Source organism: Crenobacter sp. CS_VA4 (assembly GCF_055597485.1).
Window position 1 is genome coordinate 55,276 of sequence record NZ_JBVMAE010000008.1, and the last position, 110,314, is coordinate 165,589.

The following is a 110,314-nucleotide window of genomic DNA, read 5'->3' on the forward strand; positions in this document are numbered from 1 at the left end:
CTTGTCGCAGATCGCATATTCGGTGTCATAACCGAGCGTCCAGAAAATATTGCCCAGCAGCATCCACCAGGCGATTGCCGGTACACTGCCCGATTGCGCCGCGAACGCCATCGGGATGCCGAAGCCGAACGCCACGCCCAGGTAGGCCTGCGGCAGCGCCAGGAAGCGCTTGGTGAACGGGTAGCTCATCGCCAGGAACAGCGCCGGCAGGCTCATCAGCCAGGTCAGCCGATTGAGCGGCAGGATCAGCAGGAAGGACAGCAGCGAGAGCGCCGCGGTCAGCAGCAGTGCCTCCTTCTTGCTGACCGCGCCGCGCGCGAACGGCCGCTGGCGGGTGCGCTCGACGTGACCGTCGAAGTCGCGGTCGGCGTAGTCGTTGATCACGCAGCCGGCCGAGCGCATCAACAAGGTGCCGAGCGAGAAGATCAGCACCAGCGACCAGTCGGGGCGGCCGTGGCCGGCGATCCACAGTGCCCACAGCGTGGGCCAGAGCAGCAGCAGCGTGCCGATTGGCTTGTCGATACGCATCAGCTGGCTGTAGACGGTGAGGCGGTCTTTCAGGATGGCGGTGGTCATGGCAGGTAGCGGTCGAGAGCGGGAAGGAAGATTTCGCAGACGATCAGCGCCGCGCCGTCCTGCACGAAGCGCGAACGGCGCGCCGGGTAGCGTTCGGCCGACGTGGCGTCGTGGCTTCGGGCCAGCGCATAGAGCGGGTGCGTCGCGGTCAGTGTGGCGTAGCTGAGCGGTTCGCGGATCAGTCCGTCGTTCAGCTCGCCGAACAGCGTGAAGCCGAGCGAGCGGCTGCCGCGCTCCAGCACCGGCGTCCACACCGGGTCTTGCCACGGGGTGACGCTGCGCGCCACCACCACCGGCTGGCCGGCGAGCGTCAGCGCCACATGGCGCGCCAGCACGGCGGCGTCGGGGTCGACGCCGAGTAGCGCGGCCTCGTCGGCACCGACCGCGTCGCGGCCCTGGCCGAGCACCTCGACCGCGAACGGGGCACCGAGGGCGATCAGCCGCTCGGTCAGCGAGCCGGCGCCGGTCAGGATGGGCTCCAGCCGGTCGGCAACCGCCGGCGCCTCGGCGCGCCACAGCGCGCCGGATGAAACGGTAGGCGAAGTCATGGCGCGCATTATGCCAAAGCTGCCTGGTGCTGTCCCGGCCGGCGGCGCGGTGGTTTTAGCGCTGCCAACAAAATCCCCTTGGCGTTGTTGTGCTGCTTTGCCGTATTGCATGTACTGTCTGCGGCAGCACGCCTAGCCAAGGTCGCGTTGCTAAATTTTGTTAGCAGCGCTTATCCAAATTCTGTTTGCAAGAGAAAGTGTTGTGATGCTGGAAATCCTGCTTTGGCTGATCGGCTATCAGCTGGTCGGCGAGGCGCTGGTCGAGTGGCTGGCGCTGCCGGTGCCCGGCCCGGTGCTGGGCATGTTGCTGCTGTTCTTGACCTTGTGCGCGAAGCGCGGCGTGCCGGCGGGGCTCGGTGACGGGGTCGCCCGCTTGCTCAAGCACATGTCGCTGTTTTTCGTGCCGGTCGGCGTCGGCATCCTGGTCTACTGGCCACTGCTCGAGCCGTATCTGCTGTCCTTGTCGCTGGTGCTGGTGGCGTCGACGCTGATCACGCTAGTCGGCTCGGCGGCACTGCTCGGCTGGCTGTTGAAGCGTCACCCGCACCGGGAGGACGCATGAACGTTGCCGGCCTGTTTTCCTCGCCGCTGACCGGGCTGTTCCTGACGCTCGGCGCGTACAAGCTGGCGCTGATGATCAACCGGCGCTGCCGCTGCCACCCACTGACCAACCCGCTGTTGCTGTCGGTGCTGATGCTGGTGGCGGTGCTGTTGGCGTTCAGGATCGACTACCAGCAGTACCGCGACGGCGCGCAGATCATCCACCTGATGCTCGGCCCGGTGACGGTGGCGCTGGCGATCCCGCTCTACCAGCAGTTCACCCGACTGAAACGCGCGGCCAAACCGCTGTTGATCACCTTGCTTGCCGGCAGCCTGCTCGGCATCGTCAGTGCGGCGGGCCTCGGTGCGTTGTTCGGTCTGCCCGAGTCGGTGGTGTTATCGCTGGCGACGCGCTCGATCACCACGCCGATCGCGATGGGCGTGGCGCAGAGCATCGGCGGCGTGCCGGAACTCGCCGCCGCGTTCGTGATCGTGTCGGGCATCTTGGGCGCGGTGGTGTTGAAGCCGCTGCTGTACCGGTTCGGCTTCAAGCAGGACATGGTGCTCGGCCTCGCCACCGGCATTGCCGCGCACGGCATCGGCACCGCCCGGGCGATGGCAATGTCGGAAACCGCCGGTGCGTTCGCGGGCCTGGCGATGGGGCTGAACGGGTTGATCTCGGCGGTGCTGATCCCGCTGTTGGCGGCCTGGTGGCGCTGACACGTGGCCGACACGCAAGGCCGCTATGCTTGAAATAACCGCCGTCGCCACGAGGTGACGGGGTCGAACAACAACAGGCGCCCCGACGGGCGCCGCAGCAACAGCAGGAGGGGTGATGGACTTGATCTTGTGGCGCCACGCCGAGGCCGAAGACGGCCCGGACGATCTGGCGCGCGAACTGACCCGGCGCGGCCAGCAGCAGGCGAGCCGGATGGCCGCCTGGCTGCGGCCGCGCCTGCCGAGCGACTACACCCTGCTGGTGTCCGAGGCACGTCGCTCGCAGCAGACCGCGGCGTTTCTCGCCAAGGGCGCCGAAGTGCTGCCCGCGCTCAACCCAGGGGCCAGCGCCGAGGAGATCCTCGCGGCCCTGGGCTGGCCTCACCTTGACGGCACGCTGATACTGGTCGGCCACCAGCCGTGGATTGGCCAGATCGCGGCGCAGCTGCTGGCCGGCGGGCCGCAGTTCTGGAGCGTGAAGAAGGGGGCGGTGTGGTGGCTGCAGTATCGCGAACGCAGCGAGTTCGAGCAGGTGCGGCTGCAGGTGATGATGACGCCGTCGATGCTCGATGCTTGAAGCGGTTCGGTTGAGCCTGCTTGGCCGAAGGGCATGATGGAACGGACGCGATGTGCGTCCGTTTTGTTTTGGTGGTTTTGTTGGGTGGCTTCGGTCGTGACCGGCAAGGCCCAGTCCGCACGCGCGCTTTCCGCCTCATAAGGTAATCGCCCACCCCGCAATCGGATTGCGGCGAAGCTGACCAAAGGCATGCCGCACTCGGCCCGACCCTGTCGGGCCGTTTTCTTTTCGGCGGGGCGTGGCAAGCAAGCCACGCTTGATGCCGGTTTCTTCCCAAAACGATATCGCACGCGGGCGCGAGGGCGGGTCGTGGCGGTGATGATTATGCGGTTTTTACAATAATCTCGATGACTTTAACGTCGACCAAAAGCCGTGCAAAACGCAGAGCAATGCAGGAGCAGAAGGATAAAAGTCTTTGAAATTGCTGGTTTTTTGGCATCCACGATGCGGAAATGGCTTCCGATGTTTCGCTGAGGCACTGCTGGATGTGGGTGATTATAAAAAAACGCAATAATGCCTATTAGCTCGCATTTTCAAGCTCCTTGTTAGTATCGGTCGCACAAAAGAGTGGGACACCCACCGGCTACTACAACAAAGGAGAAACTGGAATGACGCATCCCCTGAAGCCGACTCTCGGCTGCCTCGTCGCCGGCGCGCTGCTGCTGGCCGGTACCGCCCAGGCCGCCACCTGGAGCGACACCTTCGTCGGCTACCGCTACGGCACCGACTTCCACGAGCCGAACAACCCGAACGATGTCTCCAAGAACATCTTCCAGCTCGGCCACGCCAGCAGCTACGCCTACGGCAGCAACTTCTTCAACGCCGACGCGCTGTTGTCGGACAGCAAGGATCCGGCCAACAATGGCGGTGGCGGCGCGATGGAAATCTACCTCGCCTACCGCACCCAGCTGCACCTGTCGAAGGTGAGCGGTCGCGACGTCTCGTTCGGCCCGGTCAAGGACCTGGCGCTCACCGGTGGCGTCGACCTGAACACCAAGGACACCACGATGGCGCCGCGCAAGCAGATGTTCGTGGTCGGCCCGACGCTGAAATTCGCCGTGCCAAACAACGGCTTCGCCGACTTTAGCGTGTGGTATCGCACCGAGAAGAACCACAACGGCCTCCCGACCGCGAAGCAACACGACGTGCGCTTCGACGACACCTACCAGCTGAACCTGTCCTGGAAAGTTCCGTTCCAGGTCGGCCCGGCGCCGCTGAAGTTCCAGGGTTTCGTCGACTACATCGGCCCGAAGGGCAAGGACGGCTTCGGCAACGACACCAAGCAGGAAACGCTGATGCGCACCTCGCTGATGGCCGACGTCGGCCAGCTGGTGGCCGGCAAGAAGGATACCTTCTACGCGGGGGTCGGCTACGAATACTGGCACAACAAGTTCGGCAACAAGCCAGGCCTCGGCACCAAGACCAACGCGCCGACCTTGAACCTGGAATGGCATCTCTGACGCGAACGCGTTTAGGCTCCGTCGAAAGGCATTTCGGCGGAGAAAGGACAACTCGCCCCGCCTGAGCCGGTGCCCGCCCCTGGCAGGCGCCCGGCAGGGCGAGTCAGATTGCAGGACAGCATGAGGAGAATCTCGTGAGTACCCAAAGCAATGCCATGAATTCCGTCCATCCGGTCGACCAGAAGCTCCCGTGGATCACGATGATCCCGGTGGCGCTGCAGCATGTGATGGTGATGTACGCCGGCGCGATCGCCGTGCCCTTGATCGTCGGCGGCGCGCTGAAGCTGCCGCCCGAACAGATCGCTTACCTGTTGAACGCCGACCTGTTCACCGCCGGCATCGTGACGCTGATCCAGTGCCTCGGTTTCTGGAAGTTCGGCATCCGCATGCCGGTGATCATGGGCGTGACCTTCGCCGCCGTCGGTCCGATGGTGGCGATGGCCAACGCGGGCTTGGGTTTGACGCACATCTTCGGCGCGGTGATCGCTTCGGGCGTCTTTACCGTGCTGGTCGCGCCGCTGTTCGGGCGCTTGATCAGGTTCTTCCCACCGGTGGTGACCGGCACGATCATCGCAGTAATCGGCATCACGCTGTTCAAGGTCGGCATCGGCTGGGCCGGCGGCGGCGTGAAGGCGGCCGACTTCGGCGCGGCGCACCATATCGGCATGGCCGCCTTCGTGCTGGCCTTGATCCTGCTGATCAGCAGGTTCGGTCGCGGCTTCGTCGCCAACGTGTCGGTGCTGCTGGGCCTGGTCGCCGGCTACGTCGTGGCGGCGGCATTCGGTCTGGTGAACTTCGCCCCTGTGCACAAGGCCGCGTGGTTCAGCGCGATCGTACCGTTTAATTTCGGCCTGCCGCAGTTCGACATCGGCTCGATCGTCTCGCTGTCGCTGGTGATGATCGTGGTGCTGGTCGAATCGACCGGCATGTTCCTCGCGCTCGGCGAGCTGTGCCAGCGCAAGGTGGACTCCGACGCGCTGATCCGCGGTCTGCGCACCGACGGCCTCGGCACGCTGATCGGCGGGATCTTCAACACCTTCCCGCACACCTCGTTCTCGCAGAACATCGGCCTAGTCGGCATGACCGGCGTGAAGAGCCGCTGGGCGGTGGCGTGTTCGGGCGTGATCCTGGTGCTGTTCGGGCTGTTCCCGAAGATGGGCGCGATCATCGCGTCGATCCCGCCGGCGGTGCTCGGAGGCGCGGGCCTGTGCATGTTCGGCATGGTCGCCGCGACCGGCATCAAGATCCTGCAGCGCGTGAACTTCGAGAACCGTGCCAACCTGCTGATCGTCGCGGTCAGCCTGGGTCTCGGCACCATCCCGATGGTGTCGCCGGAATTCTTCCACAGCCTGCCGTCCTGGACCGGCACGCTCACCCACAGCGGCATCACGCTGGCGGCGGTGTCAGCGGTGCTGTTGAACGCCTTCTTCAACCGCGCGCAGGCCGGGGAAGAGATCGAGCAAGAATTGATGCACAGCGCCCACGCCGAATAACGATTCTCACACCTCCTCCTGATAGGTACCTCCGGCCCCAAGCCGGAGGTTTTTTTTGCCGCTCGTCCGCCGAGCGCAGTAAGCCGGATGCGGATCAGGGACTAGGGGGTTACCATCGCTGACTGGCGCGTGTCTGCCGCCGAGCGAGGACGTGTATGTCTGGCAAGAAAACCTGGGAAGCACTCGACGTCCAGCACCTCAGGGTGCTGTACACGCTGCTCACCGAACGCAACGTGTCGCGCGCCGCGCGACGCCTGAACCTGTCGCAGCCGGCGGTCAGCATCGCGCTGAAGCGGCTGCGCGAGATCTTCGGCGATCCTCTGCTGGTACGCAGCCGCAACGGCATGACGCCGACCGAGATCGGCGAATCGCTGTGCCAGCCGGTGAAAAGCGCGCTCAACCAGCTCGAGAGCATCGTCGCGCACAACAGCGCCTTCGAGCCGCAGCAGACCTCGCGCACCTTCAACGTCGCGACGCCCGACTACCTGAGCCCCGAGCTGTTGCGCGACTTCATGGTCAACGTGCGCCAGAAGGCGCCCGACGCGCAGCTGGTGCTGCATTCGCTCGGCTACCGCTACGACTACGACCAGGGCCTGGAGAACGGCGAGCTCGACCTCGTCGTCGGCAACTGGTCGGAGCCGCCCGGCCACCTGAGGATGGCGCCGCTGTTGGACGACGAGATCGTCTGCATGATGCGGTCCGACCACCCGATGGCCAAGGACAGCCTGACTCTCGACGAGTACCTCGCGCTCGACCACCTGGCACCGACGCCATACGCGGTCGGCCAGCGCGGCGTGATCGACACCTTCCTTAAGAAGGAGAAGCTCAAGCGCAACGTCGTCGCGCGCGTGCCGTATTTCCAGCTCGCGCCATACCTGGTCGCAGAGAGCGACATGGTGTTCACCAGCTCGCGGCTGTTCGGCGAGCACTACGCGCGCTTCTTGCCCTTGAGGCTGGTGTCGGTGCCTATCCAGTTCCCGCGCATGCACTACTACCTGCTCTGGCACGACCGCACCCACTACTCCGGCGACTGTCGCTGGCTGCGCGACCAGTTCCTGCTCGCCGCGCGAGGGCGCTTTCTGTAATGGCTTTATCGCCGTGCTGCTGCCGGCTTACCTGCTCGCGCTCGGTTTCGGCGGACTGGAAGTAGGTTTGGTCAGCAGTACGACGCTGATCGGCTCGGCACTGGCGACCATCGCGGTCGGCCTGCTCGGCAATCGCTATCCCCAGCGGCGCCTGCTGGTCTTTGCGGCCGGTCTGCTCCCGCTGCCCGTACGCGATGCTCGATGATGGGATGGGGTTCAGCCTGGTGCAGTGGGAACTGGTGATTGAGTAGCGGCTGGGGCAGCAGGTCGCCGCGATGGTGCGCGGAAGCAGAGTGTTGTGGGAGATTAGGCGCCAACGCTGACCATAAATCTGATGAAGACAGTGCTTGCAACGGCAAGAAAAAGGTGCATTTAGCATTCCGTCCCGGCGTGCCTGGAGACACGATGTTCCCGATAGGTCGCAGCAAGTGTTCGCAATGCCTCACGGGAGCGCCTGTCCGACAAGGTCGAATGCAGCATGATCCTCGATGACGGCAACTCAGGAAGCCCGAATCGCTCGCTGACTTCGATAGTGTCGGCTGGCGCAAGACGGCAGGAGAAGGCGGCAACAGCCAGACCGGCCGAAACGGCAGCCATGACGGCGGCGTGGCCGCCGCCAACAAAGACCTCGGTCCATTCAATGCCAGCGCCGCCCAGGGCGCGCGTGGCGATGTCGCGCACGCCGCAGCATGGTGCCAGGGCGGCCAGCCGTAGCGGCTCACCCGGCCGATGGTCGAAGCCAGGTGCCGCGAACCAGCCGAAGTGTTCCGGTCCAAGATCTTCGCCATCGCGGCGGTCATCTTCCTGTCGAACAATCACGGCATCCAGTTCGCCGCGGTCGAAGGCATCCAGCAGGCTGCGGGAGTTTTCAAGACGCACCTCGATGGTCAAAGCCGGATCGCGTTCGTTCAGCCGGGCCAGCAGGGTCGGGACTTCTGGCCCTGCCACATGCGCCGCGATCCCCAGCCTGAAGTGGCGGCGTTCGGAGGATAACTCAGCGACGGCGCGGTCGTGTGCGGCGAGAAAGTCGCGTGCGGCGTTGAGGAATACGGCCCCCTGCGCGGACAGGCGTACCAATCGCGGCGTCCGCTCGATCAGCTTGTAGCCCAGCCGTTGTTCCAGGCGCTTCAGCTTCACGCTGATGGCGCCTTGTGTCGTACCAAGGGCTTCCGCCGCTTTGGTGAAGCTCTGGAAGTCGGCAATGGTCACGAATGCCTGCACGGCATCCACATCCAGGATCAGCCTGCTCATCACTCATCCAAAATTGTTGTCACTGATATGTTTGATCATGTCATTGTTCAATGATTGCTTCAATCCTAACATCATTCCCCAGTGTGCCGCGCGTGCCCGCATCGCCGCGCAGCCACACGGTTCAAGGCGGCACCACGCCTGTGTCGCTCATCAAGATACTTTGGAAGGTTGCGTATGAATGCTATTGCTCAACGCCAGGGCGTTTTTGCCTTGGCTGCTGTCTGTCTATCGGCATTGATGCTGGGGCTGGAAATCTCCAGCGTGTCGTCGATCCTGCCAACCATCGAGCAGGTCATGAATGCCAGTTTCAGGCAACTTCAGTGGATCATGGCGGCTTACACCATCGCCATGACGACCATCCTGATGGCGGTCGGAACGCTGGCCGACCGCTATGGCCGCAAGCGTATTTTCACGATTGGTATCGTGGCTTTCGGCATTACGTCGCTGGTTTGCGGATTGACTGAGAACGCATCCGTCCTGATCGTCGCGCGTTTTCTTCAAGGCTTGAGCGGGGCGATGATGCTGATCTGCCAGGTCGCAATTCTCTCCACTCAATTCCGGGACGGGCGGGAGCGCGGTACGGCATTCGCCTGGTGGGGCATCGTTTTTGGTGTCGGCCTTGGCTTTGGTCCCATCATTGGCGGAGCCATCCTGGCGCTGGCAAGCTGGGAGTGGGTGTTTCTGGTCCACGTCATCTTTGCCGTCATTACGCTGTTCCTGGCCCATGCGGGAGTGCAGGAATCGCGTGATCCTCATGCCAAGAGCCTCGATATCGCAGGGGTCATCACGCTGTCGATTGCGGTGTTCTGCCTCGTGCTGTTCGTGACGCAAGGCCCCATTCTCGGCTTCAATAGTCCGGCCGCGCTCGGCATCATCGGGCTGTCGGCCGTGAGCGTCGTGGGTTTCATCATCGCGGAGAAAGTCAGCCGCCGGCCCATGATCGACTTCTCGGTGTTCAAGCTCCGCAACTTTTCAGGCGCGCTCCTGGGCTCGATGGGGCAGAACTTCAGTTTCTGGCCGTTCATCATTTATCTGCCGATCTATTTCCATGTCGGTCTTGGCTACGACAGTGTTCAGACGGGTCTTGCACTGCTGGCCTACACGCTGCCGACGCTCTTTATTCCTCCCGTGGCGGAACGCCTGTCCCTGCGTTACCAGCCTGGGATCGTGATTCCCGCCGGCTTGTCGACAATCGGCCTTGGCTTCGTTCTGATGAAGTTCGGCAGCATGTCCGCACAGCCGGGTTGGCTGATTCTTCCGGGCTGCGTTCTTGCCGGCATTGGTCTTGGTCTGACCAACACTCCCGTCACCAACACGATCACGGCCTCCGTGCCTGGTGAACGTGCCGGCATGGCTTCCGGTGCCGACATGAGCACAAGAATGACCTCGCTCGCATTCAACATCGCCTTGATGGGGTTCATCCTGGTGGAAGGGATCATGGGGTTCCTCAGAAACACCCTGGACGTGCCTGATGCCCCCGGACTGCGTTTGTTCGCGGAGAAGATCGCCGCTGGCGACGTGGTTGCGCTTGAACACAATGCAGCACTTCTGTCGCACGTGCCGAACCCTGGAGAAGCCATCAATGCCGCCTTGGTGTCGGGGTTCGGATGGGTCATGGCGTATGGCGCATGCAGTGCCTTCTTGCTCGCATTGAGTAGTTTCCTCGTCTTTTCTCCGGGGAAAGCGATGAAGTCCATTGGTTGCCCGCAACCGCCTTCCGCTTGAGGGAATGGTAAATGGAAGATGGAGTTACGCCACCTTCGTGCTGCCTTGCCGTCGTCGCAGAACTCCACTTTGCCCGCGCGGAGGAGCGGCTGCACATCGGGCAGCTGCCGCTGTCGCGCGCCATCAGGGAACTGGAAGATGAAGTGGGCGCACAGTTGTTCGTGCGTACCACGCGCAGCACCCGGTTGACCCGTACTGCAGCGAACACGGAATCAGGAAAAGCACACTCACGAAAGGAGAAAAAATGAAGATCGGAATTATTGGTGCAGGTGGCATGGCTCAGTCCGTAGGATGGTTGGCGGCAAGAGCGGGGCATCAAGTCATGATGAGTAACTCGCGAGGGCCGGAGAGCATTCTTGGTCTGCGTCAGGCGCTCGGTTGCGACGTTGGTAGCGTCGATGAAGCTGCAGCGTTCGGCGAGGTGATTTCCGGCGCGGGCTAGGCGAGTCCAAGCGATACAAGCTTATCCGCGTGAGCACAAAAACGGGGAGCCATCCTCCCCGTCGTTCTACCAATCACACCATGCCGTTCACGCCTCAACCTTCTCGGCCAGCTTCGCCCGCAGCCGCTTGGTCACCGCCATCATATTGCCGAGCGCCGCCTCCACCTCCGGCCAGCCACGCGTCTTCAGGCCGCAGTCCGGGTTGACCCACAGCCGCTCGGCTGGGATCACCGCCAGCGCCTTGGTCAAGAGCCGCTCGATCTCCTCTTCGGTCGGGATGCGCGGGCTGTGGATGTCGTAGACGCCCGGGCCGATCTCGTTCGGGTAGGCGAACTCGCCGAACGCGGTCAAGAGCTCCATGTCCGAACGCGAGGTCTCGATGGTGATCACGTCGGCGTCGAGCGCGGCAATCGCCGGCAGGATGTCGTTGAACTCCGAGTAGCACATATGGGTGTGGATCTGCGTGCTGTCGTCGACCAAGTGCGACGACAGCCGGAACGCCTCGCCGGCCCAGGCCAGATACGCGTCCCAATCGGCGCGCTTGAGCGGCAGGCCCTCGCGGATCGCCGGCTCGTCAATTTGGATCACCCTGATGCCGGCCGCCTCCAGGTCGAGCACCTCGTCGTTCAGCGCCAGCGCGATCTGGCGGGCCACCTGGTCGCGCGGCAGGTCGTCGCGCACGAAGCTCCACTGCAGCATCGTCACCGGGCCGGTCAGCATGCCCTTCACCGGACGGCGGGTCAGGCTCTGCGCGTACGCCGACCAGCGCACCGTCATCGGCGCGTCGCGGGCGACGTCGCCGAAGATGATCGGCGGCTTCACGCAGCGGCTGCCGTAGCTCTGCACCCAGCCGAGCCGGGTGAACAGGTAGCCTGCCAACTGTTCGCCGAAGTACTCGACCATGTCGTTGCGCTCCGCCTCGCCGTGCACTGGCACGTCGATGGCTAGCGCTTCCTGCCGCCGGATCACCGCGGCGATCTCGGCGCGCATCGCGGCCTCGTAGTCGCCCGGTGCCAGCTCGCCGTTCTTGAACGCGGCGCGGGCGGCGCGGATCTCGGCGGTCTGCGGGAACGAGCCGATCGTGGTGGTCGGCAACAGCGGCAGCTTCAGCCACGCCTGCTGAGCCTTGGCACGCACCGGGTAGGGCGAAGCGCGCCGGTCGGCGTCGGCCGGCAGCGCGGCGAGTCGCTGGGCGACGTCGGCGCGGTGGATGCGCGGGCTGGCGCGGCGGGTCTGTTGGGCGAAGTCGCTGCCGGCGAGCTCGTTGGCGATCGCATCGCGGCCCTGCTCGACGCCGCGCTTGAGCAATTTGAGCTCGTTGAGCTTCTGCAGCGCGAAGGCGAGCCAGCTCTTCAGCTCGACGTCGAGGCCGGTTTCCTGCGCCACGTCGAGCGGCGAGTGCAACAGCGAGCACGACGGCGCCAGCCACAGCGCGTCGCCGAAGCGTTCGGCCAACGTTGCCGCGCGGGCCAGCTGCTTGTCGAGATCGGCGCGCCAGACATTGCGGCCGTCGATCAGGCCGGCGGACAGCACCCTCCCGGCCGGCCAGTCGGCGGTGAAGGCGTCGAGCTGTTCCGGCGCACGCACCAGGTCCAGGTGTACGCCGGCCACCGGCAGCGCGTGGATCAGCGCGGCGTGCTCGGCGACGCTGCCGAAGTAGGTCGCGAGCAGCAGCTTGACCGGCTGTTCGGCCAACGTCTGATAGGCCGGCGCGAACGCGGCCAGCCAGTCGGCCGGCAGGTCGAGCGCCAGGATCGGCTCGTCGATCTGCACCCAGTCGACGCCGGCGGTGGCTAGCGCCGCCAGCAGTTCGCTGTACACCGCCACGAGCTGCGGCAGGAGGCTCAGGCACTCGAACGCCGCGCCCTTGGTCTTGCCGAGCCACAACAGGGTCAGCGGGCCGAGCAGCACCGGCTTGGCATTCAGTCCCAATGCCTGCGCCTCGCGCACCTGCGCCAACAGCCGCTCAGGCTGGGCCGAAAACGCGGTGTCAGCGTGCCATTCCGGCACCAGGTAGTGGTAGTTGGTATCGAACCACTTGGTCATTTCCAGCGCGTGGTGGTCGGCATCGCCGCGCGCCAGCGTGAAGTAGCCGGCGAGGTCCAGTGTGGCCGCGTCGAGCGCGAAGCGTTTCGGTAGCGCGCCGGCCAGGATCTGCGCGTCGAGCACGTGGTCGTACAGCACGAAGTCGCCGACCGGCACGCGGTCGATGCCGGCGGCCTTCTGGCTGAGCCAGTGGCGCTGGCGCAGTTCGCGGGCGGTGGCGAGCAGCGCGGCCTCGCTGCTCTGGCCTTTCCAGAACGCTTCGAGGGCAAATTTCAGTTCGCGCTTGGCGCCGATGCGCGGAAAGCCGAGGGTGTGCAGGGTGGTCATGGTGATCTATGGCGTCTGTCGTTATCGATGCCGCTAGACTATTCGCTGCGTCGTTTATGAGGCAAACTCATTGTATTGACGGTTGATATGAGTGATATTCATGACGAGGAGTCCGTTGGAATTGCGTCACCTGCGCTCTATCGTGGCGATCGCCGAGACCGGCAGCGTGTCGCAGGCGGCGCGCCGGGTGTTCCTGACGCAGTCGGCGCTGTCGCACCAGCTGAAGGCGCTGGAAGACGGCTACGGCGTCGCGCTGTTCGAGCGGCGCAAGGCGCAGCCGCTCAGGCTGACCCCGGCGGGCGAGCGGCTGCTCAGCCTGGCGCGCCAGGTGCTGGGCCAGGTCGACAACGCCGAGCGGGATCTGGCGCGGCTGCGCGAGGGCGAGGCGGGCGAGTTGCGCGTGGCGGTGGAGTGCCACACCTGTTTCGACTGGCTGATGCCGGCGATGGACGCGTTCCGCAGCCACTGGCCGGCGGTCGAGCTCGACATCGTGTCGGGCTTTCATGCCGACCCGGTCGGCCTGCTCTTGACCGGCCGGTCCGACCTCGCGATCGTCTCCGAGGCCGAGGAGACGCCGGGGGTGCGCTACTTCCCGCTGTTCGCGTATCAGATGGTCGCGCTGGCGGCGCGCGATCATCCGCTCGCGGCGAAGAAGAGCTGGAGTGCCGCCGACTTCGCCGACGAAACGCTGATCAGCTACCCGGTACCGGACGCGATGCTCGACCTGATGCGCAAGGTGTTGAAGCCGGCCGGCGTCAACCCGGCGCGGCGCACGTCGGAGCTGACGATCGCGATAGTGCAGCTGGTGGCGAGCCGGCGCGGCGTGGCGGCGCTGCCGTATTGGGCGGTGGTGCCGTACCTGGAGAAGGGCTACGTGGTGGCGCGGCAGATCGGCGACGGCCTCAAGAGCGAGCTGTACGCGGCGGTGCGCGACGACGACGCCGGCGCGGCGTATCTGAACGATTTCGTCGACACGGTGCGTGCGACCAGCTTCGCGACGCTGCCGGGCTTGAGCACGCTGGACGACTGAGCGGGTCGGTTCGGCAATAGAAACGGCAAGGGCGGGGCGATACACCAGTGTGGTGCGTCGCCCCGCCCTTGCGCCGTTTGGGGGGTCAGTGGCTGTCGTGCTCTTCGAGCCCCAGCTCCTGGATCTTGCGCGTCAGCGTGTTGCGCCCCCAGCCGAGCACGTGCGCGGCCTCGACCCTGCGCCCGCCGGTGTGCGCCAGGCCGGCGCGGATGCAGGTGGTCTCGAAGCGGCGGGTCAGCTCGTCGATCAGGCCGGTTTCGCCGGCGGCGAGCCGCCGTGCGACTTCGGCCGACAGGCCGGTCGCCCAGTCGCCACCGCCGGGGCCAGTCGTTGCGCCGTCGGCCGCCGGTGCCTCGCGCACCTCGGGCGGCAGGTCGATTTCCTCTACCGTCTGCCCCGGCGCCATCACCGTCAGCCACTGGCAGAGGTTTTCCAGCTCGCGCACATTGCCGGGGAAGGCATAGCCGGCGAGCCGCGCCATCGCCGCCTCGGTCAGCCGTTTCGGATCGACGCCGAGGCTCGCGGCGCTCTTGGCGAGGAAATGCCGCGCCAACAGCGGCACGTCCTCGCGCCGCTCGCGCAGCGGCGGCAGGCGCAGCCGGATCACGTTGAGGCGGTGGTACAGGTCCTCGCGGAACAGCCCCTGTTTCACCCGCTCTTCCAGGTGCTGGTGGGTGGCGGCGATCACCCGCACATTCGCCTTGATCGGCGTGTGGCCGCCGACCCGATAGAATTGACCGTCGGACAGCACCCGCAACAGCCGGGTCTGCAGCTCGGTCGGCATGTCGCCGATCTCGTCGAGGAACAGCGTGCCGCCCTCGGCCTCCTCGAAGCGGCCGCGCCGCGTCGCCAAGGCGCCGGTGAACGCGCCCTTCTCGTGGCCGAACAGCTCCGATTCGAGCAGGTCTTTCGGGATCGCCGCGGTGTTGAGCGCGATGAACGGCTTGGCGGCGCGCGCCGAGTGGCGGTGCAGTGCCTCGGCGACCCGTTCCTTGCCGGTGCCCGACTCGCCGGTGATCAGTACGGTGACGCTCGACTGGGACAGCCTACCGATCGCGCGGAACACGTCCTGCATCGCCGGCGCCTGGCCCAGCAGCGCCGGCAGCGTCTCGGCGTCGCCGCTCGCCTCGTCGACGCCGCCGTTTTCGGCCAGCGCCCGTTCGATCAGCTGCACCGCGGTGTCGATGTCGAACGGCTTGGGCAGGTACTCGAACGCGCCGCCCTGGAACGACGCCACCGCCGAGTCGAGGTCGGCGTGCGCGGTCATGATGATCACCGGCAGCGCCGGGTAGTCGGCCTTGACCGCGGCGAGAAACTTCAGCCCGTCGGTGCCGGGCATGCGGATGTCGGAGACGATCGCGCGCGGAGCGCCCAGCGGCAAGGCGGACAGCGCGTCATCGGCGCGCTCGAAGCTCTGGTAGGCGATGCCGGCGCGGCTGAGCGCCTTCTCCAGTACCCAGCGGATCGCCTTGTCGTCGTCGATGATCCAGACGGCTTGAGTCATGATGGTTTCCTCGTGGCATCGTCGTCGCGGAACGGCAGCAGGACGGTGAAGCAGGTGTGGCCCGGATGGGAGTCGAATTCGATGCTGCCGCCGTGCTGGTGCACGAAGGCCTGCGTCAGCGTCAGGCCGAGGCCGGTGCCCTCGGCGCGGCCGGTAACGAGCGGGTAGAAGATGTGTTCGCGGATCGCCTCGGGAATGCCCGGGCCGTTGTCGGTGATCGACAGGCGCAGCGCCAGCGGGTGGCGCACCCGTGCGATCGTCACCTGGCGGGCCACCCGGGTCGACAGCACGATTTCGCCGCGGCCGTCCATCGCCTGCACCGCGTTCCTCACCAGGTTCAGCACCACCTGGATCAGCTGTTCCTTGTCGGCGAGCAGCGGAGGCAGGCTGACGTCGTAGTCGCGCAGTATCGAGAGCCCGTCGCGGGTTTCGGCCAAGGCGATGCTACGCACTCGCTCGAGCACCTCGTGGATGTTCACCTCGCTGACGTGGTGGCGGCGGTGCGGCGCCAGCAGCCGGTCGACCAGGCTCTGCAGGCGCAGCGCCTCTTCCTTGATCACCTCGGTGTATTCCTTCAGCTCGGGCCGGTCGGCCAGCTCGTGCTCCAACAGCTGCGCCGCGCCGCGGATGCCGCCGAGCGGGTTCTTGATCTCGTGCGCGAGATTGCGGATCAGCTCGCGGTTGGCCTGGTGCTGCAGTAGCAGCCGCTCCTCGTTGGCGATCTTCAGCTGCTGGTCGAGCGGGCGCAGCTCCAATAGCGCCAGCTCGGTGTCGACCGGTGTGACGGTCAGCGCGATGTGCAGCGCGGCGTCGCTGTGCGCGAGCGGCAGCTCCAGGTCGTGCTCGATGAAACTGGCGTGGTGCGCCAGCGCGGTGGACAGCGCGCTGATCAGCGGCGCCGGTTCGGCGAACAGCGCGTACAGCGGGTGGCGCGCCAGTTCCTTGCGGCCGAGCGTCAGCAGGTTTTCGGACGCCGGGTTGGCGTAGACGATGGTGCCGTCGGCCTGGCAGACCAGCACCGGGGTGTCGAGCAATTCCAGACCAGCGTAAACGGAAGGCATCATGGCAGGTCGTCTGGTGGGGGTTGACCTGATACTAAGCAAGAAGCGAGCCCGGGCCAGTCCTCATTATCGGAGTGGAACTGGCTTTAGTATGCACTATTTTGGTGCATTTGCTCGGCGCGTGCCCGGTCGGGGGCGGTGCGTGCCGCAAAGCGGTGCGGGTAGGGGTAGGGTCAGCGGCTCAATTCCAGCTGCAAGGCCTGGATGTTCTTCTCGCGGTCGGTCACCGCGTCCTGCAGTTTCTGGATCCGTTCCTGGTACTTCGCGTAATTGCGCTCGTTGCCGTTGCGCACCGCCTGGCCGTCGATCAGCGCCTGGCGCGCGTCGGCCAGCGCCTTCTGCTCGTTGGCGAGCTCCTGTTCGAGGATCTGGCGACGGCCGACGTCGCGCTGCTTCTGTGTACCCGGGTCGACCTGCGCCGAGCCGCTGGTGCCGGCGCTGCTACGCGGGCGAGGAGCGGAACGCGAGGAGGCGGTCGGCGGCGAGTAACTCGGCAGCGGATTCAGGCGGATCTGCTGCGCGCCTGGCACCGGCACGTTGGTGTAGGTGACGTTGCCGTTCTGGTCGACGTACTTATAGATCGGCGCGGCGTGGGCGGACGAGGCAAGTAGAACGGCGAGGGCAAGCAGTCGTTTCATCGGGCAGGGCAATTATCGGGTCAGGGCATTCGGGTTGGCCGAACCGGCGTCGGCGGGCGGGCGGGGCGCGCCCATGATATGACAGATTCCGGACGGTCAGGTTGCCGGCGTCGCGCGGCACCGTTCTTGGTTGGCCCAGCTCGATCGCTGGGCCGGGCGAGCGGCTTGTCGAACGGCGGATCGTCCGCAATCGATACTTTCAGCATTTTATTGCTGAAATCGCGTTATCGATAAATGTGGCGAAGCTATTTATTGGTTTTCTAATATTGTCAATTTCGTTTTTGTAATCATCGCCTTGTCTGTTGTTTTTTCACGTTATAACTCGCCATTCGAGTCGAATCTGTTTGTCCGACAACGCATTTCTTGCTAATTTTTCGAACGCAAAAATTTACATTTCGTTACATAACGTACAAGTCGTTACATCCGGTCGAGAGAGGACAACCATGGCGAGTGCACCACCAACGACGCTGCCGTCGCGCAAGAACGCGATGGCCCGCTTCCTCGACACCGTGGAGTGGCTCGGCAACCTGCTGCCGCACCCGGTGACCCTGTTTGCGCTGTTCTGCCTGGCGGTGCTGGGCATATCCGCGCTCGGCGCGCACTTCGGCGTCGAAGTGCTCGACCCGCGTCCTGAGAACGCCGGCGACACCATCGCCGTGGTCAGCCTGCTGACCGGCGAGGGCCTGGCCAAGATCGTCACCCACCTGATCGGCAACTTCACCGGCTTCGCGCCGCTCGGCACCGTGCTGGTCGCCTTGCTCGGCGTCGGCGTCGCCGAGCATTCCGGCCTGCTGTCCGCCGCGATGCGCGGCCTGGTGATGAGTGCGTCGCGCCGCATGGTGACGGTGACCGTGGTGTTCGCCGGCATCGTGTCGAACACCGCGTCGGAACTCGGCTACGTGGTGCTGATCCCGCTCGCGGCGATGATCTTCCACGCGCTCGGCCGTCATCCGCTTGCCGGTCTCGCCGCCGCGTTCGCCGGCGTGTCGGGCGGCTACAGCGCCAACCTACTGCTCGGTACCGTCGACCCGCTGCTGTCCGGCATCACCGAGAGCGCGGTGCGCCTGATCGACCCGGAATACAGCGTCGGCGCCGAGGTGAACTGGTACTTCATGATGGCCAGTACCTTCCTGATCACGCTGGTCGGCGCGTTCGTGTCGGAGAAGATCGTCGAGCCGAAGCTCGGTGTCTACAACCCGGCCGGTGCGAGCGAACCGCTCAGCAGCGACGGCATGCAGAAGCTCACCGCGCTGGAAAAGCGCGGCCTGGTCGCCGCCGGCGTCGCGGTGCTGGTGTTCGCCGCCTTGCTCGCCTGGGCGGTGATCCCGGACGGCGCACCGCTCAGAAACCCTCAGACCGGGCTGATCTCCGGCTCGCCGTTCCTGAAGGGCATCGTCGCGTTCATCTTCGGCTTCTTCCTGATCCCAGGCTTCGTCTACGGCCGCGTCGTCGGCACGATGAAGAACGACCGCGACGTGATCGACGCGATGAGCAAGTCGATGAGCGGCATGGGGGGGTATCTGGTGCTGGTGTTCTTCGCCGCGCAGTTCGTCGCGTTCTTCGGCTGGAGCAACCTCGGCACCGTGTTCGCGGTGAAGGGCGCGGAGGCGCTGCAGGCGCTCGGCCTGACCGGGCCGGGGCTGTTCTTCCTGTTCATCCTGATGTGCGGGGTGATCAACCTGATGCTCGGCTCGGCGTCGGCGCAGTGGGCGGTGACCGCGCCAATCTTCGTGCCGATGCTGATGCTGCTCGGCTACGCGCCGGAGGTGATCCAGGCCGCGTACCGGATCGGCGATTCGGTGACCAACATCATCACGCCGATGATGAGCTACTTCGGCCTGATCATGGCGATGGTGTGCCGCTACCAGAAGAACGCCGGCATTGGCACGCTGATCGCGATGATGTTGCCGTACTCGGTGGCGTTCATGGTGTGCTGGAGCGCGTTCTTCTATCTGTGGGTGTTCGTGCTGGGCCTGCCGGTCGGCCCGGGTGCGGCGACCTACTATTACACTCTCGACGCCGGAGCCTGAGCGCCTAGAGCCGACCCCGTCCACGACCCCGCCCGGCCGCGCGCCCGGCGGGGTTTTTTGCGCCACGATTCGGCCAACCTTTGGCGTGGACGCACTGCATTGAAGTCGGCCGAAGCGCTCTGCTAGAGTGGGCGATCCATCCCCCGGAGTCCTGCCGTGACTGCCATCCACCTGCCGCTCGCCGCCGCCCGTACCCTGCACCTGGCCGCCCAGGGCCTGCTGCGCCCGCCGCGCCGCAAGGCGACACCGGCCGACCTGCTGGCGGCGATCCGGCGGATGGCGCTGTTGCAGATCGACACCATCCACGTGGTCGCGCGCAGCCCCTACCTGGTGCTGTTCAGCCGGCTCGGCGACTACCCGGCGCACTGGCTCGACCAGGCGCTGGCCACCGGCGAACTGTTCGAGTACTGGGCGCACGAGGCCTGCTTCGTGCCGACCGAGGACTACCGGCTGCTGCGCCACCGGATGCTCGATCCGGCGGCGATGGGCTGGAAGTACTCGGCCGAGTGGATGGCGACGCACCGGGACGAGATCGACGCGCTGCTCGGCCATATCCGCGCCAACGGCCCGGTGCGCTCGGCCGACTTCGCCCGTAAGGACGGCAAGGGCGGCGGCTGGTGGAGCTGGAAGCCGGAAAAGCGCCACCTCGAGGTGCTGTTCACCGCTGGCCGGCTGATGGTCGCCGAGCGGCGCCACTTCCAGCGCGTCTACGACCTGGCCGAACGGGTGCTGCCCGACTGGGACGACGCCGACCTGCCGACGCCGGAGGCGGTGCAGCACGAGCTGCTGCGACGCAGCGCCCGGGCGCTCGGCGTGGTGCGCGCCGACTGGGTGGCCGACTACTACCGGTTGCGCCGTGGCCGTTACGGCGTGGCACTGCACAAGATGGCCGACGCCGGCGAGCTGCTGCCAGTGCGGGTCGACGGCCTGCAGGGCGATAGCTTCGTCGCGGTGGAGCTGGCGTCGCTGCTGGCCGACGCGGCCGAGGGGCGGCTCGCGTCGAGCGTGACCAGCCTGCTGTCGCCATTCGACCCGGTGGTGTGGGACCGCAAACGCGCCGCCGAGCTGTTCGGCTTCGACTACCGGCTGGAGTGCTATACGCCGGGGCCCAAGCGTCGCTACGGCTACTTCGTGCTGCCCTTATTGAGCCGCGGCCGGCTGGTCGGCCGGCTCGACGCCAAGGCGCACCGCGCACAGGGGGTGTTCGAGGTGAAGTCACTGCATATCGAGGACGGGGTGCGGTTGACGCAACGGTTGGCGACCGACCTGCGCGCCGCGCTGGCACGCTGTGCCGCCTGGCACGGCACGCCGCAGGTAGCGATCAAGCACGCGCCGGCCGGCTGGGCCGCGGCGCTGAGTCCGGAGGCGGTCATCGAACCGGCCTGAGGGCAGGCCGAACGAAAACCCCCGTCCGGGTAGGACGGGGGTTTTTAATGGACTCAGGGTTGGCCGAACCGGTTCGGCCAACGTCGACCAATAAAAAACGGCAGCCGAAGCTGCCGTGTCACAGGGTCGAACCTGAAAATCTTACAGGCTGTAGTACATCTGGAATTCAACTGGATGGGTGGTCATGCGGATCAGGTTGACTTCTTCCATCTTCAGATCGATGTACGACTGGATCCAGTCCTTGCTGAACACGCCGCCGCGGGTCAGGAACTCGTGGTCGGCTTCCAGCGCGGCCAGGGCTTCTTCCAGGCTGGCGCACACGGTCGGGATCAGCTTGTCTTCTTCCGGCGGCAGGTCGTACAGGTTCTTGTCGGCCGCGTCGCCCGGGTGGATCTTGTTCTGGATACCGTCGAGGCCGGCCATCATCAGCGCCGAGAAACACAGGTACGGGTTGGCCAGCGGGTCCGGGAAGCGCGCCTCGATGCGGCGGCCTTTCGGGCTCGCCACGTGCGGGATGCGGATCGAGGCCGAGCGGTTCTTCGCCGAGTACGCCAGTTTCGTCGGCGCTTCGTAGTGCGGAACCAAACGCTTGTACGAGTTGGTGCCCGGGTTGGTGATCGCGTTCAGCGCCTTGGCGTGCTTGATGATGCCGCCGATGTAGTACAGCGCGGTTTCCGACAGGCCGCCGTAGCCGTCACCGGCGAACAGGTTCTGGCCGTCTTTCCAGATCGACTGGTGCACGTGCATGCCCGAGCCGTTGTCGCCGACGATCGGCTTCGGCATGAAGGTGGCGGTCTTGCCGTAGCTGTGCGCCACGTTGTGCACCACGTACTTCAGGACCTGGGTCCAGTCGGCGCGCTGGGTCAGCGTGCTGAACTTGGTGCCGATTTCGTTCTGGCCGGCGGTGGCCACTTCGTGGTGGTGCACTTCGACCGGCACGCCCAGCTCTTCCAGGATCAGCACCATCGCCGAACGCAGGTCTTGCGACGAGTCGACCGGCGGGACCGGGAAGTAGCCGCCCTTCACGCCCGGACGGTGGCCCATATTGCCGCCTTCATAGTCCTTGCCGGACGACCAGGCCGCTTCCTCGGCGTTGATCTTGACGAAGGTGCCCGACATGTCGGTGTTCCAGGTCACGCTGTCGAAGATGAAGAATTCCGGTTCCGGGCCGAAGTAGGCGGTGTCGCCGATGCCGGTGGCCTTCAGGTACGCTTCGGCGCGCTTGGCGATCGAACGCGGGTCGCGGTCGTAGCCCTTGCCGTCGGCCGGGTCGACCACGTCGCAGGACATGAACAGCGTCGGTTCGTCGAAGAACGGGTCGATGCGGGCGGTGGCCGGGTCGGCCATCAGCAGCATGTCGGACGCCTGGATGCCTTTCCAGCCGGCGATCGACGAACCGTCGAAGGCGTGGCCGCGTTCGAACCATTCTTCACCGTCTTCGACCAGGATGCGGGCCGGGATCGATACGTGCTGTTCTTTGCCCTTGGTGTCGGTGAAACGCAGATCAACGAATTTGACATCGTTGTCCTGAATCATCTTCAAAACATTCGCAACCGCCATGATGTTTTCTCCTGCGCTAGGCGCGATGAAAGTCGGAAAGCTAAATTTCTACAATCGGGGTCAAGCAGGAACCGTGCCAGCCCCAAAACCGAGGGACGAACCATTCTGGCACAGGAAAAATGCCGCGTCATGCCGTTCGGCACCGCCCCAGTGTGGTGCATCAACAAATCAATGCACCGTTATAGTGCATTTTGCGCGACGAGCGTGCATTGCCGCGGTGCAGCGCTTTGCTGAATAATGGGGAATGTGTCAGGGGCCGGTCAAACCGCCGGCTTCGTGCCAGGGCCGCCCGGCGACAATTCCACCAATACGGGCCGGCCAACCCACACAAAGGACCTTCAAGAAATGAGTGATCTCGCTTCCATCCTGGCGCAGGCCGCCGAGCGCGGCCGGCAGCTCGGCCTGCCGTACAGCGGCGCGCTGACGCCGACCGAGGCGCAGAGCCTGCGCGAACAGCGGCCCGACGCGGTGCTGGTCGACGTGCGCAGCGCCGCCGAGTGGCAGTTCGTCGGCGTGGTGCCAGACGCACTGCGCATCGAGTTGCGCACCTTTCCGGGCATGCAGCCGAACCCGAACTTCGTCGCGCAGCTGGGCGCCGCGGTGCCGCTCGAGGCGACCGTGCTGTTCATGTGCCGCAGCGGCGCCCGCTCGGACGAGGCGGCGCGACTGGCGCGTTCGGCCGGCTATACGCAGGCCTACAACGTGCTCGAAGGTTTCGAGGGCGACAAGGACGAGCAGGGCCACCGTGGCACCGTCAGCGGCTGGAAGGCGCACGGCCTGCCGTGGCAGCAGGGCTGAGCCGGCGCGCCACGCCTTGATGTTTGGCCCCAATCGCGGCAAAGTGGTCGATTGATACGCCGCGCGCGGCCGACGCTATTTCCCTCTTTCAAGAAGACAGATCATGACTGACCGTTATGCCGTTATCGGGAACCCGGTTTCCCACAGCCAGTCCCCGTTCATCCACACCGAATTCGCCCGTCAGACCGGCCAGGACATCCAGTACGACCGACTGTTCGCCGAGCTCGACAAGTTCGACGAGGTGGTCGGCCAGTTCATCAAGGACGGTGCCCGTGGCCTCAACATCACCCTGCCGTTCAAGGGCAACGCCTACCGCATGGCCACCGAGCTGACCGAGCGCGCGCGCGCCGCCGAGGCGGTCAACACGCTGACCTTCAAGGGCGGCAAGATCTACGGCGACAACACCGACGGCGTCGGCCTGGTGCGCGACATCGTCAACAACCTCGACTTCCCGATCGCCGGCCAGCGCGTGCTGATCCTCGGCGCCGGCGGCGCGGTGCGCGGTGTACTGGCACCGATCCTGGCCGAGAAGCCGGCGTCGCTGACCATCGCCAACCGCACGCTGATCAAGGCCGAGGCGCTGGCGCACCAGTTCGCCGGCTGGGGCAAGGTCGAGGCGGTCGGTTACGAGGCGCTGGCCGGTCGCCAGTTCGACATCGTCATCAACGCCACCTCGACCAGCCTGTCCAACGAGCTGCCGCCGCTGCCGGCCGGCGTGTTCACCGCGCGCACGCTCGCCTACGACATGGTGTACAGCAAGGGCCTGACCCCGTTCCTGCGCCGCGCGCAGAGCGAAAACGCCGGCATGCTGGCCGACGGGCTGGGTATGCTGGTCGAGCAGGCGGCCGAATCGTTCCACATCTGGCGCGGCGTCCAGCCGGAAACCCGCAAGGTCACCAACGAACTGCGAGACCTACTCGCCTGACCGATGCGGCTTATCCTCAAGATCGGGGCGGCATTACTTGCCGCCCTTTTGCTGTACAACCTGTGGATCTTCGGCCACATCGTCTACTGGCGCTATAACAACCCGTCGGCCAGCGCGTTCATGACCGAGCGCCTGGCGGTGCTGCAGCAGGACGACCCCGGCGCCGAGCTGCGCTACCAGTGGGTGCCGTACGAGCGCATTTCGGCCAACCTCAAGCGCGCGATCGTCGCCGCCGAGGACGCCAAGTTCGTCGATCACGAGGGCTTCGACTGGGACGGCATCGAGGCGGCGTTCCAGAAGAACGTGAAGCAGGGCCGCATCGTCGCCGGCGGTTCGACGATCAGCCAGCAGCTGGCGAAGAACCTGTTCCTGTCTAGCAAGAAGACGCCGTGGCGCAAGCTCGAGGAGGCGGCGATCACGGTGATGCTCGAAGCGGTGATGGACAAGCGCCGCATCTTCGAGATCTATCTGAACGTGATCGAATGGGGCAACGGCGTGTTCGGCGCCGAGGCGGCCAGCCGCCATTACTACCGTACCGGTGCGGCCAGCCTATCGGCCGGCCAGGCCGCCAAGCTCGCCGCGATGGTGCCCAACCCGCGTTATTACGACGAGCACCGCAACGCCCGCGGCCTGGCGAAGAAGACCCGCATCATCGCCGCGCGGATGCGCTTCGCCGACGTGCCCTGAGCCGTCGTCACCACGACCCGATCTGCTGTTCATCGAAGGTTGGCCGAAACCGTTTCGGCCAACCTTTTTTCCTACCCGCTATCCCGCCCAAAGCCCCGTCTGGCAAGCCCCGGCGCCGCTGTGTTAAAATCACGTGTTTTCCATTTCGACCGCGCCAAGCGCGCGGTTTGACCATGGACTTGCCCGGTTACCCTTTAATACGTAGTCGTTTAACTACCCCTATCTGATTCCTGCCGTTGGTCCGTCGATGCGCCACAAGCCGCATCCGCCGCAACGGCGGTAAGGAGGCGTGCATGACGGTTCTCGAAAGAAAACCCACCGATCGTCTGCAAGACAACCTGAACCAGGTCCAGCGCTTGCTCGAGCGCCAGCGCCTGGTCGAAGAGCTCGTCCATAGGCAGGAAGAGTCCCGCCATGAGCCGGCCGACAAGCAGCAGCTGGTCGAAAACCTGCTCCACAAGCAGAACCTGACCGAGCTGCAGCAGAAGCTCGCCCAGCTGCACCCGGCCGACATCGCCTACATCCTCGAATCGCTGCCGCTCGACGACCGCCTGCTGGTCTGGGAGATGGTCAAGAGCGAGGACGACGGCGAGATCCTGCTCGAAGTGTCCGATGCGGTGCGCGAGTCGCTGATCGAGGCGATGGACAGCGACGAGCTGGTCGCCGCGGTCGAGGACCTCGACGCCGACGAACTGGCCGACCTCGCGCCCGACCTGCCGCGCCAGGTGGTCTACGAGGTGATGGGCACGCTCGACGAGGAAGAGCGCGCGCAGCTGCAGTCGGTGCTGTCCTACCGGGAAGACCAGGTCGGCGCGCTGATGGACTTCGAGCTGGTGAAGATCCGCGCCGACGTGTCGTGCGAAGTGGTGCTGCGCTACCTGCGCCGCTTCGACGAGCTGCCCGACCATACCGACAAGATCTTCGTGATCGACGACGACGAGACTCTCAAGGGCGTGTTGTCGATCAGGAAGTTGCTTGTCTCCGACCCGGACACCGAAGTCGCCGAGGTGATGGCGACCGAGCTGGTCACCTTCCACCCGGACGACGACGCCGAAGAAGCGGCGCTGGCGTTCGAGCGCTACGACCTGATCACCGCGCCGGTGGTCGACGCGGGCGGCAAGCTGATCGGCCGCCTCACCGTCGACGAGATGCTCGACGTGATCCGCGAGGAATCGGACAGCGATATGCTGAACATGGCCGGCCTGAAGGAAGAGGAAGACCTGTTCGCGCCGGTGAGCGATTCGGTGAAGAACCGCTGGGCGTGGCTGGCGATCAATCTGTGCACCGCCTTCGTCGCCAGCCGGGTGATCGGCGCGTTCGAGCACTCGATCCAGCAGCTGGTCGCGCTCGCCGCGCTGATGCCGATCGTCGCCGGCATCGGCGGCAACTCGGGCAACCAGACCATCACGATGATCGTGCGCTCGCTGGCGATGGGGCAGCTGCAGGTTAACCAGGCGTGGCGGCTGTGGCGCAAGGAGCTCGGCGTCAGCGTGATCAACGGCCTGATCTGGGGCGGGGTGATCGGCGTGGTGGCGTGGGGGCTGTACCACAGCTTCTCGCTCGGTCTGGTGATGGCCACGGCGATGACGCTGAACCTGATCCTCGCCGCGACGATGGGCGTGCTGATCCCGACCTTGATGCAGAAGTTCGGCCACGACCCGGCGCTCGGCTCGAGCGTGCTGATCACCGCCTGCACCGACTCGGGCGGCTTCTTCATCTTCCTCGGCCTCGCCTCGCTGTTCCTGATGTGATGAACACGATCCAGCAATTGCTCGCCGCCGCCGGCCTGCCGCGTCTCGAAGCCCGCCTGCTGCTGCAGCGGGTCAGCGGCCTGACCCATGCCCAATTGATCGCCTGGCCGGAGCGCGAGCTCGACGCCGATCGAGCCGCGCGCTTCGTAGCGTTGGTCGAACGCCGCCGCCACGGCGAACCGATGGCCTACCTGCTCGGCTGTCGCGAGTTCTACGGCCGCGACTTCGCGGTATCGCCGGCGGTGCTGATCCCGCGCCCGGAGACCGAACACCTGGTCGACGCGGCGCTCGAACGGGTCGGACGGGACATGCCGGCGCGGGTGCACGACTTCGGCACCGGTAGCGGCATCATCGCGATCACGCTGGCGCTGGAGGCGCCGGCCTGGCGAGTCAGCGCCAGCGACCTGTCGGCCGCCGCGCTGGACGTGGCGCAGGCCAACGCCGCCGCGCTCGGCGCCAGTGTCGCGTTCAGCCAGGGCAGCTGGTACGCCGCGCTGCCGGGCGCGACCCGTTTCGACCTGATCGTCTCCAATCCGCCGTACATCGCCGCCGACGATCGTCATCTGTCCGAGGGCGACCTGCGTTTCGAACCGGGCGGCGCGCTGACCGACCTCGCCGATGGCTTGACCTGCCTGCGCGAGCTCGCGGCCGGTGCGTCGGCGCGGCTGGCGCCGGGCGGCTGGCTGATGGTCGAGCACGGCTACGACCAGGGCGAGGCGGTGCGCGCGCTGTTCGCTGCCGCCGGCCTCGAGCGGGTCGAAACGCTGCCCGATCTGGCGGGACTCGACCGCCTCACCGTCGGTCGCCAACCCGTCTGAACCTGCCGTGCCGCGCCCGGCATGGTTCGGCCAACCTTGTAGTCGGAGTGTCTGTTTTGCAACGCCTGTATCTCTATTGGCCGGCCGTCCTGCTGGTGCCACTCACCCTGCTGCTGTTTACCGATCCCGGTCTCAATCGCGCGCTGTTCCTCGCCGGCCACCATGCGCTGGCCGCGCTGCCGGCGCCGCTGTGGCGGATCGCCTCGGTGTTCGGTGACTGGCCGAGCGTGCTGATGATCGTGATCCTGCTCGGCCTGCGCTGGCCCGACCGGCTGGCGACGCTGCTGTTCGCCGCGCTGCCGATCATGCTGCTGGCCGGCTTGCTGAAGGCGGGCTTCGCCGAGCCGCGGCCGTTCCTGGTGCTGCCGCCGGGCAGTGTCACCCTGCTCGACGCGCCGCCGAGCAACGGCTCGTTCCCGTCGGGGCATGCGATGGCGTCGAGCTATCTCACCGTCTGCCTGCTCTGGCTGTGGCCGGGGCGGCCGCAGCTGAAGCTCGCTATCGGCGGCGCGCTGCTGGTGATGCTGTCGCGGATCGCGATCGGCGTGCACTGGCCGATCGATCTCGCCGCCGGCGCGCTGGTTGGTTGGGCCGTGGCCAAGCTGTGGTTCGCCCGGCTCGGCTGGCTGCGCCTGTCGCGGCTCGGCTTGCAGCGTTTTGCCGTGCTGCTGGCGGTGCTCGCCGCCGGCTACAGCGCCTGGCTGGTGCTGCAGCTGCACGGCCGTCACGAGGAGGTGTGGCTGCGCCTGGCGCTGGCGCTGGCGGCGCTGCTCGGCGTGCTGCGCCTGGCGCGGCAGCGTCGCTAAAACAAAACGGGCCAGCCCGAGGGCTGACCCGTTGTTTGCCACCTTGGCCGAAACGGCTCAGTGGTGGTGGCCGTGTTCGCCGTGGGCGTGGCCGTGGGCGATTTCGTCGGCGCTGGCGGCGCGCACTTCGGACACCTTGGCGACGAAGCGCACTTTCTGGCCGGCCAGCGGGTGGTTGGCGTCAACCACGGCCTTGCCTTCGGCGATGTCGATCACGCGGAATACCAGCACGTCGCCGGTTTCCGGATCGTCGGCTTCGAACATCATGCCGACTTCGACGTCGGCCGGGAACACGTCCAGCGGCTCGGTACGGACCAGTTCTTCGTCCGGCTCGCCGAAGGCATCGTCCGGCTGCATGGTCACATCCACGCTGTCGCCGACATTCTTGCCTTGCAGCGCTTCCTCGACCACCGGGAAAATGCCGTCGTAGCCGCCGTGCAGGTAGCTGATCGGCTCGTCGGTCTTGTCGAGCAGGTTGTTGTCGGCGTCGTACATTTCGTAGTGCAGCGACACTACGGTGTCTTTGGCGATTTGCATGCGGTGTTCCGTAAGAGTGGGGTTGAGCGGCCTTGACAGACCAGTTGCGATCGGTGTTCTCTCGGCCCCGCCAGGGCGTGAGCGAAAGCCGCCTTGCCCCCTATTGTAAACCATCGGGTCGGCGCTGATGCGGTTTCGCCCGCGGCGCCTTCCTGCGATCCCGAAAAAAGCCATGCAGCATACCCCGCACCCCCTGCTCGGCGGTCTGACCCCGGCCGAGTTCCTCCGCGACTACTGGCACAAGCAGCCGCTCTTGATCCGCGGCGCGCTCGCCGACGTCGGCCCGCACGTCGATTTTGCCTGGCTGGCCGAGCTCGCCCAGCAGGACGACGTCGAGTCGCGGCTGATCGAGTGCCGCAACGGTCGCTGGCATCTCGAGAGCGGGCCGTTCCGGCCGGCGCGTTTCAAGAAGCTGCCGGAAAGCGACTGGACCGTGCTGGTGCAGAACGTCAACCACCACCTGCCGCACATCGCCGACATCCTGTGGCGTTTCAACTTCATCCCGTACGCCCGGCTCGACGATCTGATGATCAGTTATGCGCCGCCGGGCGGTACGGTCGGCCCGCATTTCGACTCGTATGATGTTTTTCTGCTACAGGTCGGCGGCCGCAAGAGCTGGAAGATTGCCGCGCAGCCGCAAATGGAATTGGTCGACGGCGCGCCGCTGAAGATCCTGCGCGAATTCCATTGCGAACAGGAGTTCATTCTCGAGCACGGCGACATGCTCTACCTGCCGCCGCGCTACGCGCACTACGGCGTCGCGCTCGAGCCGGGCATGACCTACTCGATCGGCTTTCGTGCGCCGTCGGCGCAGGAGCTGGCCACGCAGTTCCTGGTCTATCTGCAGGATCGGGTTTGTCTCGACGGCATCTACGCCGACCCGACGCTGAGCTATCAAGACGAGCCGGCGCAGATCGGCGACGCGATGATCGACGAGGTCGGCCGCATGCTCGCCGAGGTGCGCTGGGATCGGGCGACGATCGCCGATTTTCTCGGTCATTACCTCACCGAACCGAAGGCGCACGTGTTCTACGATGCGCCGGAGGAGGCGCTCGATGAGGACGAATTTGCCACACTCGCCATGCAAAATGGGATTGTGCTTGATCTGAAGAGTCAGATTCTCTACATTGAGCAACGGTTTTATTGCAATGCGGAATTACTGGCGACGGACCCGGTCGATCAAGCATTCTGGCAGTGTCTGGCCAACCATCGCCGGCTTTCCGGCAGTGATGTTTCCGCGACAATGTTGGCGCTCTTGTACGAAGGCTACCAGGCTGGCTATTGGCATCTGGCCGACCCTGTAGCACAATAGCGACAAGGTTTGATCGAAAGTGCACGGTGTTGGTTCGCAAAGCAACGTCCGCGAGGGATGCATTCCAAAACGGATGCGCTGTGGTGCAGAAAAACTGATGTACCTGTTGGATTTTTCTGTCACTGACCTCTTTGCGGTCGAACTTTTCGTGCTACAATTTCGCGCACCGATGGTTTAATGCCGTTCCACTAAAATATCGGGCGGCATCGCTAGACGTCTTGTTCAACTCACTTGTATTAAGGTCACGATAAAATGAAACAGTCGCTCCTCGTTGCTGCCCTGCTGGCTGTAGCTCTGTCCGCTTGCGGTAAAAAACAAGAAGCTCCGGCTGAAGCTTCGGCTCCGGCCGTTGAAGCTTCCGCTCCGGCTGCTGCTGCTTCGGCTCCGGCTGCTGCTGCTTCCGCCCCGGCTGCTGCTGCTTCGGCTCCGGCTGCTGCTGCTTCCGCTGCTAAGTAATTTAGCACCGAAGTCAAAAAAACCGGCCCTCGGGCCGGTTTTTTCGTGCCTGCTCGCCGCGTGGTGAGCCTGCTCGGCATGCGCGCCTAGGCGCTTGATCGGGCGTTCTGCTCGGCTGTCCGCCGATGCACCGCGCGCAGGCAAAGAAAAACGGCTCACCTCGGTGAGCCGTTTTTGTCGTGCCAGGAGGCTTACTGCAGTTCGGATTGCAGCTTGCTCAGCACGGTCTTGCTCAGCGTGTTGTTGAGCACGTTGCCGGTGTCGTCGAGCAGCTGTACCTGGCTGCGGCCTTCGCCGACTTCCTTCACCAGTACGCGGTATTCGGCGCCTTGCTTGACGGCGTCGCTCTTGGTGTCGCTGCTCTTCCAGAACGCCAGGCTCGACCAGAAACCGCCGGATTCCTTGCCCTTCGGGTCGAGTTCGTTCTTCGCCGGCTTGACGAAGTAGAGGCCCTTCGAGCGGTCGCGGTCGTTCACGGTCAGGCCGATCCGGTCGAGAGCCAGGCCGATGCGACGCCAGGCGCGATCGAAGCTGTCGACGACCTGCAGCGTGTCGCCCTCCACCTGGGCGCGGGCGTTCTTCTGCGGCGCGTCGGCCTGCTTCACTTCCTGGCGGGCCTGTTCTTCGGATAGCCCCAGGCGCATCATGAAGCGGCCGAGGAAGGCAGCCTCCAGCTGCGGGTCGCTCGGGCGCGGCTGCCACATCGTTTCGGACTTGCCTTCGTCGACGTAGGTCTCGTACATGCCGCGGTGCGAGAAGTACACTTCGACGCCGTTAGCGGTCTTCTCCAGGCGGATCCGGAACTTGTCCCGTTCCGGCGTGGAATAGACGCCGCCGATGCCGACGGTGTCCATCAGCTTGCGCAGGCCGTCGTTCGGTAGCTTGGCACGGTTTTCCGCCCAGTCGGTTTCCATCAGGCCGACATCAGGCTCTTCGGACTTGATCACGAAGCCGTTGTCTTGCCAGAAGGCCTTCAGCTGCGGCCACAGCTCGGCGGCGCTCTTGCCCTTGACCGCCAGCCAGCGCTGATTGCCATCGCGCTGCATGGTGACGTTGTCGATCTTGTTCAGCACGCCGCTGTTGTCGGCGGCGACGACCGGTGCCTTGCCTGGTTGCTGCTCGGCTTTGCCCATGGCGGCGAGCGAGGCGGTGCCGCCGCCGGGGATGCTGTACTTGTTCTGAATCTGCGGGGCCGTCAGGTCCGGCGGCACTTCCAGGCTGGCGCCCTGCGGCTTGGGGCCGTCGGTCTTGTAATCCAGCTTCTTGTCCAGCGGTTGGCTGGTGCTGCTGCAGGCGGCCAGCAGGCTGGCCGACAGCAGTAGTGCGACAGAGGCATTGCGTTTCATGCACACTCCGGTATTCGGAAATTTCTTCAAAGAACCTTGGCCTGCTGTAGCGCGGCCTCGACAGCCGGGACGGCGTCGGCGGACAGCGGGGTCAGCGGCAGACGCATGCCGGCGCCGATCAGGCCCATGCGGTGCAGTGCCCACTTGGCCGGAATCGGGTTCGGTTCGCAGAACAGCTGCTTGTGCAGGCCCTGCAGGCTGTCATTCAGTTCACGGGCGGTGGCGATATCGCCTTTGATTGCGGCGGCACACATCGCGCTGAAGCTCTTCGGTGCGACGTTGGCGGTCACCGAGATCACGCCGTGGCCGCCGCACAGCAGGAACGCCAGCGCGGTGGCGTCGTCGCCGGTGTAGAGCGCGAAGTCTTTCGGCGCGCGCAGGAACAGGTCGCAGGCGCGCGCCAGGTCGGCGGTGGCGTCCTTCAGGCCGATGATGTTCGAGATCTCGGCCAGGCGCAGCACGGTGTCGTTGCTCATGTCGGCCACGGTGCGGCCCGGCACGTTGTACAGCACCACCGGGATGTCGACCGCTTCGGCGATGGCGCGGAAGTGCTGATACATGCCTTCCTGGGTCGGCTTGTTGTAGTAGGGCACTACCGACAGCACGCTATCCGCACCCACGTCCTTGGCGTGGCGGGTCAGTTCGATCGCCTCGGCGGTCGAGTTGGCGCCGGCGCCGGCGATGACCGCTACCCGGCCGGCCGCCTGCGCGACCACCGCCTTGACCACGGCGATGTGCTCGTCAACCTGCAAGGTGGCGGACTCGCCGGTGGTGCCGACGGCGACCAGGCCGTTGGTGCCGTTTTCGATATGAAAATCAACCAGCCGGTTCAACGCGTCGAAGTCGACCCGGCCATCGTCGTGCATCGGTGTGACCAGGGCCACCAAACTACCGGTCAGCATAGCTCTGCCTATTCGTGAGTGGGATGTAAAGGCTTTCGATTGTAGCGGAATTCGCTTTCACGGCAAAAGGTTGGCCGAAGCAGGGTGGCGGGGGGTCTGCAGCGCGGGCGGCGCTTGTGATAGAATGCCCCATTTTTCCGATACTTACGGCTCGATTGGCTGAAGGGTCCTAGGCGTGATCAGTACTAATAACATTACGATGCAGTTCGGCGCGAAACCGTTGTTCGAAAAGGTTTCGGTCAAGTTTGGCGAAGGCAACCGTTACGGCCTGATCGGTGCGAACGGTTCGGGCAAGTCCACCTTCATGAAGATTCTCGGCGGCGATCTGGAGCAGAGCGCCGGCGAAGTGGCGATCGAAACCGGCGTACGCTTGGGTAAGTTGCGCCAGGACCAGTTCGCGTACGAAGACCAGCGCGTGCTCGACGTGGTGCTGATGGGCCACACCGAGATGTGGGCGGCGATGTCCGAGCGCGACGCGATCTACGCCAACCTCGAGGCCACCGAAGACGACTACATGCAGGCGGCCGAACTCGAGGCAAAGTTTGCCGAGTACGACGGCTACACCGCCGAGGCGCGTGCCAGCGAGCTGTTGATGGGCGTCGGTATTCCGCTCGAGCTGCACAACGGCCCGATGAGCGAAGTGGCGCCGGGCTTCAAGCTGCGCGTGCTGTTGGCGCAGGCGCTGTTCTCCAAGCCGGACGTGCTGCTGCTCGACGAACCGACCAACAACCTGGACATCAACACGATTCGCTGGCTCGAACACGTGCTGAACGAGTACGAGTCGACGATGATCATCATCTCGCATGACCGTCACTTCCTGAACCAGGTGTGCACCCACATGGCCGACCTGGACTACAACACCATCCAGCTCTACCCGGGCAACTACGACGACTACATGATCGCGTCCACCCAGGCACGCGAGCGGCAGCTGTCGACCAATGCCAAGGCCAAGGAACGCATCCAAGACCTGCAGGAATTCGTCGCGCGCTTCTCGGCCAACAAGTCGAAGGCCCGCCAGGCGACCAGCCGCCTCAAGCAGGTGGACAAGCTCAAGTCGGAAATGGTCAGCGTCAAGCCGTCCAGCCGTCAGAACCCGTTCATCCGCTTCGAAGTGGACGACAAGATGAAGCTGCACCGCCAGGCGGTGGAGATCGGCGGTCTGTCCAAGTCGTTTGACAAGCCACTGTTCCAGAACCTGAACCTGATCCTGGAAGCGGGCCAGCGCCTGGCGATCATCGGCCCGAACGGTGCCGGTAAGTCGACGTTGATGAAACTGCTGGCCGGTGGCTACGAGACCAAGTTGGCTGAAGGCGTCACCGCCGATGCGGGCCAGATCAAGTGGGCGGAGAAGGCGCAGGTCGGCTACTACGCGCAGGATCACGAGGCCGAGTTCGACACCGACGACAACCTGTCCGAGTGGATGCGCGAGTGGGCCCAGGAAGGCGACGACGAGCAGGTGATACGTGGCACGCTCGGCCGGTTGCTGTTCGGTGGCGACGACGTGACCAAGAACGTGCGCGTGCTGTCCGGTGGAGAGAAGGGGCGCATGCTGTACGGCAAGCTGATCCTGACCAAGCCAAACGTGATGCTGATGGACGAGCCGACCAACCATATGGACATGGAGTCGATCGAGTCGCTGAACATGGCGCTCGAGAAGTTCAAGGGTACGCTGATCTTCGTGTCGCACGACCGGCAGTTCGTGTCGTCGCTGGCGACGCAGATTCTCGAACTCGACGGCAAGGGCGGCTACGAGCACTACATGGGCGACTACGAGTCGTACCTGGACAGCAGGGGCCTGGAGTAATCCACCCTGCGGGGGAAGGCGGCACCCTTGGGTGCCGCTTTTTGTTGCCCGCAGCGATTTTGCGGTGCATCACGTCAACGTCATTCTGTTGTCTTTACCCTTAAAAATCCGTGCGCTATAGTGCATATCGTTATTGTGCATCGCAAAATAGTGCGACCTCGCGGTGCACCGGTTAGCAAGGCAGTTCGCGATAATAACTTCCCGGCGTGGCCGCACATCATGGCCGTGACCGGTGGCGGGATCGCCGGGCGCCTAACGGGCGCCGGAGGCGGCGCCGACAGACATCGAAAGGAAAGTCATGCGTTTGAAGGGCAAGGTTTCCATCATCACCGGCGGGGCCAGCGGCATCGGCAAGGCCACCGCGCTGAAGTTTGCCAAGGAGGGCGCGATCGTTGCCGTCGGCGATCTGAACTTCGACGCCGTGCAGGCGATCGTCGGCGAGATCAAGGCGGCCGGTGGCGAGGCGGTCGGCTATCGGGTCGACGTGACCAACAAGGCGCAGATCGCCGATATGGTCGCCGATCTGAAGAACCGCTTCGGCCGGATCGACGTGCTGGTCAACAACGCCGGCATCCTGGCGGATGCGCAGCTGACCAAGATGACCGACGAGCAGTTTGATCGCGTGATCGACGTCAACCTCAAGGGCGTCTACAACTGCGCCAAGGCGGTGGTGGACACCATGGTCGAGCAGGGCGGCGGGGTGATCCTGAACGCCTCGTCGGTGGTCGGTGTCTACGGCAACTTCGGCCAGACCAACTACGCCGCGTCCAAATTCGGCGTGATCGGCTTCGTGAAGACCTGGGCGAAGGAGCTGGGCAAGAAGGGCATCCGCGCCAACGCAGTGTGCCCGGGCTTTGTCGAGACCCCGATCCTGAAGTCGATGCCGGAGAAGGTAATCCAGGCGATGGAAGACAAGGTACCGATGCGCCGGATGGCGCAGCCGGAAGAGATCGCCAACGTCTACGCCTTCCTGGCCAGCGACGAGGCGAGCTACATCAACGGCGCCGCGATCGAGGTGACCGGCGGCCTGACGCTGTAAGCGTCGTCGAGCGCCACGCGACAACGCCCCGGGCGCAGGCCCGGGGCGTTGTGCTGTGCGGTGTCCGGCCAGCCTTTAGCCGCAACCGCTTACTCGTCGTCGTCCGGCTCGTGCGCCAGCAGCGCCGCCTCGACCGCCTTGCGGGTCAGGTGCGGGGCGAACAACTCGATGAAGGTGTAGGCGAAACCGCGCAGGTAGGCGTCTTTCCTGAGGCCGATCTTGGTGGTCGACGAGTCGAACAGGTGCGAGGCATCGAGCGCGCGCAGCTTGGTATCGCGTTCGGCTTCATACGACATGGTGGCGATGATGCCGATGCCGAGGCCGAGCGTCACATAGGTCTTGATCACGTCGGTGTCGATCGCGGTCAGTACCACGTTCGGGGTCAGCCCGGCGTCGTTGAACGCCTTGTTGATCTTGGAGCGGCCGGCAAAGGCGAAGTCGTAGGTGACGATCGGGAAGCTGGCGATGTCGGCCAGCGTGATCGGCCGCTCCAGCGCCAACAGCGGATGGCCGACCGGCACCACCACGCTGCGGTTCCACTCGTAGCAGGGCAGCATCGCCAGCTCCTTGTAGAGCGCGATGCCCTCGGTGGCAACCGCGAGATCCGCCTCGCCGGCGACGACCATCTCGCAGATCTGCGTCGGGCTGCCCTGCTTGATCGACAGCCGCACCTTCGGGTAGCGGCGCACGAACTCGGCGATGGTGTCCGGCAGCGCGTAGCGCGCCTGGGTGTGGGTGGTCGCGACGGTCAGCGAGCCTTCCGCCTCGCGGGCGAATTCGTCGCCGACCCGCTTCAGGTTCTGCGCCTCGCGCAGGATCCGCTCGGAGATGCGTAGCACCTCCTTGCCGGGCTCGGACACCGCCACGACGCGCTTGCCGTTGCGGATGAACACCTGGATGCCCAGTTCGTCCTCGAGCAGGCGGATCTGCTTGGAAATGCCGGGCTGCGAGGTGTGTAGCTTCTCGGCCGCCTCGGAGACGTTCAGTCCCTGTTTGGCTACCTCGACCAGGTAGCGCAGTTGCTGCAGCTTCATCGTTCAGTCTCTTGTCTTATTTCTATAAAACTATAAGTACTTAAACCCTAACGCAATATTCTTTTAGGGTTTTAGGCATGTTGGATACCATGCGTTCAATTGTCAATGGACTTTTTACTGGAGCTTGCCATGTCGTTCGAGGAAAAACTGGCCGCCACCGAGGCGCTGCTCGCCGAGATTGCCCGCGACTTCGCGCCGGCGGTGTTCGCCAACAGCTATGGTGCCGAAGACATGGTGCTGACCGACCTGATCGCCCGGCTGAATCTGCCGATCGCGTCGTTCAGCCTCGACACCGGTCGGCTGCCGGCGGAGACGTACACGCTGATGCAGGAAGTCGGCGAGCGCTACACCATCCACCCGGTGCGGGTGTACTTCCCCGATTCGGCCAACGTCGAGGGCTACGTTAACCAGCACGGCATCAATGCGTTCTACGACAGTGTCGAGCTGCGCAAGGAATGCTGCCGGATCCGCAAGCTCGAGCCGCTCAAGCGCGCGCTGGCCGGCCAGCAGGCCTGGATCACCGGCCTGCGCCGCGAGCAGTCGCCGACCCGTACCGATCTCGCCGACCGCGAATTCGACGCCGGCAACGGCCTGATGAAGTTCAACCCGTTGATCGAGTGGACCGAGAAGGAAGTGTGGGCCTACCTGAAGGAGCGCGAGGTGCCGGTGAACGCGCTGCACGCCAAGCGTTACCCGTCAATCGGCTGTGCGCCCTGTACCCGCTCGATCACCGTCGGGGAAGACGTGCGCGCCGGCCGCTGGTGGTGGGAGAACCCCGAGTTGAAGGAGTGTGGCCTGCACGTCAAGAAGCCGGCCAACGTCTCCGCTATCTGATTCTATTTAGTCTTGCCGGCCAGCACGGCCGGTGTTGAGAGGGTGCCATGTACCGTTACGACGCCATCGACCACCGCATCGTCCGCGAGCGGGTCGAGGAATTCCGCGACCAGACCCGCCGCTTCCTCGCTGGCGAGCTTTCCGAGGACGAATTCCGCCCGCTGCGGCTGATGAACGGCCTGTATATCCAGCGCCTCGCGCCGATGCTGCGCGTGGCGATCCCGTACGGCCACCTGTCGAGCGCGCAGCTCAGGAAGCTCGCCGACATCGCCCGCCGCTACGACAAGGGCTACGGCCACTTCACCACCCGCCAGAACCTGCAGTACAACTGGCCGACGCTGGAGTCGGTGCCGGACATCCTGGCCGAGCTGGCCGAGGTGGAAATGCACGCGATCCAGACCTCGGGCAACTGCGTGCGCAACACCACCACCGACGCGTTCGCCGGCGTCGCCGCCGACGAGCTGATCGACCCGCGCCCGTACTGCGAGATCATCCGCCAGTGGAGCACGCTGCACCCCGAATTCGCCTACCTGCCGCGCAAGTTCAAGATCGCCGTCTCGGGCGCCGTCGAAGACCGCGCCGCCACGCTGGTGCACGACATCGGCCTGCACATGGCGCAGAACGCCGCCGGTGAAGTCGGCTTCAAGGTGATCGTCGGCGGCGGCCTCGGCCGCACCCCGATCATCGGCGAGGTGGTGCGCGAGTTCCTGCCGACCGAGCACCTGCTGACCTATCTGGACGCGATCCTGCGCGTCTACAACCGCTACGGTCGCCGCGACAACAAGTACAAGGCGCGGATCAAGATCCTGGTGAAGGCGCTGACGGTGGAAGGCTTCGCCGCCAAGGTGGAGGAGGAGTGGTCGCACCTGAAGGACGGCCCGGCCACCATCCGCCCGGAAGACGTCGCGCACTACGCCGGCTTCTTTACCGCGCCGGCCTACGAGAGCCTGTCGGCCAACCCGGCCGAGTTCACCGCCAAGTTGGCCGAACAACCGGCGTTTGCGCGCTGGGTGGCACGCAACACCCGTGAACATCGTCAGCCGGGTTACCGCTCGGTGGTGCTGTCGCTGAAGAAGACCGGCGTGCCGCCGGGCGATGCAACCGACGCGCAGATGGACGCGGTGGCCGACTGGGCCGACCGCTTCGGCTTCGGCGAGATCCGCGTCGCCCACGAGCAGAACCTGATCCTGCCGGACGTGAAGGAAAGCGAGCTGTTCACGCTGTGGGAACTGGCCAAGCAGCAAGGCTTCGCCACCCCGAACGTCGGCCTGTTGACCGACATCATCTGCTGCCCGGGCGGCGACTTCTGCTCGCTGGCCAACGCCAAGTCGATCCCGGTCGCCGAGGCGATCCAGCAGCGTTTCGACGACCTCGACTACCTAAACGACCTGGGCGAGATCGACCTGAACATGTCCGGCTGCATGAACGCCTGTGGTCATCACCACGTCGGCCACATCGGCGTGCTCGGCGTCGACAAGAGCGGCGAGGAGTGGTACCAGATCACCCTCGGCGGCAGCCAGGGCAACCAAACCAGCCTCGGCAAGGTGATCGGCCCGTCGTTCGCCCGCGCACAGATGCCCGACGTGATCGAGAAGATCCTGTCGGTCTACGTCGAGCAGCGCCAGGACGACGAGCGCTTCATCGACACCGTGCGCCGTCTCGGCATCCCCCCCTTCAAGGAGCGCGTCTATGCAAAAGATCATTAAGGACGGCGTCATCGCCGCCGACGACTGGGTGCGTCTGTCTCTGGGCGAGGACGGTGCTGTGGCCAACGTGCCACAGGATGGCGACGTCATCGTGCCGCTGGCCGCCTGGTTGGCCGAACCGCAACGTTGGCAGGCCCGTCTGGGCCGCACCGCGGTGTGGCTCGCGCCGGACGACGATCCGGCCGAACTCGCCGCATCGCTCGACCGGCTGCCGCTGGTGGCGGTCGACTTCCCGGCGTTTGCCGACGGGCGCGGCTACAGCATCGGTCGTTTGTTGCGGGAACGCTACAACTATCAGGGTGAACTACGTGCGCTCGGCGATGTCGGGCAGGATCAGCTTCACTATCTGTGGCAGGTCGGTTTTAATGCGTTTGAAATAAAGCCGGCCCAGAATATTGACGTCGCCCTGCAAGCGCTGGCTCGATTCAGCGAGCGTTACCAGTCCACTTACCGCGAACCCGAACCACTGTTTCGTCGACGCGTCACTATGGACTGATGGTGTTGTATGGAAGACACGATTCGGGTCTTCCATAGCAGGTTTTTTTGGTTTTTATGCAACAAGTTGGCGGTTTTGCGCCTGTGGTGCTGTTGACAGTGGATTGCCGCATTCCTATAGTGCCGGATAACTGCATAGACACAGCTTGGCAACACCCTGTTGTTTGCAGTGAGCTTAAAGTCGAGTGCGTCTTTGCGCGTTTGCCGCACGGATACGTTTTACAAAAAAAGGGAATAACATGACCAAACAGCTGAAACTGAGCGCTCTGGTAGCTGCCATGCTGGTATCGGCGAGTGCCTTTGCTGCCAAGCCGGGTTACACCGTTGATCAAACCACCGATGCCGTGACCCGTAACAGCTACGGTGAATGCTGGCGTACTGCTTACTTCGACAAGGCCACCGAAGGCCTGGTCGAGTGCGGCGACAAAGAAGCTCCGAAGCCGGTAGCTGTTGAAAAGCCGAAAATGGTCGTTGTGACCGAAAAAGTCACCATCTCCGCCGAAGTGCTGTTCAACTTCGACAAAGCGACCCTGCGTCCGGACGCCACCAAAGAGCTGGATCCGCTGGTTGAGCGCTTCAAGCAAGGCGGCGTGAACCTGCAGAGCGTCGAGATCGACGGTTACACCGACTGGGTTGGTACCGACAAGTACAACCAGGCCCTGTCGCAGAAGCGTGCTGACACGGTTAAGGACTACCTGGCTTCTCATGGCGTACCGGCTGAAAAGCTGACCGCTGTGGGCAAAGGCAAGGCCGATGCCAAGTTCACCGAACAGTGCAAGGGCAAGAAGTTCAAGAACAAAGCCGCTCGCAACGCTTGCTCCGCTGGCGACCGTCGCGTAGAGCTGCAAATCAACACCCTGAAAGAAGCCACCCAGCCGGCTCAGTAATCGGCCCGCTGAAGGTTTTCCTTCTGTCAAAAAAGCCCTGCACAAGCAGGGCTTTTTTCATATATTTCGGCGGCAGCCGCCGAGTGTCCGTGCGGGTGGCGTCCGGGCGTGGCGACCGTTAGAATCATCTGTTTTCAGGAGCAGGGCGGGGAATGCAGGTTTTTTTCGGACCTCCGCATGGCGATGCCGTGCCCCAGGGCTGTGCGCTGACCATCGGCAACTTCGATGGCGTGCACCATGGACACCAGAAAATGCTGGCGCGCCTGAGCGATGCGGCGTGTGCGCGCCACCTGCCGGCGGCGCTGTTGACCTTCGAGCCGCACCCGCGTGAGGTGTTCGCCCGCGGCAATCCGCCGGCGCGGCTGTCGACGCTGCGCGACAAGCTGGCCTTCCTCAAGGCGCAGCGTCAGCTCGATTACGTGTTCGTCTACCGCTTCAATCCGCGTTTCGCGGCGTTGAGCGCCGAAGCCTTCATCCGCCAGGTGCTGGTGGGCGACCTGCATACCCGCTACCTGCTGATCGGCGACGATTTCCAGTTTGGCGCCAAGCGCCAGGGGAATTTTGATCTCTTGGCCGCCTGTCCGGACTTTGTCACCGAGGCGATGCCGTCGGTGCTGGTGGCGGGCGAGCGGGCGTCGAGCACCAGGGTGCGCGAATGCCTGGCTGCCGGCGACCTGGCCGCCGCCGAGCGGCTGCTCGGCCGGCCGTACCAGCTGTCCGGCCGGGTGATGCACGGGCAGAAGCTCGGTCGCACCATCGGTTTCCCGACCGCCAACATCCACCTGCCGCACCGCAAGCCGGCGCTGCACGGGGTGTTCGTGGTCGAGGTGGACACGCCGCTGGGTCGCAAGGGCGGGGTGGCGAGCCTGGGACAGAACCCGACGGTGACCGACACGCTCAATTACAAGCTGGAAGTGCACCTGTTCGACTGTTCGGCCGACCTGTACGGCCAGCGCCTGACCGTGCGCTTCCTGAAGAAGCTGCGCGACGAAGCGCGTTATGATGATTTAAAGGAACTGGTGGCGCAGATCGAGCGCGACGCCGCCAGTGCCCAAGCCTATTTGACCAGTTTGCAACGAGAAAACGCATGAGCATCGACTACCGCAAGACCGTCAACCTGCTGGACACCCCGTTCCCGATGCGCGGTGACCTGGCAAAACGTGAACCCGCCTGGGTCAAGCGCTGGCACGAGCAAAAGCGTTATCAGAAGCTGCGCAAGCTGGCGGCAGGCCGCCCCAAGTTCATCCTGCACGACGGCCCGCCATACGCCAACGGTGACATTCACATCGGCCACGCGGTCAACAAGGTGCTCAAGGACATCATCGTCCGGACCAAGACGCTGTCCGGCTTCGACGCGCCGTACGTGCCGGGCTGGGACTGCCACGGCCTGCCGATCGAGTTGATGGTCGAGAAGCTGCACGGCAAGGACATTCCGGCGGCCAAGTTCCGCGAGCTGTGCCGCGAGTACGCCTACGAGCAGATCGCCCGCCAGAAGAAGGACTTCATCCGCCTGGGCGTGCTCGGCGACTGGGACAATCCGTACCTGACGATGGAATTCAAGACAGAGGCCGACATCGTCCGCACCCTCGGCAAGATCTACCAGAACGGCTACCTGTTCAAGGGCGAGAAGCCGGTGCACTGGTGCATCGAGTGCGGCTCGGCACTGGCCGAGGCCGAGGTCGAGTACGAGGACAAGAACTCGCCGGCGATCGACGTGGCGTTCCGTTTCGTCGACGGCGCGAAGCTGGCCGAAGCATTCGGCCTGTCGGTTAGCGTCGACGACGGCTACGCGGTGATCTGGACCACCACGCCGTGGACGCTGCCGGCCAACCAGGCGGTGGCGGTGAGCGCCACGCTAACCTACCAGCTGATCGACACACCGAAGGGCAAGCTGGTGTTGGTGAAAGAGCTGGCCGAAGCCGCGCTGCAACGCTACGGCTTCGACGGCGCGCCGGTGCTGGCCGAAGCCAGCGGCGACAGGCTCGAGCACCTGTTGCTGCAGCACCCGTTCTATGAGCGCGAAGTGCCGGTGATCGTCGGAGAGCACGTCACCACCGACGCCGGTACCGGCCTGGTGCACACCGCGCCGGCGCACGGCCTGGAAGACTTCCAGGCCGGCCTGGCTTACGGCCTGCCGGTCGACAATCCGGTCGCCGACAACGGCCGTTACAAGTCGAACACCGAGCTGTTCGCCGGCCTGACTGTCTGGGAGGCCAACCCGCGGGTGATCGAAACGCTGGCAGAGCGCGGCGCGCTGCTAGCCAACGTGCGCCTGAACCACAGCTACCCGCACTGCTGGCGCCACAAGACTCCGATCATCTTCCGCGCTACCGCGCAGTGGTTCATCGGCATGGAAAAGGCCGGTCACAACGGTGCGACGCTGCGCGGCAACGCCAAGGAGGCGGTCGACGAGACCGAGTTCTTCCCGGCCTGGGGCCGTGCCCGCCTCGAGGCGATGATCGGCAACCGCCCGGACTGGTGCGTGTCGCGCCAGCGCAACTGGGGCGTGCCGATGACCTTCTTCGTGCACAAGGAAAGCGGCGAGCTGCACCCGCGGTCGGCCGAGCTGCTCGAAGAGGTCGCGCTGCGCATCGAGCAGCAGGGCATCGAGGCGTGGTTCAGCCTGGATGCCGCCGAGCTGCTCGGCGACGAGGCCGAAGAGTACAAGAAGCTGTCGGACACGCTCGACGTCTGGTTCGATTCCGGCTCGACCCACTTCGCGGTGCTGAGGCAGCGCCCGGAGCTGGCCTGGCCGGCCGACCTGTACCTGGAGGGTTCGGACCAGCACCGCGGCTGGTTCCAGTCGTCGCTGTTGACCGGCTGCGCCACCACCGGCCGCGCGCCGTACCGTCAGCTGCTGACGCACGGCTTCGTGGTCGACGGCAAGGGCCTGAAGATGTCCAAGTCGAAGGGCAACGTGGTTGCGCCGCAGAAGGTCAACGACAGCCTCGGCGCCGACATCCTGCGCCTGTGGGTGGCGTCGACCGATTATTCGGGCGAGCTGGCGATCTCGGATGAGATCCTCAAGCGCGTCACCGAGTCGTACCGCCGCCTGCGCAATACGCTGCGCTTCCTGTTGGCCAACTTGTCGGACTTCGCGCCGCTAGAGCACGCGCTGCCGGTCAACAAACTGCTCGAGCTCGACCGCTATGCGCTGCTGCAGACCCGTCAACTGCAGGAGCGGCTGGCCGGCGATCTGTATCCGCGTTACGCTTTCCATCACGCGGTGCAGGAAATCGTCAACTTCTGCTCGGAAGACCTCGGTGCGTTCTACCTCGACGTGATCAAGGACCGCCTGTACACCACGCAGGCCGACAGCCACGCGCGCCGCTCGGCGCAGACCGCGCTCTACCACATCACCCGCAGCTTGCTGCTGCTGATCTCGCCGATCCTGTGCTTCACCGCCGAAGAGGCGTGGGAAGTGCTGACCAACAGCGACGAGGAAAGCGTACTGTTCCACACCCTGCACGAATTCCCGCAGAGCCTCGCCGAGGCCGAGCAGGAACTGAGCGACAAGTGGGGGGCGATCCGCGAGTTCCGCACCCAGGTGAACAAGGAAATCGAGGCGCTGCGCGCCGCCGATCAACTCGGTTCGTCGCTGCAGGCCGAGCTCGACATCGAGGTGCCGGGCGAGCTGTATCAGAACCTGCGGAGTCTGGACGGCGACCTGAAGTACGTGCTGATCGTGTCGCGTGCCGACGTCAAGGAAGGGGCCGAGACCCGTATTCGCGTCACCCCGAGCGCGCACGCCAAGTGCGACCGCTGCTGGCACTACCGCGCCGACGTCGGCAGTCACGCCGGCCACGGCAATGTCTGCGGCCGTTGCGTGAGCAACCTCGACGGTGCCGGCGAGGTGCGTGAGCATGCCTGAGGTCAACATCATGACTCTGTCCGAACGCCGTAGCAGCGGCGCGCTGAAGTGGTTCGCGCTGGCGCTGGCGATCATCGTGCTCGATCAGTTGTCCAAGGTGTACTTCAACGGCAACTACCAGTACGGTGAGGTGCGCGAGGTGATCCCGGGTGTGTTCAACTTCACGCTGCTCTACAATCCGGGCGCCGCGTTCAGCTTCCTCGCCGACGCCGGCGGCTGGCAGAAGCACCTGTTCGCGGTGCTGGCGTTCGCCGTATCGGGCTGGCTCGGCTGGAACATCGTCAAGGGGCGCTTTTCCTGCCTGATGAATGTCGCCGCCAGCTTCATCATCGGCGGTGCGCTCGGCAATGTGATCGACCGGATCATCCACGGCCACGTGATCGACTTCATCCAGATCCATTACTACGATGCCTGGTACTACCCGGCGTTCAACCTGGCCGACTCGTTCATCTGCGTCGGCGCGGTGCTGATGGTGCTGGATAGTTTCAGGAAGCCGGCGCTTTAAACCCCGACCGTGGTCGGCCGAATCGGCCGGCCCGGTCCGCATTGTTAGGAAGCAATATGACGAAGACCATCCTGCTCGCTAACCCGCGCGGTTTCTGCGCCGGCGTCGACCGGGCGATCGGCATCGTCGAGCGCGCGCTGGAACTGTTCGGCGCGCCGATCTACGTGCGTCACGAGGTGGTGCACAACCGTTTCGTGGTGGAGAGCCTGCGCGAGAAGGGCGCAATCTTCATCGAAGACCTGGCCGACGTGCCGGCCGGCGCGACACTGATCTACTCGGCGCACGGCGTGCCGCTGTCGGTGCGCCAGGAGGCCGAGTCGCGCGGCCTGAATGTGTTCGACGCCACCTGTCCGCTGGTCACCAAGGTGCATATCGAGGTGAAGAAGATGCGCGAGGCCGGCCTCGAGATCGTGATGATCGGCCATGCCGGCCACCCGGAAGTGGAAGGCACGATGGGCCAGGCCGATGGCGGCATGTACCTGGTCGAAACTGTCGCCGATGTGGCGACGCTGGCGGTCAACGACCCGGAGAAGCTCTCCTACGTCAGCCAGACCACCTTGTCGGTCGACGAGACCCGCGAGATCGTCGACGCGCTGCGTGCGCGCTTCCCGGCGATCCACGGCCCGAAGAAGGACGACATCTGCTACGCCACCCAGAACCGCCAGGACGCGGTGAAGGCGCTGTCGGACGACTGCGACATCGTCGTGGTGGTCGGCTCGCCGAACAGTTCCAACTCCAACCGGCTGCGCGAAGTGGCGGCGCTGAAGGGCGTCGACGCCTATATGGTCGACAACGCCGATCTGCTCGATGCAGCCTGGTTCGACGGCAAGCAGAAGGTCGGCGTGACCGCCGGCGCGTCGGCGCCCGAGGTGCTGGTGCAGGCGGTGATCGCCCGGATCCAGAGCTTCGGCGCCGAGACGGTCGAGGAACTGCCGGGGGTGGCGGAGAAGACCACCTTCTCGCTGCCGCCGGGGCTGCGCGTCACCGCGGCCTGACAGGTCGACTTGGTATGAAAAGCCCCGCAACCGCGGGGCTTTTCTGTTGCCGCATCGAGCAGCAAGGTTGGCCGAAGCGGGCGTTCGGCCAACCTTGTGCCGGATCAGGGGCGGTTGGCCAGCACACCGGCGGCCAGCCGCGCCATCTCGCCTTCCTCGTCGGTCGGGATCACCCAGGCCGAGCGCGGGCTGTCGGCGTGGCTGATCCGGCGGGCGTTGGCGTCGTTGGCCGTCTCGTCGAGACGGAAGCCGAGCCAGCCGAGCTGGTTCAGGATCGCGGCGCGCACCGCCGGCGCGTGCTCGCCGATGCCGGCGCTGAACACCACCGCGTCGAGGCCCTGCATCGCGGCGGCGAGCCGGCCGATCTCGGTCGCGACCCGGTAGCAGAACAGCGCGACCGCCTCGTGCGCGGCCGGGCTGTGGCTGGTGAGCAGGGTACGGATGTCGGCCGACAGCCCGGACACCCCGAGCAGGCCCGAATGCGTATACAGCTCGTCGCGCACCTCGGCGATGGTCAGGCCGGCCTGTTCCTGCCAGTACAGCACCACCTCGGCGTCGAGCGTGCCGGGACGGCTGCCCATCATCAGCCCGTCGAGCGCCGAGAAGCCCATGCTGCTGGCGACGCTCTGGCCGGCCAATAGCGCGCAGGCGCTGGCGCCGCTGCCGAGGTGGCAGACCACCACGCGCTGTTCTTCCAGGCCGAACTCCGGCAGCCGCCGCGCGATCGCCGCGTACGACAGGCCGTGAAAGCCGTAGCGACGCACGCCGGCGTCGTGCCAGCGGCGGGCGATCGCGAAGCGTTGCGCCAGCTCCGGCATGCCGGCGTGAAACGCGGTGTCGAAGCAGGCGATCTGCGGCAGCGCCGGGTCGATCGCGCTGACTATGTCGATCGCCGCCAGGCTGACCGGCTGGTGCAGCGGCGCGAGAGGCGCCAGTTCGGCGAGCGCGGCGCGGCTCGCCGCGTCGAGCCGGACCGGCGCGGTGAAGCGGCTGCCGCCGTGCACCACCCGGTGTGCGACCGCGAGCGGGCTCAGGCCGTGTTCGGCCAAGGTCGCCAGCGCGGCGGCGAGCTGTTCGGCACGGCTATTGCCGGTCAGGCGGCGCTCCCGCGGCGCGGTATCGGACGGTGCCTGCAGCACCAGCTTGGCGCCTTCGGCGCCGAAGTGGTCGATCTGGCCGGACAGTAGTCGCTCCTGGTCGTCGGGGCTGAATGCGGCGAACTTCAGCGTGCTCGAGCCGGCGTTGAGGGTGAACAGCGCCGCGCTCATCGCACGACCTCCTGACGGCGCCGGCGGTGCGCGAGCAGGCTGGCGATCGCGGTCGAGGCGAGTCGGCCGTCGGCGTCGTCGGCGCGGCTGGTCAGCACGATCGGCACCTTGGCGCCCATCACCACGCCGGCCGAGGCGGCGGCCGCGAGATAGCTGAGCTGCTTGGCGAGCATATTGCCCGACTCGAGGTCGGGCACCAGCAGGATGTCCGGGTCGCCGGCGACGAGCGAGACGATGCCCTTGGTGTCGGCCGCCTCGCGCGAGATCGCGTTATCGAACGCCAGCGGGCCGTCGAGCAGCGCGCCGCGGATCTGGCCGCGGTCGGCCATCTTGCACAGCGCGGCGGCGTCGAGCGTCGACGGCATCTTCGGGTTGACCGTCTCGACCGCGGCGAGGATCGCCAGCTTCGGCCGCTCGATACCGAGTGCGTGGGTCAGGTCGATGGCGTTTTGCGCGATGTCCTGCTTGGTGGCGAGGTCGGGCGCGATATTGATCGCCGCGTCGGTGATGAACAGGTAACGCGGATAGCTCTCCACCTTCATGATGAACACGTGCGACAGCCGCCGGTCGGTGCGGATGCCGGCGGCCTTGTCGAGCACCGCCGCCATGAATTCGTCGGTGTGCAGGCTGCCCTTCATCAGCAGGTCGGCGTGGCCGGCGCGCACCAGCTCGACCGCGCGCTCGGCGGCGGCATGGCTGTGCGGCACGTCGATGTGCTCGTAGCGGGACAGATCCAGTTCCAGCTCGTCGGCGAGCCGGGCGAGCTTGGCCTTCGGGCTGATCAGGATCGGCGTGGCGATGCCGCGCTCGGCCGCCTCGACGGCGCCGCGCAGCGACTCGCGGCTGGCCGGGTGGGCCACCGCCAGCGGCAGCGGGCCGTGCTCGGCAGCGGCGGTGATGAAGTCGGAAAACGCGTGGTCGTCGCGGGTCATCGGAAACTCCGGTAAGGGTTGGCCGAACGGCGGGGCCGGCATTCACGCCATGATGTGGTAGCCGCCGTCGACGTACAGGGTCTCGCCGGTCAGCGCACGCGCCGCGTCCGACACCAGGAAGGCGACGGTCTGGCCGACCTCGTCGATGTCGACCAGGCGGTTCTGCGGGGCGCGCTCGATCGCGTCGTCGATCAGCTTGTCGAAATGGGCGATGCCGCTGGCGGCGCGGGTCTTCAGCGGGCCGGGCGACACCGCGTGGACGCGGATGCCCTGCGTGCCGAGCTCGCTGGCCAGATAGCGCGCGGTGCTCTCCAGCGCCGCCTTGACCGGGCCCATGATGTTGTAGTGCTCGACCACCTTGTCGGCGCCTTGGTAGCTCATCGTCACCAGCGTGCCGCCGTTGGTCATCAAGGGTTCGGCCAACCGCGCCATCTCGATGAACGAGTAGCACGACACCCGCATCGCCTGGCTGAAGCCGGCCAGCGAGCAGTCGGTGACGCGGCCGTGCAGGTCGTCGATCGGGCAGTAGGCGATCGAGTGGATCACGAAGTCGAGCCCGCCCCATTGCTCGCCGATCGCGGCGAACACCGCCTCGAGCTGGCCGGGCTGCTCGACGTCGAGCGGCAGTGTCAGCGTGGCGTCGAGCTGTTCGGCCAACGGTCGCACGTACGGTTCGGCCTTGGCGTTCAGGTAGGTGACCGCCAGCTCGGCGCCCAACTCGTGCGCGGCGCGGGCGCAGCCGTAGGCGATGCTGTGCTGGTTGGCGATGCCGACGATCAGGCCTTTCTTGCCGGCCAACGGCAGATACTGGGTCATGCGGGCTCTCCCGGTGCGCCGACGCAGCAGGGACTGCGCCGTTTATTCCTAATGGATAGTACGCCGCCTTTGTTGCACTGCACGACAAGCCGGGCGGGCGCTGGGCCGCGCTGTGGCGAGAAAGCTGCAACGCTTTTGGTGCAGCGCCTGCGTCGGCTATAATCGCAAGTTTGCGGTGCGGGCTTGATCCGCCGCGTTTTCGACCCTATCTGTCTCGACGTAATGTCACGTTGTCGACCGGAGATTGCCATGCCGATTTACGAATACCACTGCGATGCCTGCGGCGTGAACAAGGAACACCTGCAGAAGATGAGCGATGCGCCGGTCGCGGCCTGCCCGGCCTGCGGCAGCCACGACTACAAGAAGTGCGTGACCGCCGCCGGTTTCCAGCTGAAGGGCTCGGGCTGGTACGCCACCGACTTCAAGAACAGCGGCGGCGGCAGCGCTCCGGCCTGCGGCAGCGGCAACTGCGGCCACAGCCACTGACATGACCCAAATCAAGATGACGCTGAAGGGCTATCTGGTCACCGGTCTGCTATTGTGGCTGCCGGTGGCGGTGACCTTCTGGGTGTTGAACCTGATCGTCGGCACGCTCGACCAGACGCTCAACCTGGTGCCGCGCAGCCTGCGCCCCGAGGCGCTGTTCGGCTTCGCGATCCCGGGGCTGGGCGTGGTGTTGGCGGTGCTGATCCTGGTCGGCACCGGCATGCTGACGGCCAATGTGCTCGGCCAGCGGCTGCTCGACCTCTGGGATGCCTTGTTGTCGCGCATTCCGGTGGTCAAGACCATTTACAGCAGCGTCAAGCAGGTTAGCGACACGCTGTTGTCGGACAACGGCCAGGCGTTCAAGACGCCGATCCTGGTGCAGTTTCCGCACCAGGGCATGTGGACCGTCGCGTTCCAGACCGGCCCGCTGCCGGCCCCCGTCAACAAGGAACTGGGCGACGACTATATCGGCGTCTACGTGCCGACCATTCCGAACCCGACCTCCGGCTACTACGTGATGGTCGCCCGTGCCGACACCAAGCCGCTCGATATGAGCGTCGACGAGGCACTGAAATACGCGATCTCGATGGGCATGGTGGCCCCGGCTCCGAAAGCCGGCTAAGCTGTTCCCAGACCCATCCGACTCTATTTAAAACTTCCATACAGCAGAACATCATGCGAACCGACTACAGCGGACTCATTGACACCAAATACCTCGGCCAGACCGTCACGGTTAAGGGCTGGGTGCACCGCCGCCGTGACCATGGCGGGGTGATCTTCATCGACCTGCGCGACCGCGAAGGCCTGGTGCAGGTGGTGTTCGACCCGGATACCCCGGAAGCCTTCGCGACCGCCGACAGCTGCCGCGGCGAATATGTGGTGTCGATCACCGGCCTGGTGCGCGCCCGCCCGGACGGCACCGCCAACGCCAACCTGACCTCCGGCGCGATCGAGATTCTCGGCAAACAGATCGAGATCCTCAACACCGCGCTGACCCCGCCGTTCCAGATCGACGACGAGAACCTGTCGGAAAACGTCCGGCTGACCCACCGCGTGATCGATCTGCGCCGCCCGCAGATGCAGAAGAACCTGCGACTGCGCTACCGCGTGGCGATGGGCGTGCGCCACTACCTCGACAAGCAGGGCTTCATCGACATCGAAACCCCGATGCTGACCCGCTCGACGCCGGAAGGCGCGCGCGACTACCTGGTGCCGAGCCGCGTGCACCCGGGCGAGTTCTTCGCGCTGCCGCAAAGCCCGCAGCTGTTCAAGCAGCTGTTGATGGTGGCCGGCTTCGACCGCTACTACCAGATCACCAAGTGCTTCCGCGACGAAGACCTGCGCGCCGACCGCCAGCCGGAATTCACCCAGATCGACTTGGAAACCTCGTTCCTGAACGAGGACGAGATCATGGACATCACCGAGGGCATGACGCGCGAGATCTTCCGCGACGTGATGGGGGTGGAGCTCGGCGATTTTCCGCGCATGAGCTACGACCATGCGATGTTCAACTACGGCTCGGACAAGCCGGACCTGCGCGTCAGCCTGAAATTCACCGAACTGACCGATCTGATGAAGACCGAGGAGTTCAAGGTGTTCCGCGGCGCCGCCGACCTGCACAACGGCCGCGTCGTTGCGCTGCGCGTGCCGGGCGGCGCCAGCATCAGCCGCAAGGAGATCGACGAGTACACCCAGTTCGTCGGCATCTACGGCGCCAAGGGCCTCGCGTACATCAAGGTCAACGACAAGACCAAGATCACCAACGACGAGACGAGCGGCCTGCAGTCGCCGATCGTGAAGTTCCTGTCTGTTGCCGCGCTGACCGAAATCATCGCGCGTACCGAAGCCGAGGACGGCGACATCATCTTCTTCGGCGCCGACAAGGCCAAGGTCGTCAACGAGGCGATCGGCGCGCTGCGCATCAAGATCGGCCACGAGAAGGGCGAAGCCGGCGGCTACTTCGTCAAGGAATGGCGCCCGCTGTGGGTGGTCGACTTCCCGATGTTCGAGTACGACGACGTCGAGGAGCGCTGGTTCGCCTGCCACCACCCGTTCACCAGCCCGAAACCGGGCCACGAGGACATGCTGGCGACCAACCCCCACGCCGCGCGCGCGCGCGCTTACGACATGGTGCTCAACGGCTGGGAAATCGGCGGCGGTTCGGTGCGTATCCACCGCGCCGACATCCAGGAGAAGGTGTTCGCCGCGCTGAAGATCTCGCCGGAAGAGCAGCAGAACAAGTTCGGCTTCCTGCTGGAGAACCTGAAGTTCGGCGCGCCGCCGCACGGTGGTCTGGCATTCGGCCTGGACCGTCTGGTGACGCTGATGGCCGGTGCCGAGTCGATCCGCGACGTGATCGCCTTCCCGAAGACCCAGCGCGCCCAGTGCCTGTTGACCAACGCGCCGAACGCGGTCGACGACAAGCAGCTGCGCGAACTGAACCTGCGCCTGCACAAGAAGGCGGAAACCGCCAACTGATCGTCATCTGACGCCGGGACACTCGACGGGCAACCCTACGGTTGCCCGTTTTTTCATGGCGGCGTCGGCGGGGCAATAGCCTCGTGCGCTTGAAATGCGCCGTGCCGCCCGCATTGTGAAGAAGGGCGACGCGCCACCCGCATAGCGGGGGGCAATCGTCGCTATATGGATTTCCAATTGGTCGCGCCTGGCGGTTCTGTTTTATAACCTCGGCGATATCCGCGCCGGTGCCGCCTGTGGTGGCCGGTTGTCTGTGAAACGCATTACTTAGGAGCATTCCATGGCCGTACTCGTAGGCAAGCAAGCCCCGTTCTTTGATTCCGCTGAGAAGACCTTCGCCGCCGTCAAAGGCAATGGCGAGATCGTCGAGAACTTCAGCTTCAAGCAGGAAACCGAAGGCAAGTACGCGGTGGTGTTCTTCTACCCGCTGGACTTCACCTTTGTGTGCCCGTCCGAGCTGATCGCTTTCGACAACCGTCTGGAGGAGTTCAAGCAGCGCAATGTGGAAGTGATCGGCGTGTCGATCGATAGCCACTTCACCCACGCCGCATGGCGCAACACCCCGGTGGAAAAAGGCGGCATCGGTCAAGTGGGCTACAGCCTGGTCGCCGACATCCAGCACGACATCGCCAAGGCCTATGACGTGGAGTCGGACGGTGGCGTGGCGTACCGTGGTTCGTTCCTGATCGACAAGTCGGGCGTGGTGCAGCACCAGGTGGTGAACAACCTGCCGCTGGGCCGCAACATCGACGAAATGATCCGCATGATCGACGCGCTGCAGTTCACCGAAGAGCACGGCGAAGTGTGCCCGGCCGGCTGGAACAAGGGTAAGAAGGGCATGAAGGCCGACGCGGCCGGCGTGGCTTCCTACCTGGCCGAGAACGCCCAGAGCCTGTAATCCGGTTTCCGGTTACGGTTCACGAAAAACCCCGCTGCGCGCAGCGGGGTTTTTTCATGCCTGTTCGGCCAACGTTGGCCGAATCGCTTACTTCCTGACGGCCAGGATCACGCTGGACGCCTTGAACAGCGCGGTAGCCTGCTTGCCGGCGGTCAGTTGCAGGTCGTCGACGGCGTCGTTGGTGATCACCGCGGCGAGGGTCAGGCCGCCGTCGAGCGAGAGCAGCACTTCGCTGTTGACCGCGCCCTTGATCACTGCGCTGACGGTGCCGGTCAGCTGGTTGCGCGCCGAGAACTGCAGGTCGCTGGCGCCGGTAGCGAGCACGATCCACGGTGCCTTGACCAGCGCGATCACTTCCTTGCCGACCGCGAGGCCGAGCGACTCGCTGCTGTCGCGGGTGACCACGGCGGCGAGCTTGGTGCCGCCGGCCAGGGTCAGTTCGACCTCGTCGTTGACGGCGCCCTGGCGCAGCTTGGAAATGGTGCCGTTGAACTGGTTACGGGCCGAAGTTTTCATCTGGGTCTCCTTATGTCTGTTTTGACGTGACGACGGCATTGTCTTCACGTTAAGAAAGTATTGCAATATGTAGATTTATACATAACGCATGACTGCTCATCGTCATCGGTTCACTATAGCGATCCGGAAAGCCGCCCGGTCGGGGTGATTTCTGCTAGCTTTTCAGTAAGGTGCGCAGCTGGCGGTACACCGTCTGCATCATCTGCGGCTGCGCGGCGGCGACCGGATGGATGCCGTCGGCCTGGAAGCGCCGGCGGTCGGTCTCGAAGCCGGCGATCAGCAGCGGCACGTAGGCGGTGCGGTGCTCGCGGGCCAGCGCGTCGTACACCGCGTGGAACTGATCGGTGTAGGGACGGCCATAGTTAGGGGGCAGCGCCATGCCGATCAGCAGCACCCGGGCGCCGGTGGCCTGGCTGGCGCGGATCATCGTGTCGAGGTTGGCCTGCATTTCCGCGAGCGGCAGGCCGCGCAGACCGTCGTTGCCGCCCAGCTCGAGGATCACCACCTGCGGCTTGTGCGCCTTCAGCGCCTGCGGCAGCCGGGAGAGCCCGCCGGCGGTGGTCTCGCCCGACTGGCTGGCGTTGATCACCTTGTGTGCGCCGCCCAGTTGCTGCTGCAACAGGCTGACCCAACCCTGACCGGGCGGCAGGCCATAACCGGCCGACAGGCTGTCGCCGAACACCAGTACCGTGGCCGCCGGCACCGGCAGGGCCAGACACCATAACAAGAGGATGCGTAGCGCCTTGGACATGTCGACTCCCTTATCGTCTGCCGCCATTCTCGCGGCCAGCGAGCTTGGCAAGCAAGTCAGTTTCAACGGTGAGACCCTAACCATTCTGCGAAGTGCCACGCTGTCCCTGTTCGAGGGCGAGAGCGTGGCGATCGTCGGCACCTCGGGCTCGGGCAAATCGACGCTGCTGTCGCTGTTGGCCGGGCTCGACTACCCGAGTCACGGCGAGATCGCCTTGTTCGGCCAACGGCTGTCCGGCCTGTCCGAGGACCAGCGCGCGGTGCTGCGCCGCGACAAGGTCGGCTTCGTATTTCAGAACTTCCAGCTGATGCCGCAATTGACCGCGCTCGAGAACGTGCTGTTGCCGCTCGAGCTGGCCGGCCGGCTCGACGCGCGCGAGGCGGCGCGCAGCATGCTCGAGCGGGTCGGCCTCGGCCACCGGCTGAAGCATTACCCCAAACACCTGTCCGGCGGCGAGCAGCAGCGCGTCGCGTTGGCGCGCGCCTTCGTGATCCAGCCCAAGCTGCTGTTCGCCGACGAACCGACTGGCAACCTCGACCCGACCACCGGCCGGCAGATCATCGACCTGTTGTTCACGCTGAACGAGGAGGAGGGCACCGCGCTGGTGCTGGTCACCCACGACAACGAGTTGGCCAGCCGCTGCGACGCGATCTACCGGCTGATCGACGGCAAGCTGTCCGGAGCCGGGCGATGAAGGGTTGGCGTCGGCTGGTGTTTGCCTGGCGCTTCGCGCGTCGCGAACTGGTCGCCGGCGAGCTGACCGTGCTGGCGCTGGCGCTGATGGTCGCGGTGGTAGCGATGGCGAGCGTGGCGTTCTTCTCCGACCGGGTCGAGCGCTCGCTGACCCAGCAGGCCAGCCAGTTGCTCGCCGCCGACCTGGTGTACAGCAGCGACGCGCCGGCCGACGCCGGCGTGCGCCAGCAGGCGGCGCGGCAGCGCCTGAACTCGGCCGAAAGCGCCATCTTCCCGTCGATGGTGTTCGCCGCCGGCCAGGCGCAGCTGGCCACCTACAAGGCGGTGTCGTCCGCTTACCCGCTGCGCGGCGAGGTGACGATCCGCCGCGCCGACGGATCGATCGCCAGCGGCCGGCTGTCCCCGGTCCAGGGCGAGGCCTGGGCCGACGCGCGGCTGATCGGCCGGCTGAAGTTGAAGCTCGGCGACACGCTGCAGGTCGGCAAGCTTAGCCTGCGCCTCGCCGGCGAGATCGTCCGCGAACCGGACGGTGCGCTCGATCTCTACAACTTCGTGCCGCGGCTGATGTTCAACCTAGCCGACCTGCCGGCCACCGGTCTCGTGCAGGAGGGCAGCCGGATTCGCTGGCGGCTGATGCTGGCCGGCGACGCCGACCGGGTCGAGGCGATGCGCGGCTGGCTCGTGCCGCGGCTGGCGCGCGGCGCCCGACTGGAAAACATCGAGGACGCGCGCCCCGAGATCAAGAGCGCGCTGGAGCGGGCGCGGCGCTTCCTCGGCCTGACCGCGATGCTGACGGTGGCGCTGGCCGCCGCCGCGGTGGCGCTGGCGGTGCGCCGCTATCTCGCGCGCCACTGGCAGCCGGTGGCGGTGCTGCGTAGCCTCGGCCTGACTTCCGGCGAGGTGTGGTGGCTGTTCGCCAGCATCTTCCTGCTGGTGGGCCTGGCGGCCGGTACGGTCGGCACCGTGGCCGGCTATGCGGTGCAGCAGCTGTTGCTGAGGCTGGCGGGCAGCCTGCTCGGCAACGGCCTGCCGGAGCCGGGCTGGTTCGCCTGGGTGATGGGGCCGACCGCCGCGCTGGTGCTGCTGGCCGGGCTGGCCTTGCCTCCGCTGGCGGCGATCCGCAAGGTGCCGGCGCTGGCGGTGCTGCGCGTCGAGCTGCCGACCACCCGGCAGGGCGTCGCCGCGCCGCTGTTGGCGGTGGCGGCCCTGCTCGGGCTGACCGCCTGGCAGGTCGGCGACGCCCGGCTCGCCGCGGTCTGGCTCGGCGGACTGGCGGCGTTCCTGGCGGCGGTCGGGCTGGTCGCCGGTGCCGTGGTGTGGCTGGCGCGGCGGCTGCCGGTCGGCGGCCGGGTCGGCTGGCATCACGGGGTGGCGAGCCTGGGGCGCCGGCCGTGGCTGGCGGTGATCCAGATCGTCGCGCTGTCGGTCGGGCTGATGGCGCTGTTGACGCTGACCGTGGTGCGTGCCGACCTGCTCGGCGCCTGGCAGCGCAGCCTCCCGCCCGATGCGCCGAACCGTTTCGTGATCAATATCCAGGCCCAGCAGCGCGCCGGCGTCGCCGACCAGCTGGCGCAGTCCGGGTTGACGCCGCCGGTGCTCTCGCCGATGGTGCGGGCGCGGCTGATCGAGATCAACGGCAACGCGGTGCAGCCGAGCCGTTACGAGTCGGAACAGGCCAGAAGGTTGGCCGAACGCGAATTCAACCTGTCGTGGAGCGACAGCCTGCCGGCCGGCAACCGGCTGAGCGGCGGTGCCTGGTGGCCTTCGACGCGCGCCAAGCCGCAGTTCTCGGTCGAGCAGGGCCTGGCGAAGACGCTCGGCATCAAGCTCGGCGACGTGCTGACCTTCGACATCGCCGGCATCCCTTACGAGGCGCGGGTGACCAGCCTGCGCGAGGTCGCCTGGGACAGCTTCCGGGTGAATTTCTTCGTGATCGCGCCGGCGAGCTGGCTGGCCGATCAGCCGGCCAGCTACATCACCAGCTTCCACCTGCCACCGAATAGCGAAGACACGGTCAATGCGCTGGTTCAGCGCTTCCCCAACCTGACGGTGGTCGACGTCACCGCGATCATCGACGAGGTGCGCGCGGTGGTCGATAAGCTGGCGCGCGCGGTCGAGGCGCTGTTCGTGCTGGCGCTGGCGGCGGGGCTGTTGGTGCTGTGGGCGGCGCTGGCGGCGACCCGCGACGAGCGGCTGTTCGATGCCGGGCTGATGCGCGCGCTCGGCGCGTCGCGCCAGCAGGTGCGCGGCGTGGTGCTGTCGGAGCTCGCCTGGCTCGGCGCATTGGCCGGGCTGCTCGCCGGCGTCGGCGCGATGGCGCTCGGCTCGGTCGCGGCGACCCAGTTGTTCAACCTGCCGTTGACGGTCAACCCGTGGCTGCCGCTGTTGGGGATGAGCGCCGGCGTGCTGGTGGTGACGTTGTCCGGCTGGCCGCTGGTGCGCACCGTGGTGAAGACGCCGCCGTCGGCGGTGCTGCGTGCGGGTTAAGAGCCGCTAACCTCCTGGCGTTTGCCGTACTGCTTGTACTGTAGCTACGCAGAAACTTCGGCTACGCCTTGTTTTAGCTTCGCTGAAGCTCGGTAAACCTCGCTTTCTGCGGCAGCGCGACGAGCAAGACCGCTACGCTGGGTTTTAGCTGCGCAGAAACTCGGCGAAGCCTCGTTTTGTTAGCGGCTCTTAAGGAGAGAATGATGGACGCAATGGTCTTGGCGGCGATGGCGAAATGGCCGAACGTGCCGGCGGTGTACGGCTGGCTGCGCTTCGACGCGCGCGGCCAGTGGTGGCTGGACGGCAGCCGGGTCGAGCACGCCGGCCTGCTCGATTTCCTGCAGCGCAACTACGCGCGCGACGCGCAGGGCCGCTACTACGTGCAGAATGGCCCGCAGCAGGTCTACGTCGACCTCGACGCCGCCCCGTTCGTGGCGCGCCACGCGCCGGCCGGCTGGTCGCTGACGCCGCCGTGTGAGGAGGTGGTGCCGCGCGCCGCCTTCCTGACCGACGACGGCGACCTGTACCTGGAGATGGCCGGAGAGCTGGCGCGGCTCGACGACCGCGACTGGGCGACGTTGGCCGAAAGCCTGGTCGACGGCCAGGGCCGGCCTGCCGGCGACGCCGAGCTGGCTGGGTTTCTGGCCGGGCAGCAGCGTCTGTCGCTGCAACTGCCGGAAGGGGCGCTGCCGCTCGAGCGTACCGAGCTGGCGGCGCTGATCGCGCGCTACGGCGTCGACTGTGCGCCGCAGCCGCCCGCCGGCGCCTGCGTGCCGGCCACCGGGCCTGAAGACGGCCACTGAGCGGCGGCCGGCTTCGCGCCAGCCGGGGCGCAGGGTATCATGCGGGCTTTGCTGACCGTCGGCCCGCTGCCGGCGGCCTCCCCCTGAGCACCGAATTGCATGAGTAAACTTTTTGTCCGACTGGTCGCCGCGATCCTGGCGTCGGCCGTCCTGTGGCTGGCCTGGGTGGTCGCGGTGCCGGTACCGCTGCCGCAGTCGCCGTACAACGTGATCGTGGGGCCGAACCGCACCCTGCGCCAGGTCGCGAACAGCCTGGAAAGAGACGGCCTGATCCGCAACCGCTGGGTGATGGTCGCGCTGGCGCGGATCGGCGGCACCGACCGCAAGATCAAGGCCGGCCTGTACGAATTCAGCTCGCCGGTGGCGATGTGGCAGCTGCTCAAGCGCTTTGCCGAGGGCAGTCCGGACCAGGCGAGCGTGACGGTGATCGAAGGCTGGAGCTTCCGCCAGTTCCGCGCCGCGGTCGACCGTGAACCGGATCTGAGGCACGACAGCCGCGACCTGAGCGAAGAGGCGCTGCTGGCCGCGATCGGCGCCACCGAGCCGCGCGCCGAGGGGCTGTTCTTCCCCAGCACCTATTACTTCGTGCCCGGCTCGAGCGACCTCGACCTGTACCGCCGCGCCTACCGCACCATGCAGCAGCAGCTCGCCGGCGTCTGGGCGCAGCGTAGCGTCAGGCTGCCGTACAGCAACCCGTACGAGCTGTTGACGATGGCGAGCCTGATCGAGAAGGAAACCTCGCACGACGCCGATCGGCCGAACATCGCCGCGGTGTTTGCCAACCGCCTGAGCATCGGGATGCGGCTGCAGACCGACCCGTCGGTGATCTACGGCATGGGGGCGGCCTACCATGGCAACATCAGCCGCGCCGACCTGCGCCGCGACACCCCGTACAATACCTACACCCGCCTCGGCCTGACGCCGACGCCGATCGCGCTGCCGGGCCGCGCCGCGTTGGAAGCGGCCGCCCACCCGGCCGACACCCGCGCGCTGTATTTCGTCGCGCGCGGCGACGGCAGCTCGCAGTTCTCCGAGACGCTCGACGAGCACAACGCGGCGGTGCGCAAATACATCCTGAAGAAAGGCGGCTGAGATGGCCCGTGGACGTTTCATCACGCTGGAGGGCATCGACGGCGCCGGCAAGAGCACGCACCTGGCGTTCATCCGCGACTGGTTGGCCGAACAGCGCGTCGACACCGTGTTCACCCGCGAACCGGGCGGCACGCCGCTGGGCGAGAAGCTGCGCGCACTGCTGCTCGACGTCGACACCGAGGCGACGCTCGACACCGAAACGCTGTTGATGTTCGCCGGCCGGATGGAGCATATCGCGCAGGTCATCGAACCGGCGTTGGCCGCCGGCCGCTGGCTGGTGTCCGACCGCTTCACCGACGCCACCTTCGCCTATCAGGGCGGCGGGCGCGGCGTGGCGTTCGAGCGCATCCGCGTGCTGGAAGACTGGGTGCAGCAGGGCCTGCAGCCCGACCTGACGCTGCTGCTCGACGTGCCGCTGGACGTGTCGCAGGCGCGGATGGCCGCCAGCCGCACCCTCGACCGTTTCGAGCAGGAGGCGGCCGATTTCCACGAGCGAGTGCGCGCGGCGTATTTGGCGCGTGCCGCCGCCGAGCCGGCGCGCTTCGTGGTGATCGACGCCAGCCGCGACATCGCCGCGGTCCAGCGTGACATCGCCGTACGCTTGGCCGAACTGAAGGGGCGCGCATGAGCCGGCTGCCGTGGCAGGCCGACGCCTGGCGGCAGATCCGCCGCGAGTTCGGCCAGCTGCCGAACGCCTGGCTGTTCACCGGCCCGGCCGGCATCGGCAAGCGCGCGTTCGCCGAGTCGGTGGCGCGCGCCTTGCTGTGCGAGGCGCCGACCGCCGAGCAGGACGCCTGTGGCCAGTGCCCGGCCTGCCACTGGTTCGACGCCGGCAGTCACCCGGACTTCCGGCTGCTGAGCCCGGCCGGCGACGAGGAGGGTGAGACCAAGACCACCACCCGCAAGCTGCCGCAGATCAAGGTGGAAGCGGTGCGCGAGGTGATCGACTTCGCCCACCTGACCGCACACCGTGCCGGGCGCCGGGTAGTGCTGGTCGAGCCGGCCGAGGCGATGAACCTGCAGGCGGCCAACGCGCTGTTGAAGATCCTCGAGGAGCCGCCGGCCAATGTCGTGTTCCTGCTGGTCAGCCACGCGCACGCGCGGCTCTTGCCGACGATCAAGAGCCGCTGCCGGCAGTTTCCGCTCGCTGCGCCGGACCAGGCCACCGCGCTCGCCTGGTTGACCGAGCGCGGCGTCGCCAACGCCGAGGCGGAGCTCGCGCAGCACGGCGGCAGCCCCTTGTTCGAGCACGACCCGGCCGAGACGATGCTGCGTCGCGACTTCGTCGCCGCGCTGGCCACGCCGAGTCTCGCCGCCGCGCTGACGATTGCCGAGCAGATCGACAAGCAGAAGCAGCCGCTGGCGGTGCCGCTGACCTGGCTGGCCAAGTGGCTGAGCGACCTGGCCGGTTTGAGACTCGCCGGGCATATCCGCTATTATCCGGATCAGCAGGCGGTGCTGCAGGGCTTGGCCGAACGGGTCGACCCGGCGGCGCTGTTGGCCTGCTACGACCGGGTGCTGGCGCTGACGCCGTTCGGCCACCATACGCTGAACGTGCGGCTGCAGCTCGAAGCGCTGCTGATGGACTATCTCAAGCTGTTTGCCGCGCGCCGCGCCGGCTGAGCAGGGGGCGATACCGATGGAACTGAGCCTGGTCGACACCGACATCGACACCGAGACCGCGCGGCCGGAGGTGCTGTCGCTGCACATCCAGGAGAAGGGCGCGCTGTACGCGGCCTACATGCCGTTCCTGCGCCACGGCGGGCTGTTCGTGCCGACCCAGCGCGAACTGCGGCTCGGCCAGGAGGTCTTCCTGTTACTGACGCTGCTCGACAGCCTCGACAAGCTCGTGCTGCCGGCGCGGGTGGTGTGGCTGACCCCGGCGCGCGCCGGCGACAACCGCGTGCAGGGCGTCGGCGTCGAGTTCGTGCCGGGCGAGCCGGCACGCCAGGCGCGCCACCGCATCGAGGGCCTGCTCGGCGGTGTGCTCAACTCCAGCCGGCCGACCCACACCCTTTAATCTTCTTTGCCGGTGTCCGCCCAGGCGGCGGGCAGCGGTGGCCGTAACGACATGCTTGTTGATTCGCACTGCCATCTGAACTTTCCCGACCTGAGCGCACGGCTGCCCGAGGTGCTGGCGCGCATGCAGGAAAACCGCGTCGAGCTCGCGCTGGTGATCGGCGTCAGCCGCCCCGACTACCCGTCGGTGCTGAGCCTCGCCGAGGCGCACCCGCACCTCTACGCCACCGTCGGCATCCATCCGGACGACAAGGACGCCGCCGAGTTCAGCGAGGACGAGCTGGTCGCGCACGCCGCGCACCCGAAGGTGGTCGGCATCGGCGAGACCGGCCTCGACTACCACTGGTGCAAGGGCGATCTGGCCTGGCAGCACGAGCGCTTCCGCGTCCACATCCGCGCCGCGCGCCGCACGGGCCTGCCGCTGATCATCCACACTCGCGAGTCGGCGGCCGACACCTTGCGCATCATGCGCGAGAGCGGCGCCGAGCGCGGCGTGATGCACTGTTTCACCGAAGACCGCGAGGTGGCGAAGGCCGCGCTCGACCTGGGCTTCTACATCTCGTTTTCCGGCATCGTCACCTTCAAGAGCGCGCAGGAGCTCAAGGAGGTGGCCAAGATGGTGCCGCTCGACCGCATCCTGGTCGAGACCGATTCGCCGTATCTCGCGCCGGTGCCGTTCCGCGGCAAGCAGAACGAACCGGGCTTCGTCCGCCACGTCGCCGAGCACGTCGCCGAGCTGCGCGGCATGCCGTTCGAGGCGCTGGCCGAGGCGACCACCGACAATTTCTACACCCTGTTCAGCAAGGTGCCGCGCCTGTCCGGCCCCGCTTGAGGTAAGCATCGTGACCCAGACCGTCGACCTGACCATACTCGGCTGCGGCTCCAGCTCCGGCACCCCGGCCATCGGCTGCGACTGCCCGACCTGCTCCTCGCCCGACCCGCGGAACCGCCGCACCCGCTGCTCGGCGTACCTGAAGGTGAACGGCTTGGGCGTGCTGATCGACACCGGGCCGGACCTGCGCCAGCAGGCGCTGCGCGAGGGCATCACCCGGGTCGACCTGGTGCTCTACACCCACCCGCACGCCGACCACCTGAACGGCATCGACGACCTCAGGGCGTTCTGTTACGTGAAGAAGGGCGCGATCCACCTGTTCGGCAACGAGTTCACGATGAACAACATCACCGAACGGTTCGGCTACACGCTGTCGACGCCGACGCCGCAGTGGGACAAGCCGGTGCTGTTGGCCGAAACCATCAGCGGGCCGTTCGAGTTCGGCGGCATCACGTTCACGCCGATCCCGCTCGAACACGGCAGCTGGCCGTGCGCCGGCTGGCGGGTCGGCAACGTCGCCTGGCTGACCGACCTGTCGGCGATCCCGGACGCGAGCCTCGCGCTGCTCGACGGGCTCGACGTGCTGTTCCTCGACTGCCTGCGCAACTCGCCGTACAAGTCGCACCTGGGCGTCGAGCAGTCGTTCGACTGGGCGGCCAGGATCGGCGCGAAGCGCACCGTGCTGATCCACATGACGCACGGCCTCGAGTACCACGAGTTGTCCGGCCGCTGCCCGCCGGGGATCGAGGTCGGCTACGACGGGCTGACGGTCAGCGTGCCCGGCTGATCGTGCTCCGGCCAGGAGCAACGAGGCCCGCCTGGCGTTAGCCGGCGGGCCTCGTCGTCGTTACGGCAGCGCTCAGAAGTAGGTCAGCCCCATCGCACTCTTCACTTCGGCCAAGGTCTTGGCCGCCACCTCGCGCGCCTGGCGGGTGCCGTCCTTCAGGATGTCCATCACCGCCTGCGGGTCGCGCGCCAGCTGTTCGCGGCGGGTGCGGATCGGCTCGAGCAGCGCCTGCAGCCGTTCTTCCAGCTGTTTCTTGATCACCGTGTCGCCGAGGCCGCCCTGGCGGTAGCGCGCCTTCAGGTCGGCCACCAGCGCGCCGTCCGGCTCGAACGCGTCGAGGTAGGTGAACACCACATTGCCCTCGACCTGGCCCGGGTCGCTGACCTTCAGGTGGTTCGGGTCGGTGTACATCATCTTCACCGCCTGGCGGATTTCGTCGGGGCTCGCCGACAGCGCCAGCGCGTTGCCGAGCGACTTGGACATCTTCGCCTTGCCGTCGATGCCCGGCAGCCGCGCGCCGGCCTCCGGCACCACCGCGCGCGCCTCGATCAGGATCTCCTGGTTCACGCTGGCGTTGAAGCGGCGCACGATCTCGTTGGTCTGCTCGATCATCGGCACCTGGTCGGCGCCGACCGGCACCACGGTGGCCTTGAACGCGGTGATGTCGGCCGCCTGCGCCGCCGGGTAGGTGAGGAAGCCGGCCGGGATGTCGCGCTCGTAGCCGCGCTGCTTGATCTCGTCCTTGATCGTCGGGTTGCGCTCGAGCCGCGCCACCGTCACCAGGTTAAGGTAGTAGGACGCCAGCTCCGACAGCTCCGGCACCAGGCTCTGGATGAAGATGGTGCTCTTGTTCGGGTCGATGCCGACCGCCAGGTAGTCGAGCGCCACCTGCAGCACGTTGTCGCGCACCTTCAGGTAGTTGCCCATATTGTCGGTGAGCGCCTGCGCGTCGGCGAGCAGCAGGAACTGCTGGCAGCGCTCCTGCAGCAGCACCCGGTTGCGCAGCGAGCCGACGTAGTGGCCCAGATGCAGCTGGCCGGTGGTGCGGTCGCCGGTCAGGATGATGTCGGTCGGGGATACGTAAAAATGGCTCATGTCGTCTCCTGTCAGGTTCGGGAGAGTCTGCCGGTGGAGCGGGGAAGGAACAAAAAACCCGGAGCGCCTGGCCGGCAGGCTCCGGGTGTTTTAGATACGCAACCGCGGTGCCGCCTCTGTCAGAAGCGCCACCACCAGGAAGGGGATGCGGTGCGTACGTGTGTCATGCGTGCCAGTCTGCCCCCGGCGGCGGCGTTGGGTCAAGCCAGAGTTGCTAACAAAATCCAGCGTAGTGATCCTGGCTAGGTGCTCTGCCGCAGACAGTACAAGTAGTACGGCAAGGCAGAGCAACAACGCCGGGATGGTTTTAGCTGCGCAGAAACTCGTCGTGGCCTCGTTTTGTTAGCGACTCTGTTAGAAGCGCCGCTTCAGGTTGGCCTTGTGCAGAATATTGGTGGCGATCTCCTCGATCGACTTGTGCGTGGTGCTGATGAACGCCACGCCGTGGTGGCGGAACATCGATTCGGCCTCGTTCACCTCGAAGCGGCAGTTGTCCATGCTGGCGTACTTCGAGTCAGGGCGGCGCTCGGTGCGGATATTGTGCAGGCGTACCGGGTCGATGGTCAGGCCGAACAGCTTGTGGCGGAACGGCAGCAGCATCTTCGGCAGCGTCGGCGAGTCGAGGTCTTCCGGGGTCAGCGGGTAGTTGGCGGCGCGGATGCCGTACTGCAGCGCCAGGTACAGACAGGTCGGCGTCTTGCCCGAGCGCGACACGCCGACCAGGATCACGTCGGCTTCGTCGAGGTCCTTCAGTTTCACGCCGTCGTCGTGGGTGAGCGAGAAGTTCACCGCCTCGATCCGGCTGTCGTACTTCTCCTCGTTGATCATGCCGTGGGCGCGGCCGACGGTCAGCGAGGCGCGCTGGACCAGCTCGCCCTCGATCTGGCCGATGAAGGCCTCGAAGAAGTCGATGCACAGTGCGCCCTCTACCTTCACCGCCGCGCGCACTTCCGGGTTGACGATGCTGGAGAACACCAGCGGCCGGTGCTGGTCGCTGTCGGCACTGTTCATGATGCGGGCCGCCACTTCCTGCGCCTTTTCCACCGTGTCGACGAAGGGGATGGTCTCGCGCTTGAATTCGAGCGTGTCGAACTGGGTGAGCAGCGTGCTGCCGAGCGACTCGGCGGTGATGCCGGTGCGGTCGGAAATGAAGAAGGCGGAGCGGCGATGTGGCATGAAAGCACCTCGGTAGGACGATTCGACGAGCGGCGGGTTGCGCCGCGACCAGACGGAAAACAGGCGTTTTATAACGCCGGGGCGGGGTTTGCCGGGCGTTTCTCTTCGGGATGGAGTGCCTCGCTATTATAAACAGGCGACACGAACTGTCGTGAGCTTAATCGGCAAGGCCTGTCGGGCATTGTGCAATGCGGCACGGGTTGGGCCTGCATGGCCGGATTGGGATAGAATGCCGGTTCGATCGTCCCCCATTCCCCCAAAACAGGAAGTTTAGTGATGGCAGAGAACTTCGTAATCTGGTTTGACAAGCTGCGCATGACCGACGTCGAAAGCGTCGGTGGCAAGAACGCTTCGCTTGGCGAAATGATCTCCCAGCTTGCCAATTCCGGCGTACGCGTGCCGGGCGGCTTCGCCACTACCGCCGAAGCCTACCGCGCGTTTCTTGCACACGAAGGCCTGGCAGACCGCATTCAGGCGGCGCTGTCCAACCTCGATATCGATGACGTGACCGAGCTTGCCCGTATCGGCAAGCAGATTCGCCAATGGATCGTCGATACCCCGTTCCCGGCCCAGCTCGAAGACGAGATCAAGACGGCCTGGGAACAAATGGTTGCCGAAGGCGGCGCCGATATTTCGGTGGCCGTACGTTCCTCTGCCACTGCCGAAGACCTGCCGGACGCGTCGTTCGCCGGCCAGCAGGAATCCTTCCTGAACATCCGCGGCCTCGACAACGTCAAGGACGCGATGAAGCATGTGTTCGCGTCGCTGTACAACGACCGCGCCATCTCCTACCGCGTGCACAAGGGCTTCGCCCACGAAGAGGTCGCGCTGTCGGCCGGCGTGCAGCGCATGGTGCGTTCGGACTCCGGCGCCGCCGGCGTGATGTTCACCATCGACACCGAGTCGGGCTTCCAGGACGTGGTGTTCATCACCGCCTCGTACGGCCTCGGCGAGACCGTGGTGCAAGGCGCGGTGAACCCGGACGAATTCTACGTCCACAAGCCGACCCTGAAGGCCGGCCGCCCGGCGGTGCTGCGCAAGAACCTCGGCTCCAAGCTGATCAAGATGGAGTTCACCGACGCCGCCCAGGCGGGCCGTTCGGTCAAGACCATCGACGTCGAGCCGGCGCTGCGCAAGCAGTTCTCGATCACTGACGCCGAGGTGGAAGAGCTCGCCCAGTACGCGCTGATCATCGAGAAGCACTACGGCCGCCCGATGGACATCGAGTGGGGCCGCGACGGTCAGGACGGCAAGCTGTACATCCTGCAGGCCCGTCCTGAGACGGTGAAGTCGCAGGAAGGCCGCGTCGAGACGCTGCGCCGCTACCGCATCAACACCAAGTCCGCCGTGTTGGCCGAAGGCCGCGCGATCGGCCAGAAGGTCGGCCAGGGCGTGGTGCGCCTGGTGCGCGACGCGTCGGAGATGGACAGCGTCAAGCCGGGCGACGTGCTCGTCACCGACATGACCGACCCGGACTGGGAACCGGTGATGAAGCGCGCCGCCGCGATCGTCACCAACCGTGGCGGCCGCACCTGCCACGCGGCGATCATCGCGCGCGAACTGGGCATCCCGGCCGTGGTCGGCTGCGGCGACGCCACCGCCGTGCTGCGTGAGGGCATGGAAGTGACCGTGTCGTGTGCCGAGGGCGACACCGGCCTGATCTACGACGGCCTGCTGAATGTCGAGATCATCGATCTCGCGCTCGACAAGATGCCGAAGGCCCCGGTCAAGCTGATGATGAACGTCGGCAACCCGGAACTGGCGTTCGACTTCGCCCAACTGCCGAACGAAGGCGTGGGCCTGGCGCGGATGGAGTTCGTGATCAACCGCCAGATCGGCATCCACCCGAAGGCGCTGCTCGAGTTCGACAAGCTGCCGGCCGACCTGCAGGCGACCATCCGCGACCGCATCGCCGGCTACGCCAGCCCGGTCGACTTCTACGTCGATAAGCTGGCCGAAGGCATCTCCACGCTGGCCGCGGCGTTCTACCCGAAGAAGGTGATCGTTCGCATGTCCGACTTCAAGTCGAACGAGTACGCCAACCTGATCGGCGGCCAGCTGTACGAACCGCACGAAGAGAACCCGATGATCGGCTTCCGCGGCGCGGCGCGCTACGTGGCGCCGGCGTTCCGCGACTGCTTCGAGCTGGAATGCCGCGCGATGAAGAAGGTGCGCGACGTGATGGGCCTGACCAACGTCGAGGTGATGATCCCGTTCGTGCGTACCCTGGCCGAAGCCGAGAAAGTGGTCGAGATCCTCGCCGAGAACGGCCTGAAGCGCGGCGAGAACGGCCTGCGCCTGATCATGATGTGCGAGCTGCCGACCAACGCGGTGCTGGCCGACAAGTTCCTGCAGCACTTCGACGGTTTCTCGATCGGCTCGAACGACATGACCCAGCTGACCCTCGGCGTCGACCGCGACAGCGGCGGCCCGATCGCGTCGACCTTCGACGAGCGTAACGAGGCGGTCAAGGCGATGCTGTCGATGGCGATCAAGGCCTGCCGCGCGCAGGGCAAGTACGTCGGCATCTGCGGCCAGGGCCCGTCCGACCATCCGGACTTCGCCAAGTGGCTGGTGGAAGAGGGCATCGAGACCGTGTCGCTGAATCCGGACACCGTGGTCGAGACCTGGCTCTACCTCGCCAAGGAACTGAACGCGTAATCGCCCGCCGCTTCGGCCAACGTTGGCCGAAGGCGACGAGAAACCGCCCGCTTAGCCGGGCGGTTTTTTTATTGGCGGCGAGCGGGTTTGTCGTGCTCCGGCGACAGCGCAGTGCGTGCGATATCAAGGGGTTCCGGCAGACCGGGGCGACGAGCGGTCGATTGTCGCCGTGCGGCGACAAAAATCGTGGCGTTTGACGGACGGAAATCGGTGAACGCCTGATTTTACGGGCTTCAGTCGGGCTGGCACGGTGCTTGCTGGACCTAGACCGAAGTGCCGCCGCGAGGAACCGGCACAGCGCCGGGCCCTCTGCCGGACGACACTTCGTGAAACTACCCGATAAGGAGGCGACCATGAAACCGACTTTTACCCGTAGCCTGATCGCTCTGATCATCGTGTCGACCTTTGCCGCCAGCGGTGCCGTCTACGCGGCCAACGCCGTCGACCAGGCGGTTGCCGGAATCGACAGCGCCGCGCAGCAGGCCGGCCGCTACGTCGACGATGCCACTATCACCACCAAGGTGAAGGCCGCACTGCTGGGCGACGAGCAGATCAAGAGCGTGCCGATCTCGGTGGAAACCCACAAGGGCGTGGTACAGCTGAGCGGCTTCGTGGCCAACCAGCAGCAGGCGTGGCGCGCCAGCGAGGCGACCGCCGCGGTCGCCGGCGTGAAGGTCGTCAACAACGACCTGCGCCTGAAAGGCCAGGGCGGCTCGGCGGTCGGCTATTTCAGCGACGCCGCGATCACCAGCAAGGTGAAGGCCGCGCTATTGGAGGACAAACAGGTCAAGTCGATGCCGATCGGCGTCAAGACCGACAGCGGTGTGGTGCAGCTGACCGGCTTCGTGAAGAGCAAGGGCCAGATCGTCCGTGCCGGGAGGGTCGCCGCCGGGGTGAAGGACGTGAAGAGCGTGCAGAACGAGCTGCACCTGCAGTAAGCGGCCGGATCCGACCGACAACAGGAGAATGAGCGATGATCAACTGGGCACTGACTTTTTTCATCGTGGCGCTGGTCGCCGGCCTGTTGGGCTTCGGCGCGCTGGCCGGCAGCGCCGCCACGGTCGCCAAGATCGTGTTCGGGGTTGGCCTCTTGCTGTTGCTGGCGAACCTGGTCACCGATAGGCCTCGAGCCATTGCCAGAACGTTACGGCCGCAGCAAGGACGAGGCCGAGCGTGAGCTCAGGGACTGCCTGAGTGAACCGTAATCGTCCTACCGGCGCCTAAACGCCATCGGTCCGCACGCCGCCCTTCACCGGGCAGCTTTTTCGTGCGCGCCCGGCAAGTCGGTCAGCCCCGCCAGCGCCGCCGACAGCTCCAGACTGTTCGCCAGCCGCGGCAGGATGAACTCGATGAACGCCTGGTACTTCTTCGGCTGCGGCTGGCGGTAGGGGTAGACCAGATAGATCGGCCACTGCGCGCCGCTCCATTCCGGCAGTACCCGCACCAGCTCGCCGCGCGCCATGTACGGGGCCGAGCAGTACTGCGGCAGCAAGGCGATGCCCTGGCCGGCCACCGCGGCGCCGGCCAGTACCGCACCGTGATTGCAGGACAGCACCGCACTGAGCGCGGCGTTGCAGGTTTCGCCCTGGCGGGTCAGCCGCCAGTGGGCGTTGCGCTGGTCGACCTCGTCGTCGATCAGCGTGCGGTGGCAGACCAGGTCGCACAGCGACTCGGGCGTGCCGTGGCGGGCCAGATAGCTCGGCGCGGCGTACAGTGCCTCGCCGGCAAAGCCGATCGAGCGCGCCACCAGCGCGTCGTCGTGGACGCGACGGGCGCGCAGGCAGAAGTCGATGCCGTCGGTGACCGGGTCCTGCAGGCGGTTCTCTACCTCCAGACGGATTTCCAGCTGCGGGTGCAGGCTGGCCAGTTCGGCCAACAACGGCGGCAGCAGGAACTGCGACAGCGAGGAGGTCGCGCTGATCAGCAGGGGGCCGCTGACGCAGTCCTGCGCCGCCTCGACGTCGGGGCGGGCGCGCTCCAGCGTCTCGCGCAGCACCCGGGCGTGGCGCGCCAGCCGCTCGCCGGCCTCGGTCAGCGCCACGCGCCGGGTGGTGCGCAGCACCAGCACCGCACCGAGTTCCCGCTCCAGTTCGCGCACCAGCACGCTGACGCGGCTCTTGGCGCAGCCTAGGCTGTCGGCGGCGGCGGTGAAGCTGCCGAACCGGGCCAGCGCATCGAAGGCGAGCAGCGCCTCGGGGGAGAGCAGTGAGTTTGTTTCCATATCAGAACAGTGTGTTGAGTTTAGGCCGGTTTATCCGCGCATTTGGCATAGCTAAGATGAGCTTACCGTTTTTCAACAAACAATGGAGGCTCAAATGGAAGCACTACTCAGACTCTGGCCCTGCGCCTGGCAGCGCCCGTTCGCCGGCAGCCGGCGTTACACCGACCGGGCGTTGCGCCGGATCGGCGGCTGGTGGTGGGAAGGCATCTGCGCGCAGGGGCGGCGCTGCCGCGACGAGAGCGAGGCACTCGACCGCATCCGTACCCGACATACCTGGCTCTGAGCCATGGCTTGTCGTGAATGGCGGTGGCAAGAAGCTTGGCCGAACGGTGCGTGCCCGCACCGTCCGGCCAGTTTTTTTGCCAAGCGCGCGCGGTGCTTACTGTAGCTCGCGCAGCAACTCCTTCACCCGCACCACCCGCATCGCCACGTCCGGCACGTGGCTCTCCACCCGCAGCTTGTCCTGGCCGGCCAGCTTGTAGTGCTTCTTGGTCTGGATCAGCCCGATGATCTTCATCGGATCAATCGGCGGGTTCTTCACGAAGGTGATCTGCATCGCCACTTCGCTGGCGTCGAGCTTCTGGATGCCGAGCGGCTTGGCCGACAGGCGCAGCCGGTGGCTGTCGATCAGCGTCTTGACCGTCTGCGGCGGCAGGCCGAAGCGGTCGATCAGCTCCTCGTGGATGGTGTCGATCTCGGCGTCGCTCTCGCAGGTGGCCAGACGCTTGTACAGCACCAGCCGCTCATGCACGTCCGGGCAGTATTCGTCCGGCAGCAGCGCCGGCGCGTGCAGATTGATCTCGGTGGTGACGCCGAGCGGCGCGTCGAGGTCCGGCTCGCGGCCCTTCTTCAGGTCCTTCACCGCCTGCTTGAGCATCTCGGTGAACAGCGAGAAGCCGACCTCCTGCATCTCGCCCGACTGGCCCTCGCCGAGCACCTCGCCGGCGCCGCGAATCTCCAGGTCGTGCATCGCCAGATAGAAGCCCGAGCCGAGCTCCTCGGACATCTGGATCGCCTCGAGACGCTTCTGCGCGTCGCGGGTCATCCCTTCCGGCGTCAGCAGGTAGGCGTACGCCTGGTGGTGACTGCGGCCGACCCGGCCGCGCAGCTGGTGCAGCTGGGCGATGCCGAACTTGTCGGCGCGGTGGATCAGGATGGTGTTGGCGTTCGGGATGTCGATGCCGGTCTCGATGATGGTCGAGCAGAGCAGCATGTTATAGCGCTGCTGCAGGAAGTCGCGCATCACCTGCTCGAGCTCGCGCTCCCTGAGCTGGCCGTGCGCGACGCCGATCCGCGCCTCGGGGATCAGTTCGGCCAACCTCTCGCGCTGGTTCTCGATGGTGTCGACCTCGTTGTGCAGGTAGAACACCTGGCCGCCGCGCTTGAGTTCGCGCAGCACCGCCTCGCGGATGATGCCGTTCGACACCGGGCTGACGAAGGTCTTCACCGCCAGGCGCCGGCTCGGCGCGGTGGTGATCGCCGAGAAGTCGCGCAGGCCTTCGAGCGCCATCGACAGCGTGCGCGGGATCGGCGTCGCGGTCAGCGTCAGCACGTCGACGTTGGCACGCAAGCGCTTCAGCTGTTCCTTCTGGCGTACGCCGAAGCGGTGCTCCTCGTCGATCAGTACCAGGCCGAGGTTCTTGAATTCGACGTCCGGCTGCACCAACTTGTGCGTGCCGATCACGATGTCGACGCTGCCGTCGGCGAGGCCGGCCAGCGCCGCCTTGGTTTCCTTGCCGCTGCGGAAACGCGACAGCTCGGCGATCTTCACCGGCCAGTCGGCGAAGCGGTCGGAGAAGTTCTGGAAGTGCTGTTCGGCGAGCAGGGTGGTCGGCACCAGCACCGCCACCTGCTTGCCGCCCATCACCGCGACGAAGGCGGCGCGCAGCGCCACCTCGGTCTTGCCGAAGCCGACGTCGCCGCACACTAAGCGGTCCATCGGCTTGCCCGAGCACATGTCTTCGATCACCGCCTCGATCGCGGTGGCCTGGTCGGGGGTCTCCTCGAAGGCGAAGCCGGCGGCGAACGCCTCGTAGTCGTGCGGCGACAGCGTGAAGGTGTGGCCCTCGCGCGCGGCGCGTTGCGCGTACAGGTTCAAGAGTTCGGCCGCGGTGTCGCGCGCCTTCTCGGCGGCGCGCTTCTTGGCCTTTTCCCAGGCCGGGTTGCCGAGCTTGTGCAGCGGCGCCTGCTCGGCGGCGTGGCCGGCGTAGCGGCTGATCAGGTGCAGCTGCGACACCGGCACGTAGAGGCGCGCCTCGTCGGCGTATTCGAGCAGCATCAGCTCGGTCGCGCCTTCGCCCAGGTCCATCGACACCAGGCCCTGGTAGCGGCCGATGCCGTGCTGCTCGTGCACCACCGGGTCGCCGATCTTCACCTCGGCCAGGTCGCGCAGCATCGCGTCCGAGTTGCTGCGCGCGCGCTTCTGGCGGCTGCCGCTGCGCGCCACATGCTGGTAGAGCTCGGACTCGGTGACGACGGCGATGTCCTGTTCGGCCAACATAAAGCCGCGATACAGCGGCGCCACGGTCAGCACGAAGCGGGCATTGCCGGTGCGGAAGTCCTGCCAGTGCTCGGCGGTGGCCGGCTTCAGGCCGTGCTCGTGCAGGAACTGCTGCATCGTCTCGCGCCGGCCCAGGCTCTCGGCGACCAAGAGCACCCGGCCGGCAAAGCCTTGCACGAAGTCGGCGAGCCGCTGCAGCGGGTTGTCGGCGCGGCGCTCGACCGCCAGGTTGGGCAGGCCGCTGTCGGCGCTTTCCGGCGCCGGCAGCTCGAAACGCGGGTAGGGCTTGACGCCTGCCATCAGCTCGTCGGGCGACAGGTACAGCGTCTTCGGCGGCAGCACCGGCCGCTCCGGGTCGCCGCCGGCCATCGCGTAGCGGCTGGCGATGTCCTTCCACATCGCCTCGGCGGCGGCCTGCACGTCGTGGTGCAGCACCAGGGTGGCGCGCTCGCCGAGGTAGTCGAACAGCGTCGCGGTGTGCTCGAAGAACAGCGGCAGGTAGTACTCGATGCCGGCCGGGAACAGCTTGGCCGACACGTCCCTATAGATGCGACTCTTCGAGGGATCGCCCTCGATCCGTTCGCGGTAGCGCTGGCGGAAGGTGGTGACGCCGGCCTCGTCGGTCGGGTACTCGCGAGCCGGCAGCAGGCGGATCTCCGGCACCGGGTACAGCGTGCGCTGGGTGTCCGGGTCGAAGGTGCGCAGCGTATCGATCTCTTCGTCGAACAGGTCGATCCGGTACGGCAGTGTCGAGCCCATCGGGAACAGGTCGACCAGGCCACCGCGGATCGAGAATTCGCCCGGCGCGACCACCTGCGTCACATGCTGGTAGCCGGCGATCACGAGATCGCCCCGCAGCGCCTCGACGTCGAGCGTCTGGCCGGTCTTCAGGAAGAAGGTGCGGCCGACCAGGTAGTCGACCGGGGTGAGCCGGGCCATCGCGGTGGTCACCGGCACGATCACCACGTCGGCCTGGTGTTGGCGTATCTGCCACAGTGTCGCCAGCCGCTCCGACACCAAATCACCGTGCGGCGAGAAATGATCGTAGGGTAGCGTTTCCCAGTCGGGCAGCAGCGCGACGCGGGCGTCGGCCGCGAAGAACGGCAGCTCGGCCTTCAGTCGCTGCGCCGCCTGGGCGTCGGCCGTCACGATCACCAGTGGCGTGCCGGGGACGATCTGGCGCGCCAGCAGCGCGGCATCGAGCGATTCTGGCATCGGGGAGAGCCGGGTCTTCTGACCGGGCGGCGGAGTCGGGATGGCGTGGTCGGGCATGGTGGCGTTCACAAACGAAACTGACCGCATTATACGCCGCCGGAATTGCCTTACAGTTTCCTGCTTGCAGCCGATAAGAAACGAAGCGGCAGCGAGTGCCCAGGTGCTTGCCCGCCGACCGCGACAACAATGATGCCGCCGGCACCGACCGGCGACCAGGCAGGGATGCAATCTTGAATTCAGTCACGCGCTCGGGCCATCCCGGGCTGGTCTTCGCGCTCTTTCTCGGCGGGATAATGTTCTGGCCGGTCGACGCCATCACCGGCTTTGCCGTTCCATCGTTTTTTGCCCACGGCGTGCTCGCCTACTGGGGTGCCTGTGCCGGCTACGCCGCGGTGCCGTGGTGGCCGCTGATCGGCGCCGTGCCGCTGGCGCTGCTCTATGGTCCCTTGCCGGCGCTGACCTTCTCGCTGACCTGTTACGTCCCGATGCTGCTCTACCGGGGCCTGCCCTGGCTGCGCTGCCAAGCGCCCGGCCAGTCGGTGCGCCGGCTGTTCAGGTTGCTGTCGATGCTGGCGCTGTGTCCGGCACCGGCAATCGTGCTGCTCGAGATGATATTGCGCCTCAAGGCGCCGGGCGGAGCGGTCCCCTTGTCGCAGGTGCTGGCGATCTGGGGTGAGTGCGTGCTGGCGCTGACGCTCGGCGTGACCTTGGCGCTGGCGCCGCCGCTGTCGCCGCGCCGCCGGCTCGAGCTGCTGCTGATCTGCGGTGGGACGCTGCTCCTGTGGGGGCTCGGCAATAGCTACCGGCCGCTGTGGTGGGCCTTGCCCAGCCAGCTGCTGTTCTTCCCGGCGCTGATCGTCGCGGCGTTCCGCTGCGACCTGGCCGGCGCGGCGGTGGTCGGCATCCTGATGACGCTGCTGCCGGCGCTGGCGCAGCAGTTTCCCGGCTGGTGGGGAAGCCCCCCGGTGATCGGCCAGCTGTATTCGGACGTGGCGATCACGCTGGTGCTGTGCGTCAGCGGCCTGATCGTGGCGGTGCTGGCGGCGGGCTTTCGCCGCAACGAGGACCGGCTTCGCGAGCTCCAGCACCGCTTCGAGTTGCTGCTGGAGCACAGCCCGAGCTATTTGACGGTGACGGACCTGGCCGGCCGCTACCAGCTGGTCAACCGCGCGTTCGCCGAGCTGGCGGGGCGCACCCCGGCCGAGATGGTCGGCCTGCAGGCCGACACGCTGTTCCCGGCCGAGCAGCTGAGCGAACAGCTGGAGCACGACCGCCAGGTGATAAGCCGGATGGAGCCGATGCAGTTCGAGGAGACGCTGACGATGGGCGGTCGCACCATCGAGCTGCTGTCGTCGCGTTTTCCGCTGCTCGACGCCGACGGCGAGCCGGTCGGCATCGGCTGCGTGTCGGCCGACATCAGCCGCATCATGGAAGAACAGCACAAGCGCCAGGAGGCGGAGCAGAAGTACCGGGCGCTGGTCGAGCAGGCGCTGATGGGCATCTTCATCGTGCAGGACGAGCGCTATGTGTACGTCAATCCGCGCATGGCCGAAATGGTCGGCACCAGCCAGGATGCGCTGCTCGGCGAGTCGATCGACCGGGTGCTGGCACCGCAGGAGCTCGACCGGGTGCGCGCGCAGATCGCGTGGCGCTACCGCGACAATATCGAGGAGATGCAGTACAGCACCCAGATCCGGCGCACCAACGGCGAGCTGGTCGACGTAGAGGTGCACAGCCGGCTGTTCGAGTACCAGGGCCGGCGCGCGATCATCGGCGCGGTGATGGACGTGTCCGAGCGCCTCGCCGCCAACGCCGAGCTGCGCCTGGCGGCCAAGGTGTTCGAGAACTCGGCCGAAGGAATCATGGTCACCGACGCCGAGGCGCGTATCATCGCGGTCAATGCGGCGTTCAGCCGGATCACCGGCTATGCACCGGAAGTGGCGCTGGGGCGGCCGTCACGGCTGTTCCGGCCCGGCTCGCCGCTCGACACCCGCGAGCTGCTCGAGGCGCTGGAGCGGCACGGCCACTGGCAGGGCGAGCTGACCGACTGGCGCCGCGACGGCGAATCGTACCCGACCGAGCTGTCGATCTCGGCGGTGCGCGACCCGAACGGCACGCTGAGCAACTACGTCGGGGTGTTCTCCGACATCACCTTGAGGAAACAGGCCGAGGAGCGGCTGCAGTTCCTCGCCAACCACGATCCGCTCACCCGGCTGTCCAACCGCAACAGCCTGATCAGCCGGCTCGAAGGCCTGCTCGCCCGCGCGCAGGCCGGTCACCGTCACGCGCTGATGTTCATCGACCTGGACCGTTTCAAGCTGATCAACGACTCGTTCGGGCACGCCGCCGGCGACGAGCTGCTGCGCGAGATCGCCGCGCGGCTGAACCTGGTGGTCGGCGCGCGCGGGCTGCTGTCGCGGCTCGGTGGTGACGAGTTCACCCTGCTGGTCGAGCAGTGCGGCGAGCAGGCGGAGCTCGGCGAGTTGGCCGAAGCGATCCTGGTCGCGCTGGCCCGCCCGCTGTTCATCCGTGAGCACGAGGTGGTGGTCAGCGGTAGCATCGGCATCAGCGTGTCGCCGGGCGACGGCCACGACGCGATGACGCTGTTGAAGAACGCCGACGTGGCGATGTACCGCGCCAAGGACGCCGGCAAGAACACCTTCCGTTTCTTCGCCGCCGAGATGGACAGCCAGACCTTCGAGCGGCTGCGGCTGGAAAACGGCCTGCGCCAGGCCTTGGAGCGCCGCGAGTTCGAGCTGCACTACCAGCCGCAGGTCAGCGCGCTGACGCATACCTTCGAGGCGGTCGAGGTGCTGATCCGCTGGCGCCACCCGCAACTGGGCCTGGTGCCGCCCTTGAAGTTCATTCCGCTCGCCGAGGAGACCGGGCTGATCCGGCCGATCGGGGTGTGGATCCTCAACGAGGCATGCCACCAGCTCACCGCCTGGGACGCGGCCGGCATCGACGTGCCGCGGGTGGCGGTCAACCTGTCGGCGCGCCAGTTCACCTCGGACCTGGTGCCTCAGGTGGCGGCGGCGCTGGCCGCGTCGTGCCTCGACGCCGCGCGGCTGGAGCTGGAGATCACCGAGAGCCTGCTGATGCAGAACCCGCTCGAGGCGGTCGAGATCCTCAACCAGCTGAAGGGGCTCGGGGTGCAGATCGCGATCGACGACTTCGGCACCGGCTACTCGTCGCTGTCGTACCTGAAACGCTTCCCACTCGACGCGCTGAAGATCGACCGCTCCTTCGTCGACGGCCTGCCGCTCGACGAGGACAACGCGGCGATCGCCGAGGCGATCCTGGCGATGGCGAAGAAGCTGCGCTTCACCGTGGTGGCCGAGGGGGTCGAGACGCTGGAGCAGAGCCAGTTCCTGCAGACCAAGGGCTGTGCGCTGTTGCAGGGCTACTATTTCGCCAAGCCGATGCCGGCTACCGAGTTGGCCGGCTGGGCGGCCGAGCGCGGCGTGGCTGGAGTCCGGCTGGCCGAAACCGGGGCCGAGCTGGTCTGCGTGTAGCGGCCGGCGCTGCTACAATGGCCGCATTTTGCAGCGAAAGGCTCCCTACAGTGAGCAATAAACGCCTGATCCACGGCTTTCACGCGATCAACGCCCGGCTGTGGCAGAACCCGAAGAGCGTCATCGACATCTACCTGACCAACGGCCGCCAGGATGCGCGCGCGCGCGCGGTGCTGGAAAAGGCCGAGTTGGAGCGGGTGCGCGTCCACCTGGTCGATAACGAGCGGCTCGACACGATGACCGGCAAGGCGCGCCATCAGGGCGTGGTGGCGCAGATCGACGCCAGTCACAACTACGTCAGCCTCGACGACGTGCTGGAACACCTGAACGAACCGCCGCTGCTGTTGATCCTCGACGGCGTCACCGACCCGCATAATCTCGGCGCCTGCCTGCGCGTCGCCGACGCGATGGGCGCGCACGCGGTGCTGGCGCCGAAGGACCGTTCGGCGGGCCTGAACGCCACCGTCTCCAAGGTCGCCTGCGGCGCCGCCGAGGTGGTGCCGTACATCACCGTCACCAATCTGGCGCGCACCTTGCGCGAGCTGAAGGACCTGGGCATCTGGATCGCCGGCACCGACATGGAAACCGACACCGACCTCTACCACGTCGAGGCCAGCGGCGCGCTCGCCTGGGTGATGGGCTCGGAGGGCGAGGGGATGCGCCGGCTGACCCGCGAGCACTGCGACGTGCTGGTGTCGATCCCGATGTTCGGCTCGGTGGAGAGCCTGAACGTGTCGGTGTCGGCCGGCATGGTGTTGGCCGAAAGCCGCCGCCAGCGCGTGCTGAAGGCGGAAGGCAAGGGCTGAGCCGTTCGGCCAACGTCGGTCGGCCTGTTCCGATAATCGACGCCACAGAGAAGCGATCCATCCGGGTCGCTTTTTTTCGCTTGGCGCAGGTAACCCCATGGGGGTATTATCGGTTTGGTGTTTTATATACCTGCATGGGGTATAGTAAAACGATCAAGGAGACCCCGATGAATCGCCGCCAGTTTCTGTTGTCCGCCAGTTCCACCGCCGTGTTGGCCGCACTCGGCCGCCAGGCGTGGGCCGGTTCCATGCATGCCGGCCACGACATGGCCGCGATGCCCGGCATGACGATGGACACCCCAAGCAACCCGTCGCCGTCGCTCAAGCGGCTGACCTTGCCGAGCGGCCGGCCGCTCGCCGCGGTACCGCGCTTGGCCAACCACGGCGGGGCGGGGCGCTTCGTCGGGTCGCTCGCCGCCGCGCCGGTGACGCTGGGCTTGGCCGAACGCGGCGTGAAGACCACGTTCTGGGCGTACAACGGCCAGGTGCCCGGCCCGGCTATCGTGGCGTGCGAGGGCGACACGGTCGAGATCGCGTTCACCAACCGGCTGAACCAGCCGACCACGATCCACTGGCACGGCCTGCCGGTGCCGGCCGAGCAGGACGGCAACCCGCACGACCCGGCTCAGCCTGACGACACGCGCAACTACCGCTTCACCCTGCCGAAAGGTTCGGCCGGCAGCTACTGGTACCACCCGCATCCGCACGGCCACACCGCCGAGCAGGTGTTTCGCGGCCTCGCCGGCGTGTTCGTGGTCGAGGCGGCCGACGACCCGTTGCGCCATCTGCCGGAAGACTGGCTGGTGCTGTCCGACCTGCGCCTGAGCGACGACGGCAGCATTCCGGCCAGTACCCCGGCCGACTGGCACGACGGCCGCGAGGGCCAGTTCCTACTGGTCAACGGCGCGCTGCGCCCGGTGATCGCACTGGGGCAGGGCGAGCGGCGGCGCTGGCGGCTGTGGAACGCGAGCAGCGCGCGGATCCTGAAACTCGCCTTGCCGGGGCTCGACTGGCAGCTGGTCGGCAGCGACGGCGGCCTGCTCGGCGCGCCGCAGGCACTTACCGAGCTGATGCTGGCGCCGGGCGAGCGCGCCGAGCTGGTGGTGACCGGCACCAAGCCCGCCGGCGAGACCGTCGCGCTGCAAGCGCTGCCGTACACCCGCGGCCGGGCGATGACCGCCGAGCAGAGCGAGCCGCTCACCGTCGCGACGGTCAAGGTTGGCCGAACGGTCGCGACCGCCGCGCTGCCCGCCGCCCTGCGGCCGATCGCGGCATTGCCGGCGGCCGCGGTGCAGCGCACCCTGACCTTCAGCGAAAACATGGCCGACCCGGCGAGCATGTTCCGGATCAACGGCAAGAGCTTCGACATGAAACGTATCGATTTCACCGGCCGGGTGGGCGACGTCGAGGAGTGGGACATCGTCAGCGAGGCGCATATGGACCACCCCTTCCACCTGCACGGCACCCAGTTCCAGGTGGTCGCGCGCAACGACGGCAGCGGCTGGGTGGACGAGCCGTACCTCGCCTGGCGCGACGTGGTCAACGTGCCGCTGCGCGAGTCGGTGCGGATCCGCTTCCGGCAGGAGCTGCCGGGGATTCGGATGTACCACTGCCACATTCTCGAACACGAGGATCAGGGCATGATGGGGCAGTATCAGGTCCGCGCTTGAGGGGCTTCGGGCACAATGCGGGCAGTTTCCAGATGAGGTGCGGACGATGAGCGAATGCTGTCACGACAACAGCGACAAGAGCGTGGTGCAGCCGAACAAGGCGGCACTCTTGAAGCGGCTGGCGCGGGTCGAGGGCCAGGTGCGCGGCATCAACGGCATGATCGAGGGCGATCGCTACTGCGTCGATGTGCTGATCCAGATCGCCGCGGTGAAGTCGGCGCTCGACGCGGTGGCGATGCAGCTGCTGGAAAACCATATGAACGGCTGCGTCAGCCGCGCGGTGCGCGAGGGCAACGCCGAGGACATGGTCGCCGAGCTGCTCGACGTGGTGAAGAAGATCCGTTAGCGGCAGAACGCCCGATGTTCTCCAGCGAGGAGGGCGCAACGATGCGTGTTTGCAAGCTTGGCCGAATCCTGTTGCTGGCGCTGCTGCCCAGCCTAGCGGTCGCGGCGGCGATGCCGTTCGAACAGTACATCAAGCTGTCGCGCGGCATGAAGGAGAGCGACGTGCTGGCGATCAGCGGCCGGCCCGACTACGTCGGCAACCAGAAGTCGTTCAGTCGTTATCGCAACGGCGTCATCATCTACAGCAACGGCTATGACCTGGTGTGGCTGGCCGACGACGACACGCCGTACACCACCACGGTGACGATACGCGACGGCGTGGTAGTCGATGTCGAGCGCGACAAACGGTTTTGAGTGAGCGGCGCCGGCAGGCGCTGTACCAGACGAAAGGAAGCACGATGAGCCAGTTGGAACTGAAAGTGGACGGCATGACCTGCGGCGGCTGCGCCGCCAGCGTGAAGAAGGCACTCGGCACGGTGCAGGGCGTGCAGGCGGTCGAGGTCGACCTGGAAAGCGGTCGCGTCGCGGTCGAAGGCGAGGCGCTCGACGAGCAGGCGCTCGGCGCCGCGATCGAGGCGGCCGGCTTCGATGTGGTAAGCTGATCCGGTCATGCTGGGGCCCGCGAATAGTGGGGGCAATCCCCGGCCGACTGGGACGGGCGCGTGCCGGTCTGCGATTTGCCTGTACTGGGGAAATCGCGTAAAATCATGCGCTTTCGTAAACCTTGCCTTTCGCACAACGCATGGCGAAAGGATTTATAGCCACAAGGAGTCAACATGCGTCATTACGAAATCGTATTTATCGTCCACCCGGACCAGAGCGAGCAGGTTCCGGCCATGATCGAGCGCTACAAAGGCATGGTTGTTGCCGCTGAAGGCAAGATCCATCGTCTGGAAGACTGGGGCCGTCGTCAACTGGCTTACCCGATCCAGAAGGTTCACAAAGCACACTACGTGCTGATGAACGTGGAATGCGGCGCCGAGGTGGTGGAAGAAATCGAACACGCCTTCAAGTTCAACGATGCTGTGCTGCGTCACCTGACCATCAAGCTGAACCGCGCCGTGACCGAAGCGTCCCCGATGCTGAAGGACGAGAAGGCCAAAAACCTGCTCGACACTTCTGCTCCGGCCGCTGAGACCGAAGTGGCTGCTGCCTAAGGCAGACGTTGCACAATCGCCTGCAACTAACCGCGAGCGTCGACCGCGAAAGCGATTTGCGCTATACCCCGGCCGGGATTCCCGTGCTGGAGATGTGGCTGAAACATCAGTCACGACAGCAGCAAGCCGGTCTTGAGCGCGACGTCAGCTGCGAGATACAGGCGGTGCTGATCGGCCACGATGCCCCCCGTTGGGCGGGCAAACTGGCAGGACACAGCATCGAGGTATCTGGGTTTCTGACCCAGCGCAGTCTGCGCAACCCGCGGTTGGTACTGCACATCGAACACGTTGAATTGATTAAAGGTTAAGAGACAAATGGCTCGTCAACTCTTCAAGCGCAAGAAATTCTGCCGCTTCACGGCAGAAGGCATCAAAGAAGTCGATTACAAAGCAACCGACCTGCTGAAAGACTTCGTTGCCGAAAACGGCAAGATCATCCCGGCTCGTATCACCGGCACCAAAGCCCGCTTCCAGCGTCAGCTGTCGACCGCGATCAAACGCGCTCGCTTCCTGGCCCTGATGCCGTACACCGACCAGCACTGAGCCTAAGGAGACCACAAGATGCAAATCATTCTGCTCGAAAAAGTGGCCAACCTGGGCCAACTGGGTGACGTGGTGAACGTGAAGAACGGCTACGCCCGTAACTTCCTGATCCCGCAAGGCAAAGCCAAGCGCGCTAACGCTGCCAACCTGGAAGCGTTCGAAGCTCGCCGCGCCGAACTGGAAGCCAAGCAAGCCGAAATTCTGGCCGATGCTCAGGCTCGCAACGAAAAACTGAACGGTGCTACCGTGACCATCGAACAGAAAGCCGGCGTTGACGGCCGTCTGTTCGGCTCGGTGACCAGCGCCGACATCGCCGACGCGATCGTTGCTAGCGGCGTGGAAGTGAAGCGTTCCGACGTACGCCTGCCGAACGGCCCGCTGAAGGCCATCGGCGAGTACGAGCTGGAAATCGCCCTGCACCACGACGTGGTTGCCGCGATCAAGGTTGTCGTTACTGCTCTTGCCTAAGCAGAGCTAACGCCCTTCGCAAAAAGCCGACGGTTCGCCGTCGGCTTTTTTGTTTTGTATTCGGGGTTTTGATGGAGCAGCGGATCCGTGTAAAACCCCTTTAGCCACAGAATCCACAGAAGAACACAGAAAAAAACCTGGCCGACTTCTGTCGAGGTAAGCGAAAGCTGGTCTGTGTTCTTCCTGGATTCCGTGGCGAAAAAATATTCACTTCAGCGTGCGCTGAACGTTGATCATCACCAGGAACAGCGCACACAGCGCCACCATCACCAGAAACTGCTCACGGGCGGCTTCGAACAGCGTCATGCCCATATCGCTGACCCGGTGCTGGATCGGCACCGCCGCCGCTGTGATCGCCAGGCTCGCCGCCACCTTGCCCATGATCAGCCGGGTGCGGTAGCCGTGGCTGTAGAACGAGCCGGTGAAGTCGCGCAGCATGTGGATCGACAGCGGGATGATCACGAACACCGCGAAGCCCGACTGCAGCGCCAAGGGCAGCAGGTACCAGACATAGTGCTTGGCCGGCGCGAACGCGTACATCAAGAGACAGCCTATCCCCATGCCGGTGGCGCCGATCGAGGTCCAGGCGCGGGTCGAGGTCAGGCGGAGCTTGGTGCGGCTGTAGAGCTGGAAGCAGCCGTAGGCGCACAGATTGAACAGCGTGATCAGCCCGCCGGCTTGTTGCCAGGACAGCCCCTGCGAGATCGCGAATACCGGCATCAGGTAGTGGAACTGCACGATCAGCAGATAGAACATGAAGGTCAAGAGGCCGCCGACCAGGAAGGCGCGGCTGTTGATCACCTCCGGGTCCAGCCATTTTACCCGGTCGCGCTGCGCGTACAGGAAGCCGAGCGCGCCAAATACGATCATCACCAGCACCAGTGCGTGCAGCCAGCGCGGCTGCGCGGCGAGCCAGCCGTATTCCTGGATGGTGAACTCGAGCGCGAACACCGCGCAGGCGAACGCCAGCGCCGCGACCGGCGAGTGGCCGCGGCTCAGGTCGGTGGGGCGGTAGCGCTTGAGCGCCAGCGGCGCCAGCAGCATCGCCGGCAGCGCCAACAGCGCGACCAGGTAGAACATGCCCTGCCAGCCGAGCAGCGACACAGTCCAGCCAGTCGCCAGCGGCGCCAGCACCGGCACCAGCAGGATGCCGTGCGACATCCACTTGATGCCGGTGAAGAAGTCCTGCTCGTCGAGCAGCACGTTGATCATCAGCCGCGACGACAGGAACAGCGCGCCGCCGCCCAGGCCCTGGAAGAAGCGCGCGATGCCTAGCGACACCAACCCGACCGCCTGCGCGCTGGCGAGCGTGGCGATCAGGTAGAGCAGCAGGCTGTAGAGCAGGAACTTGCGGTAGCCGAAGCGCTCGGTCAGCCACTGCTGCTGGAAGATCGCCAGGATGCAGGCGACCGTGTAGACGGTGGAGACCAGCGCGAACTGGGTGCGCGACAGGCCAAGCCCGGTCATGATCGCCTGCGAGGCGAAGGCGTAGGCCTGCACGCCGAAAAACTCGATGCCGGCGCACAGCATGATCAGGGTCAGCGTCAGCAGGCGGTGTTTGTATTTGTTCATCGGACTCTGCTGGGGGTGTCAGGCTCGAGCCGTAGCTTAACGTGGAACCGCCCGACGCGCCTGCTCCATGCAGTAGTGCTATACCGGTGGTGTCGCCCGGCGTTCGCTGCGACCCCCGACCGATTTCCACGGAGAGACACTGCATGGCTACAGCCAAGCGCAAGATCGCGATCGCCTGCCAGGGTGGCGGCAGCCAGACCGCCTTCACTGCCGGCGTCTTTAAGGCGTTGTTCGAGCGGGACCTGACCCGCCATTTTAGTCTGGTGAGTTTGAGCGGCACCTCGGGTGGCGCGCTGTGCGCGATGCTGGTCTGGTACGCGCTGTTCAAGGGCGACGACTATGTGCCGAGCCGGCTGCTGGAATTCTGGGTCGACAACAGCGCGCAGACCGACGCCGAGCGCCAGTTCAACCACTATCTGGTCGAATCGCTGCGCGCCACCAACAAGGGCCAGCTGCCGCAGTTCAACGTCAGCCCGTACTCGCCGATGCTGCAGGCGATGGTGAGCCTGTCGAACTCGCAGCTGCGGCCGACCTTCACCGACCTGCGTACGCTGCTGCAGAAGCATATCGACTTCGACGAGCTGGCCGCCGCCGGCGCGCAGCCCGAACTGCCGGCGCTGTTGCTCGGCGCCGCCGAGATCCTGACCGGCCGGATGGTGAAATTCAACTCGCGCGAGCAGGCGATCCGGCTTGAGCACCTGTTGTCCTCGTGCGCGGTACCGAGCCTGTTTCCGGCGGTGGAGTTCGACGGCCAGGCGTACTGGGACGGCCTGTTCTCGGACAACCCGCCGGTCGACGAGCTGATCAAGGCCGTCTACGTCGGCGCCGAGAACCTGCCGCAGGAGGTCTGGGTGATCAAGATCAACCCGACCGGTTGCCAGCGGGTGCCGCAGGCGCCCGAGGAGATCATCGACCGCCGCAACGAGATGGTCGGCAATATGTCGCTGTTCCACCAACTGGACGGCGTCGGCTTTCTCAACGACCTGCTGCTGCGCGGTGCGTTTAGCCCGGACTTCCTCGCCCAGTTTCACATCACCGAGCCAGTGCTGATCCCGAAGTGCTTTGCCGACGACCCGGACCGGCCCTACCACATCCCGTTCATCGAGATGTCCGAGCCGCTGCAGCAAGCGCTCGATTACGAGAGCAAGCTCGACCGCAGCCCGGAAAACCTGCAACGGCTGCTCGACGACGGCGAGCAGCAGGCGGCGGCGTTTCTCGATGGGAGGCTGGCGGCGTTGGGGCTGAATTAGAAGAAGGACGCACTGGCGGAAGGCAACAGGAGTCGAACCTGCCCGGGACCGCTGGCGGCCCCCACCGGGTTTGAAGCCCGGCCGCCCCACCGGGAGCGACTGCCTTCCGTGCACCACTCGTCGAGTATAGCGACGCGATTCAGGCTTGGCGATGCAGGTGTAATACCGTTTTCACCCGTGTTTCGTGTCTCGAATCATTAGCTATATTTATATATCGTAAAATCAATTAGCTGTATTGGTTTTGTCGCGCCGGCTAAGCTGGGTCTTTGCCGAACCCCTGGAGGCCGCGATGAAACTGTCCCTGTCCGACGCGCTGTTGGCGTCGTTTCCCGAGCTGTCGGTGTACGGCCTGCTGGTCCGCGACTGCCCGGTGGCTGCGCTGGCCGACTTCTCGCTTACTGCCGCCTTGCCCGAGCTCGACCCGCTGGCCGCACAGGCGGCGGTGGAAGGCTGGCAGGCGGTGTACCGCCAGTTTCCCGCCGACAGGCGAGCGCGCAGTTCGATCGCCTACCTCACCAGCGCCGCCGCCCGTGGTAAGCTGCGCCCGATCAGCCCGCTGGTCGACCTGTACAACGTCGCGTCCTTGCTGAGCCTCGCGCCGTTCGGCGGCGAGGACGTCGACACGCTGCGCGGTGCGCTGCAGCTGACGCTGGCGCGTGACGACGAGTCGTTCGTGCCGCTCGGCCGTGACGCGGCCGAGTGCCCGCTCGCCGGCGATGTGGTGTGGCTCGACGGTGGGGACCGGGTGGTGTGTCGGGCGATGAACTGGCTGGAGTCCGATCGGCACAAGCTGACCGACGCGACCCGCCACGCGGTGTTCGTCAGCGAGCGCGCCCATGCCGACCTGCCGTCGCCACAGCCGGGCATCGATTACCTGCTGTTTCAGCTGGCCGAAGCCGGCGTCGGTAGCGTGCAGCCGTTCCGGCTCGATGCCGGCACGCCCGGCGTGGCGCTGGGCTAGAACAGGCCGAGATCGCGCAATAGATGTCGGTCGCCCAGCCGCCGCGTATAGCCGCTGCGATTGAAGAACTCCAGGATCTGGATCGCCAGTTTGCGGCCGACGCCGATCGCATCGCGAAACGCCGCGGCGTCGACTTGGCCGTGCTCCTTCGCGAGTCGGTGCAGTTCGGCGGCGAGCCGCTCCACCGTCGCCTGCGGGAAGTAGCGGTCGGGAACGATCGCCTGCACATGGCCGAGCCGGGCCGCCTTTTTCAATAGCTGGCGCACCGTCTCCTCGTCCTCGCCGGCGTCGCGCGCCAGGTCGCGCACCCAACAGGGCTCGTTGCCGTCGCCGAGCAGCGGCGCGACTTGCTGCCAGCGCCGCTCTTCCTTGTCGTCGAACGCCAGTACGTGGCCGGGACGGTGCAGCCAGCCGCGGCTGTTGACCAGCTCGCCGCGGGCCACCAGTTCGTCGATCAGCGCATGTGCCGCGCCGTCCGGCTCCTTGGGTAGCGCCAGCCGCTTTAAGCGGGCCCGGCCGGCGCCGAGCGAACCGGGCTCGGCCAGGTGCAAGGCGTCGAGCCGCGTGAGCAGACTGTCGGCCAGCGCCTGCCAGCGCCGCGGCGAATAGGCGAGCGCGTCGCTACCGTGGCCGACCCGGCGCAGCTGCGCCAGCGTCGGCAGGCTGGCCAAGACCGAATCGCTCAACTGGCGCGCCCAGCCGAAGTCGGCGAGCGGCACCGCCGCCTGTTCGGCCAAGGTGGTCAGCGCCGCGTCGTGGTCGGCGCCGGCCGCGGCGAGGCACTCGAGCAGCGCCAGCCGCTCCGGCCTGCGCTTGGCGCGGCCTGGCGTCGAGAGTGTCAGCACGGTGGCGCCGGCCAGCGTCGCGCGCGCGCCGATGTCGCGCAGGATCAGCCGGTCGCCGTCGGCGAGGTGGAGCGGCGCATCGAGCGCCAGCTCGGCGAGCGCCGTCTCGCCGGCGTCGAGCGTGCTGCCGGTTAGCAGCACCAGCCGGCCGGTGACGTGGCTGGCGGCGTGATGCACGTGCAGCGGCTGCCAGTGCTGCAGCGGCCTCTCCAGCGCCGCCGAAACCCGCACCGCCACCCGCGCCGCCGGTGCGGGCGGGGGCTGTTCCAGCAGCCAATCGCCGCGTTGGATTTGGTGCTTGTCGACGTCGCCGACCAGGTTCAGCGCCAGGCGCTGGCCGGCGCCGCCCCGTTCGGCCGGGCGGTTCTGCGCGTGCAGGCCGCGCACCCGAACCGGCACGTCGCGGCCGGTCAGCCACAGCGTGTCGCCGACCCGCACCGTGCCGCCGTAGGTGCTGCCGGTGACGACCAGCCCCGCGCCTTGCAAGGTGAACGCGCGGTCGATCGCCAGCCGGAAGCGCCGGGCATCCGGTTGGTGTTCGGAGCAGGGAATCAGCGCGTCGCGCAGCGCGGCGATGCCTGCGCCGCTGACGCTCGACACCGCCAGCGGTGCGCTGCCGGCGAAGCGGGTCGGCGCCAGCAGCGCGGCGACCTCGGCGTGCGCCGCGGCGAGCCGGGCGGCGTCGGCCAGGTCGCACTTGGTCAGTGCTACGGTCAGTCGCTCGACGCCGAGCAGCTGCAGGATCGCCAGGTGTTCGCGGGTCTGCGGCATCACGCCGTCGTCGGCGGCGACGACCAGTAACGCGTGGTCGATGCGGCCGACGCCGGCCAGCATTGTGGCGAGAAAGCGTTCGTGGCCGGGCACGTCGATGAAGCCGAGCACGCGGCCGTCGGGCAAGGGCAGGTAGGCGTAGCCGAGCTCGATGGTCATGCCGCGGCGCTTCTCTTCCGGCAGGCGGTCGGTGTCGACGCCGGTGAGGCGGGCGAGCAGGGCGGTCTTGCCGTGGTCGACGTGGCCGGCGGTGGCGATGATCATGGGGGCGGTCCGCGAAAACGCCGGCAGGTAGAATGCCGCTTTGCCTGCCAGGAAGTGTTGATGAATCTCGTGTTCAAGGCGGCGATCGGCGCCGTGGTGGTGCTGATCGCGCTGCTGTCGAAGACCCGCAACTACTACATCGCCGGCCTGGTGCCGCTGTTTCCGACCTTTGCGCTGATCGCGCACTACATCGTCGGTTCGGAGCGTTCGGTCGCGGCGCTGAAGACCACCATCGTGTTCGGGCTGTGGGCGATCCTGCCGTACGCGGCGTATCTGCTGTCGCTGTACTGGCTGGCCGACCGGCTGCCGCTGGTGCCGGCACTGGTATCGGCCGCGCTGTGCTGGACGGTCGCCGCGGCGATGCTAATCCTAGCCTGGACCCGTCTGCACGCCTAAGAGCCGCTAACAAAACCCTCCTGGCGTTGTTGCCCTGCCTTGTCGTACTACTTGTACTGCCTGCGGCAGGGCGCCTAGCCAGGATCGCTACGCTGAGTTTTGTTAGCGGCTCTAAACAGTCAGCTGCGCGGCAAAGCCCGCCTCGTCCTCCAGACAGCGCAGATCGAGCCATAGCTTGCCGTCCTTCAGCCGGCCGATCACCGGCGTCGGCAGCGCCCGCAGCCGTTCGGCCAACGTTTCCAGCGTGCCGCCGCGGCCATCATGAGGGGACAAGGTCAGCGCCATGCTCGGCAGCCTATCGACCGGCAGCGAGCCGCTGCCGATCTGCGACAGGCACGGCTCGATCGCGACGTCGGCCGTATCGCCCGCCTACGCGGCCAGCGCCGGCAGTAGCCGTTCGGCGAGCGCGCGGCTGTGCTGCGTGCTTCGGCTCAGCTTTCTCAGCGTCGGCAGCCGTTCGGCCAGGCGCTCCGGCTCCAGGTACAGCCGCAGCGTCGCCTCCAGCGCCGCCAGCGTCATCTTGTCGCAACGCAGCGCACGCTTGAGCGGGTGCTGCTGGATGCGGTCGATCCAGGTCTTCTTGCCGATGATCAGCCCGGCCTGTGGGCCGCCGAGCAGCTTGTCGCCGGAGAAGCTCACCAGCTCGACGCCGGCGGCGATCATCTGCTGCGGCATCGGCTCGGCCGGCAGAAGATCGACCAGCGCGCCGGAGCCGAGGTCGGTCGCCACCGGCAGGCCGTGCTCGCGCGCTAGCTCCACCAGCTCCGCCTCGGCGACGCTGCTGGTGAAGCCCTCGATCGCATAGTTGCTGGTGTGCACCTTCATCAGTAGCGCGGTGTCCGGGCCGATCGCGTTGCGGTAGTCCTTCGCGTGGGTGCGGTTGGTCGCGCCGACCTCGACCAGCCGGCAGCCGGCCTGGCGCATCACGTCGGGCATGCGGAACGCGCCGCCGATCTCGACCAGCTCGCCGCGCGACACGATCACCTCGCGCCCGGCGGCGACGCTGGACAGCAGGATCAGCACTGCCGCGGCGTTGTTGTTGACCACGCAGGCTGCCTCGGCGCCGGTCAGCTCGCGCAAGAGCTCGCCGACCACCCGGTCGCGATGGCCGCGTCCGGCGCCGTCGAGGTCGTACTCGAGCGCCACCGGCTCGCGCATCGCGGCGGCGACTGCCGCCACCGCCTCTTCGGCCAAGGTGGCGCGGCCCAGATTGGTGTGCAGCACCGTGCCTGTCAGGTTGTAGACCGGCGCGAGCGACACCCGGCGGCGCGCGGCGAGTTCGGCGTCGACCCGCTCGGCGAGCCGCTCCGGCTGCTCTAGCCAGTCGGGCAGGCGGGCGCTACTGCGGATCAGCGCCCGCGCTGTGTCGAGCAGGCGGCGCAGCGCGTCGGCCAGCGCCTGCTGGCCGTGGCGGGCGTGGCTGGCCTGTAGTTCGGGCAGGGCCAGCAGGCGGTCGATCGAGGGCAGTCGGGCAAATAGTTCGCGTCCTTCCATCTTTACCTTCCCCCTTTGCCGTCGATGACGGGTCACCGGATCGGCACCACATTGATCTGAGGTTGGCCGAAGCGGGGTGCAAAGGCAAGCCGGGCTTCGTCGCCTCGACGTTCTATAACGCAAGGGCCGGCCGGTGCGTGCGTATTTATTTTATCGGTATGTTTTTTTGTGTTATGCGAACAATATCAAAGCAGTATCATTGCTATCCAATAACTATCTTAATAGCTGTTTGACATTGTTTCGGATGGGCTTGGCTGGTTGGGCCGATGTGGCTCGGTTCGCCGTTCTCTGACCAGCGTTAACTTGCTGATATTGATCGGAAACCCAGCCGATAGCGGACGTGTCGGCAAAATTTGTCCATTGCCGGAACTCTGCAACGGTTTTACCGGTCGTTTTTATATCGAGTTTGTTTAATCTATGTCGTCGGAAAATTAATGCTTTTGGTATGACATTCCGGTCGACGTAGGTTTTCACCCTATTACCGATTACCGGAATCAATGCCTATGCCCCATCACACCCCGCTGATCGCCACCATCGTCGGAGGCCTGGTCCTGGCCTTCATCTTCGGCACGCTGGCGCACCGGCTGCGCCTGCCGCCCCTGATCGGCTACCTGCTCGCCGGCATCTGCGCCGGCCCGTTCACCCCCGGCTTCGTCGCCGACCAGAGCCTGGCGCCGGAGCTGGCCGAGATCGGTGTGATCCTGCTGATGTTTGGCGTCGGCCTGCACTTCTCACTGAAAGACCTACTGTCGGTGAAGATGATCGCCATCCCCGGCGCCCTGGTGCAGATTGCGGTGGCGACGCTGTTGGGGATGGGGCTCGCTTGGGCGATGGGCTGGGGTGTCGGCGGCGGGCTGATCTTCGGCTTGGCGCTGTCGGTGGCGAGCACGGTGGTGCTGCTCACCGCCCTGCAGGAGCGCCGGCTGGTCGAGACCGGGCGCGGCAAGATCGCGGTCGGCTGGCTGATCGTCGAGGACATCGCGATGGTGCTGGCGCTGGTGTTGATCCCGGCGCTCGGCGGCGTGCTCGGCGCCAGCGGTGCGGCGGCAGGCGAGGGCAGCCTGGTCACCACGCTCGCGATCACCATCGGCAAGGTGGTGGCGTTCGTTGCGCTGATGCTGGTGGTCGGCAAGCGCTTCATTCCGTGGCTGTTGGCGCGGATCGCCGACACCGGCTCGCGCGAGCTGTTTCGCCTCGCGGTGCTGGCGATCGCGCTCGGCTTCGCCTTCGGCGCGACGCTGGTGTTCGGCGTGTCGTTCGCGCTCGGCGCGTTCTTCGCCGGCATGATCCTCAGCGAGTCCGAACTGGCGCACCGCGCCGCCGAGGAGTCGCTGCCGCTTAGGGACGCGTTCGCGGTGCTGTTCTTCGTCTCGGTCGGCATGCTGTTCGACCCGGCTATCCTGCTGCGCGAACCGCTGGCGCTGCTCGCCACTGTGCTGATCATCGTGCTCGGCAAGTCGGTGGCGGCGTTCCTGATCGTGCGCGCGTTCGGCCATCCGCGCGACACCGCGTTGACCATCGCGGCCAGCCTTGCGCAGATCGGCGAGTTCTCGTTCATCCTCGCCTCGCTCGGCATAACGATGAAGCTGCTGCCGGCCACCGGCCGCGACCTGATCCTGGCCGGCGCGATCCTGTCTATCCTGATCAACCCGCTGCTGTTTACGCTGCTCGACCGCTACGCCAGCCGTCTGGCCGAGGCCAAGCCGCTGCCGGACGAGCTGGAGCAGGGCGACGAGGCGCGGCTTGCGGCGGCGACGCTGTCCGGCCACACCGTGCTGGTCGGCTACGGCCGGGTCGGCAGCCTGATCGGCGCCGAGCTCGCCGCCGCCGGCCGGCCGTTCGTGGTGATCGAGGACCATGCCGACTGCAGCCAGTTGGCCGAAAGCCACGGTGCGCCGGTGCTGCACGGCAACGCAGTCGCCGACCAGCTGCTCGCCGCCGCCGGCATCGCGCGCGCCAGCTGGCTGGTGGTGGCGATCCCGAACGCGTTCGAGGCGGGCCAGATCGTCGCGCACGCGCGGGCGTTGAACCCGGCGCTGCAGGTGGTGGCGCGCGCGCATTCGGACGCCGAGGCCGCGCACCTGACCGAGCTCGGCGCCGGCCATGCGGTGGTCGGCGAGCACGAGCTGGCGCGCGGCATCAGCGCGCGGGTGCTGGCGCCGGCGCACTGAGTCGCAGCGCGGCGTTCGGCACGAAAAAAGCCCGGCTCTCGCCGGGCTTTTTCATGGCCGAGAGCTTCGCGCTCAGAGCCTGAAGCGGGCGGCCGAACGGTGCAGCTGCTGCGCCAGTTCTTCGATCCGGCCAACCTGCTCGTGCGCCTGGCGCAGCGACGCGTCCGACTCCTCCATCATCTGCGCGATCCGCTCGATATTGCCGGCGATATTGTTGCCGGCCTCGCTCTGCTCCTTGGTCGCCATCGCCACCTCGCGGATCTTGGCGAGCGTCAGCTCGGCGCTGCCGCTGATCTCGCGCAACGCCGACGCTGCCTGGCCGGCCAGTGCCACGCCGGTGCCGACCTGGCTGCGCACCTGGTTCATCCGCGCCACCACCTGGTCGGTATCGCTCTGCACCGTCTCTATGGTGCGGGTGATGTCCTGAGTGGCGCTGGCGGTGCGTTCGGCCAACTTGCGCACCTCGTCGGCCACCACCGCGAAGCCGCGCCCCTGCTCGCCGGCGCGCGCCGCCTCGATCGCGGCGTTCAGCGCCAAGAGATTGGTCTGGTCGGCGATGTCGCGGATCACCGCCGCCACGCCGCCGATCTCGCGCGAGCGCTCGACCAGGCCGCCGACCAGCTCGGTCGCGTCGCCGACGTCGTGCGACACCCGTTCGATCTCGCCGGCCGCGTCGGTGGCGAGCCGTTCGCCGTCGGCGGCCAGCGCCACCGCCTGGTGCGAGTTCTGCTCGGTGTCGCGCGCGCTGCTCGACACGTGGTCGACGCTGACCGCCATCTGCTCGATCGCCGCGGCGGTGGCGGCGGTCGATTCGGACGACTGGCGCGCGCCGTCGCTGATCTGCGCCATCTCCTCGGTCAGCGCGCCGGCCGCCTCGGCCAGCTGCGCGGCGGCCTGGTTGAACTGGCCGACCATGCCGCGCAGCTCGCCCTGCATCCACTGCATCGCGCCGATCAGGCTGTCGGCCGGGGCGGGCGCGATCTGGTGGCTCAGGTCGCCCTCGGCGATCGCGCCGGCGATTTCCGCCGCGTAGGCCGGGTCGCCGCCCAGCTGCTGCTGGATCCGGCGCGACATCTGCAGCGCCAGCGCTGCCACCAGCGCGATCAGCAGCGCGCCGACCGCGACGAAGGTGCCGGCGTGGCGCCAGTACTGCGCGTCGATGTCGTCGGTGAAGAAGCCGACGCCAATCATCCATTGCCACGGCTCGAAGTTGAGCACGCCGTTGAGTTTGGGCAGCTGCTCGGTGCCGCCGGGACGGGCGGTGAGGATCTCGACGTAGCCGAGGTGAGCGTGCGCGAGCGCGTCGGCGTACGCCTCCGAGGTGTAGCGGCCGTCCGGCAGTCGGGTTCCCTTGTCCTCCTTGCCGATCCGCTCCGGTTTGGGGTGCACCAAGAGGCGGTTGTCGCGCGAGCGCACGAACAGGTAGTTGTCGCCGGCGCGGAACGCGCCGAGTGCTTCCTTGGCCTGGCGCTGCGCCTCGTCGTGCGACAGCTTGCCGCTGGCCTCGAGGTCGGCGTAGTGCTTGGCCACCCCTTCGGCCATCGTCAGCATCGTTTCGATCTGCGCGCGCCGCTCGTCCTGCATGCTGGCGCGCAGCGTGTGCAGCGCCAGCGTCGCGATCACCACCAGCCCGAGCAGGGCCGCTCCAATCAATAGCCAGACTCTGGCGCGAAGTGTCATCGTAGGTCCCCGGGAGAGAAAGACGCGCCGCCCCCGCCTTATCACTGGCGGGGTACGACGCGGATGGAAGATAGCTGTGTGGCCGATTCTATAAGCGGCCGGCATGGCCGGCTGTACGCGTTTTCCCCAATCCAGTCGGGTCGGCGGCGGCCGATAGAGGAAGGTTTGACCGGACGGCGCCGGCGCGGATCGCCCGATCGCCGCCGGCTATCCGTTTCTTTAATAAAATCAACTGCCTTTCAGCGGCTCGGCCGTCTAGGCTAGGGTAAGAGTCGCCGGCAGGACGCCGTCGGCCCATCCGGGCGTGGGTTCTCTTCGCCCGGGCCGACTCTGCGGCGACTTCGGGTGTTCGACGACGCCCCTGTCCATCTGCCAAGCGAGGTGAAAGCCATGAGTCTGAAAGGCAGCAAAACCGAACAAAACCTGAAGGATGCCTTCGCCGGCGAGTCGCAGGCCAACCGGCGTTATCTCTACTTTGCCGGCAAGGCCGACGTCGAAGGCTATAACGACGTTTCGGCGCTGTTCCGCTCCACCGCCGAAGGCGAGACCGGCCACGGCTTCGGCCACCTGGAATACCTGGAACAATGCAGCGACCCGGCCACCGGCCTGCCGTTCGGTCGTACCGTCGACAATCTGAAGAGCGCCATCGCCGGCGAAACCCACGAGTACACCGACATGTACCCCGGCATGGCCAAGGTGGCCCGCGAGGAAGGCTTCGACGAAGTCGCGGACTGGTTCGAAACCCTCGCCAAGGCCGAACGCTCGCACGCCAACCGCTACACCAAGGCGCTGAGCGAGCTGCAAGACCTGTGAGCGACAGCCGCCCGGCCACGGCCGGGCCGGGCGCCTCCCCCTACTAGGAGGGGAACCATGGCCACCGACAAGCGCGAAGGCAACCTCGACGCGCCGACCCGTCATCCGCTCGGTCAGGACGACCCGGCGTTCTACGACGAGACCGCGCTGCTCGCCGAGATGGAACGGGTGTTCAACATCTGCCACGGCTGTCGCCGCTGCGTCAGCCTGTGCCATGCGTTTCCGACGCTGTTCGACCTGGTCGACGCGTCGAGCACGATGGAGATCGACGGCGTCGCCAAGTCCGACTTCGCCCGTGTGGTCGACCACTGCTACCTGTGCGACCTCTGCTACATGACCAAGTGTCCGTACGTGCCGCCGCACCCGTGGAACGTCGACTTCCCGCACCTGATGCTGCGCGCCAAGGCGATCAAATACCGGCAGGGCAACGTCCGGCTGCGCGACCGCATCCTGACCAGCACCGACGCGGTCGGCACGCTCGCCGGCATCCCGGTGGTGGCCGAGATCGTCAACGCCGCCAACCGCTACCGGCCGGCGCGCAAGGCGCTCGAGCGGGTGCTCGGCGTGCACGCCGACGCCCGGCTGCCGAAGTACCACAGCCGCACGCTGCAGAAACGGATGCGCGGCCATCACACCGTCGAATCGGCGGTGCCGACCGACAAGACCCGCGGCCGGGTCGCGCTGTTCGCCACCTGCTATATGAACCGCAACGAGCCGGGGCCGGGCGAGGACTTCTTCGCCGTGTTCGAGCACAACGGCATCCCGGTGATGCTGGCTGGCCAGGAGCGCTGCTGCGGCATGCCGCGGCTCGAGCTCGGCGACCTCGATTCGGTGCGGCGCGCCAAGGAGCACAACGTGCCGATGTTGGCCGAACTGGTCGACCAGGGCTGGGACCTGACCGCGCTGATCCCATCGTGCGTGCTGATGTTCAAGAACGAGCTGCCGATGATGTTCCCGGACGATGCGCAGGTGCGGAAGGTACGCGACGCGTTCTACGACCCGTTCGAATACCTGATGCTGCGCCACAAGGCTGGCCTGCTGCGCACCGACTTTGCCGCCGCGCTCGGCAAGATCGCCTACCACGCCGCCTGCCACCAGCGGGTGCAGAACATCGGCCACAAGACCTTCGACCTGCTGTCGCTGGTGCCGGGCACCGAGGTCGAGCTGATCGAGCGCTGTTCCGGCCACGACGGCACCTACGCGGTGAAGACGGAGACGTTCCCGCACGCGATGCAGATCGTCAAACCGGTGGCCGAGCGGGTGAAGCGCGCCGAGCCCGACCACTACGGCAGCGACTGCGTGATGGCCGGCCACCACATCGAGCACGCCGTCGCCGACGGTCGCGAGGCGGAACACCCGATCACGCTGCTGCGCCGTGCCTACGGCCTGTGATGGCCAGAAGGGAAGAAAGATGACCGCACTGACCCATCAGGACCTGTACAGCCTGGAAGAGTACGCGCGCGTTCGGCCGACCTTTCGCGCGCGGGTGATCGAGCACAAACAGCAGCGCCGCCTGGCGCTCGGCCCACACCTCACGCTGCTCTTCGAGGACGCGCTGACCATGCAGTACCAGGTGCAGGAGATGCTGCGGCTCGAACGCATCTACGAGCCGGCGCTGATCCAGGACGAGCTCGACGTCTACAATCCGCTGATCCCGGACGGGCGCAACTGGAAGGCGACGCTGATGATCGAGTACGACGACGTCGCCGAGCGGCGCGCGGCGCTGGCCCGGCTGATCGGCGTCGAGCGCGCGGTGTGGCTGCAGGTGGCCGGCTACGAGCGAGTCACGCCGATCGCCAACGAGGACCTGCAGCGCGAAACGCCGGACAAGACCGCCGCGGTGCACTTCCTGCGCTTCGAATTGACCGCGGCGATGGCCGCCGCCGCGCAGGCCGGCACGGCGCTGGCCGCCGGCGTCGACCACCCGCACTACCGGGCCGAATGCGATCCGCTGCCGGACGCGCTCCGCGCCGCGCTGGTCGCCGACTTGACCGCGGCCTGACCCCCGACCGGTCATCAGGCCAACGGGCCGGCATCCCTCTGGACCGGCCCTCTTTGTGCCGACCGGTTCGGCCAACCTTGCGCAGCGGGCCTGTACGCGACATGTTTACCTGTATGTTTACGGAGTCTCTTTTGTCATGGAGCATTGTGTGGTAAGCACGCCAGCGTGGTTTTAGCCGAAGCAAACGACTGCCGACGCTTTTTTTTACGTCTTTTAGGATGCCTAATCTTGGTTATGGAGCGGTAGCCGACCATCTGGCGTTGGCCTAAGGTCAGTTTGTTGAAACTCATTCAATAGTCCACGCAGGTAGAGGAGGATTGAAATGTCATACGTTGACGGGTTTGTCGTCGCCGTGCCCACGGCAAATAAAGAAATCTACAAGCAACATGCGGAGGCAGCGGCTGCCGTCTTCAAGGAGCATGGAGCACTAAAGTTAGTCGAGTGCTGGGGCGACGATGTGCCTGAGGGCAAAGTCACTTCCTTTCCCATGGCGGTTAAATGCAAACCTGATGAAACCGTTGTTTTTTCCTGGATCATCTGGCCTTCGCGCAAAGTACGTGACCATGGCATGGAGAAGGCCATGGCTGATCCACGATTGCAGCCAGATAATAATCCGATGCCGTTTGACGGTAAGCGTTTGATCTATGGCGGCTTCGAAATGATCGTAGATCTATGAGCGCTAACACTTTCAAATGATGTTTCGTTCTACTAGGCCGCTCCATAACAATTCATTCAAGCCGACGCCGCTAAGCGGCGTGGCTTAATTCAGACATAAGGCCGAGTTTTTGTCATATCGAGGTCGAAAGGAGAACCAATCATGCCGAAGTTCATGAGCAGTCACACGATGCCTGCCGGAGCGCTTCAGCGCGAGCAGGTCAACCAACTGGCCCAGGCCGCACAGAATGACCCGACGGTGCGGCCATACCGGAGCTTCCTCAACCTGTCCGAAGGCAAAGTCTTCTGCATCATGGAAGCCCCCGACGAGCAGGCGTTGGCCGCCTGGTTCGAGAAGATGAACATGCCTTGTGACTACATCACGCCCGTGGAACTGGAAGGCGAGCGGGGCGTGGTCAAGGAGGCCTGAGCACGCATGTCGCCGAAACGCAGGTGTTTGGCCTAACCAGTCGCAGCAGCAGACGGCCGCCGCGCCGTTGGTTTTCGGGAACGCCTTGCTCCGTGGCGCGGCGGCCGCTACTGAGCTTGGTCGTTAGGCGTCAAAGGTATTGTCTGGAGGAATGCACATGAGCGAGAACGATCTGCGGCCTCCGGTCTGGGTGGGACACGTGGCCCTAGAGACAGATCGACTGGACGAATCTGCTCAGTTCATGCGCACGATCGGCATGCGGCCCGTGTATCAGGGACCGGAAGTGGCCATCTTTGAGCTGCGTGGAGGAACGCATCTAATCCTTATGCTCAAGAGCAAGGTAGTTCCAGGCAATGCCCCATTCGACTTAATGGTTGATGATATTCGTCTGGCTCACCAACTCTTTACATCGCAGGGGCTCGCCCCCACGCCAATCGAGGCCATGCCGTCCATCGATCACGAGATCTTCCGGGTCCGTGAGCCGGCCGGGCATGTCATAACCATCTTCTCAAGTCATGTATCAGGCAGGCCCGTGTGAGCACAGCGTTGGCGCCTAACAATCGGTTCAAGCGGACATGCCCGCTTCGCGGGCACGCCGCTTAACCTAGGCGTTGGGCATGCAAGAATCTAGGAGATTTCGCGCCGGAGTTGATCCTGGCCAAAGCCTGCACTCCGTATCTTGTCTTCGTGCAAACCACCCAAGGAGGTGCATCATGAGCAACGGAAAAACTTACAAAGGCAGCTGCTTTTGCGGCGCGGTTCAGTTCACGGTCAGCGGTGAGCCAGCCGGAATGGGTTATTGCCATTGCGAGTCGTGCCGAAGCTGGTCGGCGGGGCCTGTCAACGCCTTCACTTTATGGAAACCCGAAGCGGTGCAGATCACGCAGGGAGCAGACAGCATCGGCACTTACAACAAGACGCCGCACAGTTATCGAAAATGGTGCAAAACATGTGGAGGCCACCTCTTCACTGAGCATCCCGGCATGGGGCTCACCGATGTGTATGCGGCTGTTATTCCAGACTTCCCATACCACGCCGGCGTCCATGTCCACTATCAGGAGACGAAGCTGCGAATCAAGGACGGGTTGCCGAAGATGAAGGACCTCCCGAAGGAGATGGGTGGCTCGGGCGTCAGCGTAGCGGAATAACACATTGGGCTCTTCCGGCTCCACTATCCCAGGCGCCCAACAAGGCGCTCAGCCGACCGTCTTGCCTTCGCTTCGCTGCGGGCAAAACGGTGGCTGAACTCGTGCGTTGGGCGTCACTTGCAACCCGACACCAGCCCCTTCAAGAACAGGAGAGCACGATGACCGTTCATCTTGATCACCTTATGGTGCCGTCCCGCAACAAAGTGGCTTCGGCGAAGCGGTTAGCCGAACTAGGCCTTCGTGCGTCGTTGGTGCATAAGCACACGTTCAACCGGACCGAATGCGATCCGCGCCGCGCCGCGCTGGTCGCCGACTTGTCCGCGGCCTGACCCCGACCGGTCGGTCGGGCCGAAGGGCCGGCTCCCTGGCGGGGACCGGCCCTCTTTGTGTCTGGGGGCGATTCGGCCAACCTTTCGAAGCGGGTGTGTATGCTATATGTTTATATGCGTGTTTATGTTGTCTCTTATGTCATAGATCGTTGTGTGGCATGCTTTCCGGCGTGGTTGGAGCCGAAGCAGATGGCTGCCGACGCGTTGTTTTACGTCTTTTAGAACGTCTAATTTTAGTTAGCAAATTGAAGCCGGTCTGTGTAACTTTATATGTAAAAGAAGCATTATGGGTAAACCGGACGTGTCCAAAATATTCGGCAAGATAAAGTTGGTGGATAGTTTTCCAGACTACAAGGTAAAGGTTGTGGATAGTTTTCCTGATCTAAAAGTGAAAATTGTGAATAGTCTACTAAATAGACCTGGTGAATGGCAGGTTGTAGACAGTTTCCCCGATTTTAAGGTCAAGATCGTAGATAGTTTTCCTGATTTCACAATTAAATATGTTGATAGCTTCCCTGGGGGCAAATGAAATCGTTTAAAGACTTAATTGGCTAACAATTAGTTGAAGCCGCGCCATTCGGGCGCTGGGACGCGCCACGCGTGGCGCGCCCCTTAACTCAGGCGTTAGGCATCACAACGCAAGGAAAGGCGAAGGAATTATGGTTACGAACACAATTCGGCTTCATCGCGTGCTCAGAGCAACACCGGAAAGAGTTTATCGAGCGTTCCTCGATGCCGACGCAATGGTCAAATGGCTTCCCCCAAATGGTTTCACGGGCAAGGTTCACCATATCGACGCCAAAGTCGGCGGCACTTACAAGATGTCGTTCATGAACTTCACCACGGGAAACATTCATTCCTTCGGCGGAGAGTATCTGGAGTTGGTGCCCAACGAGCGAATTCGGCATACAGATAAATTCGACGACCCGAACTTGCCGGGGGAAATGCAAACGACAGTGTCTTTGAAAAAAGTGTCTTGCGGTACTGAAGTAAACATAGTGCAAGAAGGGATACCTGAGGCTATTCCGCCCGAGGCTTGTTATCTCGGTTGGCAAGAATCGCTTACCCTTCTTGCTCAATTGGTCGAGGCTGAGATCCCTGAGTAATGAGCGGGGGTGATGCCTAACAATTCCATCAACCGGACACCTCAAAGCCTACGGCTTTGGGGTTCCCTCCGTGCTGCGCACTCCGGTGCCGGTTATGTAAAGCGTTAGGGCGTGCAATGAAGCATTTGCCAACCGGTAATGATTTGCTCCAAAAGTGTCAGGCGCTTGGTGTTGATGTTTCTGCGCCGCCTATATCTCATAGCGTTTCTCGCAGTGGCAAACCAGCAGATGAGTATGAGTTGCAGCGCAGGCTTATCGAGGCAGAACGGTCTCAAAGAGAAAACAAGCTGTGGATAATCGCAGTGATTTCAGCTGTCGCATCCGTGGTCAGTGCAGCTACTGCATTGGTGGCCGTACTTGTCGGAAAATGAATCGCCCCAACAAGGCGCTCAACCGGACGCGCAAACGCCGCGTGCCGGTTAGCTGATTCGTTAGGCATTTATGACCTTCGACCTCCGTTCCGCGCTGCCATTTTTTTTACCCAAATCGATTGCTTGGGCGGAGCAATGTGCCGCTGAAATTGCGCCTTCAGGTACGCCGCTCGATGAGATGGGACTCTCTCTCGCACGGCGGGTTGGTGTTGCGCATCCTGAACTCATCCGCGTTTTATTGGTGAGTCAGCTGCCAATGCCGTCTGATCCGCAACTTCAACAAGCAGCATTGGCCACCGGCCTGCTTGGCCTCGACATGGTCGGACTTACTCTCGGCTATGGTATATACATTTGTTATGGTTACGACAACGCGCGTCTGCTGTCGCATGAATGTCGTCACGTCTATCAGTATGAGCAAGCAGGTTCCATAGCCACCTACCTGCCTGTTTACCTTCAACAGATTGACCACTTTGGGTACGAGAATGCACCATTTGAGATCGATGCTCGCAGCTATGAAATCAATGCCTAGCCCCTTTTTGTACAAGTTTGAAGGGTTAGGCTGGCGGTGATACTGGCTGTAGATGTTCATTACGAAAAGGGTGGCGGCACCGCTGCAGCCGTCCTCTTTGAAGAATGGGGAGCAGGCAGCCCCGAAAGAATATGTGTCAGCAGAATTGCTGCTGTTGATGAGTATGTTCCGGGTCAGTTCTTTAAACGAGAGCTTCCATGCATTCTGCGCCTGCTCCAAGAGCATAGTTTGACCCCTAGTTACATGGTTATTGACGGGTATGTGTATTTGGACGGGTATTCGAAGCCCGGCTTAGGAAGGCATCTCTATGATGCATTGCACGGCAAGACCAAAGTAATTGGTGTGGCAAAAACACCGTTCCCAGAAATAGGGCCGGAATTTGAGATATTCAGAGGTGGCAGCAAGAGACCGCTATACATTACAAGTGTTGGTGATGACCTTGCGACAGCAAAGGCCAACATATTGGCCATGCACGGGAGCAATAGGATTCCGACGCTACTAAAGAAAGTCGACCAACTGTGCAGGAAAAGAGGCTAACAATTCCATCAACCGGACGCCAAAAAGCTACGCTTTTGCGTTCCCTCCGCTGCGCTTCGGCGCCGGTTATGTCCAACGTTAGGCGACGGAGGTATCACTCATTGAGCCGCGCTCGGCTGATGCCACGATGGCGCTGGCGGTGGTCGGGTCGCTGTTGGTAACGACAGTTGGCGTCTACGTGTTTATCTCCAGATAAGGAAGCTGGCTGTACGATCAAAGCCTTGAGTTGCTGCGGTTCCTGGCAACTTCTAAGCTTCATGGTTAGCGCAGCATTCAACAAAGGAGAGCCAAATGTCAGAAATCCTTGAACACTACCGTGTCAACCTGTATTCAATCGGAGGCAAGCAAGAAGGAAAAATCGTTCTCCATTGCGGCAACGGGCATACCCTCAATCTGGTTTTCGTCGATTCGACGGGCGCCCTGCCGCCCAACACCTTCGATGTCAGTTCAAAAACCGGTACCGCCCATGCGTCGTTTGTCATGTACCAGCATTATCTCGATCTCGTGCGCAACGAAGGTCCCTGCAGGGTATCCTTTATCGGTGGCGCAGTTTCACCGAGTTTTCGCGTACAAAGCAAGCTGGAGGATCCGGGAGAAGGGCAGCTCTAAGGAAGGTTTGCAAGAAACTGGGGGCAGTCTCGATTAACAGCAGTGTTGCCTAACACGGCGCTGGAGAGGGACGCCGCAAAAAGCGCGGCGCCCCTCAGCTTTGACGTTAGGCGCTAAAACCAAAGAGGTTCGGCCAACCTTAGCGTTTTGGCGGTTTCAGCAGGTTGGCCGAAGGCGTCAGTTATTTGTTTTGGTGCTCTTCGTCGGAGCCCTCCGTTTTCCCCACCGGGTAAGCGGGTCAGGCGTTGAACGGTTTGCTCCGGTGGGGCAAGCCGGCGGGGTTTCAAGGTTCTGACGGTTTCTGGTTGTTTGACGTAAAAGCGCGGTTTCAGGTGTTGTTGGGCATCAGGTCGTAGGAATGGTTTGTGCCTAACTGTTCGTTCAAGCGGGGCCGCCAAAAGCTGGCGCTTTTGTCGGCCCCTTAACTCAGGCGTTAGAGCGCACGATATCGCCCGACCGTATGGGGCATCACGCTGTAAGGTTCTTGAAGGAGCGAATACATAGACCAGTACGCTCATCCAGCATTTCCGCAGCCGAGGAGACGATAAATGGGGTCGGACGCGATTTGTTTGTTAGTCGGGATCAAGATCAATGGAGTCTGACCCCATTTTTCGGCGCAGGCCATGGAAGCCTTGCTAAAAATGTTGACCGTGGGCGGCGCGGCATATGCCGTGCTGTTGGCCATCGTATTCGTGCTGCAGGGGCACCTCATCTACTTCCCCGACGAGGGGCGGCAGATTCTGCTGACGCCCAAGGACGCCGGGCTCGACTACGAGGCGGTATGGTTGACGACGGAAGACAGGGTCCGGATCGAGGCCTGGTATGTCCCCGCGCCGGCGGCGCGCGGGGCCGCGCTCCTCGCCCACGGCAACGCCGGCAACATCTCCCACCGGGTGGACTACGCCCTCATGTTCCACCGCCTCGGCTACTCGGTTCTGCTCCTCGAATACCGCGGCTACGGCCGCAGCGAAGGCAAGCCGAGCGAGGAGGGCACCTACGCCGATGCTCGCGCCGCCTGGCGCCACCTCGTGGCGGAGCGGGGATTCCCGCCCGAGCGCATCGTGTTGGTGGGCGAGTCCCTCGGCGGCGCCGTCGTCGCCCGGCTCGCCGCAGCCGAGCGCCCCGGAGCGCTGGTGCTCGCCTCGAGCTTCGTCTCGGTGCCGGAGCTAGCGGCGGAGCTCTATCCCTGGCTGCCGGCGCGGTGGCTCGCGCGCTACCGCTACGACGCGCTGGAGTTCCTCGGGCACGTCTCGAGCCCGGTGCTCATTGCCCACAGCCGCCAGGACGAGATCGTGCCGTTTCGCCACGGCGAGCGGCTGTTTGCCGCCGTCAAGGGGCCGAAAGCGTTTTTGGAGCTGGCCGGCGGTCATAACGACGGCTTTCTGTTCACGCGTGAGGCATGGCGCGAGGCGCTGGGGTGCTTCCTGGCGCAGCACCTCCCGGCGGGCCCCATGAGTCCTGTTCCACGGTAAAAAGTTCGGGTCCAGTATTCTTACTCGGGTTACCGCTATCAGGCTTTGGGGGGTTACATCGCGCATCATTTGCTTTCGTTCAGGGGCAAGCCCCAGTCGCGCTTTCTAACACGGCGCTTGAGAGGGACGCGCCTGGCGGCGCGCCCCTCAGCTTTGCGTTAGCCCCTCACTTCCCACCCTCCCGCTGCTGCACCATCCGCTCGACCACCAGCGTCGCCTCGCGGGTGCGTTCGGCCAACTTGCGCACTTCGTCGGCGACCACGGCGAAGCCGCGACCGGCCTCGCCGGCACGCGCCGCTTCAATCGCGGCGTTCAGCGCCAGCAGGTTGGTCTGGTTGGCGATCTGCTGGATGGTCACGACGATGCCGGCGATCTCGCTCAGGCTCTTTTCCAGCTGCAGGTGCTGCAGCTTGACCTCGTTGTTTTCGGCGACGCTCTTCTCGGCGTGGATGTCGATCAGCGCGCCGACCACGCGCTGCGGTGCGCCGTCGTCGCTGCGGCGGGTCTGGCCGACGGCGCGGAACCAGCGGTACTGCTCGTCCTTGCACTTCAACCGGTATTCGACGTCGTACGGGGTGTTGCCGCTGCGGTCGGTCAGGTGTGCCTCGAAGGCCTTGAGGGTGGCGTCCTTGTCGTCGGGGTGCAGGCGCGAGGCCCAGCTGTCGAGTACGTCGGGGAAGTCGGACTGGTTGGTAAAGCCGATTAGCTGGCGGAACTGGCGCGACCACCAGAAGGCGTTCTTCGGGTTGACCGGGTCGCCGGCGACCACCTCCATGTCCCATAGCCCCTCGACCAGCAGTTCGCGCGCCAGCTCGAAGCGGGTCAGCGTCTTGTCGAGCTCGGCGTCGCGTCCGCGCTGTTCGGTGATGTCGGCGAGCGAGCCGGCCACGCGCAGCGGCACGCCGCCGGCGTCGCGCCGGGTGGCACCGCGGGCGCGGAACCAGCGGTATTCGCCGCCCTTCAGCTGCAGGCGGTAAATCACGTCGTACGGGGTACGGCCGCTGCGGTCGTTCAGGTGGGCGGCGAAGGCGGTGAGGGTGCGTTCGCGGTCTTCAGGGTGCAGCCGGTTGGCCCAGCTGCCGAGCACGTTCGGGAAGTCGCGCTCGTCCTGGAAGCCGAGCATCTGCCGGAACTGCGGCGACCACCAGAACGCGTTGGCGGCGTTGACCGGGTCGCCGGCCACCACGGTCATGTCCCACAGCCCTTCGCTGGACGCGGCGTTGACCAGATCGAAGCGCAGCTGCAGCTCGGCGATGGCCTGTTGCTGCGCGGCCAGCTGCTCCCGCGTCTGCGCCTCGCTGGCGCTGAGCGTGCCGGTCTGGGCACGCGCCTCGTCGATGGCGGCGGTCAGGGTGTCCCAATGGCGGCGCTGGGCCTGCAGCAGCGTATTTTCGCGGGCATGGCGCGGCACCGGCCAGAGCGGCGGGGCGTCGGCCTTGGCGTTCAAGATGGCATCGGAGAGGGCGTCGAGGAAAGAGCGGCGGACGAACCAGGCCATGGAAAACCCCTTCATTGAGTAAGCGGCGGAGCACTGCTGATCAACCTACCATAGCAAATGCATCAAGCTAATGACATAGGCGTTGTTGGTCATGGCGTTAGGGTGGGGGTTGCGGCGTGAAGATAGGCGGGTTGCCGCGCGCCTCTGCTGTTGCATTGCCGCGGCTGGGGCGGGTCAGCTGGTGTGCAACAGCGCCGGCAGCAGCGGCCGGTTCAACCGCGCTCGCCACCACTCGAGCGCCGCGCCGTTGTCGCCGGGGCGCCAGGCGAGCCAGAACGACTCCTGCGGCTTCGCCTCCGCGACGGTCAGTTCGAGTAGCGCCCCTTCGGCCAACTCCCGTTCCACCAGCGCCCGCGGCAGGAAGCCGTGGCCGAGGCCGGCCGCCTGCAACGCGATCTTGGTGCGGATGTCGCCGACGGTCAGGCGGGGTTGGCCGGACAACAGGCCGATGGTGCGCGAGGGCAGGCTGCGCGCGCTGTCGGCGACGACGATCGCGGTGTGGCGCAGCAGCTCCTCGCGGGCGAGCGGCTGGTTGGCGCCGGCGAGCGGGTGGCCGGGCGCGACGCAGAACGCAAAATCGATGGTACCGACCGGCAGTGCCTGGTAGCCGCCGCCGCTCGGCCCCTCGCCGGCGGCGATGATCAGGTCGGCGCGGCCGTCCTTCAGCGCCTCCCAGCTGCCGGTCATCGTCTCGGTCGCCAGGCGCAGCCGGGTTCCGCACTGCAGCGCTTCGAACGCGGCGATGTCCGGGATCAGCGCGGCGCCCGGGATCGCCGCGTCGTAGACCAGCCGCAGCTCGGCCTCGAAGCCCATCGCCACCCGGCGCAGCCGGCTTTCCAGGTCGCCTGCCGCCTGCACCAGCCAGCGGCCCTCGTTCAGCAGCTCCTCGCCGACTCGGGTCAACGCTACCCCCTGGCCGAGCCGCTCGAACAGCCGCATGCCGAGCTGCTCTTCCAGCTTGGCGACGGTGTACGAAATCGTCGATGGCACCTTGTGCAGCTGCTCGGCGGCGGCCGAGAACGAGCCGTGGCGGGCGATCGCGTCGATGGTCTGGATCGCGTCGAGCGTGAGTCTCAACATGGCACTGATACCTTTCGATATTTTCGATCAGTGTAGTGCAAAACACTCGCGGCGGACCGGGCCGAAAAGCCGAATAATAACGCCATGAACCATGATTCCTGCCGTGGCGACGCGACAACAAGGTCGTGTGGCCTGTCGATGATTTCGAATCGAGTGCGGCGGGACCGACAAGGAGGACACCATGCTGGAACTTCGCAAGGCGCAGGATCGCGGCATTTCGCGGATCGGCTGGCTCGACTCGCACCACAGCTTCTCGTTCAGCCACTACTACGACCCGCAGCAGCTGGGATTCTCCGACCTGCTGGTGATCAACGACGATAAGGTCGCGCCGGGCATGGGCTTCGGCACCCATCCGCACCGCGACATGGAGATCTTCTCCTACGTGCTGGACGGCGCGCTGGCGCATAAGGACTCGATGGGCACCGGCTCGGAAATCCGCCCGGGCGACGTGCAGATGATGAGCGCCGGCACCGGCATCCGCCACAGCGAGTTCAATCCGTCGGACAACGAGCCGGTGCACTTCCTGCAGATCTGGATCGTGCCGAACCGGCAGGGCGTCGCGCCGCGCTACCAGCAGGTGCATTTCAGCGAGGCGGACAAGCGCGGCCGGCTGCGGCTGATCATCTCGCCGGACGGAGCGGACGGCTCGCTGTCGGTGTACCAGGACGCGCGCGTCTGGGCCGGCTGTTTCGACGGCGCGGAGTCGGCCACGCTGACGTTGAGCCCGCAGCGTTACGCCTACGTGCAGGTGGCGCGCGGCAGCATCGAGGTGAACGGCACGCGTCTGAACGAGGGTGACGGGGTGCGGGTGCGCCATGAAGACGCGCTGAGCTTCGCCAACGGCGAGGCGGCCGAGGTGCTGGTGTTCGAGCTGCGGCCGAACGAGCTGCCGCAGAGGTAAGGCGAGCGGCCGAGTAGAGAGCGGGCCACCCTTGTCGGGTGGCCCGTTGTCGTTGGGCGGCGAAGTTGGCCGCTGGTATGCACCTTGCTCATCTCTGGCAGGAACGCCGCTCCGACCGGGAGCCGGCGCTGTGGGCGGCCCTGATCCGGGGCCGACCTGGATTGCCTTGCTGGAGACCCCGCCATGTCCTCGACGACCACCGTGCCCGTCACCCTGTTGATCACCCGCCGCGTCGCGCCGTCGCGCTACACCGATTTCACCGCCTGGACCGAGCGTGGCGGCGCCTCGCGGCCGGCTTTACCGGTTATCTGGGCGCCTATCAGATCCTGTTCCGCTTCGCCGACGAGGCGAGCCTCGCGCGCTGGGTCGACTCCCCGCAACGGCGCGCGTGGTTGGCCGAAGGCGCCGCGCTGTTGCGCCGTTGTCCCACTCTGCTTCTGTTGTTATCGGAATGCAGTTCCGTTTTGTCTTCTTCCTTGTTCCGCTAGGGTCTTGCCGGACATGCCGCGCTGTTCTACTGATGATTGCCACAGTTGGCGTTGCACGAAATCTTATCTCTTTAAAAAAATTCTTAAAATGGAATTGACATCCATAATGCGGAATAGTGAAGATGGTCACAAGTAGCGCCAATGACAACCTTGAGTCGGGGAACACCGGCCGAGACTAGGAGAAACCAGAATGGAACAGTTGCTCTTCAAAGTGGAGGATCGTCCTCCGACACTAACCACCATCCTGCTTGCAGCCCAGCACCTGCTGGCGGCCTTGGGTGGCATCATCGCGGTGCCCCTGGTGGTCGGCGGGGCGCTGAAGCTCCCGGCAGATCAGGTGGTAGCACTCGTCAACGCGGCCCTGCTGGGCTCGGGCATCGTGACGATCATCCAGTGCAAGGGGGTGGGGCCGATCGGTATCCGCCTGCCCTGTGTGATGGGTACCAGCTTTGCCTTTGTCGGTGCTGGGATTAGCGTCGGTCTCGAGCATGGCGTTCCAGGGATTCTGGGCTCATCGCTGGTGGCCTCGCTGGTGATGATCATCGGCAGCTTCTTCATGCCGACGATTCGCAAGCTGTTTCCACATGCCGTGACCGGCGTGGTGGTGACCATGATCGGCCTGTCGTTGACGCCGGTGGCGATCGACTGGGCGGCGGGCGGCTTCGGCAGCAGCCACTACGGCGAGCCGGGCAACCTGGCGATTGCCGGCTTCGTGCTGTTGTTGGTCATTGCGCTGGTGCAGTGGGGCAAGGGCATCATTTCCGCATCGGCGGTCGTGATCGGTATCGTGATCGGCTATCTGGTGTGCCTGTCGCTGGGCATGATCGACTTCACCCAGTTCCATAACGCGCCGATCTTTGCCGTGCCGCAGCCGATGCACTTCGGGCTGAGCTTCCCGATCTCGGGCATCGTCGCCATGTCGATCGCTTTCCTGGTGACCATCGTCGAGACCACCGGCACCTTCATGGCGTTGGGCGCCGCGACACAAACCTCGATGCCGGGCAAGAAGCTGGCGCGCGGCATCCTGTGTGACGGCGTGGGCTCGGCGTTCGCCGCGCTGATGTCCAGCCCGCCGGTGTCGACCTTTGCGCAGAACGTCGGCGTGGTGTCGCTGACCGGCGTGGCCAGCCGCCATGTGGTGGCGCTGACCGGCGTCATGCTGTTGCTGGCCGGCCTGTTTCCGGTGCTGGGCGCGCTGATCGTGACGATTCCGCAGCCTGTACTCGGCGGCGCTGGGCTGATGATGTTCGCGATGATCGTGTCGGCCGGCATCCAGATGCTCGGCAAGGTCGAACACACCAAGCGCAACGGTCTGATTATCGCCGTGTCGATCGGTTGCGGCCTGGCGGTGACGGTCCGTCCGGAGCTGCTCTCCAAACTGCCGGCCTTCGTGAAGGAAGTGTTCGGCTCGGGCATCACCGTCGGCGCGCTGGTGGCGGTCACGCTGAATCTGATCCTGCCGGATCGTCCGGTCGAAGTCGTCGACGAGGAAGACGGCGAGTTCATCGGTGAGATCGCCCGCGAAGTGCTCTGAACTCATCGAGTCGTGTCGCAAGCCAACGCCCACCAGAACGGTGGGCGTTTTGCATTGCATGGTCGCAGGGAGGCGGCAAAGGAGGGCGGATGGGGGCGAGTGGAGAGCCCTGCAGCAAGGTTGGCCGAATAGTTTGGTATGCCGATTGCTTGTCTTGGTCAGGACGCCGCGCCCCGACCGGGGGCCGGCGCGTTGGATGGGCCCCCATACCGGGTTTGCCACCGCCCCCATTCCGGAGATCCCCGACATGGATACGACCACCGTGCCCGTCACCCTGCTGATCATCCGCCGCGTCGCGCCGTCGCGCTACGCCGATTTCACCGCCTGGACCGAGCGTGGCGAGCGTCTCGCGGCCGGCTTTGCCGGCTATCTGGGCGCCGGGGTGTTTGCGCCGCCGCCGGGCGGCGACGCCTATCAGATCCTGTTCCGCTTCGCCGACGAGGCGAGCCTCGCGCGCTGGGCCGGCTCCCCACAACGACGCGCCTGGTTGGCCGAAGGCACCGCCCTGGTGCGGCACAGCCGCGTGCACTGCGCGCGCGGCCTCGACCACTGGTTCGGCGTGACGCCGCCACCGCGCTGGAAGCAGGCGGTGACGATCTGGCTGGTGTTCTTCCCGGTGTCGCTGTGTTTCAGCCTGCTGCTGGGCGAGAAGCTGGCCAGCCTGCCGGTGTTCTGGCGGGTGCTGCTGAGCACGCTGATGATGACGCCGGTGATGGTATTCGTGTTCATCCCGCTGAGCAGCCGGCTGCTGCATCGCTGGTTGCAGCCGGTTGCTGCGCGGCCGCTGGAGCGCTCGCTCTAACGTCTCCCTCTCTCAAAACGGCTGCGGCCAAACGGTCGCTTACCGGCACGGCAACGGCGACACGGTCTGGCTGTGCCGCCACAGGCAGTACAAGTCGTACGGCGAGGCAGGGCAACAACGCCGGGAGGGGGTTAGCTGCGCAGAAACTCGGTGAAGCTCATTGTTGTTACATGGCTCTTATTGCAGGCAGCAGGTGCGGTTGCGGCCCTGATGCTTGGCATCGTAGAGCGCCCGGTCGGCGCGGGCGAACAGGTCGGCCAGGTCGCGATCGGACGCCTTCAGTGCGGCCACCCCCAGGCTGATCGTCATCAGCATATGGCCCGACGGCAGCGCGACGTCGATGGCTTCGGCGCGCTGCCGCAGCCGTTCGGCGATCAACATCGCGCTGGGCAGCGCCGTGTCCGGCAGCAGCGCGGCAAACTCCTCGCCGCCGAGCCGGCCGCTGATATCGGCCTCGCGCAACACGTCGCGCAGCGCGTCGGCGAGTCGGCGGATCGCCTGGTCACCGGCGGGGTGGCCGTAGCTGTCGTTGATCTGCTTGAAATGGTCGATGTCGAGCACGATCAGCGAATACGCGACACCCTGCTGCAGCGCCTTCTGGACCAATGGTTCGGCCTCGGCCAGGAAGGCGCGCCGGTTGCGCAGCTCGGTCAGCGGGTCGGTGGTGGCGAGGCGGCGCAATTCGTTCTCGAGTTGCTGGCGGCGCGAGTTGTCATAGACCCAGATCAGGCTGGCCGCCTCGCCGTTGATCGCCAGCGGCTGCACGGTGAGCAGGCTGGGGAAGGGGCCGTCGACGCCGCGCAGCAGCGCTTCGCAGTCGCGCAGCTCGCGTTCGCGGCGGTAACGCCGGTAGAGTTCGTAATAACGCGCAGG

General features: G+C 65.5%; 107 protein-coding genes, 1 tRNA gene and 1 pseudogene (2 of these 109 running past the window's edge). 80 read left to right on the forward strand and 29 right to left on the reverse strand.

Translation table 11 applies throughout. From position 1 onward, the window contains the following. Together ubiA and ACZ2IA_RS09555 are read right to left on the reverse strand one after the other, a co-directional pair. On the reverse strand, positions 1-576 hold the 5' portion of the coding sequence (gene ubiA / locus ACZ2IA_RS09550) for a 4-hydroxybenzoate octaprenyltransferase (RefSeq protein ID WP_470292343.1). It extends 303 nt beyond the left edge of the window; 576 of the gene's 879 nt are visible here — the first part of the coding sequence; its start codon is at positions 574-576; its stop codon lies beyond the left edge, outside the window. Then, complete coding sequence (locus ACZ2IA_RS09555) at positions 573-1,124, reverse strand: chorismate--pyruvate lyase family protein (protein ID WP_470292344.1); 552 nt, start codon at positions 1,122-1,124, stop codon at positions 573-575. The genes ubiA and ACZ2IA_RS09555 overlap by 4 nt, the downstream gene beginning before the upstream one ends. Positions 1,125-1,329: 205 nt before the next feature. Here ACZ2IA_RS09555 and ACZ2IA_RS09560 point away from each other — a divergent pair, with 205 nt between their 5' ends. The 7 genes from ACZ2IA_RS09560 (at position 1,330) to ACZ2IA_RS09590 (ending at position 7,201) form a co-directional block, all read left to right on the forward strand. Beyond that, on the forward strand, positions 1,330-1,686 hold the full coding sequence (locus tag ACZ2IA_RS09560) for a CidA/LrgA family protein (RefSeq protein WP_470292463.1): 357 nt from the start codon (positions 1,330-1,332) through the stop codon (positions 1,684-1,686). Beyond that, positions 1,683-2,384 carry an LrgB family protein gene (locus ACZ2IA_RS09565; RefSeq protein ID WP_470292345.1) on the forward strand — a complete coding sequence of 234 codons (702 nt, stop codon included), beginning with the start codon at positions 1,683-1,685 and terminating at the stop codon, positions 2,382-2,384. Before ACZ2IA_RS09560 ends, ACZ2IA_RS09565 begins: the two co-directional genes overlap by 4 nt. Positions 2,385-2,499: 115 nt before the next feature. Beyond that, positions 2,500-2,958 (forward strand): SixA phosphatase family protein, encoded by a 459-nt coding sequence (locus tag ACZ2IA_RS09570; RefSeq protein WP_470292346.1) that lies wholly within the window; start codon positions 2,500-2,502, stop codon positions 2,956-2,958. 608 nt (positions 2,959-3,566) lie between these two features. After that, a complete protein-coding gene (locus ACZ2IA_RS09575) occupies positions 3,567-4,418 on the forward strand; it encodes a hypothetical protein (RefSeq protein ID WP_470292347.1) in 852 nt (283 codons plus the stop codon). A 134-nt stretch (positions 4,419-4,552) separates the two neighbouring features. Further along, positions 4,553-5,911, forward strand: coding sequence for a nucleobase:cation symporter-2 family protein (locus ACZ2IA_RS09580; RefSeq protein ID WP_470292348.1), 1,359 nt, complete (start codon positions 4,553-4,555; stop codon positions 5,909-5,911). Between the two features lie 155 nt (positions 5,912-6,066). After that, on the forward strand, positions 6,067-6,996 hold the full coding sequence (locus tag ACZ2IA_RS09585) for a LysR family transcriptional regulator (protein WP_470292349.1): 930 nt from the start codon (positions 6,067-6,069) through the stop codon (positions 6,994-6,996). Between the two features lie 13 nt (positions 6,997-7,009). Beyond that, the gene (locus ACZ2IA_RS09590; protein ID WP_470292350.1) at positions 7,010-7,201 is read left to right on the forward strand and encodes a hypothetical protein; all 192 of its coding nucleotides are present in this window, start codon (positions 7,010-7,012) and stop codon (positions 7,199-7,201) included. 167 nt (positions 7,202-7,368) lie between these two features. Here the strand turns inward: ACZ2IA_RS09590 and ACZ2IA_RS09595 are convergent, their stop codons facing one another. Next, complete coding sequence (locus ACZ2IA_RS09595; RefSeq protein WP_470292351.1) at positions 7,369-8,247, reverse strand: LysR substrate-binding domain-containing protein; 879 nt, start codon at positions 8,245-8,247, stop codon at positions 7,369-7,371. Between the two features lie 174 nt (positions 8,248-8,421). Between ACZ2IA_RS09595 and ACZ2IA_RS09600 the strand changes: the two genes are divergently transcribed. The 3 genes from ACZ2IA_RS09600 to ACZ2IA_RS09610 are packed head-to-tail and all read left to right on the forward strand — an operon-like array spanning position 8,422 to position 10,414. Next, a complete protein-coding gene (locus tag ACZ2IA_RS09600) occupies positions 8,422-9,972 on the forward strand; it encodes an MFS transporter (RefSeq protein WP_470292352.1) in 1,551 nt (516 codons plus the stop codon). Between the two features lie 11 nt (positions 9,973-9,983). Next, entirely contained in the window at positions 9,984-10,220 is a 237-nt protein-coding gene (locus ACZ2IA_RS09605) for a LysR family transcriptional regulator (RefSeq protein WP_470292353.1), read from the forward strand. Beyond that, positions 10,217-10,414 carry an NAD(P)-binding domain-containing protein gene (locus tag ACZ2IA_RS09610; protein ID WP_470292354.1) on the forward strand — a complete coding sequence of 66 codons (198 nt, stop codon included), beginning with the start codon at positions 10,217-10,219 and terminating at the stop codon, positions 10,412-10,414. The genes ACZ2IA_RS09605 and ACZ2IA_RS09610 overlap by 4 nt, the downstream gene beginning before the upstream one ends. A gap of 87 nt (positions 10,415-10,501) precedes the next feature. Here the strand turns inward: ACZ2IA_RS09610 and metE are convergent, their stop codons facing one another. After that, entirely contained in the window at positions 10,502-12,787 is a 2,286-nt protein-coding gene (gene metE / locus ACZ2IA_RS09615; RefSeq protein ID WP_470292355.1) for a 5-methyltetrahydropteroyltriglutamate--homocysteine S-methyltransferase, read from the reverse strand. A 100-nt stretch (positions 12,788-12,887) separates the two neighbouring features. Here metE and ACZ2IA_RS09620 point away from each other — a divergent pair, with 100 nt between their 5' ends. Next, a complete protein-coding gene (locus ACZ2IA_RS09620; RefSeq protein ID WP_470292356.1) occupies positions 12,888-13,817 on the forward strand; it encodes a LysR family transcriptional regulator in 930 nt (309 codons plus the stop codon). Positions 13,818-13,902: 85 nt separating this feature from the next. Here ACZ2IA_RS09620 and ntrC read toward each other — a convergent pair whose 3' ends face one another. The 3 genes from ntrC to ACZ2IA_RS09635 all read right to left on the reverse strand — a co-directional run bounded on the left by ntrC (position 13,903) and on the right by ACZ2IA_RS09635 (position 17,020). Continuing rightward, positions 13,903-15,321 (reverse strand): nitrogen regulation protein NR(I), encoded by a 1,419-nt coding sequence (gene ntrC / locus ACZ2IA_RS09625; RefSeq protein WP_470292357.1) that lies wholly within the window; start codon positions 15,319-15,321, stop codon positions 13,903-13,905. Continuing rightward, complete coding sequence (glnL, locus tag ACZ2IA_RS09630; RefSeq protein WP_470292358.1) at positions 15,318-16,385, reverse strand: nitrogen regulation protein NR(II); 1,068 nt, start codon at positions 16,383-16,385, stop codon at positions 15,318-15,320. The genes ntrC and glnL overlap by 4 nt, the downstream gene beginning before the upstream one ends. Before the next feature lie 170 nt (positions 16,386-16,555). Further along, entirely contained in the window at positions 16,556-17,020 is a 465-nt protein-coding gene (locus ACZ2IA_RS09635; protein ID WP_470292359.1) for a DUF4124 domain-containing protein, read from the reverse strand. Positions 17,021-17,463: 443 nt separating this feature from the next. Between ACZ2IA_RS09635 and ACZ2IA_RS09640 the strand changes: the two genes are divergently transcribed. After that, positions 17,464-19,050, forward strand: coding sequence for an AbgT family transporter (locus ACZ2IA_RS09640; RefSeq protein WP_470292360.1), 1,587 nt, complete (start codon positions 17,464-17,466; stop codon positions 19,048-19,050). Positions 19,051-19,206: 156 nt separating this feature from the next. Continuing rightward, on the forward strand, positions 19,207-20,436 hold the full coding sequence (locus tag ACZ2IA_RS09645) for a winged helix-turn-helix domain-containing protein (RefSeq protein ID WP_470292361.1): 1,230 nt from the start codon (positions 19,207-19,209) through the stop codon (positions 20,434-20,436). 141 nt (positions 20,437-20,577) lie between these two features. Here ACZ2IA_RS09645 and glnA read toward each other — a convergent pair whose 3' ends face one another. Then, on the reverse strand, positions 20,578-21,996 hold the full coding sequence (glnA, locus tag ACZ2IA_RS09650) for a glutamate--ammonia ligase (protein ID WP_470292362.1): 1,419 nt from the start codon (positions 21,994-21,996) through the stop codon (positions 20,578-20,580). 345 nt (positions 21,997-22,341) lie between these two features. On the opposite strand from glnA, the gene ACZ2IA_RS09655 reads away from it, so the two are divergent. The 6 genes from ACZ2IA_RS09655 (at position 22,342) to ACZ2IA_RS09680 (ending at position 27,781) form a co-directional block, all read left to right on the forward strand. Further along, positions 22,342-22,794: a rhodanese-like domain-containing protein gene (locus ACZ2IA_RS09655; protein ID WP_470292363.1), complete on the forward strand. Its 453-nt coding sequence runs from the start codon at positions 22,342-22,344 to the stop codon at positions 22,792-22,794. Positions 22,795-22,897: 103 nt separating this feature from the next. After that, positions 22,898-23,719: a shikimate dehydrogenase gene (aroE, locus tag ACZ2IA_RS09660; RefSeq protein ID WP_470292364.1), complete on the forward strand. Its 822-nt coding sequence runs from the start codon at positions 22,898-22,900 to the stop codon at positions 23,717-23,719. Positions 23,720-23,722: 3 nt separating this feature from the next. Beyond that, positions 23,723-24,406, forward strand: a complete 684-nt coding sequence (mtgA, locus tag ACZ2IA_RS09665; RefSeq protein ID WP_470292365.1) for a monofunctional biosynthetic peptidoglycan transglycosylase — start codon at positions 23,723-23,725, stop codon at positions 24,404-24,406. 293 nt (positions 24,407-24,699) lie between these two features. Further along, positions 24,700-26,157: a magnesium transporter gene (gene mgtE, locus ACZ2IA_RS09670; RefSeq protein ID WP_470292366.1), complete on the forward strand. Its 1,458-nt coding sequence runs from the start codon at positions 24,700-24,702 to the stop codon at positions 26,155-26,157. Next, positions 26,157-26,975, forward strand: coding sequence for a peptide chain release factor N(5)-glutamine methyltransferase (gene prmC / locus ACZ2IA_RS09675; protein WP_470292367.1), 819 nt, complete (start codon positions 26,157-26,159; stop codon positions 26,973-26,975). Before mgtE ends, prmC begins: the two co-directional genes overlap by 1 nt. Before the next feature lie 56 nt (positions 26,976-27,031). Beyond that, positions 27,032-27,781 carry a phosphatase PAP2 family protein gene (locus ACZ2IA_RS09680; protein WP_470292368.1) on the forward strand — a complete coding sequence of 250 codons (750 nt, stop codon included), beginning with the start codon at positions 27,032-27,034 and terminating at the stop codon, positions 27,779-27,781. 57 nt (positions 27,782-27,838) lie between these two features. Here ACZ2IA_RS09680 and ACZ2IA_RS09685 read toward each other — a convergent pair whose 3' ends face one another. Next, positions 27,839-28,318: an FKBP-type peptidyl-prolyl cis-trans isomerase gene (locus ACZ2IA_RS09685; protein WP_470292369.1), complete on the reverse strand. Its 480-nt coding sequence runs from the start codon at positions 28,316-28,318 to the stop codon at positions 27,839-27,841. Between the two features lie 172 nt (positions 28,319-28,490). On the opposite strand from ACZ2IA_RS09685, the gene ACZ2IA_RS09690 reads away from it, so the two are divergent. After that, positions 28,491-29,630 carry a ribosomal protein uL16 3-hydroxylase gene (locus ACZ2IA_RS09690; protein ID WP_470292370.1) on the forward strand — a complete coding sequence of 380 codons (1,140 nt, stop codon included), beginning with the start codon at positions 28,491-28,493 and terminating at the stop codon, positions 29,628-29,630. 647 nt (positions 29,631-30,277) lie between these two features. Here the strand turns inward: ACZ2IA_RS09690 and bamC are convergent. Together bamC and dapA are read right to left on the reverse strand one after the other, a co-directional pair. Continuing rightward, positions 30,278-31,432 carry an NlpB/DapX family lipoprotein gene (gene bamC / locus ACZ2IA_RS09695; protein ID WP_470292371.1) on the reverse strand — a complete coding sequence of 385 codons (1,155 nt, stop codon included), beginning with the start codon at positions 31,430-31,432 and terminating at the stop codon, positions 30,278-30,280. 26 nt (positions 31,433-31,458) lie between these two features. Continuing rightward, complete coding sequence (gene dapA / locus ACZ2IA_RS09700; RefSeq protein ID WP_470292372.1) at positions 31,459-32,334, reverse strand: 4-hydroxy-tetrahydrodipicolinate synthase; 876 nt, start codon at positions 32,332-32,334, stop codon at positions 31,459-31,461. Positions 32,335-32,509: 175 nt separating this feature from the next. On the opposite strand from dapA, the gene ACZ2IA_RS09705 reads away from it, so the two are divergent. Beyond that, positions 32,510-34,138, forward strand: coding sequence for an ABC-F family ATPase (locus tag ACZ2IA_RS09705; RefSeq protein WP_470292373.1), 1,629 nt, complete (start codon positions 32,510-32,512; stop codon positions 34,136-34,138). Positions 34,139-34,436: 298 nt separating this feature from the next. Then, positions 34,437-35,177 carry a 3-oxoacyl-ACP reductase FabG gene (gene fabG, locus ACZ2IA_RS09710; protein ID WP_470292374.1) on the forward strand — a complete coding sequence of 247 codons (741 nt, stop codon included), beginning with the start codon at positions 34,437-34,439 and terminating at the stop codon, positions 35,175-35,177. 89 nt (positions 35,178-35,266) lie between these two features. On the opposite strand, the gene cysB is transcribed toward fabG, so the two are convergent. Next, positions 35,267-36,211, reverse strand: a complete 945-nt coding sequence (cysB, locus tag ACZ2IA_RS09715; RefSeq protein ID WP_470292375.1) for an HTH-type transcriptional regulator CysB — start codon at positions 36,209-36,211, stop codon at positions 35,267-35,269. A 129-nt stretch (positions 36,212-36,340) separates the two neighbouring features. Between cysB and ACZ2IA_RS09720 the strand changes: the two genes are divergently transcribed. The 8 genes from ACZ2IA_RS09720 (at position 36,341) to ispH (ending at position 45,504) form a co-directional block, all read left to right on the forward strand. After that, positions 36,341-37,045 carry a phosphoadenylyl-sulfate reductase gene (locus tag ACZ2IA_RS09720; RefSeq protein WP_470292376.1) on the forward strand — a complete coding sequence of 235 codons (705 nt, stop codon included), beginning with the start codon at positions 36,341-36,343 and terminating at the stop codon, positions 37,043-37,045. Positions 37,046-37,092: 47 nt separating this feature from the next. Beyond that, on the forward strand, positions 37,093-38,751 hold the full coding sequence (locus ACZ2IA_RS09725; RefSeq protein WP_470292377.1) for a nitrite/sulfite reductase: 1,659 nt from the start codon (positions 37,093-37,095) through the stop codon (positions 38,749-38,751). After that, on the forward strand, positions 38,735-39,247 hold the full coding sequence (locus tag ACZ2IA_RS09730) for a DUF934 domain-containing protein (RefSeq protein ID WP_470292378.1): 513 nt from the start codon (positions 38,735-38,737) through the stop codon (positions 39,245-39,247). The genes ACZ2IA_RS09725 and ACZ2IA_RS09730 overlap by 17 nt, the downstream gene beginning before the upstream one ends. Before the next feature lie 238 nt (positions 39,248-39,485). Beyond that, a complete protein-coding gene (locus tag ACZ2IA_RS09735) occupies positions 39,486-40,133 on the forward strand; it encodes an OmpA family protein (protein WP_470292379.1) in 648 nt (215 codons plus the stop codon). A 152-nt stretch (positions 40,134-40,285) separates the two neighbouring features. Continuing rightward, positions 40,286-41,224: a bifunctional riboflavin kinase/FAD synthetase gene (locus ACZ2IA_RS09740; RefSeq protein WP_470292380.1), complete on the forward strand. Its 939-nt coding sequence runs from the start codon at positions 40,286-40,288 to the stop codon at positions 41,222-41,224. Next, the gene (gene ileS, locus ACZ2IA_RS09745; RefSeq protein WP_470292381.1) at positions 41,221-44,004 is read left to right on the forward strand and encodes an isoleucine--tRNA ligase; all 2,784 of its coding nucleotides are present in this window, start codon (positions 41,221-41,223) and stop codon (positions 44,002-44,004) included. The genes ACZ2IA_RS09740 and ileS overlap by 4 nt, the downstream gene beginning before the upstream one ends. A gap of 10 nt (positions 44,005-44,014) precedes the next feature. Further along, positions 44,015-44,509 carry a signal peptidase II gene (gene lspA / locus ACZ2IA_RS09750; protein WP_470292382.1) on the forward strand — a complete coding sequence of 165 codons (495 nt, stop codon included), beginning with the start codon at positions 44,015-44,017 and terminating at the stop codon, positions 44,507-44,509. Between the two features lie 56 nt (positions 44,510-44,565). Then, the gene (gene ispH / locus ACZ2IA_RS09755; protein WP_470292383.1) at positions 44,566-45,504 is read left to right on the forward strand and encodes a 4-hydroxy-3-methylbut-2-enyl diphosphate reductase; all 939 of its coding nucleotides are present in this window, start codon (positions 44,566-44,568) and stop codon (positions 45,502-45,504) included. A 104-nt stretch (positions 45,505-45,608) separates the two neighbouring features. Here ispH and ACZ2IA_RS09760 read toward each other — a convergent pair whose 3' ends face one another. Genes ACZ2IA_RS09760 through fabI form a run of 3 tightly spaced genes read right to left on the reverse strand, consistent with a single transcriptional unit; the run spans position 45,609 to position 48,520 of the window. Next, complete coding sequence (locus tag ACZ2IA_RS09760) at positions 45,609-46,772, reverse strand: acetate/propionate family kinase (protein ID WP_470292384.1); 1,164 nt, start codon at positions 46,770-46,772, stop codon at positions 45,609-45,611. Continuing rightward, complete coding sequence (locus ACZ2IA_RS09765; protein WP_470292385.1) at positions 46,769-47,746, reverse strand: bifunctional enoyl-CoA hydratase/phosphate acetyltransferase; 978 nt, start codon at positions 47,744-47,746, stop codon at positions 46,769-46,771. The genes ACZ2IA_RS09760 and ACZ2IA_RS09765 overlap by 4 nt, the downstream gene beginning before the upstream one ends. Next, the gene (gene fabI / locus ACZ2IA_RS09770; protein ID WP_470292386.1) at positions 47,747-48,520 is read right to left on the reverse strand and encodes an enoyl-ACP reductase FabI; all 774 of its coding nucleotides are present in this window, start codon (positions 48,518-48,520) and stop codon (positions 47,747-47,749) included. Between the two features lie 249 nt (positions 48,521-48,769). On the opposite strand from fabI, the gene ACZ2IA_RS09775 reads away from it, so the two are divergent. From ACZ2IA_RS09775 to ACZ2IA_RS09790, 4 genes are all read left to right on the forward strand, one after another. After that, complete coding sequence (locus ACZ2IA_RS09775) at positions 48,770-49,006, forward strand: FmdB family zinc ribbon protein (RefSeq protein WP_470292387.1); 237 nt, start codon at positions 48,770-48,772, stop codon at positions 49,004-49,006. 1 nt (position 49,007) lies between these two features. Then, the gene (locus ACZ2IA_RS09780) at positions 49,008-49,628 is read left to right on the forward strand and encodes a DUF502 domain-containing protein (RefSeq protein WP_470292388.1); all 621 of its coding nucleotides are present in this window, start codon (positions 49,008-49,010) and stop codon (positions 49,626-49,628) included. A 53-nt stretch (positions 49,629-49,681) separates the two neighbouring features. Further along, complete coding sequence (gene aspS / locus ACZ2IA_RS09785) at positions 49,682-51,484, forward strand: aspartate--tRNA ligase (protein ID WP_470292389.1); 1,803 nt, start codon at positions 49,682-49,684, stop codon at positions 51,482-51,484. A 280-nt stretch (positions 51,485-51,764) separates the two neighbouring features. Continuing rightward, positions 51,765-52,382: a peroxiredoxin gene (locus ACZ2IA_RS09790; protein ID WP_470292390.1), complete on the forward strand. Its 618-nt coding sequence runs from the start codon at positions 51,765-51,767 to the stop codon at positions 52,380-52,382. An 87-nt stretch (positions 52,383-52,469) separates the two neighbouring features. Here ACZ2IA_RS09790 and ACZ2IA_RS09795 read toward each other — a convergent pair whose 3' ends face one another. Next, entirely contained in the window at positions 52,470-52,898 is a 429-nt protein-coding gene (locus ACZ2IA_RS09795; RefSeq protein WP_470292391.1) for a TOBE domain-containing protein, read from the reverse strand. 154 nt (positions 52,899-53,052) lie between these two features. Beyond that, the gene (locus ACZ2IA_RS09800) at positions 53,053-53,649 is read right to left on the reverse strand and encodes an arylesterase (protein WP_470292392.1); all 597 of its coding nucleotides are present in this window, start codon (positions 53,647-53,649) and stop codon (positions 53,053-53,055) included. On the opposite strand from ACZ2IA_RS09800, the gene ACZ2IA_RS09805 reads away from it, so the two are divergent. The 9 genes from ACZ2IA_RS09805 to ACZ2IA_RS09845 all read left to right on the forward strand — a co-directional run bounded on the left by ACZ2IA_RS09805 (position 53,648) and on the right by ACZ2IA_RS09845 (position 62,362). Beyond that, a complete protein-coding gene (locus ACZ2IA_RS09805) occupies positions 53,648-54,343 on the forward strand; it encodes an ABC transporter ATP-binding protein (RefSeq protein ID WP_470292393.1) in 696 nt (231 codons plus the stop codon). The genes ACZ2IA_RS09800 and ACZ2IA_RS09805 overlap by 2 nt on opposite strands. Continuing rightward, positions 54,340-56,829: an ABC transporter permease gene (locus tag ACZ2IA_RS09810; protein WP_470292394.1), complete on the forward strand. Its 2,490-nt coding sequence runs from the start codon at positions 54,340-54,342 to the stop codon at positions 56,827-56,829. The genes ACZ2IA_RS09805 and ACZ2IA_RS09810 overlap by 4 nt, the downstream gene beginning before the upstream one ends. Positions 56,830-57,032: 203 nt before the next feature. Next, entirely contained in the window at positions 57,033-57,632 is a 600-nt protein-coding gene (locus tag ACZ2IA_RS09815) for a DUF2946 family protein (protein WP_470292395.1), read from the forward strand. Positions 57,633-57,731: 99 nt separating this feature from the next. Then, the gene (mltG, locus tag ACZ2IA_RS09820; RefSeq protein ID WP_470292396.1) at positions 57,732-58,724 is read left to right on the forward strand and encodes an endolytic transglycosylase MltG; all 993 of its coding nucleotides are present in this window, start codon (positions 57,732-57,734) and stop codon (positions 58,722-58,724) included. Position 58,725: 1 nt separating this feature from the next. Continuing rightward, entirely contained in the window at positions 58,726-59,352 is a 627-nt protein-coding gene (gene tmk, locus ACZ2IA_RS09825; RefSeq protein ID WP_470292397.1) for a dTMP kinase, read from the forward strand. Then, complete coding sequence (gene holB / locus ACZ2IA_RS09830; RefSeq protein ID WP_470292398.1) at positions 59,349-60,347, forward strand: DNA polymerase III subunit delta'; 999 nt, start codon at positions 59,349-59,351, stop codon at positions 60,345-60,347. The genes tmk and holB overlap by 4 nt, the downstream gene beginning before the upstream one ends. A gap of 16 nt (positions 60,348-60,363) precedes the next feature. Then, the gene (locus ACZ2IA_RS09835) at positions 60,364-60,744 is read left to right on the forward strand and encodes a PilZ domain-containing protein (RefSeq protein ID WP_470292399.1); all 381 of its coding nucleotides are present in this window, start codon (positions 60,364-60,366) and stop codon (positions 60,742-60,744) included. Between the two features lie 51 nt (positions 60,745-60,795). After that, positions 60,796-61,575 (forward strand): TatD family hydrolase, encoded by a 780-nt coding sequence (locus ACZ2IA_RS09840; protein WP_470292400.1) that lies wholly within the window; start codon positions 60,796-60,798, stop codon positions 61,573-61,575. Positions 61,576-61,585: 10 nt separating this feature from the next. Next, complete coding sequence (locus tag ACZ2IA_RS09845) at positions 61,586-62,362, forward strand: MBL fold metallo-hydrolase (protein WP_470292401.1); 777 nt, start codon at positions 61,586-61,588, stop codon at positions 62,360-62,362. 72 nt (positions 62,363-62,434) lie between these two features. On the opposite strand, the gene trpS is transcribed toward ACZ2IA_RS09845, so the two are convergent. Both trpS and ppsR read right to left on the reverse strand, forming a co-directional pair. Then, a complete protein-coding gene (gene trpS / locus ACZ2IA_RS09850) occupies positions 62,435-63,457 on the reverse strand; it encodes a tryptophan--tRNA ligase (protein ID WP_470292402.1) in 1,023 nt (340 codons plus the stop codon). 354 nt (positions 63,458-63,811) lie between these two features. Beyond that, entirely contained in the window at positions 63,812-64,633 is an 822-nt protein-coding gene (ppsR, locus tag ACZ2IA_RS09855) for a posphoenolpyruvate synthetase regulatory kinase/phosphorylase PpsR (protein ID WP_470292403.1), read from the reverse strand. A gap of 276 nt (positions 64,634-64,909) precedes the next feature. On the opposite strand from ppsR, the gene ppsA reads away from it, so the two are divergent. The 3 genes from ppsA (at position 64,910) to ACZ2IA_RS09870 (ending at position 68,471) form a co-directional block, all read left to right on the forward strand. Continuing rightward, positions 64,910-67,294, forward strand: coding sequence for a phosphoenolpyruvate synthase (gene ppsA / locus ACZ2IA_RS09860; RefSeq protein ID WP_470292404.1), 2,385 nt, complete (start codon positions 64,910-64,912; stop codon positions 67,292-67,294). A 353-nt stretch (positions 67,295-67,647) separates the two neighbouring features. Beyond that, on the forward strand, positions 67,648-68,232 hold the full coding sequence (locus tag ACZ2IA_RS09865; protein WP_470292405.1) for a BON domain-containing protein: 585 nt from the start codon (positions 67,648-67,650) through the stop codon (positions 68,230-68,232). A 35-nt stretch (positions 68,233-68,267) separates the two neighbouring features. Beyond that, positions 68,268-68,471 carry a DUF1328 domain-containing protein gene (locus ACZ2IA_RS09870; protein WP_470292406.1) on the forward strand — a complete coding sequence of 68 codons (204 nt, stop codon included), beginning with the start codon at positions 68,268-68,270 and terminating at the stop codon, positions 68,469-68,471. 72 nt (positions 68,472-68,543) lie between these two features. Here the strand turns inward: ACZ2IA_RS09870 and ACZ2IA_RS09875 are convergent, their stop codons facing one another. Then, entirely contained in the window at positions 68,544-69,515 is a 972-nt protein-coding gene (locus ACZ2IA_RS09875) for a LysR family transcriptional regulator (RefSeq protein WP_470292407.1), read from the reverse strand. Between the two features lie 94 nt (positions 69,516-69,609). On the opposite strand from ACZ2IA_RS09875, the gene ACZ2IA_RS09880 reads away from it, so the two are divergent. Further along, the gene (locus ACZ2IA_RS09880) at positions 69,610-69,798 is read left to right on the forward strand and encodes a hypothetical protein (protein ID WP_470292408.1); all 189 of its coding nucleotides are present in this window, start codon (positions 69,610-69,612) and stop codon (positions 69,796-69,798) included. 96 nt (positions 69,799-69,894) lie between these two features. Here the strand turns inward: ACZ2IA_RS09880 and mfd are convergent, their stop codons facing one another. Further along, positions 69,895-73,287: a transcription-repair coupling factor gene (gene mfd, locus ACZ2IA_RS09885; RefSeq protein ID WP_470292409.1), complete on the reverse strand. Its 3,393-nt coding sequence runs from the start codon at positions 73,285-73,287 to the stop codon at positions 69,895-69,897. A gap of 173 nt (positions 73,288-73,460) precedes the next feature. Between mfd and ACZ2IA_RS09890 the strand changes: the two genes are divergently transcribed. From ACZ2IA_RS09890 to rplI, 10 genes are all read left to right on the forward strand, one after another. Continuing rightward, positions 73,461-76,745 carry a sensor domain-containing protein gene (locus ACZ2IA_RS09890; protein ID WP_470292410.1) on the forward strand — a complete coding sequence of 1,095 codons (3,285 nt, stop codon included), beginning with the start codon at positions 73,461-73,463 and terminating at the stop codon, positions 76,743-76,745. 50 nt (positions 76,746-76,795) lie between these two features. Beyond that, positions 76,796-77,551: a 23S rRNA (guanosine(2251)-2'-O)-methyltransferase RlmB gene (gene rlmB, locus ACZ2IA_RS09895; protein WP_470292411.1), complete on the forward strand. Its 756-nt coding sequence runs from the start codon at positions 76,796-76,798 to the stop codon at positions 77,549-77,551. A 167-nt stretch (positions 77,552-77,718) separates the two neighbouring features. After that, positions 77,719-79,221, forward strand: coding sequence for a multicopper oxidase family protein (locus ACZ2IA_RS09900; protein WP_470292412.1), 1,503 nt, complete (start codon positions 77,719-77,721; stop codon positions 79,219-79,221). A gap of 46 nt (positions 79,222-79,267) precedes the next feature. Next, positions 79,268-79,567, forward strand: a complete 300-nt coding sequence (locus tag ACZ2IA_RS09905) for a metal-sensitive transcriptional regulator (RefSeq protein ID WP_470292413.1) — start codon at positions 79,268-79,270, stop codon at positions 79,565-79,567. A 41-nt stretch (positions 79,568-79,608) separates the two neighbouring features. Continuing rightward, on the forward strand, positions 79,609-79,920 hold the full coding sequence (locus ACZ2IA_RS09910; protein ID WP_470292414.1) for a hypothetical protein: 312 nt from the start codon (positions 79,609-79,611) through the stop codon (positions 79,918-79,920). Between the two features lie 44 nt (positions 79,921-79,964). Beyond that, complete coding sequence (locus ACZ2IA_RS09915; protein WP_470292415.1) at positions 79,965-80,168, forward strand: heavy-metal-associated domain-containing protein; 204 nt, start codon at positions 79,965-79,967, stop codon at positions 80,166-80,168. Positions 80,169-80,342: 174 nt separating this feature from the next. After that, positions 80,343-80,723, forward strand: a complete 381-nt coding sequence (gene rpsF, locus ACZ2IA_RS09920; RefSeq protein WP_470292416.1) for a 30S ribosomal protein S6 — start codon at positions 80,343-80,345, stop codon at positions 80,721-80,723. An 8-nt stretch (positions 80,724-80,731) separates the two neighbouring features. Then, positions 80,732-81,031 (forward strand): primosomal replication protein N, encoded by a 300-nt coding sequence (gene priB / locus ACZ2IA_RS09925; protein WP_470292417.1) that lies wholly within the window; start codon positions 80,732-80,734, stop codon positions 81,029-81,031. Between the two features lie 7 nt (positions 81,032-81,038). Continuing rightward, positions 81,039-81,266 (forward strand): 30S ribosomal protein S18, encoded by a 228-nt coding sequence (gene rpsR / locus ACZ2IA_RS09930; RefSeq protein WP_470292418.1) that lies wholly within the window; start codon positions 81,039-81,041, stop codon positions 81,264-81,266. Positions 81,267-81,284: 18 nt separating this feature from the next. Continuing rightward, positions 81,285-81,734 (forward strand): 50S ribosomal protein L9, encoded by a 450-nt coding sequence (gene rplI / locus ACZ2IA_RS09935; protein ID WP_470292419.1) that lies wholly within the window; start codon positions 81,285-81,287, stop codon positions 81,732-81,734. Positions 81,735-81,941: 207 nt separating this feature from the next. Here the strand turns inward: rplI and ACZ2IA_RS09940 are convergent, their stop codons facing one another. Continuing rightward, the gene (locus tag ACZ2IA_RS09940) at positions 81,942-83,306 is read right to left on the reverse strand and encodes an MFS transporter (RefSeq protein ID WP_470292420.1); all 1,365 of its coding nucleotides are present in this window, start codon (positions 83,304-83,306) and stop codon (positions 81,942-81,944) included. Between the two features lie 143 nt (positions 83,307-83,449). On the opposite strand from ACZ2IA_RS09940, the gene ACZ2IA_RS09945 reads away from it, so the two are divergent. Continuing rightward, positions 83,450-84,556: a patatin-like phospholipase family protein gene (locus ACZ2IA_RS09945; RefSeq protein WP_470292421.1), complete on the forward strand. Its 1,107-nt coding sequence runs from the start codon at positions 83,450-83,452 to the stop codon at positions 84,554-84,556. A gap of 13 nt (positions 84,557-84,569) precedes the next feature. On the opposite strand, the gene ACZ2IA_RS09950 is transcribed toward ACZ2IA_RS09945, so the two are convergent. Next, positions 84,570-84,664: transfer RNA gene (locus ACZ2IA_RS09950), tRNA-Sec, on the reverse strand. A gap of 181 nt (positions 84,665-84,845) precedes the next feature. Between ACZ2IA_RS09950 and ACZ2IA_RS09955 the strand changes: the two genes are divergently transcribed. After that, a complete protein-coding gene (locus ACZ2IA_RS09955) occupies positions 84,846-85,517 on the forward strand; it encodes a B3/B4 domain-containing protein (protein WP_470292422.1) in 672 nt (223 codons plus the stop codon). On the opposite strand, the gene selB is transcribed toward ACZ2IA_RS09955, so the two are convergent. Beyond that, positions 85,514-87,397 (reverse strand): selenocysteine-specific translation elongation factor, encoded by a 1,884-nt coding sequence (selB, locus tag ACZ2IA_RS09960; protein ID WP_470292423.1) that lies wholly within the window; start codon positions 87,395-87,397, stop codon positions 85,514-85,516. The two genes, ACZ2IA_RS09955 and selB, sit on opposite strands and share 4 nt — an antisense overlap. 60 nt (positions 87,398-87,457) lie before the next feature. Here selB and ACZ2IA_RS09965 point away from each other — a divergent pair, with 60 nt between their 5' ends. Beyond that, entirely contained in the window at positions 87,458-87,793 is a 336-nt protein-coding gene (locus ACZ2IA_RS09965; protein ID WP_470292424.1) for a GlpM family protein, read from the forward strand. A 111-nt stretch (positions 87,794-87,904) separates the two neighbouring features. Here the strand turns inward: ACZ2IA_RS09965 and selA are convergent. Continuing rightward, positions 87,905-89,287 (reverse strand): annotated as a pseudogene (gene selA / locus ACZ2IA_RS09970) (L-seryl-tRNA(Sec) selenium transferase). A 503-nt stretch (positions 89,288-89,790) separates the two neighbouring features. Here selA and ybaL point away from each other — a divergent pair. Continuing rightward, positions 89,791-91,458 (forward strand): YbaL family putative K(+) efflux transporter, encoded by a 1,668-nt coding sequence (gene ybaL / locus ACZ2IA_RS09975; protein WP_470292425.1) that lies wholly within the window; start codon positions 89,791-89,793, stop codon positions 91,456-91,458. A 72-nt stretch (positions 91,459-91,530) separates the two neighbouring features. Here the strand turns inward: ybaL and ACZ2IA_RS09980 are convergent, their stop codons facing one another. Beyond that, on the reverse strand, positions 91,531-93,138 hold the full coding sequence (locus ACZ2IA_RS09980) for a methyl-accepting chemotaxis protein (protein WP_470292426.1): 1,608 nt from the start codon (positions 93,136-93,138) through the stop codon (positions 91,531-91,533). A 390-nt stretch (positions 93,139-93,528) separates the two neighbouring features. Here ACZ2IA_RS09980 and ACZ2IA_RS09985 point away from each other — a divergent pair, with 390 nt between their 5' ends. The 15 genes from ACZ2IA_RS09985 to ACZ2IA_RS10055 all read left to right on the forward strand — a co-directional run bounded on the left by ACZ2IA_RS09985 (position 93,529) and on the right by ACZ2IA_RS10055 (position 103,138). Continuing rightward, positions 93,529-93,951, forward strand: coding sequence for a rubrerythrin family protein (locus ACZ2IA_RS09985; protein WP_470292427.1), 423 nt, complete (start codon positions 93,529-93,531; stop codon positions 93,949-93,951). 57 nt (positions 93,952-94,008) lie between these two features. Then, on the forward strand, positions 94,009-95,343 hold the full coding sequence (locus ACZ2IA_RS09990; RefSeq protein ID WP_470292428.1) for a heterodisulfide reductase-related iron-sulfur binding cluster: 1,335 nt from the start codon (positions 94,009-94,011) through the stop codon (positions 95,341-95,343). A gap of 19 nt (positions 95,344-95,362) precedes the next feature. Further along, entirely contained in the window at positions 95,363-95,953 is a 591-nt protein-coding gene (locus ACZ2IA_RS09995) for a DUF3501 family protein (protein ID WP_470292429.1), read from the forward strand. A gap of 322 nt (positions 95,954-96,275) precedes the next feature. After that, positions 96,276-96,629: a DUF1428 domain-containing protein gene (locus ACZ2IA_RS10000; RefSeq protein WP_470292430.1), complete on the forward strand. Its 354-nt coding sequence runs from the start codon at positions 96,276-96,278 to the stop codon at positions 96,627-96,629. Between the two features lie 141 nt (positions 96,630-96,770). Further along, positions 96,771-97,037: a nickel-binding protein gene (locus ACZ2IA_RS10005; protein ID WP_470292431.1), complete on the forward strand. Its 267-nt coding sequence runs from the start codon at positions 96,771-96,773 to the stop codon at positions 97,035-97,037. A 157-nt stretch (positions 97,038-97,194) separates the two neighbouring features. After that, entirely contained in the window at positions 97,195-97,575 is a 381-nt protein-coding gene (locus tag ACZ2IA_RS10010; protein WP_470292432.1) for a VOC family protein, read from the forward strand. A 175-nt stretch (positions 97,576-97,750) separates the two neighbouring features. Beyond that, complete coding sequence (locus ACZ2IA_RS10015; protein WP_470292433.1) at positions 97,751-98,185, forward strand: GFA family protein; 435 nt, start codon at positions 97,751-97,753, stop codon at positions 98,183-98,185. Between the two features lie 158 nt (positions 98,186-98,343). Continuing rightward, positions 98,344-98,514, forward strand: coding sequence for a VOC family protein (locus ACZ2IA_RS10020; protein WP_470292434.1), 171 nt, complete (start codon positions 98,344-98,346; stop codon positions 98,512-98,514). Between the two features lie 286 nt (positions 98,515-98,800). Then, positions 98,801-99,043 carry a 7(1) septoil knot domain-containing protein gene (locus tag ACZ2IA_RS10025; protein WP_470292435.1) on the forward strand — a complete coding sequence of 81 codons (243 nt, stop codon included), beginning with the start codon at positions 98,801-98,803 and terminating at the stop codon, positions 99,041-99,043. Between the two features lie 130 nt (positions 99,044-99,173). Next, the gene (locus ACZ2IA_RS10030; RefSeq protein ID WP_470292436.1) at positions 99,174-99,620 is read left to right on the forward strand and encodes an SRPBCC family protein; all 447 of its coding nucleotides are present in this window, start codon (positions 99,174-99,176) and stop codon (positions 99,618-99,620) included. Positions 99,621-99,736: 116 nt separating this feature from the next. Then, complete coding sequence (locus tag ACZ2IA_RS10035) at positions 99,737-99,991, forward strand: hypothetical protein (protein ID WP_470292437.1); 255 nt, start codon at positions 99,737-99,739, stop codon at positions 99,989-99,991. 70 nt (positions 99,992-100,061) lie between these two features. After that, the gene (locus tag ACZ2IA_RS10040; protein ID WP_470292438.1) at positions 100,062-100,520 is read left to right on the forward strand and encodes a hypothetical protein; all 459 of its coding nucleotides are present in this window, start codon (positions 100,062-100,064) and stop codon (positions 100,518-100,520) included. Between the two features lie 36 nt (positions 100,521-100,556). Beyond that, entirely contained in the window at positions 100,557-101,057 is a 501-nt protein-coding gene (locus ACZ2IA_RS10045) for an endonuclease V (protein WP_470292439.1), read from the forward strand. A gap of 291 nt (positions 101,058-101,348) precedes the next feature. Further along, positions 101,349-101,666, forward strand: a complete 318-nt coding sequence (locus tag ACZ2IA_RS10050; RefSeq protein ID WP_470292440.1) for a hypothetical protein — start codon at positions 101,349-101,351, stop codon at positions 101,664-101,666. A gap of 623 nt (positions 101,667-102,289) precedes the next feature. Then, the gene (locus ACZ2IA_RS10055; protein ID WP_470292441.1) at positions 102,290-103,138 is read left to right on the forward strand and encodes an alpha/beta hydrolase; all 849 of its coding nucleotides are present in this window, start codon (positions 102,290-102,292) and stop codon (positions 103,136-103,138) included. Positions 103,139-103,304: 166 nt separating this feature from the next. On the opposite strand, the gene ACZ2IA_RS10060 is transcribed toward ACZ2IA_RS10055, so the two are convergent. Both ACZ2IA_RS10060 and ACZ2IA_RS10065 read right to left on the reverse strand, forming a co-directional pair. Then, the gene (locus tag ACZ2IA_RS10060) at positions 103,305-104,636 is read right to left on the reverse strand and encodes a PAS domain-containing protein (RefSeq protein WP_470292442.1); all 1,332 of its coding nucleotides are present in this window, start codon (positions 104,634-104,636) and stop codon (positions 103,305-103,307) included. A gap of 174 nt (positions 104,637-104,810) precedes the next feature. Then, complete coding sequence (locus tag ACZ2IA_RS10065) at positions 104,811-105,716, reverse strand: LysR family transcriptional regulator (RefSeq protein ID WP_470292443.1); 906 nt, start codon at positions 105,714-105,716, stop codon at positions 104,811-104,813. A gap of 181 nt (positions 105,717-105,897) precedes the next feature. Here ACZ2IA_RS10065 and ACZ2IA_RS10070 point away from each other — a divergent pair, with 181 nt between their 5' ends. The 4 genes from ACZ2IA_RS10070 to ACZ2IA_RS10085 all read left to right on the forward strand — a co-directional run bounded on the left by ACZ2IA_RS10070 (position 105,898) and on the right by ACZ2IA_RS10085 (position 109,441). After that, on the forward strand, positions 105,898-106,617 hold the full coding sequence (locus ACZ2IA_RS10070) for a pirin family protein (protein ID WP_470292444.1): 720 nt from the start codon (positions 105,898-105,900) through the stop codon (positions 106,615-106,617). Positions 106,618-106,694: 77 nt separating this feature from the next. Then, complete coding sequence (locus ACZ2IA_RS10075; protein ID WP_470292445.1) at positions 106,695-107,105, forward strand: putative antibiotic biosynthesis monooxygenase; 411 nt, start codon at positions 106,695-106,697, stop codon at positions 107,103-107,105. 190 nt (positions 107,106-107,295) lie between these two features. After that, positions 107,296-108,639: a nucleobase:cation symporter-2 family protein gene (locus ACZ2IA_RS10080; protein ID WP_470292446.1), complete on the forward strand. Its 1,344-nt coding sequence runs from the start codon at positions 107,296-107,298 to the stop codon at positions 108,637-108,639. A gap of 247 nt (positions 108,640-108,886) precedes the next feature. Then, the gene (locus ACZ2IA_RS10085) at positions 108,887-109,441 is read left to right on the forward strand and encodes a putative antibiotic biosynthesis monooxygenase (RefSeq protein ID WP_470292447.1); all 555 of its coding nucleotides are present in this window, start codon (positions 108,887-108,889) and stop codon (positions 109,439-109,441) included. A 177-nt stretch (positions 109,442-109,618) separates the two neighbouring features. Here ACZ2IA_RS10085 and ACZ2IA_RS10090 read toward each other — a convergent pair whose 3' ends face one another. Beyond that, on the reverse strand, positions 109,619-110,314 hold the 3' end of the coding sequence (locus tag ACZ2IA_RS10090; RefSeq protein WP_470292448.1) for a GGDEF domain-containing protein. The gene runs 912 nt beyond the window's last position; the window shows 696 of its 1,608 coding nt (coding positions 913-1,608); the start codon falls outside the window, past its right edge; it ends in the stop codon at positions 109,619-109,621.

What these genes read in the sequence shown, in the direction of transcription:
- prmC (WP_470292367.1), top strand. Translation starts at nt 26,157, where the DNA reads ATGAACACGATCCAGCAATTGCTCGCCGCCGCCGGCCTGCCGCGTCTC.
- ACZ2IA_RS09915 (WP_470292415.1), top strand. Translation starts at nt 79,965, where the DNA reads ATGAGCCAGTTGGAACTGAAAGTGGACGGCATGACCTGCGGCGGCTGC.
- ppsR (WP_470292403.1), bottom strand. Translation starts at nt 64,633, where the DNA reads ATGCCACATCGCCGCTCCGCCTTCTTCATTTCCGACCGCACCGGCATC.
- ACZ2IA_RS10020 (WP_470292434.1), top strand. Translation starts at nt 98,344, where the DNA reads ATGACCGTTCATCTTGATCACCTTATGGTGCCGTCCCGCAACAAAGTG.
- mtgA (WP_470292365.1), top strand. Translation starts at nt 23,723, where the DNA reads ATGCGGCTTATCCTCAAGATCGGGGCGGCATTACTTGCCGCCCTTTTG.
- trpS (WP_470292402.1), bottom strand. Translation starts at nt 63,457, where the DNA reads ATGAGCCATTTTTACGTATCCCCGACCGACATCATCCTGACCGGCGAC.
- ACZ2IA_RS09765 (WP_470292385.1), bottom strand. Translation starts at nt 47,746, where the DNA reads ATGCCGGCCCCGCCGTTCGGCCAACCCTTACCGGAGTTTCCGATGACC.
- mgtE (WP_470292366.1), top strand. Translation starts at nt 24,700, where the DNA reads ATGACGGTTCTCGAAAGAAAACCCACCGATCGTCTGCAAGACAACCTG.
- ACZ2IA_RS10010 (WP_470292432.1), top strand. Translation starts at nt 97,195, where the DNA reads ATGAGCGAGAACGATCTGCGGCCTCCGGTCTGGGTGGGACACGTGGCC.
- selB (WP_470292423.1), bottom strand. Translation starts at nt 87,397, where the DNA reads ATGATCATCGCCACCGCCGGCCACGTCGACCACGGCAAGACCGCCCTG.
- ACZ2IA_RS09720 (WP_470292376.1), top strand. Translation starts at nt 36,341, where the DNA reads ATGTCGTTCGAGGAAAAACTGGCCGCCACCGAGGCGCTGCTCGCCGAG.
- fabG (WP_470292374.1), top strand. Translation starts at nt 34,437, where the DNA reads ATGCGTTTGAAGGGCAAGGTTTCCATCATCACCGGCGGGGCCAGCGGC.
- ileS (WP_470292381.1), top strand. Translation starts at nt 41,221, where the DNA reads ATGAGCATCGACTACCGCAAGACCGTCAACCTGCTGGACACCCCGTTC.
- ACZ2IA_RS09595 (WP_470292351.1), bottom strand. Translation starts at nt 8,247, where the DNA reads ATGAGCAGGCTGATCCTGGATGTGGATGCCGTGCAGGCATTCGTGACC.
- bamC (WP_470292371.1), bottom strand. Translation starts at nt 31,432, where the DNA reads ATGAAACGCAATGCCTCTGTCGCACTACTGCTGTCGGCCAGCCTGCTG.
- ACZ2IA_RS09655 (WP_470292363.1), top strand. Translation starts at nt 22,342, where the DNA reads ATGAGTGATCTCGCTTCCATCCTGGCGCAGGCCGCCGAGCGCGGCCGG.
- fabI (WP_470292386.1), bottom strand. Translation starts at nt 48,520, where the DNA reads ATGACCCAGTATCTGCCGTTGGCCGGCAAGAAAGGCCTGATCGTCGGC.
- ACZ2IA_RS09620 (WP_470292356.1), top strand. Translation starts at nt 12,888, where the DNA reads ATGACGAGGAGTCCGTTGGAATTGCGTCACCTGCGCTCTATCGTGGCG.
- ACZ2IA_RS09940 (WP_470292420.1), bottom strand. Translation starts at nt 83,306, where the DNA reads ATGAACAAATACAAACACCGCCTGCTGACGCTGACCCTGATCATGCTG.
- rpsR (WP_470292418.1), top strand. Translation starts at nt 81,039, where the DNA reads ATGGCTCGTCAACTCTTCAAGCGCAAGAAATTCTGCCGCTTCACGGCA.
- ACZ2IA_RS09760 (WP_470292384.1), bottom strand. Translation starts at nt 46,772, where the DNA reads ATGAGCGCGGCGCTGTTCACCCTCAACGCCGGCTCGAGCACGCTGAAG.
- ACZ2IA_RS10075 (WP_470292445.1), top strand. Translation starts at nt 106,695, where the DNA reads ATGCACCTTGCTCATCTCTGGCAGGAACGCCGCTCCGACCGGGAGCCG.
- ACZ2IA_RS09555 (WP_470292344.1), bottom strand. Translation starts at nt 1,124, where the DNA reads ATGACTTCGCCTACCGTTTCATCCGGCGCGCTGTGGCGCGCCGAGGCG.
- aspS (WP_470292389.1), top strand. Translation starts at nt 49,682, where the DNA reads ATGCGAACCGACTACAGCGGACTCATTGACACCAAATACCTCGGCCAG.
- ACZ2IA_RS10055 (WP_470292441.1), top strand. Translation starts at nt 102,290, where the DNA reads ATGGAAGCCTTGCTAAAAATGTTGACCGTGGGCGGCGCGGCATATGCC.
- holB (WP_470292398.1), top strand. Translation starts at nt 59,349, where the DNA reads ATGAGCCGGCTGCCGTGGCAGGCCGACGCCTGGCGGCAGATCCGCCGC.
- ACZ2IA_RS09795 (WP_470292391.1), bottom strand. Translation starts at nt 52,898, where the DNA reads ATGAAAACTTCGGCCCGTAACCAGTTCAACGGCACCATTTCCAAGCTG.
- ACZ2IA_RS10035 (WP_470292437.1), top strand. Translation starts at nt 99,737, where the DNA reads ATGAAGCATTTGCCAACCGGTAATGATTTGCTCCAAAAGTGTCAGGCG.
- ACZ2IA_RS09910 (WP_470292414.1), top strand. Translation starts at nt 79,609, where the DNA reads ATGCGTGTTTGCAAGCTTGGCCGAATCCTGTTGCTGGCGCTGCTGCCC.
- ACZ2IA_RS09815 (WP_470292395.1), top strand. Translation starts at nt 57,033, where the DNA reads ATGGACGCAATGGTCTTGGCGGCGATGGCGAAATGGCCGAACGTGCCG.
- glnA (WP_470292362.1), bottom strand. Translation starts at nt 21,996, where the DNA reads ATGGCGGTTGCGAATGTTTTGAAGATGATTCAGGACAACGATGTCAAA.
- ACZ2IA_RS10025 (WP_470292435.1), top strand. Translation starts at nt 98,801, where the DNA reads ATGGGTAAACCGGACGTGTCCAAAATATTCGGCAAGATAAAGTTGGTG.
- metE (WP_470292355.1), bottom strand. Translation starts at nt 12,787, where the DNA reads ATGACCACCCTGCACACCCTCGGCTTTCCGCGCATCGGCGCCAAGCGC.
- ACZ2IA_RS09610 (WP_470292354.1), top strand. Translation starts at nt 10,217, where the DNA reads ATGAAGATCGGAATTATTGGTGCAGGTGGCATGGCTCAGTCCGTAGGA.
- ACZ2IA_RS09775 (WP_470292387.1), top strand. Translation starts at nt 48,770, where the DNA reads ATGCCGATTTACGAATACCACTGCGATGCCTGCGGCGTGAACAAGGAA.
- ACZ2IA_RS09730 (WP_470292378.1), top strand. Translation starts at nt 38,735, where the DNA reads ATGCAAAAGATCATTAAGGACGGCGTCATCGCCGCCGACGACTGGGTG.
- ACZ2IA_RS09955 (WP_470292422.1), top strand. Translation starts at nt 84,846, where the DNA reads ATGAAACTGTCCCTGTCCGACGCGCTGTTGGCGTCGTTTCCCGAGCTG.
- ACZ2IA_RS10070 (WP_470292444.1), top strand. Translation starts at nt 105,898, where the DNA reads ATGCTGGAACTTCGCAAGGCGCAGGATCGCGGCATTTCGCGGATCGGC.
- ACZ2IA_RS09840 (WP_470292400.1), top strand. Translation starts at nt 60,796, where the DNA reads ATGCTTGTTGATTCGCACTGCCATCTGAACTTTCCCGACCTGAGCGCA.
- ACZ2IA_RS09810 (WP_470292394.1), top strand. Translation starts at nt 54,340, where the DNA reads ATGAAGGGTTGGCGTCGGCTGGTGTTTGCCTGGCGCTTCGCGCGTCGC.
- ACZ2IA_RS09685 (WP_470292369.1), bottom strand. Translation starts at nt 28,318, where the DNA reads ATGCAAATCGCCAAAGACACCGTAGTGTCGCTGCACTACGAAATGTAC.
- glnL (WP_470292358.1), bottom strand. Translation starts at nt 16,385, where the DNA reads ATGATGCCTTCCGTTTACGCTGGTCTGGAATTGCTCGACACCCCGGTG.
- ACZ2IA_RS09560 (WP_470292463.1), top strand. Translation starts at nt 1,330, where the DNA reads ATGCTGGAAATCCTGCTTTGGCTGATCGGCTATCAGCTGGTCGGCGAG.
- ACZ2IA_RS09585 (WP_470292349.1), top strand. Translation starts at nt 6,067, where the DNA reads ATGTCTGGCAAGAAAACCTGGGAAGCACTCGACGTCCAGCACCTCAGG.
- ACZ2IA_RS10050 (WP_470292440.1), top strand. Translation starts at nt 101,349, where the DNA reads ATGTCAGAAATCCTTGAACACTACCGTGTCAACCTGTATTCAATCGGA.
- mfd (WP_470292409.1), bottom strand. Translation starts at nt 73,287, where the DNA reads ATGCCCGACCACGCCATCCCGACTCCGCCGCCCGGTCAGAAGACCCGG.
- ACZ2IA_RS09640 (WP_470292360.1), top strand. Translation starts at nt 17,464, where the DNA reads ATGGCGAGTGCACCACCAACGACGCTGCCGTCGCGCAAGAACGCGATG.
- ACZ2IA_RS09690 (WP_470292370.1), top strand. Translation starts at nt 28,491, where the DNA reads ATGCAGCATACCCCGCACCCCCTGCTCGGCGGTCTGACCCCGGCCGAG.
- ACZ2IA_RS09565 (WP_470292345.1), top strand. Translation starts at nt 1,683, where the DNA reads ATGAACGTTGCCGGCCTGTTTTCCTCGCCGCTGACCGGGCTGTTCCTG.
- dapA (WP_470292372.1), bottom strand. Translation starts at nt 32,334, where the DNA reads ATGCTGACCGGTAGTTTGGTGGCCCTGGTCACACCGATGCACGACGAT.
- ACZ2IA_RS10080 (WP_470292446.1), top strand. Translation starts at nt 107,296, where the DNA reads ATGGAACAGTTGCTCTTCAAAGTGGAGGATCGTCCTCCGACACTAACC.
- ACZ2IA_RS09990 (WP_470292428.1), top strand. Translation starts at nt 94,009, where the DNA reads ATGGCCACCGACAAGCGCGAAGGCAACCTCGACGCGCCGACCCGTCAT.
- ACZ2IA_RS10040 (WP_470292438.1), top strand. Translation starts at nt 100,062, where the DNA reads ATGACCTTCGACCTCCGTTCCGCGCTGCCATTTTTTTTACCCAAATCG.
- ACZ2IA_RS09875 (WP_470292407.1), bottom strand. Translation starts at nt 69,515, where the DNA reads ATGGAAACAAACTCACTGCTCTCCCCCGAGGCGCTGCTCGCCTTCGAT.
- ACZ2IA_RS10085 (WP_470292447.1), top strand. Translation starts at nt 108,887, where the DNA reads ATGGATACGACCACCGTGCCCGTCACCCTGCTGATCATCCGCCGCGTC.
- ACZ2IA_RS09865 (WP_470292405.1), top strand. Translation starts at nt 67,648, where the DNA reads ATGAAACCGACTTTTACCCGTAGCCTGATCGCTCTGATCATCGTGTCG.
- ACZ2IA_RS09835 (WP_470292399.1), top strand. Translation starts at nt 60,364, where the DNA reads ATGGAACTGAGCCTGGTCGACACCGACATCGACACCGAGACCGCGCGG.
- ACZ2IA_RS10000 (WP_470292430.1), top strand. Translation starts at nt 96,276, where the DNA reads ATGTCATACGTTGACGGGTTTGTCGTCGCCGTGCCCACGGCAAATAAA.
- ACZ2IA_RS09880 (WP_470292408.1), top strand. Translation starts at nt 69,610, where the DNA reads ATGGAAGCACTACTCAGACTCTGGCCCTGCGCCTGGCAGCGCCCGTTC.
- ACZ2IA_RS09600 (WP_470292352.1), top strand. Translation starts at nt 8,422, where the DNA reads ATGAATGCTATTGCTCAACGCCAGGGCGTTTTTGCCTTGGCTGCTGTC.
- ntrC (WP_470292357.1), bottom strand. Translation starts at nt 15,321, where the DNA reads ATGACTCAAGCCGTCTGGATCATCGACGACGACAAGGCGATCCGCTGG.
- aroE (WP_470292364.1), top strand. Translation starts at nt 22,898, where the DNA reads ATGACTGACCGTTATGCCGTTATCGGGAACCCGGTTTCCCACAGCCAG.
- ACZ2IA_RS09605 (WP_470292353.1), top strand. Translation starts at nt 9,984, where the DNA reads ATGGAAGATGGAGTTACGCCACCTTCGTGCTGCCTTGCCGTCGTCGCA.
- ACZ2IA_RS09805 (WP_470292393.1), top strand. Translation starts at nt 53,648, where the DNA reads ATGTCGACTCCCTTATCGTCTGCCGCCATTCTCGCGGCCAGCGAGCTT.
- ACZ2IA_RS09575 (WP_470292347.1), top strand. Translation starts at nt 3,567, where the DNA reads ATGACGCATCCCCTGAAGCCGACTCTCGGCTGCCTCGTCGCCGGCGCG.
- tmk (WP_470292397.1), top strand. Translation starts at nt 58,726, where the DNA reads ATGGCCCGTGGACGTTTCATCACGCTGGAGGGCATCGACGGCGCCGGC.
- ACZ2IA_RS09780 (WP_470292388.1), top strand. Translation starts at nt 49,008, where the DNA reads ATGACCCAAATCAAGATGACGCTGAAGGGCTATCTGGTCACCGGTCTG.
- ACZ2IA_RS09995 (WP_470292429.1), top strand. Translation starts at nt 95,363, where the DNA reads ATGACCGCACTGACCCATCAGGACCTGTACAGCCTGGAAGAGTACGCG.
- rplI (WP_470292419.1), top strand. Translation starts at nt 81,285, where the DNA reads ATGCAAATCATTCTGCTCGAAAAAGTGGCCAACCTGGGCCAACTGGGT.
- ACZ2IA_RS09635 (WP_470292359.1), bottom strand. Translation starts at nt 17,020, where the DNA reads ATGAAACGACTGCTTGCCCTCGCCGTTCTACTTGCCTCGTCCGCCCAC.
- cysB (WP_470292375.1), bottom strand. Translation starts at nt 36,211, where the DNA reads ATGAAGCTGCAGCAACTGCGCTACCTGGTCGAGGTAGCCAAACAGGGA.
- ACZ2IA_RS09800 (WP_470292392.1), bottom strand. Translation starts at nt 53,649, where the DNA reads ATGTCCAAGGCGCTACGCATCCTCTTGTTATGGTGTCTGGCCCTGCCG.
- lspA (WP_470292382.1), top strand. Translation starts at nt 44,015, where the DNA reads ATGACTCTGTCCGAACGCCGTAGCAGCGGCGCGCTGAAGTGGTTCGCG.
- ACZ2IA_RS09945 (WP_470292421.1), top strand. Translation starts at nt 83,450, where the DNA reads ATGGCTACAGCCAAGCGCAAGATCGCGATCGCCTGCCAGGGTGGCGGC.
- ACZ2IA_RS10015 (WP_470292433.1), top strand. Translation starts at nt 97,751, where the DNA reads ATGAGCAACGGAAAAACTTACAAAGGCAGCTGCTTTTGCGGCGCGGTT.
- ACZ2IA_RS09965 (WP_470292424.1), top strand. Translation starts at nt 87,458, where the DNA reads ATGAATCTCGTGTTCAAGGCGGCGATCGGCGCCGTGGTGGTGCTGATC.
- ACZ2IA_RS09905 (WP_470292413.1), top strand. Translation starts at nt 79,268, where the DNA reads ATGAGCGAATGCTGTCACGACAACAGCGACAAGAGCGTGGTGCAGCCG.
- ACZ2IA_RS09900 (WP_470292412.1), top strand. Translation starts at nt 77,719, where the DNA reads ATGAATCGCCGCCAGTTTCTGTTGTCCGCCAGTTCCACCGCCGTGTTG.
- ACZ2IA_RS09725 (WP_470292377.1), top strand. Translation starts at nt 37,093, where the DNA reads ATGTACCGTTACGACGCCATCGACCACCGCATCGTCCGCGAGCGGGTC.
- rpsF (WP_470292416.1), top strand. Translation starts at nt 80,343, where the DNA reads ATGCGTCATTACGAAATCGTATTTATCGTCCACCCGGACCAGAGCGAG.
- ACZ2IA_RS09570 (WP_470292346.1), top strand. Translation starts at nt 2,500, where the DNA reads ATGGACTTGATCTTGTGGCGCCACGCCGAGGCCGAAGACGGCCCGGAC.
- ACZ2IA_RS10005 (WP_470292431.1), top strand. Translation starts at nt 96,771, where the DNA reads ATGCCGAAGTTCATGAGCAGTCACACGATGCCTGCCGGAGCGCTTCAG.
- mltG (WP_470292396.1), top strand. Translation starts at nt 57,732, where the DNA reads ATGAGTAAACTTTTTGTCCGACTGGTCGCCGCGATCCTGGCGTCGGCC.
- ACZ2IA_RS09740 (WP_470292380.1), top strand. Translation starts at nt 40,286, where the DNA reads ATGCAGGTTTTTTTCGGACCTCCGCATGGCGATGCCGTGCCCCAGGGC.
- ybaL (WP_470292425.1), top strand. Translation starts at nt 89,791, where the DNA reads ATGCCCCATCACACCCCGCTGATCGCCACCATCGTCGGAGGCCTGGTC.
- ppsA (WP_470292404.1), top strand. Translation starts at nt 64,910, where the DNA reads ATGGCAGAGAACTTCGTAATCTGGTTTGACAAGCTGCGCATGACCGAC.
- ACZ2IA_RS09985 (WP_470292427.1), top strand. Translation starts at nt 93,529, where the DNA reads ATGAGTCTGAAAGGCAGCAAAACCGAACAAAACCTGAAGGATGCCTTC.
- ACZ2IA_RS09735 (WP_470292379.1), top strand. Translation starts at nt 39,486, where the DNA reads ATGACCAAACAGCTGAAACTGAGCGCTCTGGTAGCTGCCATGCTGGTA.
- ACZ2IA_RS09980 (WP_470292426.1), bottom strand. Translation starts at nt 93,138, where the DNA reads ATGACACTTCGCGCCAGAGTCTGGCTATTGATTGGAGCGGCCCTGCTC.
- ispH (WP_470292383.1), top strand. Translation starts at nt 44,566, where the DNA reads ATGACGAAGACCATCCTGCTCGCTAACCCGCGCGGTTTCTGCGCCGGC.
- ACZ2IA_RS10030 (WP_470292436.1), top strand. Translation starts at nt 99,174, where the DNA reads ATGGTTACGAACACAATTCGGCTTCATCGCGTGCTCAGAGCAACACCG.
- ACZ2IA_RS09870 (WP_470292406.1), top strand. Translation starts at nt 68,268, where the DNA reads ATGATCAACTGGGCACTGACTTTTTTCATCGTGGCGCTGGTCGCCGGC.
- ACZ2IA_RS10065 (WP_470292443.1), bottom strand. Translation starts at nt 105,716, where the DNA reads ATGTTGAGACTCACGCTCGACGCGATCCAGACCATCGACGCGATCGCC.
- ACZ2IA_RS10060 (WP_470292442.1), bottom strand. Translation starts at nt 104,636, where the DNA reads ATGGCCTGGTTCGTCCGCCGCTCTTTCCTCGACGCCCTCTCCGATGCC.
- ACZ2IA_RS09790 (WP_470292390.1), top strand. Translation starts at nt 51,765, where the DNA reads ATGGCCGTACTCGTAGGCAAGCAAGCCCCGTTCTTTGATTCCGCTGAG.